The organism is Paracoccus sp. (in: a-proteobacteria), from assembly GCF_047605025.1.
In the GTDB taxonomy this organism is placed as follows: domain Bacteria; phylum Pseudomonadota; class Alphaproteobacteria; order Rhodobacterales; family Rhodobacteraceae; genus Paracoccus.
On the sequence record NZ_JASGGO010000001.1, the window covers coordinates 227,931 to 340,941 of the forward strand.

Sequence of the window (113,011 nt, forward strand, 5' to 3'; positions counted from 1 at the left end):
CCCCTGCGCTATGGTGAGAACCCGCACCAATCCGCCGCCTTCTACAGGGACGGCAGCGACCGGCCGGGCGTCGCCACCGCCAGGCAATGGCAGGGCAAGGAGCTTTCCTACAACAATATCAACGATACCGATGCCGCTTTCGAACTGGTGGCCGAGTTCGACCCGGCCGAAGGTCCCGCTGTCGCGATCATCAAGCACGCCAATCCCTGCGGCGTGGCGCGGGGCGACAGCGCCGCCGATGCCTATCGCCGCGCCTTCGATTGTGATCGCACCTCGGCCTTTGGCGGCATCATCGCGCTGAACACGCGGCTTGACGCCGAGACCGCGCAAGCGATCACCGAGATCTTCACCGAGGTCGTCATCGCCCCTGACGCGACCGACGAGGCGCGCGAGATCTTTGCCGCGAAGAAGAACCTGCGGCTGCTGACCACCGGCGGGCTGCCCGATCCCAAGGCGCGGGGCCTGACCTTCCGCCAGGTCGCGGGCGGCTTCCTGGTCCAGGACCGCGACAATGGGGTGATCCTGCCTTCGGACCTGAAGGTGGTGACGCGGCGCCAGCCGGATGCGCAGGAACTTCAGGACCTGCTTTTCGCCTGGACCGTCGCCAAGCATGTGAAATCGAACGCCATCGTCTATGCCAAGGATCTGGCGACCGTGGGCATCGGCGCGGGGCAGATGAGCCGCGTGGACAGCACCCGGATCGGCAAGCGCAAATCCGAGGACATGGCCGAGGTGCTGGGCCTGGCGCAGGCACCGAGCCTCGGCGCCTCGGTCGCCTCGGATGCCTTCTTCCCCTTCGCGGACGGGATCGAGGCGCTGGCCGAGGCGGGTGCCCGCGCGGTGATCCAGCCCGGCGGCTCGATGCGCGACGCCGAGGTGATCGCGGCGGCGGACCGTCTGGGACTGGCCATGGTCCTGACCGGGCAGCGGCATTTCCGGCACTGAATGGCCTCCGAACTGAATGGCCCCCGAAACGATGGCTAGAATCGATGACCCGAAGCCGGTGACGCAATCGACCGCAAAGCCGCGCAAATCCGTCGCGGCCCCGAAGCAGGTCCCGAAGCGCGCCTCGCGCAAGGCGCCGCCGCCGCGCGTCTGGCGCCCGGTGCTGGCGATGGCCGGCGTGATCCTGCTTCTGGACCAGGCGTTGAAATTTCTGGTCGTGCATCTGCTGAAACTGGACCTCGTGCGCGAGATCTATGTGCTGGATCCCTGGCTGAACCTGCGCATGGCCTGGAACCAGGGCATGAATTTCGGTCTTTTCGCCAGCGATGTCGAGGTGATGCGCTGGGTTCTGGTCGGCATCGCGGTGGCGGTCTGCCTGTGGGTCGCGATCTGGATCTGGCGGGCCAAGCCCTCGCGCTTCGCGCAGATCTCGGCGGGGATGCTGATCGGCGGCGCCCTGGGCAATGTGATCGACCGGATGATCTATGGCGCGGTCGCGGATTTTCTGAACATGTCGCTGCCGGGCTGGCAGAATCCCTACAGCTTCAACGTCGCCGACATCGCGATCTTCCTGGGTGCGATGGGGCTGGTGCTGCAACCCCCGGAAAAGCAGCCCGAGATCAAGAAGCGCGCGCCCTCCAGGCCCCGTGCGCCGAAGCCCAAGCCCGAGCCGGCACCGGAGCAACTGGCGCTGGACATGCCCGCCGCCGAGGATAGCCGCGACAAGACCCGTGACGGGGACGCCAATACGCGCTAAGAACGGCGGCGCAAGAACGTGAAGGACGGAAGAATGCGGGCGATCGCGCTAAGTTTGACCATGCTGGGCCTGGCGGCTTGCAGCAGTGATCCGCATCTGATGACTCTTGGCCATACCGGCAACGGGCCTGACGAATTCGCCATCGTGCCGACGAAACCGCTGACGATGCCGACGGACCTGGCCAGCCTGCCCACGCCCACGCCGGGCGGCGGCAACCTGACCGATCCGACGCCGCAGGCGGATGCGGTGGGGGCGCTTGGCGGCAATCCGGCGCAGCTTTCCGCGCAGGGCGTCGGCGCGGCGGACGGGGCGCTGGTCGCCTATGCCTCGCGCCTGGGTCGCGATCAGGCGATCCGCCAGGTCACCGCGCGCGAGGATGTGGAGCTGCGCTCGCGCCGGGGTCGCCGCGCGCTGGAAATCCTGGCCCGGAGCAATGTCTATTACCGCGCCTATGAGCCGATGACCCTGGACAGCTGGGCCGAGCTTGAGCGGTGGCGCCCGACCGGCGTGGCCCTGCCCACGGCGCCCCCCCAGAACATCCGCGCGGATGGCAAGGTCGTCCGCCCGGTGGACAATGCGCCGACGCTGATCGGCGACTAGGACCGGCTCGCGTTTCGATCACGCTTAGATGACGGGCTGGCGGCTTGCGCGCCGCTGTCGCCGCGTGCAGGTTTCGCGCGCGACCCGGAACCGGAGCCTGTTCATGTTCAGATCGACCCGCCTGGCCCTTTGCCTTCTGGCGCTGGCCGCGACCCCCCCGCTTGCTGGCCCCGCGCTGGCGGCCGAGATGCCGCAGGGCGTCAGCCATTTCACCCTGCCGAACGGACTTGAGGCCGTGGTGATTCAGGATCACCGCGCCCCGGTCGTGGTCCAGATGGTGTGGTATAAGATCGGCTCCGCCGATGAGCAGCCGGGCAAGTCGGGCATCGCGCATTACCTGGAACACCTGATGTTCAAGGGCACCGACAAGCTGGGACCGGGCGAACTGTCCAAGACGGTCACGGCGAACGGCGGCGCGGACAACGCCTTCACCAGCTACGACTACACCGCCTATTTCCAGCGCATCGCGGCCGACCGCCTGCCCTTGGTCATGGAGATGGAATCCGACCGGATGCAGAACCTTAGGATCGGCGAGGACGACTGGCTGGCCGAGCGTCAGGTCGTGCTGGAGGAACGCTCGCAGCGCATCGACAGCGATCCCGGCGCGCAATTCGCCGAGGAGCGCAGCGCCGTGCAATATTACAACCATCCTTATGGCCGCCCCGTGATCGGCTGGCGGCAAGAGATGGAGGGGCTGACCCGCGACGACGCCATCGCCTGGTATGATGCCCATTACGCGCCGAACGACGCGGTGCTGGTCATCGCGGGCGACGTGACGGCCGAAAAGGCCCGCGAACTGGCCGAGAAATACTATGGCCCGATCCCGGCCAAGCCCGACAGCACCCGCAGGCCGCGCCCGCAGGAGCCGATCCAGCGGTCCCCGCGCCGGATCGAGCGCACCGATCCCCGCGTGGCCCAGCCGGTGATGATCCGCACCGTCCTGGCCCCCGAGCGCAACCCCGGCGACCAGAAGGGCGCCGCCGCGCTGAGCGTGCTGGCGGAACTGTTGGGTGGCTCGGCCCAGACCTCGGTTCTGGCGCGGGATCTGGTGCTGCCGGGCAAGGCGCTTTACGTCAATGCGGGCTATGACGGGCTGTCCGTCGATCCGACCACCTTCGCGCTTTCCATGGTGCCGGGACCGGGGGTCCCGAATGCCGAGGCCGAGGCGGCGCTTGACGGAGCCTTGCACAAGTTTTTGGCCGATGGCCCGGACCCCGCGCAGCTTGAGCGGGTCAAGACCCAGATCCGCGCGGATCGCATCTATGCCCAGGATTCGGCCCATGGCCGCGCCTATGATTACGGCCAGGGCCTTGCGGTGGGCCTGTCGGTCCAGGACGTGAACGACTGGCCCGACATCCTGGCCCAGGTCGGTGTCGAGGACATCCGCGCCGCCGCGAAGCTGGTGCTGGAAAACCCCGCCACGGTGACGGGCTGGCTTCTGCCCTCGGACCCGCGGGCGGCAAGCCAGGCTGCCGTCCCCCTTGAAGCCCCCCGGAACGGAGTCGTCGAATGATCCGCCTCTTTGCCGCCTGCCTTTTCGCCCTGACCGCGCTGGCGAGCCTTCCCGCGCGCGCCATCGAGATCCAGCAGATCACCTCTCCCGGCGGGATCCATGCCTGGCTGGTCGAGGATCATTCGATCCCTTTCACCGCGCTTTCGCTGATGTTCAAGGGTGGCGCCAGCCTGGATGCGCCCGGCAAGCGCGGCGCGACCAGCCTGATGACCGCCCTGCTGGAAGAGGGGGCGGGCGATATGAACTCGGTCCAGTTCGCCGAAGCGGTCGAGGGACTGGGCGCGCAGGCCAGCTTCAATGTCGGCGATGATGCGCTGGTGGTCGGCGCCCGCGCCCTGACCGAGAATCGCGACCAGGCGGTGGACCTGCTGCGGCTGGCGCTGACCAAGCCGCGTTTCGACGCGGATGCGGTCGAGCGGGTGCGGGCGCAGTTGCAATCCGTGATCCGCTCCGAGGCGACCGATCCGCAGGCCATCGCGACCAAGGAACTGGCGCGGCTGGCCTGGGGCGATCACCCCTATGCCAGTTCGATCAACGGCACTGCGGATTCGGTCGCGGCGCTGACCCGCGACGACCTGATCGCGGCCAAGGACCGCGTGCTGGCCCGCGACCGGGTGGTGGTCGCCGCCGCGGGCGACATCACGCCCGAGGATCTTGGCAAGGTGATCGACAGGATCCTGGGCGACCTGCCCGCGACCGGCAGCGCGCCCCTGCCGGCGCCCGCGACGCTGGACCTGAAGGGCGGCGTCACCGTGATCGACTGGGACAGCCCGCAAACCGTGGTGACATTCGCCCAGGCCGGCCTGCCCATGTCGGACCCGGATTATTTCGCCGCCTATGTCGCCGATCATATCCTGGGCGGCGGGGGCTTCTCGTCGCGCCTGATGGAGCAGATCCGCGAAAAGCGCGGGCTGACCTATGGCGTGGGCACAGGGCTTGCGAACGGGCTTTACGGCCAGACCTGGCAGGGCGGGATGGCCAGCGCGAACGACAAGGTGGCCGAGGCGGTGGGCCTGATCCGCAGCGAATGGGACCGCTTTGCCCAGGGCGGCGTGACCGAGAAGGAGCTGACCGACGCCAAGACCTATCTGACCGGGGAATATCCCCTGCGCTTCGACGGTAATGGCAAGATCGCCTCGATCCTGGCCGGGATGCAGTTGATCGGCCTGCCCGCCGATTACGTCAACAATCGCAATGCCAGGGTCGAGGCGGTGACGGCGGCGGATGTGGCCCGCGTGGCCAGGCGCCTGCTGCATGGCGACCAGATCCGCTTCGTCCTGGTGGGGCGGCCCCAGGGGATCGGCGCCAGCGACTAGGGCGCGCGGCCGGCTTTGGCTGCGTGGGAAACGGAAGAAGGGCAAAGGCGCGGTTGCGCCTAGCGAATCCCTGACCGCGATGCTAGATCTGGGGGTATGAACACTCATGCCCCCAATATGCGTCCCATCATCCGGCAATTGGATGAAAGCGCCGCCAACCGCATCGCGGCGGGCGAGGTGGTCGAGCGTCCGGCCTCGGCCGTCAAGGAACTGGTCGAGAACGCGCTGGACGCGGGCGCGCGCCGGATCGAGGTGGCCATCGCCAAGGGGGGCAAGGCGCTGATCCGGGTCGGCGATGACGGCTGCGGCATGACCGCCGAGGATCTGCCCCTGGCCCTGTCGCGCCACGCGACCAGCAAGATCGACGGCAGCGACCTTCTGGACATCCGCAGCTTCGGCTTTCGCGGCGAGGCGTTGCCCAGCCTGGGCGCCGTGGGCCGGCTGTCGATCACCAGCCGGGCCGAGGGGTTCGAGGCGGCGCAGATCGCGGTCTCGGGCGGGCGCATGGCCGGGGTCAGGCCCGCCGCCGGCAATCGCGGCACGGTGGTCGAATTGCGGGATCTGTTCTTCGCCACGCCCGCGCGGCTGAAATTCCTGCGCAGCGACCGCGCCGAGACCCAGGCCGTGGCCGAAGTGATCCGGCGCCTGGCCATGGCCGAGCCATATGTCGCCTTTACCCTGACCGACGAGGACGAGGGGCGCGTGCTGTTTCGCGCCGATGCCGAACAGGGCGAACTGTTCGGCGCCTTGCAGACCCGTCTTGCCCGCGTGATGGGCCGCGATTTCATCGAGAATGCGCTGGCGATCGACGCCGAGCGGGACGGGCTGGCGCTGGCGGGCTTCGCCGCGCTGCCGACCTATTCGCGCGGCGCGGCAGTGGCGCAGCATCTGTTCGTGAACGGCCGTCCGGTGCGCGACAAGCTGCTGACCGGGGCCTTGCGCGCGGGCTATATGGATGTGCTGACATCGGGACGGCATCCGGCGGCGGTGCTTTTCCTGACCTGCGAGCCGCATGCGGTGGATGTGAACGTCCATCCCGCCAAGGCCGAGGTGCGGTTCCGCGAACCCGACACCGCGCGCGGGCTGGTGGTTTCCACCCTGCGCCATGCGCTGGCGGGGGCGGGGCATCGCGCCTCATCCACGGTCGGGACGGCGGCTCTGGCGGCGGCGCGGCCGGAACCCGCGGCGCGAAGCTATCAGGCGGGCCACCATGCCCCCGCGCGGCCCTCGGCGCAGGCGGTGGCGGCCAGCCTGGCCTTCCAGGCACCGGGCTTTGCCGAAAGCCCGGCCGCGCGGGTGGAACCCGAACCCGAGACCGCCGCCGAGACCGCCCCTCTGGGCGCGGCGCGCGCGCAACTGCATGAGAACTGGATTGTCGCCCAGACCGCGCGGGGCATCGTCATCGTGGACCAGCACGCCGCGCATGAGCGTCTGGTCTATGAGCGGCTGAAAGCCCAGGCCGAGGCCAATGGCATCGCGCGCCAGGCCCTGCTGATCCCCGAGATCGTCGAACTGTCGGATGCCGAGGCGCGGCGCATCCTGTCCGTGGCCGGGGATCTGGCCGCGCTGGGTCTGGTGATCGAGCCTTTCGGCGGCGGCGCCGTGGCCGTGCGCGAGGTGCCGGCGCTGGTCAAGCGGCTGGATGCGGCCCGGCTGATCCGTGACATCCTGGACGATCTGGCCGATCAGGGCACCTCGGACCGGCTGCGGGCGCGGGTGGATGCGGTCCTGTCCTCGATGGCCTGCCATGGCTCGGTGCGCTCGGGCCGGCGCATGTCGGGCGATGAGATGAACGCCCTTCTGCGCGAGATGGAGCGCACCCCAAGGTCGGGCCAGTGCAACCATGGACGCCCGACCTGGATCGAATTGAAGCTGTCGGATATCGAGCGGCTCTTCGGGCGTTGACCTTGGCCGGCGGCGGCGTCACACTTGGTCCAGAGGTGCCGCCATGCTGGAAATCACGCCCGACAAGATCGCCCATATCATCATCCGCGCCCGCGAATACGATTCCGGCGTCAATCCTTGGGCGCATAGCGGCCAGCGCACCGGCCACGGCACCCGGACCGAGCTTCACGACTTTATCGACACCCTGAACGAGGATGAGCAGGCCAGCCTGGTCGCCGTGATGTGGATCGGTCGCGACACCTTCGACGCCGAGGATCTGCCCGAGGCCATCCGCACCGCCAAGGCCGAGCGGCGCGCGCCGACCGCCGATTACCTCATGGGCGATCCGCAACTGGCCGATTACCTTGAGGCGGGGATGGAATCGCTGGGCCTTTCGCCCGAGGCCGAGGAAGATGCGCTGCAAAAGCCGGTCTGAACCCGTTTCGGGCGCCTAGCGGGCCAGGCGCACCAGCTTGCCTTCGTCTGTCAGAAGCATGATGGCGCCGTCCGGGGCGATGGCCACGTCGCGGACGCGGCCGATGCCTTGGGCCAGATGCTGCTCTTCCGTGACCCGTTCGCCCTGGATCCTGAGCCGCACCAGCGCGCGGGCCTTCAGGCCCCCGATCAGGAAATCGCCGCGCATCTGGGGGAACATGGCGCCTTCGTAAAGCGCCATGCCGCTGGGGGCGATCACGGGGTCCCAGTAATAGACCGGCTGTTCGGTTCCCTGATGGCGGGTCTGGCCCTGGCCGATCTTGCCGCCGCCATATTCGATGCCATAGGCCGCGACGGGCCAGCCGTAATTGCGGCCCGGCCGGATCAGGTTCAACTCGTCCCCGCCCCTGGCGCCATGTTCGACGGTCCAAAGCCGGCCCCGGCCGTCCAGGGCGGCCGACTGGATATTGCGGTGGCCCCAGGAAAAGACCTCGGGCTTGCCGCCGCCTTCGGCGAAGGGATTGCCGGCCAGGGGCGCGCCGGTCGCGGCATCGACATGCAGCACCTTGCCCAGATGCGTGTTCACGTCCTGGGCCAGCGGGCGCGCGCCGCGGTCCGAACGCTCGCCCGTGGTGATGAAAAGCCCGCCCTTGCCGTCCAGCACCAACCGCGAGCCGAAATGCTTGTCCGAGGCCCAGGCCGGGTCCTGCCGGAAGATCACCTTCACGTCCCGCATTTCGGCGCCGTCCGGGGACAGGATGCCGGTGGCGACGGCGGTGGCGTTCCTGCCTTCGCCGCGCGGCTCGGCATAGCTCCACCAGACGCGGCGGGTCTGGCCGAAATCGGGGCCGGTCAGCACGTCCAGAAGCCCGCCCTGGCCCCGCGCATCGACAGGCGGCAGGCCCGAGATCGGCTGGGAAAGCTTGCCGTCCCGGAACAGGCGCATCCGCCCCGGCCTTTCGGTGATCAGCCAGCCGCCATCCGGCAGAAGGTCAAGGCCCCAGGGACCGTCGAGGCCGGTGACGACCTCTTGCGCCCGGACCCGCACCCCGTCCGCAAGCTCCGGCGCGCGGGTCTGGCCCTGGAAGGCGGGCTGCTGGCCGGGGGCGTTGGGCGGCGCCTGGTTCAACTGGGCCAGCGCGGGAGTGGCGGTTAGCGTGGCGGCAAGAAGGGCAATCGTCGGAAATGGCTTCATCGTCGCGCTCCGCGTTCGGCAGGGTTCGCTGGCCGAACGGCGCGCGGCGGTCGGCCGTTCCCAGGCGATTTCGTCAAAGCCGCGCCAGATGCTCGCGGTAAAGGGCGCCGGCGCGGCCCCAGGCGTCCTGGTCGATCCGGTCCAGCCCTTCCAGCACGGGCAGCAATTGCCCGGCGAAATCCTGCGAGCTTTCCAGCGGCAGAAGCGAGGGCAGGTTGTCGATCGCCATCACGTCCAAAGGCGGCGCCTCGGCAACGCGGATCACGGGCTGCGCCCAGTCGGTGGCGCGGTCATAGACCGGAACGGGGTTGAATTCGCTGGTGGGATCGCAGGCCACGTCCCCGATCACCGTCAGGGCGCGGTCCGGTCCCTTGGCGTCGGCGGGGATGAACACCGGGCAACCCGGCTGGGCCAGGATGCAGTTGATGAAGACCTCATGCGCCCGGACCTGCGGGAAGGGGCCGCCCCGCGCGGTCTCGGCCATGTCCCATTTCGTCACCCGCACGCCCATCCGCGCCATAAGGTCCGAGGCGCCCGCGCCCACCCGCCCCAGCGCGCCGATGACGATGGCATGGGGGCGGGGCGCGCCGGTCGCGTCCAGTTCGGCCCGCAGCGCCTGGGTCATCGCCTCTTGGCTGGGAAAGCTGGTGACGGCTTCGCAGATGCCGCCGCGCTTTTGCGCCGCCCATGCCTTCAACGAGACCGCCGCGCCGGCGAAGCCCGCCCAATAGCCGAAGGCCGCGAGGCGGCGCCCCGAAGGCTCGGTCAGATATTCCAGGTCGTAAAGCGCGCCGCCGCCCGTGCGGAAACGCTTCAGCAGCGCCGGCCCGCCCGACTGGCCCTTATAGGCATGGCCGAACATGATATGACGATGGGGCAGGGGGCTACCGTCCTCGGGCAATTCCTTCAGCCCCAGGATGATGGCGTCATGCGGGGCCTTGGGCCAGGAGCCTTCCGGCGCCGCCTCGGCCCCGGCGTCCAGATAGGGCTGAAGCGGCAGGACGCGGTGCGGGCTTTCCTCGATGGTGATGTGGAAGCCCTGGGATTTCAGCCTGGCGACACCCTCGGGGGTGATGCCCACGCGGCGCTCGTTCGGGCGGCTTTCTGCCCGGACCCAAAGATGGACCATGTCGGTTCCTTTCATGGAAAGCTTGCGGTTGCGGCCTCGGGCGGGCGGCGGGCGCCCCGAAACGGCCCCTGGCCCGCCGCGTCGATCCGGGCGATGGCCTGGGCGATAGGCTCGATCACCACATTCATCGTCCAGGCGGTGGCGTGGATCATCCGTTGGCCGTCCAGCGCCAGCGCGACATGGCCGGGCCAGAACAAAAGATCGTTACGCCGGATCGTCTCGGCCTCGGGGAAGGCCGCCTGCTGCATGTCGCTGTCGCCGGGGCAGGGGATGGCGCAGGCCGCCAGCGCCGCCTGCGCCATCCCCGAGCAATCGATGCCGAAGCGGCTGTTCCCGCCCCAAAGATAGGGCGTGCCGATCAGGCTTTCCGCGACCTGGGCCGGGTCGGCGGCAGGGCGGTCCGCGATATGCTGCGCCGGCACCCAGCCGCCCTGGCTTAGCCGCGCGAAGCCGTTCCGAAGCGCCGTGACCGACAGCCGCGCGCCCAGCGACAGGGACATCAGCTCGGGGGTTTTCAGGTCCGGTTCGGGATAGACATGGGTTGCGGGGACGCAAACGCGGTGGGTGATCGCGGCATCGGCGGGGCCAAGCGCATCGACTTGCAGCCAGCCGCAATAGCCGTCCGCCTGGGCCTGGACGAAGGCCCAGCCGTCCTCTTCGTCGATCACCAGCAGGTCGGCGCCGAAATTCACCTGCCGGTCGCGCCCGCCGAAGGGCGCGCGGCGCAGGTCGGCAAGCGGCACGGCCAGCCGGGAGGGCCGGCCCTGGCTATAGGCTGGCCGCTCAAGCAGGCCGCGCAGGCTTTCCAGCGCGACGCGCGCCGTGGCAGGGGTCAGGCGGCGGTCGGGGCCGGCCGTCATGCCAGCACCTGGGGCAGGGCGTGCAGGATGGCGCGCATGGCCTGGCCCGCGCCGCCCTTGGGCCGGCCCGGCGCGGCCGAGGGCTGCCAGCCGTAAATGTCGAAATGCGCGTAGTGCCGCGCCTTGCCGGTGAAGCGCCGCAGGAACAGCGCCGCCGTGATCGCGCCCGCGAAGCCGCCGCCGGGGGCATTGTCCAGATCCGCGATGGCCGGCTCGATCATCGTCTCGTAGGGCGCCCAGAAGGGCAGGCGCCAGACCGGGTCCGCATGGGCCAGCCCCGCGCCTTGCAGCGCCGCCGCGACGGCATCGTCGTCGCAGAAAAAGGGCGGCACATCCGGTCCCAGCGCCACCCGTGCCGCCCCGGTCAGCGTCGCCATCGAGATCAGCAGCGCCGGCGCCTCTTCATCGGCCAGCGCCAGCGCATCGGCCAGGACCAGCCGGCCCTCGGCATCGGTATTGTTGATCTCGACCGTCAGGCCCTTGCGGCTGGTCAGGATGTCGCCGGGGCGGAAGGCATTGCCGGAAATGGCGTTTTCCACCGCCGGGATCAGGACGCGCAGGCGCATCGCGCGGGTCAGGCCCAGCTGCGCCAGCGTCTCGGCCAGGCCCAGGACGTTCGCCGCCCCGCCCATGTCCTTCTTCATCAGCCCCATCGATGAGGGGGGCTTGATGTCCAGACCGCCCGTGTCGAAGCAGACGCCCTTGCCCACCAGCGTCAGCAGCGGGCCTTCGCCGGGAAAGCGCAGGTCGATCAGGCGTGGTGCCTGCGCGCCAGCGCGGCCAACAGCATGGATCATCGGAAGGTTCCGGTCCAGCAGGTCGTCGCCCGCGATGACGGCGATCTGCGCGCCGTGGCGCGCGGCCAGATCGCGTGCCGCCTGTTCCAGTTCCTGCGGCCCCATGTCGCTTGCGGGGGTGTTGATCAGGTCGCGGGCCAGGAACTCGCCCGCCGCGAGCGCCGAGAGGCGGGGGGCATCGACGCCCTCGGGCGCGACCAGCCGTGCGCCAGGCAGTTCGGCCTTTTTGTAGCGGTCGAAGCGGTATTGCGCGAAGAGCCAGCCCAAAGCGCCCAGCGTGGCGTCGAAGCCCTCGGGCAGGTTCGCCAGCCGCCAGTTGCCGGAGGGCAGGGTCTCGGCGGCCCTGGCAAGGCTCCAGCGGTCGCGGGGCGCGGGGGGCTGGGAGTCAGGCCGGGGGTCAGGCAGGGGACCAAGCCCGCAAAGCGCGCCCAGGATGCCGCCCTGCGCATCGGGCAGCAGGCAAAGCTGGCCCGGCTTGGCCGCGAAACCCTGAGCCTTGGCCCAAAGCCGCGCCGGCTGGGGCAGATCGCGCGGCCAGTCGGGACCGTCCTCGCCGGGGCGCAGCAGCCAGAGCGGCAGGGCGCCGGATTGCGCATCGGCTTGTTGGGCGGCTTGCGGGGCGGCGAATTCGGGGGTGCTGGACATCGCGGACTTCCTTGCTTTCTGCGGGCAAGGTAGCGCGCCCGCCGCGCGCCGCAAGGGCAAGCGGAGTGGGCCGGAGGAATAAGCCGCCCGTGCCGCCCAAGGCACGCCCCCAGGGGCGAGGGATCGGGCCGGTTCCCGCGCGCCGCCTATTCCGGTTCGGGGTCGTCCCAGATCCGGGTCAGGGACTGGTTGCCGATACGCCGCAGCCGGGCCGTGGTCGCGGCCAGCGCCGCCATGTCGCGCCGCTCGGCGCAATGGCCCACGTCGATGGCGACCCCCGCCAGCGTCACAAGCCCCACCTGCCAGGCCAGCCGGGCCAATTGTTCGGCCAGGGTGGTGGTGGCCAGCTCGGCCCGCTCGGCGGCCTCGGCGGTGCGCGTCAGGGCCAAGGCAAGCTGCTCTAGTGCCGCGCCGATGACCTGGGCGGCGGCACTTTCGCCCAGTTCGCTGACGATCTCTTCCAGCCGATGCATGTCGATGCTGGCATTTTCATCGACAGCCAGAAGGGCCACTTTCGTCATCTGTCCACCTTGCGCGATTTGCGTTTCCTGGATGCGCAAACTGGCAGCAATGCCTCAAGAAATGGTTGAGACGCGCCTACTAAACCTCTCGAAATTTATCGGTCGGGACTGTATCAAACGCGATATAGGAAGATGAGGAAGTCATGAAACAGGCTCGATTGCTGCCCCACTACCTCGTGCAGCGCTATCAGGGCTGGCATGCGACGGGCTATGCGGAAAACGCCGCCTGGTATCGCCGCCTGGCCGAGGACGGCCAGCGCCCGCGCGCCATGATCGTCTCGTGCTGCGATTCGCGGGTGCATGTGACCTCGATCTTCGGGGCCGATACGGGTGAATTCTTCGTCCATCGCAACATCGCCAATCTGGTGCCGCCCTATCAGCCTGACGGCTTGCAGCACGGCACCTCGGCGGCGGTGGAATACGCGGTGAACGAGCTGAAGGTGGCGCATGTGGTGGTCATGGGGCACACCAAATGCGGCGGCGTCGCGGGCTGTCATGCCATGTGCTCGGGCCATGCCCCCGAGCTTGAGGAAAAGACCAGCTTCGTCGGCCGCTGGATGGACATCCTGCGCCCCGGTTATGAGCGTGTCCTGGACCTGCCCGAAACCCAGCAGGTTGCGGCGCTGGAGCGTCAGGCGGTGCTGGTCTCGCTTGAGAACCTGCTGACTTTTCCCTTCGTGCGCGCCAAGGTCGAGGCGGGGGATCTGTCGCTGCACGGGCTGGTCCACGACATCGGGAACGGCAAGCTGCTGCAATACGATCCGGCGTCCGAGGGTTTCGTGCAGATCGACTAGCCGACCATGCCGGGAGGGAAGGACATGACCGCCATCGACGACGCCGCCATCGCGGCCATGGACGCCGCCGATCCCCTGGCGCCCCTGCGCGCCGGGTTCCTGATCCCCCAGGGCGAGATCTATCTGGATGGCAACTCGCTTGGCCCGGCCAGCCTGCGCGCGCTTGAGGCGTTGCAGCTTGCCGCAAGCCACGAGTGGCAGCACGGCCTGATCCGAAGCTGGAACAGCGCGGGATGGTTCGACCTGCCGATCGAACTGGGCGACCGGATCGGCGCGCTGATCGGGGCGGCGCCGGGACAGACGGTGGTGGGGGACACGACCTCGGTCAACATTTACAAGGCGCTTCACGCGGCCATGGGGTTGCGTCCCGGCCGCGCCACCATCCTGGCCGAGGCCGGAAGCTTTCCCACCGATCTTTATATCGCCGAGGGCGTGGCCTCGACCCTGCCAGGCGCCGTGCTGCGCCTTGAGGGGCGCGACGGCGCGCGGATCGAAGAGATGCTGGACGACAGCGTGGCCGTGCTGCTGGTCAACCAGGTGAACTACAAGACCGGCGCGCTGCGCGACATGGCCGCGCTGACCCGGCTGGCCCATCGCGCCGGGGCGCTGGTCGTCTGGGACCTGTGCCATTCGGCGGGCGCGCTGCCGGTGGAACTGGATGCCTGCCAGGCTGATATGGCCGTGGGATGCAGCTATAAATACCTGAATGGCGGGCCGGGCGCCCCAGCCTATATCTATGTGGCGCGGCGCCATCACGCGCAGGCGCGCCAACCGCTAAGCGGCTGGTGGGGCCATGCCCGACCCTTTGCCTTCGAGACCGGATATCAAGGCGATCCCGGCATCCGCCGCTTTCAATGCGGGACCCAGCCGATTCTGTCGATGCAGGCGCTGCGCGGTGCCTTGCAGCTTTGGGACGGCGTGGACATGGCCCTTTTGCGCGCGAAAAGCATGGCGATGACCGATCTTTTCATCGCTCTGGTCGAGCAGGGATGCGCGGGGCTGGGCCTGTCCCTGCAAAGCCCGCGCGAGGCGGCGGCACGGGGCAGCCAGGTCTCGTTCACGCATGAGAACGCCTATGCGGTGATGCAGGCGCTGATCGCGCGGGGGGTGATCGGGGATTTCCGGGCGCCCTCGACCCTGCGCTTCGGCTTCGCGCCGCTTTATCTCAGCTTCGCCGAGGTGGCGCGGGCGGCCGGGATGCTGCACGAGGTGCTGGCCAGCGGCGAATGGCGCGAACCGCGCTTCGCGGTCAGGGCGGCGGTGACCTGAGATCGGGCGCGGCATCGGTAGGGGCCGGGACGGGGCCGCCCATCCCGTCCTCTTCGCCCATTCCGCCGCGCGCGCGGATCGCCTCGGCCACGCGGTCGGCGTCGTCCAGCGCCAGCAGCGCCATCGGCAGTGCGATGCGCCAGTTCGCCCGCCGGGCCGAACGCGCGCGCCACGCCTGGCCCAGCATCCCCGCCCGCGCGATCAGGACGGGGGTGAAGCGGATTGCCAGCGGCAGGGCATTCTGAATCAGCGCGGTCGGCAGGCCCAGCCGGCGAAGCGGCCCCAGCATCCGGTGCAGCAGTTCCGTCAGCGCCGAAAGGCTGGTCGTCATCGTGACCAGATTGGCCAGCGCCACCGCCGAGACCAGGCGCAGCGCCAGCCGCAGCCCCTCGGGGCCGTCCCCGGTCGCCAGATGCCATAGCGCCAGGATCAGGACAAAGGGCCACAGGATGCGCAGTTGCCTTAGGCCGTGGTGCAGGAAGGCGCGGCCGGGCAGGGCGTAAAGGCCCAGGGTCAGCGCCAGCGCCACGACCTGCGCGGTCAGTCCCGGCAGCAGGAACAGCCCCGTCGTCGCCGCGGCCAGCCCGGCCAGCTTGGCCCCCGCGGGCCAGCCGTGCGCCCGCGTCCTAACCGGCGAGGTCAGCGAGATCATCGCGCGTGCCCTCCTCGGTCATGCGGGCCTCGAACTCGGCCAGAAGCTCGGGGCCTCCTTCGGCGCGGATGCGGCCCTGGTCCAGCCACAGGATGCGGCCATAGCCCGCCAGATCGCGCGCCTCATGCGAGATATGGACCAGATGCGCGCCGCTTTGATCCAGATGGCGGACCAGTTGCATCCGGGTCGGGATGTCCAGGCCCGCGAAGGGCTCGTCCAGGATCAGCCAGCGCGGGGCCATGGCGATCACGGCCATCAGGCAAAGCAGATGCTTCTGGCCCTGGGACAGCGCATCCGTCGTGGCATCGTGCCAATGCGCCCTGCCGAAGCGCGCCAGGGTGGCGCGCGCGGTTTCCCGCGCCTGGGCCTTGCTCCGGCCCGACTGGCGCAGGCCGAAGCTCATTTCCTCGATCACGGTGGGGAAGATGATCTGATGCTCGGGGTTCTGGAACAGGACGCCCAGGCTTGCGATGGCGGCGCGGCGGTCGGTCCAGGCATCGGCGCCTTCGACCAGAACACGGCCCTGGTCGGGGCGGATCAGCCCCGCAAGCACCCGCGCCAGCGTGCTTTTCCCCGAGCCGTTGCGCCCGATCACGCCGATCCGGGGGCCGGTCAGGTGCAGATCTATGCCCTCCAGCACCGGGCGCGCGCCGATGGCATGGGCGACGCCCTGGACCCAGATGCCCGCCGATCCCTGTTGCAAGGCGCGTCCTTTCCCTTTGCGAAAATCCGCGATTCCTCTAGCATGGTTGAAAGCCAGGAGCCACGGATGAGCTGGAACCCCAACCTTGAACCCGGATGCCCGGACGTGGCATCCTTGGACAGCATCGAGACGCTGATCGTCCCCCGCGCCCGCGACCTGGGCGAATTCGAGGTGATGCGCGCCCTGCCCGCGCCGCGCCGGCAGATGGTCGGTCCGTTCATCTTCTTCGACCAGGCCGGACCCGCCGAGTTCCTGACCGGCAAGGGGGTGGACATCCGCCCGCATCCGCATATCGGCCTGGGGACGGTGACCTATCTTTATCAGGGGGATTTCCATCACCGCGATAGCATCGGCACGGATCAGGTGATTCTGCCCGGCGCGGTGAACTGGATGGTCGCGGGCAGGGGCGTCACCCATTCCGAACGCACCAGCGCCGCCGCCCGGCGGGGGCCGCATGCACTGTTCGGCATCCAGACCTGGATCGCCCTGCCCGAAAGCCATGAGGACATGGCCCCGATCTTTGAGCATCACGGCAAGGAAACGCTGCCCGAGTTTCAGGATGGCGGCGTCCAGGCGCGGCTGATCCTGGGTGATGCCTATGGCGCGAAGGCTCCGGCCACGCTGTTTTCGCAGACCTTCTATCTGGACGTGACGCTGGCCCCCGGCGCGCGCTTTCCGCTGCCCGACGATCACGAGGATCGCGGGATCTATGTCACGCGGGGCTCGGTCCTGGTCGCGGGGCAGGAATTCCCGGCGGGCCGGATGATGGTCTTTCGCCCCGGCGACCGCATCACCGTGGCGGCGGGCGGGCAGGGCGCGCGGATCATGGCGCTGGGCGGGGCCACGCTGAACGGACCGCGCCATATCTGGTGGAATTTCGTCGCCTCGTCGCGCGAACGGATCGAGCAGGCCAAGGCCGATTGGCGGGCGGCCGAATGGGGGCGCGGGCGCTTCAGCCTGCCGCCCTCGGACGATGGCGAATTCATCCCGCTGCCCTGAGCGGCGCGGCGGCGGCGGCGAAATTTCGGCATCCGGCGAAACCCGATTGCAAAGCCGCACGTTGGTCCGGCACATGAACATCCATCCCATGGAGAAGGAAACTCCAATGAATTCGATCATTTATCTGGTCGGCCTTGTCGTGGTCGTTTTATTCATCCTGTCCGTCCTGGGCCTGCGCTGATGGCCGCCCCCGAGATTCCCGCGACCGTCGGGCGTGGCTATGTGGACTGGGCCGCCGTCTTCGCGGGCACGCCGATGGGCAAGGCCCGGCGACCACGCTGGGCCAGGACGCGCAGGGGCGGATGACCGACAGACGGCGCCAGATCGCCGGGATCTTCGCCAATACGATCCGCACCGGCGAAGTCTCGGATGCCGACCGCGCCTATCTGCGCGATCAGGATGTCGTGAACGCGGTCAAGGGCATGTATGTGAAGTCCGGCTTTACCCCTGACACCGCCCGCGATGTCTATGTCTGCCCGGCAGGCGAGAACCTGATCTATCGTTACACCGCCGAGGAGTGCGGCGTTCAGGTCTTGCGATACTGTGGATCAATGAATGCCGGGCCTGCCCTCACTGGAGCCAATGCACCACCGGCACGGAGCGACGGATCAACCCGTGGGACCGTGAGGACCTGATCGAAGACATGCGCAAACGGCTGGGCCGTGACCCCGATGCCATGACGCCGCGCCGCTCAACGGTCGGGCACGCTTTCGGCATGATCGAGGCATGGATGGGCTCCACCCGCTTCCTGACGCGGCGGCTCAAGAACATGCGCGCCGAGATGGCGCTGAACGTGCTGGCCTGTAGCATAAAGCGGATGATCGCGCTGATCGGCACCCGGCGGCTGATCCAAGCAATACCGGGCTGATGGTGGCCCGAAGGCGCGCATCAGGCTGATCCATCACAAACCCCAGACCTGCCAGCGCGCCAAGGGACCCAGAAATCCAACGCGTCGGCGAAAGGGCCAAGGCTGATCAAAGACACGGCCCGAACCCGCTTTGCCGACGACTTTCCACACGGCCTAGGCCACTTGCTCCTTGGGTCTGGCGGCGCGCTTTTCCGACATTACGGCATTCGCAAAGGCGCGAAAGCCGGTCATATTACGCATGCGAATGGAGCGTTCCAAGGCCCAGGACGATCCGGCCTGAGGCTGAACGAGGAAAAGGACCCGCAGGAATGGCTGGACGTGCCCGCCGCCAGGATCGAGAACGAGACGCCGCAGGGCGAGACGGTCTTGTATGACGAACTGATCAAGTCTTGGCAGTCATGCCCAAGTGGGGCACGGGGCGGCGCGTCTCGCCCGCTTGCCCCGTGCTTGCGAATGGCGGGACCGGCTGCGGCAAGGGTTGCGCGGCCGGTCCCCTTCCTGTCAGCTTGGTGAAAAATACGGACGGACCATGAACTGCATCCTTGCCATAGATCAGGGGACGACCTCGTCCCGCGCCATCGTCTTCGACGCCGGGCTGCGCGTCGTCGCCCAGGCGCAGGAAGAGTTCCCGCAGCATTTCCCGCGTTCCGGCTGGGTCGAGCATGATCCCTTGGACCTGTGGTCCACCGTGGTCGCCACCGCGCGGGCTGCGGTCCAGAAGGCGGGGATCGGGGCGCGGCTGATCTCGGCCATCGGTATCACCAACCAGCGTGAGACGGTGGTGCTTTGGGATCGTGCGACTGGCAGGCCGGTCCATAATGCCATCGTCTGGCAGGACCGCCGCACCGTCGATCTTTGCGAGGCGCTGAAGGCCCGGGGGCATGAGGCGATGATCCGCGCCCGCACGGGCCTGCTTCTTGATCCCTATTTCAGCGGCACCAAGCTGAAATGGCTGCTGGAAAACGTCGAAGGCGCCCGCGCGCGCGCCAAGGCGGGCGAACTGGCCTTTGGCACCGTCGATAGCTGGCTGATCTGGAACCTGACCGGCGGGCGCACCCATGCCACCGACGCCACCAATGCCGCGCGGACCCTGCTTTACAATATCGACCGGAACGAATGGGATGCCGAGATCTGCGCATTGCTGGACATTCCCATGTCGCTTCTGCCCGAGGTCAAGGATTGCGCCGATGATTTCGGCCTGACCCGCGCCGACATCTTCGGGCGCGAGATCCCGATTCTGGGCGTCGCGGGCGATCAGCAGGCCGCGACCATGGGACAGGGCTGCTGGTCGCCCGGCATGATGAAATCTACCTATGGCACCGGCTGCTTCGCGCTTTTGAACACCGGCGAAAAGCTGGTTCCCTCGCAAAACAGGCTGCTTTCGACCATCGCCTATCGGCTGGACGGCAAGACCACCTATGCGCTGGAAGGCTCGATCTTTGTCGCTGGCGCCGTGGTGCAATGGCTGCGCGACGGGCTGGGGATCATCCGCGCCGCCTCTCAGACCCAGGCCCTGGCCCGGCGGGCGGATGCTGAACAGGACGTGGTGCTGGTGCCCGCCTTTACCGGGCTTGGCGCGCCCTATTGGCGGCCGGACTGCCGGGGCGCGATCTTTGGCCTGACGCGCAATTCCGGCCCGGCGGAACTGGCCCGCGCGGCGCTGGAAAGCGTGGGCTTTCAGACCCGCGACCTTCTGGAGGCGATGTGCGCCGACTGGCCCGACGCAGCCAAGGCGGTGCTGCGCGTCGATGGCGGCATGGCGGCCAGCGACTGGACCATGCAGTTCCTCTCGGACATCCTGGGCGCGCCGGTGGACCGTCCCGAGGTGATCGAGACGACCGCCCTGGGCGCGGCCTATCTGGCCGGGTTGCGGGCCGGGCTGTGCCCCCCGCCCGAGGAATTCGCCCGGCTGTGGAAGCTTGACCGCAAATTCCAGCCCGCCATGGCCAATGAGGAGCGGGCGCGGAAATATGCCCGCTGGAAAAAGGCCGTCGCGGCCACGATGGAGGCGGCATGACCCCCTTTGGCTTCGCCCTGCCGGGCCGGGTGATCTTTGGCCGGGGCGAGGCGCGCCAGGCCCCCGCCCTGATCCGCGAATTCGGCGGGCGCGGCATCCTGGTCCATGGCGCCGATTCCGCCCGCGCCGCCTGGCTGCTGGACGCTCTTGGCCCCGAGGTGCTGGCGCTTTCCTGTCCCGCCGAGCCGACCTTGCCCATGCTTGAGGCCGCGCTGGACCGCGCCAAGCCCTTCGGCGCCGATTGGGTCGCGGCCCTGGGCGGCGGCGCGGCGCTGGATCTGGGCAAGGCGCTGGCCGGGCTGATCCCGGCGCCGGGCGGGGTCATGGACCATCTTGAGGTCGTCGGCCGCGGCCTGCCGCTGGCCGTGCCGCCGCTGCCCTATGTCGCGATCCCGACCACGGCGGGCACCGGGGCCGAGGCGACGCGCAATGCCGTGATCGGCCTGCCGGATCATGGCCGCAAGGTCTCGATCCGCGATGCGCGGATGCTGCCGCGCCTGGCCATCGTCGATCCCGCGCTGACGGATGCCTGCCCGCGCGGGGTGACGCTGGCCTCGGGGCTGGACGCGCTGGCGCAGGTGATCGAGCCGTATCTGTCTTGTCGCGCCACGCCCTTCACCGATGCGCTGGCACGCCCGGAGATCGGGCCGGGCTTGCAGGCGCTGGCGGCGCTGATGCGCGGCGAGGACCGGGCCGCGCGCGATGTCATGGCCTGGGTCAGCCTGTGCGGCGGCATGGCGCTGGCGAATGCGGGCCTGGGCGCGGTGCATGGGCTGGCCGGGGTGATCGGCGGCATCGCTCCGGCGGCGCATGGCGCGATCTGCGGCGTGCTGCTGGGGCCGGTGCTGGCGATGAACCGGAAGCTGATGCCCGACCCCTCGCGGCTGGATGAGGTCTGTGGGCATATCGCCGATGCCCTGGGCGGCCATCCCGATCAGGCGCCGCAGCGGCTGGCCGACTGGGCGCGGGATTGCGGCCTGCCGGGCCTAAGGGCGCAGGGCCTGGCATCCAGGGATCACGCGCGGGTGGCCGAGGCGGCGCTGGCCAGTTCCTCGATGCAGGGAAACCCGGTTCGCCCCCCGGTCGCGGCGCTGATGGCCGTATTGGCGGCGGCATGACGATCCTTGCGCGCGGCGGCTATGACGACGATCTTCAGGCGCTGCTGGACGCGCCGGGCGGCGATCTTGAGGTCTGGACATTCGACGATGCCCCGACCCGCCGTGCCGCCGAGGCCGAATTCGCCCGGCGCGGCATCCGGGCGCGTTGCCGTTCGGCGCTGAAGCCCCTGGTCTGCGCCATGGCCGAAGAGGTGCCGCTTCGGGATCTGCGCCGGCTGCACGTCACCTGGCCCAGGCCCGAAGGCGCGGCGCCGGGCCGCTTCCTGCTGGAAGCCTGGCCCCTGGCCGCGATGCTGCCGGGCGTCGAACTGCGTTTCCGCGCCGGGCGTCCGGCGGCGGCGGGGATGCCCGCCTATCGCCTGGTGCTGGATTTCCGCGACGGCACGCGGCGGCGGATGCGGGTCGCGGCGCCGAACCGGATGGTCGTGGATGCGCATGGCCGGGCGCGGCTTTCCTCTTGCGGCTGGCTGATCCGGGGCGGGGTCTCGGCGCCGCTGGCCACCTGGCCCGAGAGGATGCTGCAAAAGATCCACGCGCGGCTTCCCTCTTTTCCAGTCCAGCGCCTGCGCATCCGGGTCGAGACGCCCTTTCGCGATCAGCCCCTGCCGGGCGGCGCGCATCTGTCGCTGACCGAGATCCTGCATGAGGAAATCTATTTCTCGGTCCTGGAACATGCCCAGGCGCGGGCGGGGCAGGCGCCGGGCGACCGCCGCCTGCGGCCGGGCCAGATCGTGCCCGAGATGGTGCCGGCCGCGCATCCGGCCCTTCTGATGGCGGCCGAGCCCTGGCAGCCGGACCCGCCGCCGCCCGAACAGCCGCCGCCCGAACAGCCGCTGGCACGGGCGCTGGCGGCGCTTTCCGCCTCGCAGATCGCGTGCGAATTGCAGGCGCTGGGGGGTGAGGGGCGGGCCGCGCGCTCGGCCGCCGGGCGGGAGGTCGGCTGGCGCTACCTGCCTGGCGCGGGCCGAGCGATGCTTTTGACGGCGGGCCAGCATGCGAACGAGATTTCCGGTCCGATCGGCGCCCTGCGCGCGGCGCGGGTCCTGGCGCGGCGCGGGGCGCATCTGGCGGTCTGCCCGTTGGAGAACCCGGACGGCTATGCCCTGCGCGCGGAACTGGCGGCGGCTGATCCCGGCCATATGCTGCACGCGGCGCGCTATACCGCCTTGGGCGACGATCTGGAATATCGCACGCCGCCTCTTCACGAAAGCGCCGTGCGGGCGCAGGCGCGGCTGCGGTCGGGCGCGCTATTGCATGTCAGCCTGCACGGCTATCCGGCGCATGAGTTCGCCCGGCCTTTCTCGGGCTATCTGCCTGCCGGGTTCGAAAGCTGGACCCTGCCGCGCGGCATGTTCCTGATCCTGCGCCATTGGCCGGGATGGGAGGGGGCGGGCCTGGCCCTTCTGCGTGCCGTCGCCGCCCGCCTGGGCGCGCATCCGGGGCTGGCTGGCCTGAACCTGTGCCAGCGCGTCGCGCGCTCGCGGTATCTGAAGGGGGGTGCGCCCGCGCGGATGCTGCACGGGCTGGAGGTCATCCTGCGCCCCGAGCCGAGCCAGCCGCTGCCCCTGATGCTGATCACCGAATATCCCGACGAGACCCTGCAAGGCCCGGCCCTGCGCCTGGCCCATCACGCGCAATGCCTGGCCGTGCTGGCGGCCTACGCGGCGCTGCAAGGGCTGGATCTGCCCCGTCGGGGGCGCGACGCCGCAGCGGTATGATTGCGACCCCCGCCGAAAACGGCATGTCGAGGTCGGAAAGTGCCCGCGACCCAAGGGGTTTTTCGCGACAAGGGATCTGCCGAAGCCAAGGCGCGGCGCATTTGCCCCGAAAGCAGTGCTTTGCTCTTGTCGGCGGCTGCGCTATCCGCAGGCGGGAATCCGGGCACGGGCACGGTGGCCGGGACGACGAAGCGAAGGAGTTGGAAGATGGTGGCGGATCTCATCGACGGACGTTTATATTCGGCCCGCGTTCGCGGTCATGTGGCCGAGGCGGTTTCCGGGCTGGCGTCTCGGGGCCTTGTTCCCGGCTTGGCGGTTGTTCTGGTGGGTGAGGATCCGGCTTCGGGTGTCTATGTGCGCAACAAGGGCATCCAGACGCGCGAGGCGGGGATGGCGAGTTTCGAGCACAAGCTTCCGGCCGAGACCTCGCAGGAGGTGCTGCTGTCGCTGATCGGGGGGCTGAACGCGGATCCGGCGGTGCATGGGATCCTGGTGCAACTGCCGCTGCCGGCGCATCTGGACGCCGAGGCGGTGATCAACGCCATCGCGCCGGAAAAGGATGTTGACGGCTTCACCATCGGCAATGTGGGCCGGCTCGGGACGGGGCAGAAGGCGATGGTGCCCTGCACGCCGCTGGGGTGCGTGATGATGCTCAGGGACCGGCTGGGCGACCTGTCTGGGCAGAACGCGGTGGTCGTGGGGCGCTCCAACATCGTGGGCAAGCCGATGGCGCAATTGCTCTTGGCCGAGAATTGCACGGTGACCGTCGCCCATTCGCGCTCGCGCGATCTTGCGGCGATCTGCCGCGGCGCCGATATCCTGGTCGCGGCCGTGGGCAGGCCAGGGATGATCCGGGGGGATTGGATCAAGCCCGGCGCCACGGTGATCGACGTGGGCATCAACCGCATCGTGGAGGGAGGCAGAAGCCGGCTCGTGGGGGATGTGGACTTCGAGGCGGCCGTCCAGGTCGCCGGCGCCATCACCCCGGTGCCGGGGGGCGTCGGGCCGATGACCATCGCCTGCCTTCTGGCCAATACGCTGACCGCTTGCTGCCGGATCAGCGGCCTGCCCGATCCTGCATGGCCTGGCTGAACCGGGGCCGGGGGGCTTTGCCCCCCAGGTTTTTCCGACCCCTCAATGGGGTCGGGAAAACCTTCCCCCCAGGATATTTGCACAAGAAAGAAGCATGGGCCCTGGCCCGCAGTGGAGCGCCTGATGACCAAATACTGCCTGACCGTCACCTGCCCCTCGACCCGCGGGATCGTGGCGGCGATCTCGACCTATCTGGCCCGGCAGGGCTGCAACATCACCGATTCCAGCCAGTTCGACGATACCGAGACAGGCCGCTTTTTCATGCGCGTCAGCTTCCTGGCCGAAACGGGGGTCGGGGTCGAGGCGCTGCGCGCGGGCCTGGCCGAGGCGGCGTCCGAGTTCAGCATGGATTATGCCATCCATGACGAGGCCGAGAAGATGAAGGTGGTGATCATGGTCAGCCGCTTCGGTCATTGCCTGAACGACCTGCTGTATCGCTGGCGGATCGGGGCGCTGCCGATCGACATCGTGGCGGTGATCAGCAATCACATGGACTATCAGAAGGTGGTGGTGAATCACGACATTCCCTTCCATTGCATCAAGGTCACCAGGGACAACAAGCCCGAGGCCGAGGCCCGCATCATGGCATTGGTCGAGGAGACCGGGGCCGAGCTGATCGTCCTGGCGCGCTATATGCAGGTGCTCTCGGACCAGATGTGTCGCCGGATGTCGGGGCGGATCATCAACATCCACCACTCGTTCCTGCCGAGCTTCAAGGGCGCCAACCCCTATAAGCAGGCCTATGAGCGCGGCGTGAAGCTGATCGGCGCGACCAGCCATTATGTCACCGCCGATCTGGACGAAGGCCCGATCATCGAGCAGGACACCATCCGCGTGACCCATGCGCAATCGCCCGAGGATTACGTCAGCCTGGGCCGCGACGTGGAAAGCCAGGTGCTGGCCCGTGCCATCCACGCCCATATCCACCGCCGGGCTTTCCTCAACGGAAACAAGACCGTCATCTTCCCCGCATCGCCAGGAAGCCATGCCAGCGAAAGAATGGGCTGAGCGAAGAAGAAGCCGGGGCTGGAACAGAACCCTTCCGCCGGGCTATCCTGCCCCCCGCCCGATCCCCGCCCTTCCTGCCCAGGCTGTCGCGCCCTTTGTCCCGGCAGGTCTTTCTTGTTCAAATATCCCCGCCGGAGGCAACCCAGCCCGACGAAGCTCCATCCGCGGGGTCTGGCGCGGCGGGGGCAAAAGGGGCTAGACCTGTGTTCTCATTTGCTCCGGAACCTTGCATGAGCATCCATCTTTATCAGAATGACCTGCCCGAGGGGCTGGACTTCGGCCCCGTCGTGGCCATCGACACCGAGACCATGGGCCTCGACATGCGGCGCGACCGGCTTTGCCTGGTGCAGCTTTCCTCGGGCGATGGGGATGCGCATCTGGTCCAGATCGCGCGCGGCCAGCGCGGCGCGCCTAACCTTTGCCGCATGCTGGCCGATCCCAAGGTGCTGAAGCTGTTCCATTACGGGCGTTTCGACATCGCCGCGCTGGAGGCTGCGTTCGGCGTGGTCGCGGCGCCGGTCTGGTGCACCAAGATCGCCAGCAAGATGATCCGCACCTTCACCGAACGGCATGGGCTGAAATACCTTCTGGCCGAGTTGGTCGGGGTCGATATTTCGAAGCAGCAGCAGACCAGCGACTGGGGCTCGGCCGACCTGAGTGACGCGCAACTGGAATATGCTGCCTCGGACGTGCTTTACCTGCACCGGCTCAAGGACGCGCTGGAACAGCGGCTGGAGCGCGAGGGGCGGCTGGGCCTGGCGCAGGCATGTTTCGACTTTCTTCCCGCCCGTGCCCATCTGGACCTGTTGGGCTGGGGGGATGAAAACGACATCTTCCGCCATTAGATGACGGACATGAGCGCATATCTGACCACAGCCCAGCGGGTGATCCGCACCGAGATCGAGGGCCTGAGCGCATTGGCGCTGGGGCTGAACGGCGATTTCGACCGCGCCATCGAGACGATCCTGGCCGCGACCGGGCGGGTCGTCGTCTCGGGCATGGGCAAGTCGGGCCATGTGGGCAGGAAGATCGCGGCAACGCTGGCCTCGACCGGGACGCCCGCGCAATTCGTCCATCCGGGCGAGGCGAGCCATGGCGATCTGGGCATGGTCACGCAAAGCGACGTGGCCCTGGTGCTGTCGAATTCCGGCGAGACGCCGGAGCTGGCCGACCTGATCGCCCATACCCGCCGGTTTCGGATTCCGTTGATCGGTGTGGCCTCGCGGCCCGATTCGACGTTGCTGCGGCAATCGGACGTGGCCCTGGTCCTGCCCGCCGCGCCCGAGGCTTGTGGCTCGGGGATCGTGCCGACGACCTCGACCACGATGACCATGGCCTTGGGGGATGCGCTGGCCATCGCGCTGATGGAGCATCGCAAGTTCACGCCCGAGCATTTCCGCACCTTTCATCCCGGCGGCAAGCTGGGGGCGAAGCTGTCGCGGGTGGGCGACCTGATGCATCGCGATATCCCTCTGGTGGCCGAGGACGCGCCCATGTCCGAGGCGCTGCTGGTGATCAGCCAGAAGGGTTTCGGCGTCACCGGCGTCACCGACCGCGCGGGCAATCTGTCCGGCATCATCACCGATGGCGACCTGCGGCGGCATATGGACGGGCTTTTGAACCTTCGCGCCGCCGAGGTGATGACGCGCGGCCCGCGCATGATCTCGTCCGACCGGCTGGCCGAGCAGGCTTTGGCCGAGATGCAGGCCCGCCGCATCACCAGCCTTTTCGTGGTCGAGGAGGGCCGCCCCGTCGGGCTGCTGCATATCCACGACTTTTTGCGCACCGGCATGGTCTGATGTTGCGCTCGCGGATCGTTGCCTGGCTGCGCGTGATCCTGCCCCTGACGGCGCTGGCGCTTCTGTCGGTGCTGTTCCTTCTGGGCCGCAAGCCCGAACCGGACGCGACGATTCCCTATGCCACGGTCGATCCCCAGGATCTGGCCGAGCGGCAGGCGATGACCAATCCGACCTATACCGGCGTCACCGACAACGGCACGCAACTGACCGTGATGGGGGCCGAGGCGGTGCCAGGGGAAAGTGGCGACGGCGAGGTTTCCTCGGTCCGCATGACGCTGCGCGGCAAGGATGGGCGCGCAGCCGATGTCAGCGCCGGCAACGGGCGTATCCAGGGCGACCAGATCACCCTGGGGCAGGGGGTGCGGATGACCACCGCCGATGGCTGGGTGGTGACGGCGCCCGAGTTTCTGGCCTCGACCAGCCAGGGCACGCTGCGTTCGGATCAGGAGGTGAACGTCCGCGCGCCATTTGGCGATCTGACCGCCGGGCGGATGGAATTGCGCCCCGCAGCGCCCCGATCACCCGATCAGCTTCTTGATTTGAAGGGCGGAGTTCGGTTGATATACCGCCCATGACCCAAAGTGCCGGCGTCCCTGGGATGGCGCTTTGGCGGAAAGGAACCACGATGACCCGGCCCGGCCTTCTGCCCCTTCTTCTGGCGCTTGCGCTTGCGCTGGCCACGCCGGCCCTGGCGCAGACCGGCTTCGGCCGGGCGCAGGATGTGGGCCAGCCGGTCGAGGTTACCGCCGACAGCCTTCAGGTGAACCAGGCCACCGGCCTTGCGACCTTCATCGGCAATGTGCTGATCGGCCAGGGCGAGATGCGCCTGGCCGCCGACCGCGTGACCGTGACCTATGCCGCGAACAATCCGCAAAAGATCAGCAAGCTTCACGCCGAGGGCAATGTCACGCTGGCCAGCGGCCAGGACGCGGCCGAGGCGAAGGCCGCCGATTACGACGTGGCCTCGGGGAATGTGGTGCTGACGGGGGACGTGCTGCTGACCCAGGGCGCCAGCGTGCTGTCGGGGCAAAGCGTCACCGTGAACCTTGCCAGCGGCACGGCCCAGGCCCAGGGTCGCGTGCGCAGCGTCTTGCAGCCGGGAAGCGCGAATGCCGGGAACTGATTCGTCCATGCAGGGGCTGCGTGTCCGGGGCTTGCGCAAATCCTATCGCAACCGGCCCGTGATCCGCGAGGTCGCGCTGACCCTGGACCGGGGCGAGGTGGTGGCGCTGCTGGGGCCGAACGGCTCGGGCAAGACGACCTGCTTTTACTGCGTCGCAGGGCTGGTCGCGCCGGATGCGGGCCAGGTGCTGATCGACGGCCGGGACGCGACCGCGCTGCCCATGTATCGCCGCGCCCAGATGGGCATCGGCTATCTGCCGCAGGAAATGTCGATCTTTCGCGGTCTCTCGGTCGAGCAGAACATCACCGCTGTCCTGGAGCTGGTCTGCCGCGATGCCCATCACCGCCGCGAGCGGCTTGAGACGCTTCTGGGCGAATTCTCGATCGAGCATCTGCGCAACGCCTCGGCCATGGCGCTGTCCGGGGGCGAGCGGCGCCGGGTCGAGATCGCCCGCTGCCTGGCCGCGAACCCGGCCTATCTGCTTTTGGACGAGCCTTTCGCCGGCGTCGATCCCATCGCCGTGGGCGAGATCAGGGGCCTGGTCCACGACCTGAAAAGCCGGGGCATCGGTGTGCTGATCACCGACCACAATGTGCGCGAAACCCTGGAAATCGTGGATCGTGCCTATATCCTGCATGACGGACATGTGCTGAAATCCGGCACCACCGCCGAGATCGTGGACGACCCGCAGGTGCGCCGCGTCTATCTGGGCGAAGGTTTCCGAATGAACTGAGGCCGCCCGCCCCGCCGGTTGAAAATCTTCTTTTCGCGCCCGTTGACAGGAACCGAAGGCTGTTACCAAATGCTTATATGGCGGGCCAGGACGCGGCCCGTCGATACCCCCGGCGGCACGCCCCGAGGGCGGCGTGACGTAACGGCCGGGCAACCGAAAGGACGGACCAACATGCGCTATCAGATCAGCGGAAAACAAATCGATGTCGGCGATGCGCTTACCACGCATGTCAAAACCGATTTGGGCGAAGTCATTGAGAAATATTCCCAACGTCCGACGGATGCGACCGTCATCTTTTCCCGTAATGCGCATGAATTCATCTGTGATGCGGTGGTGCATCTGTCCACCGGACTGAATGTGCAGGCCAAGGGGGCCTCGACCGAGATCTATGCCGCCTTCGATCAGGCCAAGGATCGGATGGACAAGCAGCTTCGCCGCTACAAGCGTCGGCTCAAGGATCATCACAAGGACCGGATCGAGCCGGTTGCTTTTGAAAGCGCGGACATGTATGTGCTTGCCGCCGACGAGGACGAATGGGAAACGCAGGACGATGGCCTGCAACCCATGATCATCGCCGAGATGGAAACCAGGCTTCCGACCCTGTCCGTCGGCGAGGCGGTGATGCAGATGGAATTGGCCGGAACCCCGCTTCTGGTCTTTCGCAATGAGAAGCATGGGGGCGTCAACGTGGTCCATCGCCGGGATGATGGCAACGTGGGCTGGATCGACCCCCGCAATCTAAGTTAGACTGCACGGCGTGCAGCCGAACGGGATGGATGTCCCGGCCGCGCGAACCGTGGCCGGGACTTGAACAAATTATTGGGCGATATGCAGATCAGCGACATACTGTCTCCCGCCGCCGTGCGGACCATGACGCAAAGCACCAGCAAGAAACGTTTGTTTCAGGAAATCGCCGAGCAGGCGCGCAGCATCTACGGCGTCGATGCCGCCCAGACGCTGGACGCCTTGCAGGAACGCGAATCGCTGGGCCCGACCGGCGTGGGCCATGGCGTGGCGCTGCCTCATGCGCGGCTGCACGGGCTGGATCGGGTGGTCGGCCTGTTCCTGCGGCTAGAGAAGCCGCTGGATTTCGACGCGGTGGACCGCCAGCCCGTGGACCTGATCTTTGCCCTGCTGGCACCGAAGAACTCGGGTGTGGATCACCTCAAGGCGCTGGCGCTGGTCTCGCGCACGCTGCGCGACCAGGATCTGCGCAGCAAGCTTCGCGCCAATGACGATCCCGTGGCGCTTCACGCGATGCTGGCCGCCGCCCCCGGCATCAAGGCCGCCTGAGAAGGGGGTGAAATTCCGCCCGGATTGGGTTATGCTGTGCCTCTCTCATGGGAGGTGAGACATGAAGCATATCGCAGACAAACCGCATCGGACCAGCGCGGGCCGCATCCTGAACTTTATCCGGCAGGACCGGGAAAGCGGGCTGCATCCGGCCGTGGCCGCCCTGCATGCCCGTCCGCGCCGGGATGAGGCCAAGGCGGATCACCGCATGCAGGAATTCACCCGGATCGAGCGTGGCCGCACCGCCTGAGCTTGACGATACCGGCCGCACCCCCTTCGGGATGCGGCCGGTTTTCCCTGCTGCGGGCAGTCAGTTGCGGACCAGTTTCTCGTAATCTTCCGCGATGGCGCGTGTCACCGGGCCGACCTGGAAGTGCCAATCCGCGCCGATCTGGGCGACGGGGGTGACCTCGGCGGCAGTGCCGGTCAGGAAGCATTCCTGAAAGCCAGAGACCTCGTCGGGCATGATATGGCGTTCATGCACGGTGACGCCCTTGTCCTTCAGAAGCTGGATGACGGTCTGGCGGGTGATCCCGTTCAGGAAGGCATCGGCCAGGGGCGTATGCACCTCGTCATCCTTGACGAAGAAGACATTCGCGCCGGTCGCCTCGGCCACATAGCCGCGATAATCCATGAACAACGCGTCCGAGCAGCCCTTGGCCTCGGCGGCATGCTTGGACATGGTGCAGATCATGTAAAGCCCGGCGGCCTTGGCGGCCGTGGGAATGGTCTCGGGGCTGGGCCGCTTCCATTTGGCGATGTCTAGTTTGGCGCCCTGCCATTTCGCGTCCCCGTAATAGCTGCCCCATTCCCAGCAGGCGACCGCCATGCGCACCGGGTTGCGCGCCGCCGAGACACCCATGTCCAGCCCCGAGCCGCGCCACATCACCGCCCGCACATAGGCGTCGGTGAAACCGTTGGCCTTCAGCACCTCTTCCTTGGCGGCGTCGATCTCTTCGGCGGTATAGGGCGATTCCATGTCCAGCAGGCGGGCCGATTCGATCAGCCGCAGCGAATGTTCATGCCCCTTGAAGATCTTGCCGCTATAGCAGCGCTCGCCCTCGAACACCGAGCTTGCGTAATGCAGGGCGTGGGTCAGGATATGGACATTGGCATCGCGCCAATCCACCAACCGGCCATCCATCCAGATTTTGCCATCACGATCATCGTAAGCGCCTGCCATCTTTCCCTCCGGCCAGTCCGTTTCAGATTGTTGCGCGAGACAATCATATTCCGCGAATAAAGTTGCGCAACTCAAGCCGCGAGCTATCTATTCGTCATTGGAAAGTCAACAAGCCTGACGTAATAAGAGCCATGCGGCAGGGGGAAATCATGCGGAACAAAGTCGGTCTTGCTCCTGCCAGCGGCGAGAACCTGCTGTTTCTGACCGATGATCAGTTGCGGCGCGGGATCGAGGCGATGTTCTTTGCCTATCGTGCCTTCACCGCCGATCCCGATCTGATCCTGTCGGACATGGATTACGGCCGCGCTCATCACCGCACGCTGCACTTCATCCATCGCGATCCTGGCCTGACGGTGACGGCGCTGCTGGATGTGCTGGGCGTGACCAAGCAGTCGCTGAACCGCGTGCTGCGCACCCTGGTCGAGGACGGGCTGGTCGAAAGCCGCGTCGGTCGCCGCGACCGCCGGGAAAGGCAACTTTTCCTGACCGAGCAAGGCAGCGCGCTTGAACGCCGCCTCTCCGAATCGCAGCGCGCCCGCATGCGCGCCGCCTATCGCGCGGCGGGCCCGCAGGCGGTCGCGGGCTTTCGCGAGGTGCTTGAGGCGATGATGGATCGTGATACGCTGCGTCAGTTCAAGGCGCTGAAGGATCTGCCCGACCCAAGATGAGCCACTCAGACCAACCCTTTGCTCATATTCTGGTCGTCGATGACGACGAGCGTATCCGCAGCCTCCTGCGCCGCTTCCTGATGCGCAACGACTTCCTGGTCACGGCCGCCCGCGACGCCGCCCATGCGCGCAGGCTGCTCTCGGGCCTGGATTTCGACCTGATCGTGCTCGATGTGATGATGCCCGGCGAGGACGGTTTTTCGCTGACCCGCGACCTGCGCAAGCGCCTGCCGACGCCGATCCTGCTTCTGACCGCCAGGGGCGAGACGCAGGACCGCATCGCGGGCCTGGAAAGCGGGGCCGACGATTACCTCCCCAAACCCTTCGAGCCGCGCGAACTGCTTCTCAGGATCTCGGCGATTCTGCGCCGCGTCCCTGCGGCCGAGCAGAGGGGGCCGAAGTTCCTCTCCATGGGTCATCTGCGCTATGATGCCGACAAGGGGGAACTCTGGCAGGGAGAAACCCCGTTGCGCCTGACCGGGACCGAGCAGGCGCTGCTGAAACGCCTGGCCGATACGCCGCGCCAGCCGGTCAGCCGCGGCGAACTGATCGAGGATCTTGGCCGCAGCCCCGTCGAGGATGCGGGAGAAAATTCGGAACGCGCGATAGACGTGCAGATCACCCGCCTGCGTCGCAAGATAGAACCGGATCCGCGCGAGCCCCGCTATCTGCAAACCGTGCGCGGCACCGGCTATATGCTGGTGCCCGACTGATCCGAGCCGCGCGGGCGTCAGCGTCGGTTCTGGGTATTTGTAAAGCAAAGAAGGGCGGGGGCCGTCCCCCTTGAGCCTTCTTTGCTTTACAAATACCCATTTCGACCGCTCCACGGGGGCGGCGCATGGAAAAGGGGCCCGAAGGCCCCCGAATCATGACAGCGCGCCGTGGCAGTGCTTGAATTTCTTGCCCGAGCCGCAGGGGCAAGGGTCGTTGCGAGAGGGCGTGCCCCAGGTGGTGGGGTCGTTTTCATCGAAGCCGGCGACGCGGGTAGAGACTTCGCCTCCCTCGGCTTCCTCATGTTGGGGTTGCAGATGCGCCTCGATATCGGCCTGCTGCTGTTGGTATTGGCGCAGCATCTCCTGGCGCTCGGCATCGGTCAGCGGGCGGATGCGGGATAGCTGCTGGGTCACGTCGAAGCGCAGCCCGTCCAGCATGGTCTCGAAAAGCTGGAACGCCTCGGTCTTGTATTCCGAGAGTGGATCGCGCTGCGCATAGCCGCGGAAGCCCACGACCGAGCGCAGATGTTCGAGCGTTACCAGATGCTCGCGCCATTTGGCGTCGATCTGTTGCAAGAGCACCTGCTTTTCGATCTGATGCATGTTTTCCGGGCCGAACTGTTCGGCTTTCTGCGCCATATAAGTGTCGGTAGCCTGCTGCACCCGCTCGCGCATCGTCTCTTGGTCCACGCCTTCCTCGGCGGCCCATTCGGCGATGGGCAGGTCCAGATTCAACTGCTCGATTACGGCCTGGCGCAGACCTTGGCCGTCCCATTGTTCGGCATAGGAGCGGGGCGGCAGGTATTGCTCGATCAGGTCGTCGATCACCTGCCCGCGCATGTCGGCCGCGACCTCGGCCACCTCGTCTGTATGCATGATCTCCAGGCGCTGGCTGAAGATCGCCTTGCGCTGGTCGTTCATCACGTCGTCGAATTTCAGGAGTTGCTTGCGGATGTCGAAGTTGCGGCCCTCGACCTTGGCCTGGGCGCGTTCCAGCGATTTGTTGACCCAGGGGTGGACGATGGCCTCGCCCTCTTTCATGCCCAGGGTGGACAGCACCTTGTCCAGCCGCTCCGAGCCGAAGATCCGCATCAGGTCGTCTTCCAGCGACAGGAAGAACAGCGAGCGGCCGGGGTCGCCCTGACGGCCCGAGCGGCCGCGCAACTGGTTGTCGATGCGGCGGCTTTCGTGCCGTTCGGTCGCCAGCACGAAAAGACCGCCGGCGTCCAGCACGGCCTGTTTCTCGGCGGTATGCTCGGCCTCGATCCGGGCGCGGATCTCGTCGGGATGGGCCTCGGGATCGGCGGCCAGCGCGTCCATCACCTTCATCTCGACATTGCCGCCAAGCTGGATGTCGGTGCCGCGGCCGGCCATGTTGGTGGCGATGGTGACGGCGCCGAGCTTGCCGGCCTCGGCCACGATATACGCCTCTTGCTCGTGCTGGCGGGCATTGAGGACGTTATGGGGGATGCCGGCTTGCGTCAGCATCTGGGACAGCATCTCGGATTTCTCGATGCTGGTCGTGCCGACCAGCATCGGCTGGCCCTTGGCATGGGCTTCCTTGATCGCCTCCAGGACGGCGGCGTATTTCTCGGTCGCGGTGCGATAGACACGGTCATGCTCGTCCACGCGCTGGACGGGGCGGTTCGTCGGCACCTCGACCACGCCCAGCTTGTAGATCTCGGAGAATTCCTCGGCTTCGGTCGCGGCGGTGCCGGTCATGCCCGACAGCTTGTCGTAGAGGCGGAAATAGTTCTGGAACGTCACCGAGGCCAGGGTCACGTTCTCGGGCTGGATGTCCACCCGCTCTTTCGCCTCGATGGCCTGGTGCAGACCGTCGGACAGGCGGCGGCCCTTCATCATCCGGCCGGTGAATTCGTCTATCAGCACGATCTCGCCGTCGCGCACGATGTAATGCTGGTCGCGCATGAACAGCTTGTGCGCCCGCATCGCCTGGTTGGCGTGATGGACGATGGTGGTGGATTCCGGGTCGTAAAGCGTCTGGCCCTGGGGCAGCACGCCCGCCGCTTGCAGGCGCTTTTCCAGGAATTCGTTGCCTTCCTCGGTGAAGGTGGCGTTGCGGGCCTTTTCGTCCAGCTTGTAATGTTCGGGCGTCAGCTCCGGCATGAAGGCGTCCAGCGTGCGGTAAAGCTCGCTGCGGTCCTGGCTTGGCCCCGAGATGATCAGCGGCGTGCGCGCCTCGTCGATCAGGATGCTGTCCACCTCGTCGACGATGGCGAAGAAATGGCCGCGCTGGGTCATCTGCTCGATCGAGCCCTTCATATTGTCGCGCAGATAGTCGAAGCCCAGTTCGTTGTTCGTGGCATAGGTCACGTCGGCCAGATAGGCCGCGCGCTTTTCGGCATCGTCCTGGAAGGGATAGACGACGCCCGTGGTCAGCCCCAGCTGGGCGAAGACCTTGCCCATCCAATGCGCGTCCCGCTTGGCCAGGTAGTCGTTGACGGTCACGACATGCACGCCCTTGCCCGCCAGCGCGTTCAGATAGGCGGGGAAGGTTGCCACCAGCGTCTTGCCCTCGCCCGTCTTCATCTCGGCGATATTGCCCTGATGCAGGAAGATGCCGCCCATGATCTGCGTGTCGAAGGCGCGCAGGCCAAGCGCGCGGCGCGCGCCCTCGCGGCAATTGGCGAAGGCTTCGGGCAGCAATGCGTCCAGGCTTTCGCCGCCCTGCGCCTTGGCCTGCAATTCGCGGGTCTTGCCGATCAGGTCGGCGTCGGACATGGCGCGGAAGCGTTCCTCCAACGCATTGACCTGGGCCACCAGCGGGCGGGCCGATTTCACCTTGCGGTCATTGGGCGTTCCAAAGACCAGTTTCGCCAAGTTTCCGATGCCGAGCATATGAGCCTTCAAATTCGCGTATCTGTGGGTGCGCGGGACGTTCCGCCCACTTGCCGCCACCATTCGCCTTGCCCTATCACATGGGCGGGTAAAATGGCGACGGGCGCGCATTTTCGGTTGGACCGGACTTATGCCCCGCATGCCAAACTGTCAATGTTCGCGCCCGCGCGCCTTGTGGGACGCGTCCGAGTGAAACCAGTCCCGAGAAGGGGAAAACCATGCTGAAATCGCTTCTTGCCGCAACGGCGCTTGTCGCCGCTCCGCTGACCGCGCTGCCCGCTCTTGCCCAGGATGCCGACACTGTCGTCGCGACCGTCAATGGCGAGACGATCACCCTGGGTCAGTTGATCGCGATGCGCCAGGGGCTGGACGCGCAGACGACCCAGGGGCTGCCCGACAGCGCGCTATGGGATCTGATGCTGGATCAGATGATCCGCCAGACCGCCGTTGCGCAAGAGGCCCTGCCGCTGAGCAAGCATGACATCGCCGCCCTGGAGATCGAGAAGCGCGCCTATCTGGCCGGCGCCGTGCTTGAGAAGGTGGCTTCGGCCGAGCCGACCGAGGATGAGTTGAAGGCCGCCTATGACCAGGCTTTCGGTGGCCAGGTCGCGCCCCAGGTCGAATACAATGCCGCCCATATCCTGGTGAAGACCAAGGAAGAGGCAGACGCCATCGAGACCCAGTTGAAGGACGGTGCCGATTTCGGCCAGCTTGCGACCGAGAAGTCGACCGATCCCGGCTCGGGGCCGAACAAGGGAGATCTGGGCTGGTTCCAGCCCGAGCAGATGGTCGAACCTTTCGCCAATGCCGTGAAGTCGCTGAAAAAGGGCGATGTTTCGGCCCCTGTCGAGACGCAGTTCGGCTGGCATGTGATCAAGCTGATCGATCAGCGCGAGGTCCAGCCGCCGAAGCTTGACGAGGTGAAGGACCAGCTTGCCGTTCAGGTCCGCCGCGACAAGGTTCAGGCCGCCATCGAACAGCGCGTGGCCGAATCCAAGGTCGAGAAGACCCCCGGCCTGGACCCGACCCTGCTGGGCAAGACCGATATTCTGGGAGAGTGATCCATGGCCAAGCCATCGAAGAAGGCGACGCCCCAGGCTGAGAAGCTGAAGGTTCTGAAGAAGAAGATGAAGAAGCTGAAGCTGGCCCTGAAAGAGGCGGCGGAGGGCATCGTCTCGCCGGCTTCTGTAACAGCTTCGGCGGTCGCGCCGGCGCAGGGGGGCAAGAAGGTCTCGCCCCTGGCACCTGCGGGCTTTCCCGACCTGCCGGTGATCGAGGGCGTCGAGTTCTCGGCGGGCGCGGCGGGGGTCAAATATAAGGGCCGCACGGACGTGACCCTGATCCGCTTGGCGCCGGGCACGACGATCGCGGGGGCCTTCACCAAATCCTCGACCCGCGCGGCCAGCGTGCTGGATTGCCAGGCGAAGCTGGCGCTGAAGCAGGACACTGGTTCCGGCGCGGCGATCATCGTGAACTCGGGCAATGCCAACGCCTTTACCGGCAAAAGCGGACAGGACGCGGTGGACCGGGTGACGGGGGGCGTCGCCTCGGCGCTGACCGTGCCTCGGGACCGGGTGTTCTCATCCTCGACCGGGGTGATCGGCGAGCCGCTTCCGGCCGAGCGCATCACGGCGGTGATCGGCGATCTGGCGGGTCGGCTGGACAAGGCCGGCGCGGCGGATGCGGCGCATGCCATCATGACCACCGACACCTTCCCCAAGGGTGCCGCCGCCAGTTTCGAGGCTGAGGGCGGCGCGATCAACATCGTCGGCATCGCCAAGGGCTCGGGCATGATCGCGCCAGACATGGCGACCATGCTGGTCTATATCTTCACCGATGCGAAGGTTGCGCCCGATCTGCTGCAAAGGCTTCTGAACGGACAGTTGGCGAACAGCTTCAACGCGATCACGGTGGACAGCGACACCTCGACCTCGGACGCGCTGCTGCTGGCGGCGACGGGGAAATCGCCCGCCGCGCCGATCACCGACCTGCGCTCGGTCGCGGCGAAGGCGTTCGGGCGGGCGCTTGGCAAGGTCATGCTGGACCTGGCCCAGCAGGTCGTGCGCGACGGCGAGGGAGCGACGAAATTCGTCGAGATCCAGGTGACCGGCGCCGCCGACCCCGCGGATGCTCATCGCGTCGCCATGGCCATCGCCAATTCGCCCCTGGTCAAGACCGCCATCGCGGGCGAGGACGCCAATTGGGGCCGCGTGGTCATGGCTGTCGGCAAGTCCGGCGCCCAGGCCGACCGCGACCTGCTGACCATCCGCTTCGGCGACATGGTCCTGGCGGAAAAGGGCTGGCGCGCGCCAGATTACGACGAGGCCAGGACCAGCGCCTATATGAAGCGCGACAGCCTGATCATCGGCGTCGATCTGGGCCTTGGCGAGGCCAGCCGCACCGTCTGGACCTGCGACCTGACGCATGGCTATATCGACATCAACGCCGATTACCGCTCATGAAGATCGTCCTTGTCGCCGCCGTCGCCCTGGTCGATCCCGATGGCCGCGTGCTGCTGGCACGGCGTCCCGAAGGCAAGTCCCTTGCGGGGCTGTGGGAGTTTCCCGGCGGCAAAGTCGAGCCGGGCGAGAGCCCCGAGACCGCGTTGATCCGCGAACTGCACGAGGAACTGGGCATCCAGACCTGGTCCTCGTGCCTGGCGCCGCTGACTTTCGCCAGCCACGCCTATGACAGCTTCCACTTGCTTATGCCGCTATATGTTTGCCGTCGTTGGGAAGGCGTTCCGATTCCCCAGGAAGGACAGACGCTTTCATGGGCATATGCAAAAGATTTATGCAATTATCCTATGCCGCCGGCGGATTTGCCTCTGATTCCCATTCTGCGGGACTGGCTGTGAGCCGAAATTGTCGACCTCGACAGAAAATTTTAACAAAATGCCCTCTCGGCGCACATTCTTAGTTAACTTTTAATATTTTTGTGGCAATCGTGGAATTCTGTAGGGGAGGAGATCGGACATGATTCGCACGATTACCATCGGTAGCTGTATTTCTGTCCAAGGCGTCTTCGAACGTCAGGTTTCGAACGGCAATATCATTGTTCGTGTCGGAGCGCAGACTTACGAAGGCAAGCCGGTGGTCATGGCCTGACCAGGGCTCTAAGCACAGTGCCAAATGCATCAACGGGGCGCCTTCGGGGGCCCCGTTTACATTTGGCGCAAGGTCCGCGCCGCTTCGCGAGACCTTGTAAAACAGGCTTTGATGCACCGCACCGGCGAAATCCGCTGGGTTCACGCCCCTGGTCCGAATATCTCGGCTGGCGCCGTCGGCGGGGAGTGAGCGGCACTGGTGGAGGCGCCTTTTCTTTACCGGCTCTGGGCGGGGCCATCGCCTTCATCCTTAAATGACGCGGCTCCTATCGCAAGCGTCGGATGGCCGCCGAGCAGCCGCTTCACCCGGCTTCCTTCCATGCGGATTCAATCAATATGAACACAACTTTTGATTGTGCGTCGATTCCGATCAAGCGGCGCCGGACTGGGCGGGCCGGAATAATTCCCTTGTGTTTTCTGGGAAACGCGCCTATAGGCACGGCTTCATCATGAAACTCCACCGGAATCAGGGTGGCCCTGCCTGGCAGGGGCCCTCCGGTGATGTTGAAAGGAAGAGGCGCATGAAAGCGCAAGAACTTAAAGACAAGACGCCGGATCAGCTGAAGGAACAGCTGCTTTCGCTGAAGAAAGAAGCCTTCAACCTGCGTTTTCAGCAGGCGACCGGCCAGCTCGAATCGACCGCTCGCATGCGTGCCGTCCGTCGCGACGTGGCTCGCGTGAAAACGATTCTGAACCAGAAAGCGGCCGACGCCGCTGCGTCGAACTAAGGAGCCAGGTTCATGCCCAAACGCATCCTGCAAGGCAAGGTCGTCAGCGACAAGAACGAACAGACCGTCACGGTCCTGGTCGAACGCCGTTTCAAGCACCCGCTGCTGCACAAGACCGTGCGCTCGTCCAAGAAATACCGCGCCCATGACGCGGAGAACCAGTTCAAGGTCGGTGACACCGTTCGCATCGTCGAATGCGCGCCGATCTCGAAAACCAAGCGTTGGACCGTTCTGGTCGACGCCGCAGTCTAATCGAAACCCTGGGGCCGTTCTGCGCGGTCCCCAAAGGTCGGGAGTAACCCTATGATCCAGATGCAGACCAATCTGGATGTCGCTGACAACTCCGGCGCTCGCCGGGTGCAGTGCATCAAGGTCCTGGGTGGTTCGCACCGTCGCTATGCGTCGGTGGGCGACATCATTGTCGTCTCCGTCAAGGAGGCCATCCCGCGCGGCCGCGTGAAGAAAGGCGATGTCCGCAAGGCCGTCGTCGTGCGCACCGCCAAAGAAGTGAAGCGCGAGGACGGCACCTCGATCCGCTTCGACCGCAACGCCGCCGTCATCCTGAACAACCAGGGCGAACCGGTCGGCACCCGTATCTTCGGGCCGGTCGTCCGCGAGCTGCGCGCCAAGAACTTCATGAAGATCATCTCGCTCGCGCCGGAGGTGCTGTAATGGCTGCCAAGCTGAAAAAGGGCGACAAGGTCGTCGTGCTGGCCGGCAAGGACAAAGGCAAGCAGGGCGAGATTTCGACCGTGTTCCCGAAAGAGAACAAGGCGATCGTTGACGGCGTCAATATCGCGATCCGCCACACCCGCCAAAGCCAGACCTCGCAAGGTGGCCGCGTGGCGAAAGCCATGCCGATCAACCTGTCGAACCTCGCGCTGCTGGACAAGAACGGCAAAGCGACCCGCGTCGGCTTCCGCGTGGAAGACGGCAACAAGGTCCGTTTCGCCAAGACCACGGGAGACGTGATCTGATGCTGGACCAAGCCACCTACGCCCCGCGTCTGAAGGCGCTCTTCAAGGACAGCATCCGCGCTGCCCTGAAAGAAGAGTTCGGCTATAAGAACGACATGCAGATCCCGCGTCTGGACAAGATCGTCCTGAACATGGGCATCGGCGAGGCCGTGAAGGACACCAAGAAGGTCAAGCAGGGCGCCGAGGAGCTTTCGCTGATCGCCGGCCAGAAGGCCGTGGTGACCCATGCCAAGAAATCCATCGCCGGCTTCCGCGTTCGCGAGGAAATGCCGCTGGGCGCGAAAGTGACCCTGCGCGGCGACCGGATGTATGAATTCCTGGACCGCCTGATCACCATCGCACTGCCCCGCGTCCGCGACTTCCGCGGCGTCAAGGGCTCGTCCTTCGACGGCCGCGGCAACTATGCCATGGGCCTGAAGGAGCACATCGTTTTCCCGGAAATCAACTTCGACAAGGTCGACGAAGTTCTGGGGATGGACATCATCATCTGCACCACCGCGACGACCGACGCGGAAGCGAAATCGCTGTTGAAGCATTTCAACATGCCGTTCAACAGCTGATCGCAAAGGGAAGAAGATATGGCTAAGAAATCCATGGTCGAGCGCGAGAAGAAGCGCGAGCGTCTGGTTCAGAAATACGCCGCCAAGCGCGCCGCCCTGAACGATGTCGTCCACGACCAGTCCCGCCCGATGGAAGAGCGCTTCAAGGCCAGCCTGAAACTGGCTGAACTGCCGCGCAACTCCTCGGCCACGCGTCTGCACAACCGCTGCCAACTGACCGGCCGTCCGCACGCGTATTACCGTAAACTGAAACTGTCGCGGATCATGCTGCGCGAGCTTGGCTCGTTCGGTCAGATCCCCGGCATGGTCAAATCGAGCTGGTAAGGGGGCAATATGTCGATGAACGATCCGCTCGGCGATATGCTGACCCGCATCCGCAACGCACAGATGCGCGGCAAATCGACCGTTCGCACTCCGGCCTCGAAGCTGCGCGCTTGGGTCCTGGACGTGCTGAAAGCCGAAGGTTACATCCGCGGCTATGAAGAAACCACGACCGAAGCCGGTCACAAGGAACTGGAAATCAGCCTGAAGTATTTCGAAGGCACTCCGGTCATCCGCGAACTGGCCCGTGTCTCGAAACCCGGCCGCCGCGTCTATGCCGGCGCCAAGGAAATCCCCTCGGTCCGCAATGGCCTGGGCGTTTCCATCGTCTCGACGCCGAAAGGTGTCATGTCTGATGCAGCAGCGCGCAACGCCAACGTCGGCGGCGAAGTGCTCTGCACCGTGTTCTAAGGAGGGCAGAGATGTCTCGGATTGGTAAAAAACCGGTCGCCCTCCCGCAGGGCGTGACCGCTGAGATCAAGGGTCAGACGATCGAGGTGAAGGGTCCGAAAGGCGCCCGCAGCTTCACGGCGACCGATGACGTGACCCTGGCCCTGGAAGACGGCGCGGTGAAAGTCACTCCGCGCGGCCTGTCCAAGCGCGCGCGCCAGCAATGGGGCATGACCCGCTCGATGGTCGAGAACCTGACCGTCGGCGTCAGCACCGGCTTCAAGAAAGAGCTTGAGATCCAGGGCGTGGGTTACCGCGCCACCATGCAGGGCAAGACCCTGAAACTGGCTCTGGGCTATTCGCACGATGTGAACTTCGAAACGCCGGAAGGCGTGACCATCACCTCGCCGAAGCAGACCGAAATCGTGGTGGAAGGCATCGACCAGCAACTGGTCGGCCAGGTCGCCGCGAACATCCGCGAGTGGCGCCAGCCCGAGCCCTACAAGGGCAAGGGCATCCGCTACAAGGGTGAGGTCGTCTTCCGCAAGGAAGGCAAGAAGAAGTAAGGGGCGCAAAAATGGCACTGAACAAGAAAGAGCTGTTCCAGAAGCGCCGCCTGCGCGTGCGGAACAAACTGCGGACCATCGCCAATGGTCGTCCGCGTCTGTCCGTCCACCGTTCGTCCAAGAATATCAGCGTTCAGCTGATCGACGACGTGAAAGGGGTCACGCTGGCCTCGGCCTCGTCGCTGGAGAAGGACCTGGGCGTGGTGGGCAAGAACAACGTCGAGGCTGCCGCCAAGATCGGCGCGGCCATCGCGGAACGCGCGAAACTGGCCGGCGTCGAAGAGGTGATCTTCGACCGTGGCGGTTTCCTGTTCCACGGCAAGGTCAAGGCTTTGGCCGACGCAGCCCGCGAAGGCGGTCTGAAGTTCTGATCCTGCGGGCGGCCGGGCCTTTTCGGTCCGCCGCCCCGATGATCCGGGGGCTTTGGCCCACCAGGATTGGATTTAACGGCGCGAGGACGCGCCAGATATAAGGAATGCCGCATGGCAGAACGTGAAAACCGTCGGGGCCGCCGCGAAGAGCGCGAGGAAACCCCGGAATTCGCCGATCGTCTGGTCGCGATCAACCGCGTCTCGAAAACCGTCAAGGGTGGCAAGCGCTTCGGCTTCGCCGCTCTGGTCGTCGTCGGTGACCAGCGTGGCCGCGTGGGCTTCGGCAAGGGCAAGGCGAAAGAAGTGCCCGAGGCGATCCGCAAGGCCACCGAGCAGGCGAAACGCAGCCTGGTCCGCGTGCCGCTGCGCGACGGCCGCACCCTGCACCACGACATCGAGGGCCGTCATGGCGCCGGCAAGGTGATCATGCGCACCGCCGTTCCCGGGACCGGGATCATCGCCGGTGGTCCGATGCGCGCCGTCTTCGAGATGCTGGGCGTGCAGGATGTCGTCGCCAAGTCGCAAGGCTCGCAGAACCCCTATAACATGATCCGCGCCACCATCGACGGCCTGAAAAAGGAAGCGTCGCCCCGCAGCGTCGCCCAGCGTCGCGGCAAGAAAGTGGCCGAGATCCTGTCCCCGAACGACAAGCCGGCTGAAGCCGCGGTCGAAGCGTAAGGAGAGGCAACATGGCTAAAACCATCGTCGTCAAGCAGATCGGTTCGCCGATCCGCCGCCCCGCCATCCAGCGCGAGACGCTGAAGGGCCTGGGCCTGAACAAGATGAACCGCACCCGCGAGCTGGAAGATACCCCGGCCGTGCGCGGCATGGTCGCCAAGATCCCGCATCTGGCCGTGATCATCGAAGAGCGCGGCTGATCGGCCTCGTGAAAGCTTGTGGAACGCCTCGGAATTTCCGGGGCGTTTTGCGTTTCGGGCGGCTCTTTTGGATCGCGGCACGGGCAGTCCGCTGGCGTTAATCCTTTGCTAAGGACTTGGCTCTAACCTGGCGGCAAGTTTCCTTCCGTAAGCGAGCCGCGCCCGTGCCCCTGTTTCCACCCCTTCTTTCGCTTCGTCTTGCACTGGCATTGGTGCTGGCCCTTCTGGCCGGTCCGGTGCTGGCCGGTCCCTGGCCTCGGGCCGAGGATGCGACCTTCCTGTCGCTCTCGGCCGAGCGCGACCGCGAAGATAATAGTTATATCAGCCTTTACGGCGAATATGGCATGACCCCTCGCAGCACGTTGGGTTTTGAACTGGGCCATGCCAGCGCGGGCGAAAACAGCGTGATCCTGTGGCTGCAACGGGCACTTGACGATGGCGAGGGGCAGAGCCGGCTGACCGTTTCCCTGGGCGCCGGCATGCTAGAGCGGGACGGGGTCTATCTGCCGGTGGGCCAGATCGGCGGTGCCTGGGGCAGGGGCTGGGACAGCATTCCCGGCCTGCGCGCCCTGCCGGGCGGCGGCTGGGTGGGGCTTGAGGCGCGCGTCAAGGTGGCGGGCGCGATGAAGGACCAGAAGGCGATCGAGCGGCTTTCCGGCAGCGGCGCCGGCATTCTCAGCTATATCACCCCCGAGACGACGACCAAGGCCGAGTTGACGCTGGGCTGGCACGCCCTCGCCAGCACCATGCTGATCCAGCAACTCCAGTTCGAGGATCGCGACGATACCGGCTTTTCCAGCAAGCTCTCGGTTTCGGCGGTGCGCGATCTGGCCGGCCCGGCCAAGATCGAACTGGGCGTCATCGCGCCGCTTTCGGGGAAGTCAGAGCCGGCGGTGAAGCTGGGAACGTGGTTCCAGTTCTGAAGATCCTGCTGGTGGCTGGCCCGCGCGGGGCGAAGAACCCGCCGTCCGTGGCAAGGGCATGCGAAATCCCGTGAATACAGACAAATTATACATTAAGCTCGCTACGACATGACGCCTGCGGGCGCGGCGCCAAGGAGAGTGATGAATTGCTTGGAAATATCCAGATCCTCCGATTTGTCGCGGCCGGCATGGTGGTCCTGTTCCATGTCGCTCTGACTGCCCGCAATGAGGGAATGTCCGCCGGCATCATCGACAATTTCGGGATCTGGGGCGAAAGCGGAGTTGACATCTTCTTCGTGATCTCGGGCCTGGTCATGGTGCTGTCGCAGGCGCGCAAGCACCGCTCGGCGCCGGATTTCCTGGCCGAGCGCGCCATCCGTATCCTGCCGATGTATTGGATCCTGACCCTGCTGCTGGCGCTGTTGCTGCTGGTCCTGCCGCAGCTTTTCAACAGCGACAGCTTTTCGCCGGGCAAGACCCTGGCATCGCTTTTCATGGTGAACTGGCTGCTGGGCGATGGGATGCCGGTGCTTTATCTGGGCTGGACGCTGGAATATGAGTGGATCTTTTACTTGGCATTTTCGCTAAGCTTTGCCTTTCTGCCGCTGGGCCTGACCTGGATTCCGGTGCTGGCCATGCTGTTGGCGCTGAACATCGCCGGCTTTATCGGACTTTTCGCGATCGAGTTCGTCTATGGCATGCTGATCGGCTCGTGGCGTCTGCGCGGCGCGCGGCCGCTTCCGGTTCCCTGGCTGTTCCTTGTTCTGGGTGGTTTTGCCATGATGGCCAAGGCCATGATGGCCTGGCCGGAACTGCCCCGTCATATCGGTTACGGCATTCCGGCGGCGATGATCGTCGCGGCGCTGGTGTGGCTGCCGCAGGCACGGGGCAGGGTGGGCATGCTGCTTGGCGCGGCCTCTTATTCGATCTATCTGGTGCAGGTCTTTGCCATCCCGCTTGGCTTTCGGGTCGTGAAAAAGCTGCCTGGCTTGCCCGAATCGGCTGCGTCGCCGCTGGTGGCGGCGGGCAGTCTGATCGCGGGGGTGCTGGTCTATCTGCTGATCGAAAGGCCCATGGGCACGCTGGCGCATCGGCTGCATCGCGCTTGGGGCCACGGCTCGAAACCGGCCATGCCCGAGGGAAGGACACCGCCCTAGGGCGGGTCGGGCTTGACCTGCGCTGCCCATGCGTCTAGATAGCCGCCGGTGCCGTTCCGGGCACCGAATTCAACAAGCAAGAAATGCCGTGTCCGCCCCCTTCGCTTCATGGGGCGCTTCCGGCTTCAGGAGAAGCGATATGAAACTGCATGAAATCCGCGACAACGAAGGCGCGAATCGCAAGAAAAAACGCGTCGCGCGCGGCCCCGGCTCGGGCAAGGGCAAGACCGCCGGCCGTGGTATCAAGGGCCAGACCTCGCGTTCGGGCGTCGCGCTGAACGGCTATGAGGGTGGCCAGATGCCGCTGTATCGCCGCCTGCCGAAGCGTGGCTTCAGCAAGCCGAATCGCCTGGACTTCGCGGTGGTCAACCTGGGCCAACTGCAAGCCTTCGTCGATGCGGGCAAGCTGGACGCGTCGGCCGCCGTGACCGAGGATGCGCTGGTCGCCTCGGGCGTCATTCGCCGCAAGCTGGACGGCGTGCGCGTCCTGGCCAAGGGTGAACTGACCGCCGCGCTGAACCTGACCGTCGCCGGCGCCTCGAAGGCGGCCGTCGAAGCGGTCGAGAAAGTGGGTGGCAAGATCACCGTCACCCGCGCCGCGAAAGAAGATGCCGCAGCCGAATAAGCTGTTGAAGGGCGCGCCCGCGCCCAATAGATAGCATTCCAAGTTTTCCAGGCGCCGCGGGATCGGGAAACGATCCGGCGGCGCTGCCATGAAGGGGCATGTTATGGCGTCAGCCGCAGAACAGATGGCCGCGAACCTTTCCTGGAGCGCGTTCGGCAAGGCGTCCGAACTGCGCCAAAGGATCTGGTTCACCCTCGGACTTCTCATCATCTACCGCCTGGGCACCTATATCCCGGTGCCGGGCATCGACGGCGCGGCGCTGCGCAACTTCATGGACCAGGCGCAGGCGGGCATCGGCGGGATCCTTTCGATGTTCACCGGCGGCGCGCTGGGGCGGATGGGCGTCTTCGCGCTGGGGATCATGCCCTATATCTCGGCCTCGATCATCGTGCAGCTTCTGGCCTCGATGCTGCCCTCGCTGGAGCAGCTCAAGAAAGAGGGCGAGGCGGGCCGCAAGAAGATCAACCAATATACCCGCTACGCCACCGTGGCGCTGGCGCTGTTCCAGGCATGGGGCCTGGCCGTCAGCCTTGAACACGGCAATCTGGCGCATGATCCGGGCATGTTCTTCCGCGTCTCGGTCGTGATCACGCTGGTCGGCGGCACCATGTTCCTGATGTGGCTGGGCGAGCAGATCACCGCGCGCGGCATCGGCAACGGCATCTCGCTGATCATCTTCGTCGGCATCGTGGCCGAGATTCCGGGCCACCTGGCGCAGTTCCTGGCGCAGGGCCGTTCGGGCGCGGTCTCGACCCCGGTGATCCTGGGCGTGGTGGTGATGGTCGTCGCCGTGATCGCCTTCGTGGTCTTCATGGAGCGCGCGCTGCGCAAGATCCACATCCAATACCCGCGCCGTCAGGTCGGCATGAAGATCTATGACGGCCAGTCGTCGCACCTGCCGATCAAGGTGAACCCGGCGGGCGTGATCCCGGCGATCTTCTCGTCCTCGCTGCTGCTTCTGCCGGTCACGATCTCGACCTTCTCGGGCAATCAGACCGGCCCGGTGATGTCCACGATCCTGGCCTATTTCGGCCCCGGCCAGCCGCTTTACCTGCTGTTCTTCACGGCGATGATCGTGTTCTTCGCCTATTTCTACACGTTCAACGTCAGCTTCAAGACCGAAGACGTGGCCGAGAACCTGAAGAACCAGGGCGGCTTCATCCCCGGAATCCGGCCGGGCAAGCGCACCGAGGATTATCTGACCTATGTGGTCAGCCGCATCCTGGTCATCGGCTCGGCCTATCTGGCGGCCGTCTGCCTGCTGCCCGAGATCATCCGCCACCAACTGGCGATTCCCTTCTATTTTGGTGGCACCTCGGTTCTGATCGTGGTCAGCGTGGTGATGGACACCATCAATCAAGTGCAAAGCCACTTGCTTGCGCATCAGTATGAAGGTCTGATCGAAAAGTCGCAGTTGCGCGGAAAACGCGGCAAGACGGGGGCCGCGCGTCCCCGCAAGGCGCCCGCGCGTCGATAAGAGGGGACAGCCCGCAAGGGCGAACAAGGGGCAAACATGACGACGAACATCATCCTGCTGGGACCTCCGGGCGCCGGCAAAGGCACCCAGGCGCGCCGCCTGATCGAAGAGCGGGGCTTGGTCCAGCTCTCCACCGGCGACATGCTGCGCGAGGCGCGCAACTCGGGCACCGAAATGGGTCAGCTTGTCGCCAAGGTCATGGACCGGGGCGAGTTGGTCACGGATGAGATCGTCATCGGCCTGATCCGTGAAAGGATCGAGGCCGGCGGGCGGGGCTTCATCTTCGACGGATTCCCGCGCACCCTGGCCCAGGCCGACGCGCTGGAGGATCTGATGGCCGAGGAGGGCCAGAAGATCGATGCCGTGATCGAGATGCGCGTCGATGACGCCGCCCTGGTCAGCCGTATCTCGGGGCGCTTCACCTGCGGCAATTGCGGCGAGGTCTATCACGACGTGACCAAGCCCACCAAGATCACCGGGGTCTGCGATGTCTGTGGCTCGACCGACCTGCGCCGCCGCGCGGATGACAACGAAGACAGCCTCAAGACCCGGCTGATGGAGTATTACAAGAAAACCTCGCCGCTGATCGGCTATTACTGGTGCAAGGGCAATCTGCATCTGGTCGATGGCCTGGCCGAGATCGAAGAGGTGGCCTCGTCCGTGGCCAAGGTGCTGGACGCGGTGCCCGCCCCCTCGGATGCGTGAAGGAGGGGGCGTGAAGGCTTGACGCCGGGGTCTGGCCCACAAGGCTTGACCTTCTGCCGCGAATCCCTTAGTTCGCGGCATCTCGCATGAGAATCGCCCGGATCATCGGGTGGCCGCTCAAAGGCCCGAAGGCGACGCTTTCGGGTCTTTGGTTGTGAAAAAAGGTTCCGGTGCTACGGAACCGCAACAATGAAAAGGAAGAACGCGTGGCTCGTATTGCTGGCGTCAACATTCCGACCGGGAAACGCGTCCCGATCGCACTGACCTATATCCACGGGATCGGCCCGAAATTCGCCGATGAGATCATCTCGGCCGTCGGCATCGACCCGACCCGCCGCGTGAACGACCTGTCGGACGCTGAAGTCCTGCAAATCCGCGAATACATCGACGCCAACCTGACCGTTGAAGGCGATCTGCGCCGCGAAACCCAGATGAACATCAAGCGCATGATGGACCTGGGCTCTTATCGTGGCCTGCGCCACCGTCGCGGCCTGCCGGTTCGCGGACAGCGCACGCATACCAATGCCCGCACCCGCAAGGGCCCGGCGAAACCCATCGCCGGCAAGAAGAAATAAGGGGAACGGACATGGCACGCGATAAAACCCGTATCAAGCGCAAAGAGCGTAAGAACATCGCCACCGGCGTGGCGCATGTGAACTCGTCGTTCAACAACACCAAGATCCTGATCTCGGACGTGCAGGGCAATGCGATCTCGTGGTCGTCGGCCGGCACCATGGGCTTCAAGGGCTCGCGCAAGTCGACCCCCTATGCCGCGCAGATGGCCGCCGAAGACGCGGGCAAGAAGGCGCAAGAGCATGGCGTCCGCACCCTGGAAGTCGAGGTTCAGGGTCCCGGTTCGGGCCGCGAATCCGCGCTGCGCGCCCTGGCCGCCGTCGGTTTCAACATCACGGCGATCCGTGACGTGACCCCGATCGCGCATAACGGCTGCCGCCCGCCGAAACGCCGCCGGGTCTGACCCTTAGCTACTTAGTCGCGTTCCGCGTGGGGTTGTCCCGTGCGGGCGCGCTTTTCGCATTTCACCTCGGGCGTTTCCGGTCATCGGTCATGGATCGGAAACAAGTATGGAGGCAAACGCATGATCCACAAGAATTGGGCCGAACTGATCAAGCCCACCCAGCTTGAAGTCAAGCCGGGCGCGGATTCGTCCCGCGTGGCCACGGTCGTCGCCGAGCCGCTTGAGCGTGGCTTCGGCCTGACGCTGGGCAATGCGCTGCGCCGCGTGCTGCTGTCCTCGCTGCAAGGCGCCGCGATCACTTCGGTGCAGATCGACAATGTGCTGCACGAATTTTCCTCGGTGCCGGGCGTGCGCGAGGACGTGACAGACATCGTTCTGAACCTCAAGGGCGTGACGCTGAAGATGGATGTGGACGCGCCGAAGCGTCTGACCCTCTCGGCCAAGGGTCCGGGCGAGGTCAAGGCGGGCGACATTCAGGAAACGGCCGGGATCTCGATCCTGAACCGTGACCATGTGATCTGCCACCTGGACGACGGCGCCGAGCTGCACATGGAAGTGACCGTTGCCAACGGCAAGGGCTATGTCGCCGCCGACAAGAACCGTCCCGAGGATGCGCCTATTGGCCTGATCCCGATCGACGCGATCTTCTCGCCGGTGAAACGTGTCAGCTATGAGGTCCAGCCCACCCGCGAAGGTCAGGTTCTGGATTACGACAAGCTGACCATGAAGGTGGAAACCGACGGTTCGCTGACCCCGGAAGACGCCGTGGCTTATGCCGCGCGCATCATCCAGGACCAGCTTTCGGTCTTCGTCAACTTCGACGAGCCGGAAACCGCGACCCGCTCGGATGCCGAGGATGGGCTGGAATTCGATCCGCGCCTGCTGAAAAAGGTCGATGAGCTGGAACTGTCGGTGCGTTCGGCGAATTGCCTCAAGAACGACAACATCGTCTATATCGGCGACCTGATCCAGAAGACCGAGGCCGAGATGCTGCGCACGCCGAACTTCGGCCGCAAGTCCTTGAACGAGATCAAGGAAGTGCTGTCGGGCATGGGCCTGCACCTGGGCATGGATGTCGTGGACTGGCCGCCGGAAAACATCGAGGATCTGGCCAAGCGTTTCGACGACCAGTTCTGAGTTTTCGGGGGCGGTTCGCCGCCCCCGCACGACCCGGGCGATCCCGCCCCAAGGAGAGCGGCCCGCCACGCATGGGCCGCCGGACAAAGCAAAAGACGTAAAGGAGAATCATCATGCGTCACGCCCGTGGCTACCGCCGCCTGAACCGCACCCACGAACATCGCAAGGCGCTGTTCGCAAACATGGCCGGCTCGTTGATCGAGCATGAGCAGATCAAGACCACGCTGCCCAAAGCCAAGGAACTGCGCCCCATCGTCGAGAAGCTGATCACGCTGGCCAAGCGCGGCGATCTGCATGCCCGCCGCCAGGCCGATGCGCAGCTGAAGCAGGACCAGCATGTCGCCAAGCTGTTCGACGTTCTGGGCGCCCGCTACAAAGATCGTCAGGGCGGCTATGTCCGTATCCTGAAAGCCGGCTTCCGCTATGGTGACATGGCGCCGATGGCGATCATTGAACTTGTTGATCGTGACACCTCTGCCAAGGGCGCTGCCGACCGCAGCCGTCTGGAAGCCGAATCGAACGCCGAAGAAGCCTAAGAACTTAATAATTTCTTAGGGTTATTGGACTAAATAAGCCCGCAGCCATGAACTGGCTGCGGGCTTTTTGCAACACAAGGCCGAATTCATTGGATTTAAGCAACCACCGGATGCGGTCTGCGCGGATGTAGGGTCCGCATGGTAGGCCCTGATTTACAGGGAAATTCATCTCTAGGGGGTAGCGGAAAGCGTAAAAGTGACCGTTTCGGTAACAAATCGTTAACAAAACTCTGAATTGGCGCGCAAAACACCGCTCGCAAAACCTGTCGCGCTTCAATACACTCAACCTATCGCCGTTTTTGATCTTCACCCGTAGAAAACTCAAGCTGTCCAAAACGTCATGTCGTCACGCGCGGAAATCAACGCTGCACTTGCAAAGCTCCGGAAGCTCTCGCCGGCGGGCTATTTTATCGGGTTGCACATCCGGTTCGCCGCGCCGCTGATGCAGTTCCAGACGTATAACAAGGAATGGTCCCTGCGCTATGCAGAGCGGGCCTATGCGCTGCGTGATCCGACGATCGCTTGGGGCTTTTCGACCACGGGGGCCTGCCGCTGGAGCGTTCTGCCCATTCCCGACCCCTTTGCCATCCTTCAGGATGCGGCCGATCACGGGCTGCATTACGGGCTTGCTGTGGCCTATGGCCCGATCAAGTCGCGCACGATCTGCGCCTTTGCGCATGACAAGCGGGAATTCATGGATGACGAGATCGAAGTGATCTCGGACACGATTCGGCGGCTTCATGACATGACTGAGCCGCCGGAGAGCCTGACGAAGGCTCAACAAGAGGCCCTTCGGTGCATCGCAGAGGGGGATCGACATGCAGCGGCGGCTGCCAAACTTGGTATTACGGAGAGCGCATTCAAGGCACGTCTCATATCGGCGCGCGAACGTCTCATGGCGCGTACGACTGCCGAGGCGCTGCAACGGGCTAAGGACTACCGCTTGCTGTAACTGAAAAACGGTCCGCCTGCGTGCGGTTCCAACCTGGGGGCCACCACCCACCACAACCCCAGGAGACTACCATGCAGACCACCACCCTGTCGTTCGCCAATCTCCACAACCATGGCGAACTGTTTGCAAATATCTTCCGCGCTCGGAAGCAGAGTTTCATCGTTCAAAAACGTTGGGATCTGCCCCAGACGGACGACATGGAGTTTGATCAATACGATACCCCGATGAGCCGCTGGGTCGCGATTCATGAACGGGGACATGTGCTTGCCGGGGTCCGTCTTACCCCTTCGACCGCGAAATGCGGTATGTATTCCTATATGATCCGCGATGCCCAGTTGGATCTGCTGGGCGGCTCGATCCCGCCGAATCTGCTGGACGCTCCCGCCCCGGTCGAGGCCGGCACATGGGAGGCCAGCCGGCTGTTCGTGGACCACACCATCCCGCAGCGCGCGCGGCGCCGCGTCCACCTGAACCTGGTTCAGGAGATGTCGAACTCGGCCAGGGCGCTGGGTGCGTCGAAGCTGGTCTGCCTGGTCGCCTCGACCTGGCCGCGCTGGCTGGTGCCCTGCGGTCTGGAAGCCCGCGCCTTGGGTCCGGTGATCTGGATCGACGACGGCTATTTCCAATGCGTCGAGATCAACCTGCTAAGCAAGATGCACTGATCCGTACCCGCATGTCAGGACCAGCCTTTGCGGGGCCTTTCGCCCATCCGCGCGGCGGCGTAGACTGCCGCCCGCATGGCTGATCTGTTCGATACCGCGCCCGCCGAGGGCGCCCCTTCGCGTGACGCGAGCCGTCCGCTGGCCGACCGCATTCGGCCGGCGCGGCTTTCCGATGTCGTGGGCCAGGGCAAGGTGCTGGGCGCCGATGGTCCCCTGGGCGCGATGCTGGCTTCGGGCAGTCTGTCCTCGGTGATCCTCTGGGGGCCGCCCGGCGTCGGCAAGACCACCATCGCCCGACTTCTGGCCGCGCAGACGAACCTGGCCTTCGTCCAGATCTCGGCGATCTTTTCCGGCGTGCCGGAGCTGCGCAAGGTCTTCGAGGCCGCCCGCCTGCGCCGCCAGCAGGGGCACGGCACATTGCTGTTCGTCGATGAGATCCACCGCTTCAACAAGGCACAGCAGGATAGCTTCCTGCCGCATATGGAGGACGGGACCATCACCCTGGTCGGGGCGACGACCGAAAACCCCAGCTTTGAATTGAACGCCGCGCTGCTGTCGCGCGCCCAGGTCATCGTGCTGGAGCGGCTGACGCTGGCCGACCTGGAACTTCTGGCCCAGCGGGCCGAGCAGGAAACCGGCCGCGCCCTGCCGCTGACCGCCCAGGCGCGCGAGCGGCTTTTGGAAATGGCCGATGGCGACGGCCGCGCCGGGTTGAACCTGATCGAGCAGGTCCTGGCCTGGAAGGTCTCGGGCAAGCTCGACACCGACCAGCTTTCCCGGCGGCTGATGCGGCGGGCGGCGAAATACGACAAGTCGGGGGATGAACATTACAACCTGATTTCGGCCCTGCACAAATCCGTGCGCGGCAGCGATCCCGACGCCGCGCTTTACTGGTTCGCGCGGATGCTGGAGGGCGGCGAGGATCCGCGTTACCTCGCGCGCCGCATCACCCGCATGGCGGTCGAGGATATCGGCCTGGCCGACCCGGCGGCGCAGCGCCATTGCCTGGACGCCTGGGCGCTTTACGAGCGCCTGGGCAGTCCCGAGGGCGAACTGGCGCTGGCGCAGGCGGTGATCTATCTGGCGCTGGCGCCCAAGTCGAATGCGGGCTATGCGGGCTACAAGGCGGCGCGCGACCTGGCGCGGCGCTCGGGCAGTCAGATGCCTCCGGCCCATATCCTGAACGCGCCCACCGATCTGATGAAGGATCAGGGCTATGGGGCGGGCTATCACTATGACCACGACGCCGAGGACGCTTTCTCGGGGCAGAACTATTTCCCCGAGGGCATGAAGCGCCCGGTGCTTTACGCCCCGGTCGAGCGGGGCTTTGAGCGCGAGTTGAAAAAGCGCGTTGAATGGTTCGCCGGCCTGCGTCAGAAGCGCCGTTCAGAGGGCAAGACATGAATAATTTCCTGATGGTCGCGCTGGGTGGCGCGATCGGTTCGACGGCGCGATATGGCGTCAATATCCTGGCCGGGCGGGTCGCCGCCGGTTATCCGCTGGGCACGCTGGCGGTGAATATCCTGGGCTGCTTCGCAATGGGGCTGCTGGCCTCGGTCCTGGCGCTCAAGGGCGTCCAGCATCTGGCGCCCTTTCTGCTGACGGGCGTGCTGGGCGGTTTCACCACCTTCTCGGCATTCGCGCTGGACACGATGACCTTGTGGGGACGGGGCGAGCAGGCCGTCGCGCTGGTCTATGTCGCGGCCTCGGTCGGGGTCTCGGTCCTGGCGGTGATGGCCGGGCTTTCCATCGGACGGGGGGTCTTCGCATGAGCGGCGTCCAGACCATCCACATCGGCGCGGACGAGGGCGAGCAGCGCCTGGACCGCTGGCTGAAGAAGCGTTTCCCGCAACTGACCCAGGGCGCGGTGGAAAAGATGTGCCGCACGGGTCAGTTGCGCGTCGATGGCGGGCGGGTCAAGGCCAATACCCGGCTTGAGGCGGGGCAGGAGGTGCGCGTGCCGCCTCTGCCCGACGGCGCGGCCCCGCCAGCACCGGCCAAGCCCCGCCTCAAGGCGTCGGATGCCGAGATGATCCAGTCCTGCGTGCTGTGGCGCGACGAGCATATCATCGCGCTGAACAAGCCGCCGGGCCTGCCTTCGCAAGGGGGCAGCGGCCAGGGCGACCGGCATGTGGACGGGCTGACCGAGGCGCTGATGTTCGGCTACAAGGACCGGCCGAAGCTGGTGCATCGCCTGGACAAGGACACGTCCGGGGTGCTGCTGCTGGCGCGGACCGACCGCATCGCGCGTTCCCTGTCCGAGGCGTTCCGGCACCGGCTGACGCGCAAGATCTATTGGGCCGCCGTGGCGGGCGTGCCGCATCCGCGCATGGGCTCGATCAAATACGGTCTGGTGAAGGCGCCGGGGCGCGGCCGGATGGGCGAGGGCGAGAAGATGGTCGCCGTCCTGCCGGCCGATGTGGCGACGACCGAGGGTGCCAAGCGCGCGCATACCGATTACGCGGTGCTGTCGGGCCTGGGCGGGCGGGTCGCCTGGGTCGCCATGGTCCCGGTCACGGGCCGCACGCATCAGCTTCGCGCCCATATGGCCGAGATCGGTCATCCGATCGTGGGCGACGGCAAATATGGCGGCTCGGGTCAGGAAAACCTGGGCGACGGCTGGGGCGCGCAACTGGGCGGAGAGATCAGCCGCAAGCTGCACCTTCATGCCCGCCTGATCCGCTTTGAACATCCGATCACCAAGAAGCTGATCACCATCACGGCGCCGATGCCCGAGCATATGGCGCGGACCTGGCACACGCTCGGCTGGTCGGCCCAGGACGTGCCCGAAGACCCGTTCGAGGAGGCATGATGCGCCTGGTCGTCTTTGATGTCGATGGCACGCTGATCAACAGCCAGCACGAGATCGTGCAGGCGATGAACCAGGGCATGCTGGATGCCGGCCTGCCCGAGATGGAGCCGCGGCGGATCCTCTCTATCGTCGGCCTGTCGCTGCCCGTCGCGGTCGCGCATCTGCTGCCGGGCGGGGGGCCCGATCTGGTGGCGCGCGTGGTCCAGGGCTATCGCGATGCCTTCGTCGCCGCCCGCGCGGCGGGGGCGGTGCCGCCGCTTTATCCCGGCGCGCGTGACTGTCTTGAGCTTCTGGCCTCGCAGGAGCGGGTCTTTCTGGGCATCGCCACCGGCAAGCCGATGCGCGGGCTGATCGCCATCCTTGACGCGCATGGGCTGTCGGGGCATTTCGTCACCCGGCAGACGGCGGATGGCCATCCCTCGAAGCCCCATCCCGCGATGCTGGAAAGCGCGCTGGCCGAGGCCGGCGTCGCGCCTGCCCGCGCGGTGATGATCGGCGATACCAGTTTCGACATGGAGATGGCACGCGGGGCCGGGGTCGCGGGCTTCGGCGTCGATTGGGGCTATCACCCGGCGGCGGATCTGCACGCGGCGGGGGCGGCGCTGGTCGCGCCGGATTTCCCGGCGCTGACCCAGGCGGTGATGGACTGGACCCGGACGGAGCACCCGGCATGAGTGAATGGAAGGCGCGGCGGTTCTGGAAGGCCGCCGAAACGCTCCAGGCCGAGGGCGGCTGGGAGGTGATGCTGGACGCCCGTCCCCTGCGCACGCCGGGCAAGCGCCCGCTGCTGCTGCCGACGGCGGATCTGGCCCTTGCCATCGCGCGGGAATGGGACGCGCAGCCCGACGTGATCGACCCGAACACCATGCCGCTGACCCGCGCGGCCAATTCCGCGGTCGAGCGGGTCGGCCCGCAACTCGACGCGGTGGCCGACATGCTGGCCGAATATGGCGCGACCGATCTGCTCAGCTATCGCGCCGAGGCGCCCGAGGCCCTGGTCAGCGCCCAGGCCGAAGGCTGGGACCCGCTGATCGACTGGGCTGCGACCGAATTGCGCGCGCCCTTGCGCATCACCCATGGCGTCCTGCCCGTGCCCCAGGATGGCGCGGTTCTGCTTAAGTTGCGGGCAGAGTTGTCGAACCTGGACAAATTCGGTCTGACAGCTTTGCACGATTTGGTCACGCTGCCCGGTTCCTTGATCCTGGGGCTTGCGGTGATCCGGGGCCGGATCACCGCCGAGCAATCCCATGCGCTGTCCAGGATAGATGAGAATTTCCAGTCGGATAGATGGGGCTGTGACGAAGAGGCCGAGGCCGCCGCCGCCGCGCGGCTTGAGGCGATGCGGCAGTCCTGGCGGTTCTGGAGCCTTAGCCGCCCGCGCTGAAGCGCTCGGCATATTTCTTGACGCATTGATCAACATAGGCACAATGCCGCTTATGGGGGCAGTCGAACCCTGCGCCCAGATCCCATCGGGTTGGATGAACAGCCCCAAATTCTGCCGGTTCCCGCAAAGGGAACAAAGGACAACAGAGAGGACTCCCATGAAGAAATCTGCACTCTTCGGCTCGGTTACCGCGCTTGCCCTGGTGGCGACGGGGGCCATGGCCGCTGAAGGCGATACGCTGAAAGAGGTCAAGGCCCGCGGCGTGTTGAATTGCGGCGTGAACACCGGCTTGATCGGCTTTGCGGCGCCGGATGCGAGTGGTAACTGGTCTGGTTTCGACGTGGCCTATTGCAAGGCCGTCGCGGCCGCCGTGCTGGGCGATGCGGCCAAGGTGAAATATGTTCCCACCACGGGGCAGACGCGCTTCACCGCGCTGTCCTCGGGCGAGGCGGACATCCTGGCCCGGAACTCGACCTGGACCTATCAGCGCGACACCGACCTGAAGCTGGATTTCGTCGGCGTGAACTATTACGACGGTCAGGGCTTCATGGTGCGCAAGGACCTGGGCGTCAGCTCGGCCAAGGAACTGGACGGCGCCACCGTCTGCATCCAGACCGGCACGACGACCGAGTTGAACCTGGCCGATTACTTCAAGGCCAACGGCATGACCTATCAGCCGGTCAACATCGATTCGAATGCCGAGGGCGAGCAGCAATACATGGCCGGCGCCTGCGACGCCTATACGACCGACGCTTCGGGCCTGGCCGCGACCCGCGCCAGCTTCGCGGACCCGGAAAACCACATCATCCTGCCCGAGATCATCTCGAAGGAACCGCTTGGCCCGGCCGTGCGCCATGGCGACAGCAATTGGGGCGATATCGGCCGCTGGACGCTGTTCGCCCTGATCGCCGCCGAGGAATACGGGATCACCTCGGCCAATATCGATGAGCTTTCCAAGTCCTCGCAGAACCCGGAAGTGCAGCGCCTTCTGGGCAGCACCGACGATCTGGGCAAGATGATGGGCCTGGACGCCGAATGGGCCAAGCGTGCCATCAAGGCCGGCGGCAATTACGGCGAGATCTTCGCGGCCACCATCGGCGAGCAGACGCCCATCGGTCTGGCCCGTGGCCTGAACGCGCAATGGACCCAAGGCGGTCTAATGTATGCGATGCCGTTCCGCTGATCACATCGCCATCCGGGCGGGGTCCTAAAGGCCCCGCCCTTTTCGTCATTGTGACGACCGGCCAAAGAGAGGGCGAAAAAGCCCCACGGACGCCGGAATTCAGGGGGTTCATCCATGGTAAACTATCCGGGGGCGGTCAATCCGCCGTTCCGCCTATCGATGCTGATCTATGATCGGCGCTATCGGTCGCTGACCATCCAGGTTGTCGTCTTTCTTCTGGTCATGGCCGTCGCGGCCTGGCTGATCGACAATACGCTGCGCAACCTTGCCATCATGGGCAAGACTTTCAGCTTTGATTTTCTGTTCCGGCGCGCGGGCTATGACATCCCGCAGCAATTGATCCCCTATCGCTCGGACGACACGCATCTGCGCGCGACCACCGTGGGGCTTTTGAACACGCTCCAGGTCTCGATCCTGGGCTGCATCTCGGCCACGCTGCTGGGCGTGGTCGTGGGGGTGCTGCGGCTTTCCTCGAACTGGCTGATCGCGCGGCTGATGACGGTCTATGTCGAGGTTTTCCGCAATATCCCGCTGCTTTTGTGGATCCTGGTGGTGCTGGCGATCTTTACCGAGGTCCTGCCCCCGCCGAACGCCTATCGCGGCGACAATCCGGCCGCCGGCATGATCCTGTTCGACATGGTGGCACCGACGAACCGCTATACCGCCATCCCGTCGATCGGGATGACGAATCCGCCCGGCACGATCGCGCTTGGGCGCGAGGGGATCAGTTGGGCGCTGGTCGTCTATGCGGCTGTCATCGCGGCGGCCATCGCGATCCATCGCATGATCCGCGCGCGGGCGCAGCGCATCCAGGACCAGACCGGCAAGCGACCCTCGACCTGGGCGACATCGCTGGCGCTGTATGTCGTGCCGCTGCTGGTGCTGACCTGGTATTTCGGCCTGCACCTGATCCCGCCGGCCATGCGCGGCTTCAACTTCACCGACGGCATCAACCTCTCGAACAGCTTCGTCGTGCTGTGGCTGGCGCTGACGCTTTACACCGGGGCCTTCATCGCCGAAATCGTGCGCGCCGGGATCATGTCGGTCAGCCGAGGCCAGTCCGAGGCCGCCGCCGCCCTGGGCCTGCGGCCCGCCCGCACCATGTCCAAGGTGATCCTGCCGCAGGCGCTGCGCGTCATCATCCCGCCGCTGATCTCGCAATATCTGAACCTGACCAAGAACAGTTCGCTGGCCATCGCCGTGGGCTTCATGGACCTGCGCGGCACATTGGGCGGCACCACGCTGAACCAGACCGGACGCGAGATGGAATGCATGGTCCTGCTGATGGGGGTTTATCTGCTGCTCAGCCTGCTGATCTCGGGCGGGATGAACATCTTCAACAGCCGCGTCAAGCTGAAGGAGCGTTGAGATGAGCCAGACCCACGCCCAGACCGTCGCCTTCGTGCGCGACACCATGTTGCCGCCCGAGCCGCCACCAGTCAGCCAGTCCGGTGTGATCAGATGGCTGCGCGAGAACCTGTTCGCAGGGCCGATGAACATTTTCCTGACAATCCTGGGGCTGGCTCTGTTGTGGCTGGTGGCCAGCGCGGTCGGTCCCTGGCTGTCGCATTCCGTCTGGAACGCGAACAGCATGGGCGAATGCCGCAAGATCATCGCCGAGACCTGGGGCGAGGGCGCGCATGGCGCCTGCTTCGCCCTGGTCAAGCATCGCTGGAACCAGTTCGTCTTCGGCTTCTACCCGCCCGCGCTTTACTGGCGCCCGGTGCTGGCCTTCGGCCTGCTGTTTCTGGCGCTGGCGCCGGTGCTGTTTTCGGAAAGCCGCAAGGCACGCTGGGCCGTTCTGGGCCTGGCCATCGTGCTGACCTTCCTGGTCTCGCTGATCCTGGGCGCGCCGCTGGTGGCGTTGCTGGGCATGGCGGTCCTGATGCTGGCTTGGGCGTTTCTGATCGAGACGCGGCCCGGCCTGGCCTTGCTGGCAAGCTGCCTTTATCCCTTCCTGGCGGTCTGGCTGCTTTGGGGCGGCTCGCTTTGGGGGCCGGTGATGGCACTGGCCGGCTTCGTGATCGGCTTTTTCGTCTGGCGGACGCTTGTCCTGCGCTTCGGCATGCTGGCCTTTGCCATCGCGGTGGCGGTGGCGGTGCTTTGGTGGCTGGTGATATCGGCCCATGTCGGCGGCGTGCTTCAGGCGGTGCTGCCGCTGCGGCTGCAAGCGGTGTCGTCGAACAGTTTCGGCGGGTTCGTCCTGTCGATCACCATCGGCGTCGCGGGGATCGCGCTGTCCCTGCCGCTGGGGGTGATCCTGGCGCTGGCGCGGCGCTCGGACCTGCCGGTGGTCAAGATGTTCGCGGTGATGTTCATCGAGTTCATCCGGGGTGTGCCGCTGATCACGCTGCTGTTCGTGGCCTCGCTGCTGTTGAATTACTTCCTGCCGCCGGGCACGAATTTCGACATCATCCTGCGCGTGATCATCATGGTGACGCTGTTCGCCGCCGCCTATATGGCCGAGGTGATCCGGGGCGGCTTGGCTGCGCTGCCCAAGGGGCAATATGAGGCTGCCGACGCGCTGGGGCTGGACTATTGGAAGGCGCAGCGGCTGATCGTGCTGCCGCAGGCGTTGAAGATTTCCATTCCGGGGATCGTCTCGACCTTCATCGGCATGTTCAAGGATACCACGCTGGTCGTCTTCGTGGGGCTTTTCGATCCCCTGAAGGCCATGGCCGACACCATCCGCGCGAGCTTCGAATGGAAAGGCGCCTATTGGGAGCCCTATATCTTCGTCGGCTCGATTTTCTTCATCCTCTGCTTCGGCATGTCGCGTTACTCCATGTATCTGGAACGCCGGCTGAAGCGCGACCATCGCTGAGGAGCATTTCCATGCAGACACAGACGCAATCGCAACTGGGCGGCACCGCCATCGAGATCAGCAAGCTGAACAAGTGGTATGGCACCTTTCACGTTCTGCGCGACATCGACCTGAATGTCAGCCGGGGTGAGCGGATCGTGATCGCCGGCCCCTCGGGTTCCGGCAAATCCACGCTGATCCGCTGTATCAACCGGCTGGAAGAGCATCAGTCGGGCAAGATCGTCGTCGACGGGACAGAACTGACCAACGACCTGAAGAACATCGACAAGGTGCGATCCGAGGTCGGGATGGTGTTCCAGCACTTCAATCTGTTCCCGCATCTGACCATCCTGGAGAACTGCACCCTGGCGCCGATCTGGGTCCGTAAGATCCCCAAGAAGCAGGCCGAGGAAACGGCCATGCATTTCCTGACCAAGGTGAAGATCCCCGACCAGGCGAACAAATATCCGGGCCAGCTTTCGGGCGGGCAGCAGCAGCGGGTGGCGATCGCGCGCTCGCTTTGCATGCGGCCCCGGATCATGCTGTTCGACGAGCCGACCAGCGCGCTGGACCCCGAGATGATCAAGGAGGTCCTGGATACGATGATCGAACTGGCCGAGGATGGGATGACCATGCTGTGCGTGACCCATGAGATGGGTTTCGCCCAGGCCGTGGCGCACCGGGTGATCTTCATGGACCAGGGCCAGATCGTCGAGCAGAACACCCCGAAGGAGTTCTTCAACAACCCGCAGAGCGAGCGGACCAAGCTGTTCCTGTCGCAGATCCTGGGGCATTGAGGCAAAAGGGGGGACTTCGCGTCCCCCCATCCTTCGCGGGCGCGAAGGATTCCCCCTGCGGGATATTTGGACAAGAAAGACTTTGTTGCCCATCCTGCACGCAGCAGGCTATCCTGTCCCAAGGGTATTGCGGGGGGATTGGATGAACCAGACCATCTTTCTTTTGCTGGGGGCGTTGGGGCTGGCCGGGATTGGCTCGTTGGTGGCAAGCAATGACGATGACGAGGCCCCGGAAGAGCCCAGCGATCCCTTCGGCGGACGCGAACGGGTCGAGGGCACTGATGAGGACGACACCATCGCCGGCACGGATGCCGACGAAGCGATCCAGGGCCATGCGGGGGAGGATTCCATCGACGCGGGCGCGGGCGACGATGCGGTCTGGGGTGGCTATGGCGACGATACCGTCAGCGCCGATGCGGGCGATGACGAGATCTATCTGGGTTCGGGCGACGATCTGTATGGCGCGCTGGACCTGGGGGCCGAGGAGGGGGCCGACACCATCGACGGCGGCTCGGGCAGCGACACCATCATCACCAATCTGGGCGAGCATTCTGTCCTGGGCGGGACGGGCGATGACGAGATCGGCGATTACGGCGGCACTGTCCATATCGATGGTGAGGATGGCGACGATCTGATCCTGTCGGCCGATGCTTCGGACCCGGATGCGCCCGATACGCTTCTGGGTGGCGATGGCGACGACACCATTCATGCTGGCGCGCATGACATCGTTGATGGCGGGGATGGGAGCGACCAGATCGTTCTGCGCAGCGATGCCGGCGGGGCGGCCCAGATCGCCTATTCGGGTTCGGACCAACTGACCGTGACGCTGGCGGCCGATTACGACGGCGAGGAAGCCTATACGCTGGTCCAGGACGGCGATGATGTTCAGGTCGTGGTGGATGGCCAGGTTCTGGCCCTGCTGCTGGATGCGCAGGCCGATCAGGTCGGCACCATCACCCTGCTGCGCGAGGCGGTCAGCTGAGAGGAAGGGGGCGCCGGCGGGGCGCCCCTGTCCCATGTCGCGTCAGATCGCCGATTTCAGCGATTCCTCAAGGTAAAGCTCGCGCAGGCGGGTGGCGACGGGGCCGGGGGCGCCGTTTCCGAGCGTTGCGCCGTCGATCTCGACCACCGGCAGCACGAAGGCCGAGGCCGAGGTGAAGAACGCCTCATCCGCTGCCTGGGCCTCTTCGATGGTGAAGGGGCGTTCCTCGATCTGCATCTGCGCCTCGGCGGCATAACGCAGCAGCGAGGCGCGGGTGATGCCGTGCAGGATCTCATGCGAGAGAGGGCGGGTGATGATGCGGCCGCCCTTGACGATATAGACGTTGTTCGAGGTGCCCTCGGTCACGAAGCCGTCCTCGACCAGCCAGGCGTCGTCTGCGCCCCTGGCTTTCGCCTCCATCTTGGCGAGCGAGGGAAAGAGCAGTTGCACCGTCTTGATGTCGCGCCGCGCCCAACGCTGATCCTGGACCGAGACCACGCGCAGTCCGGTCCGGGCCTGGGGGTTGTCGGCGAGGCCGGGCTTAGACTGGGTGAACAGCACGACCGTCTGGGGCGTGTCCTGGGGCGGGAAGGCGAAGTCGCGGTCGCCCGGATTGCCGCGCGTCACTTGCAGATAGATGATGCCCTCGTCGATCCCGTTCAGCTCGACCAGTTTGCGATGCACGTCCAGCCATTCCTGATCCGAGAGCGGGTTGCCCATCTGGAGTTCCGCCAGCGAGCGGTTCAGCCGCGCGAGGTGACCCGGAAAGTCCAGGAGCTTGCCTTGCAGCACGCTCGTCACCTCATAGACGCCATCGGCCATGACGAAGCCGCGGTCGAAGATCGAGACCTTGGCCTCGGCCTCGGGCAGGTATTCGCCGTTCAGATAGACGGTGCGGGTCATGCTGTGCTCCTGTGCTGGTGTTGCGGGCGTCCTGCGCCGAAACGCGGGATGCGTCAAGTCGCCCGGTATGGATGCAGGTGCAGAAATACGCTTGAGACGGGTGTCGCAACTATCTATCACCTTGTCCAGTGAAAGCGAAACATCCTTACCGAAAGGCTTGCCATGTCGTTCCGCACGCAACCCGCCGCCCCCGCCCGGCTGAACCGCTGCCAGCTTTTCGGCCCCGGCTCGCGCCCGGCCTTGTTCCAGAAGATGGCCGGCTCGGCCGCAGATGTGGTCAACCTGGACCTGGAGGATTCCGTCGCCCCCGACGACAAGGCGCAGGCGCGCAGGAACGTCATCGAGGCCATCGGGGATGTGGACTGGGGGGACAAGACGCTGTCGGTGCGAATCAACGCGCTGGACACGCCCTATTGGTATCGCGACGTGGTGGATCTGCTGGAGCAGGCGGGCGACCGGCTGGACCAGATCATGATCCCGAAGGTCGGCAATGCCGCCGATGTCTATGCGGTGGATGCGCTTGTTTCCGCGATCGAGGCGGCCAGGGGGCGCGCCAAGCGCATCGGCCTTGAGGTGATCATCGAGAGCGCGGCGGGCATCGCCCATGTCGAGGAGATCGCGGCCAGCAGCCCGCGCTTGCAGGCGATGAGCCTGGGCGCCGCCGATTTCGCGGCCAGCATGGGCATGGCCACGACCGGCATCGGCGGCACGCAGGAAAACTATTACATGGCGCATGAGGGCGCGAAATACTGGTCCGATCCCTGGCATTGGGCGCAGGCGGCCATCGTCGCGGCCTGCCGCACCCATGGCGTGCTGCCGGTCGATGGGCCTTTCGGCGATTTCAGCGACGATGACGGTTTCCGCGCGCAGGCGCTGCGCTCGGCCACGCTGGGCATGGTCGGCAAATGGGCGATCCATCCCAAGCAGGTGGCGCTGGCCAACGAGGTCTTCTCGCCCAGCGAAAAGGCCGTGCGCGAGGCGCGCGAGATCCTGGCCGCGATGGACGAGGCGAAGAAATCTGGTGCCGGAGCGACGGTCTATAAAGGGAGACTGGTTGACATAGCGTCCATACGTCAGGCACAAGTGATCGTGCGGCAGGCAGAGTTGATCAGCGCCTAGGCCGTGACGGAATTCCTGGGCGGCCATTCGGGGAGGCTTGGCCGTCATATCGGGGGAGGGGCAACAGGTCTTGCGAAAGCAGGGCCTGTTGTTTTTTGGGCGGTCCCTTTTGCTATCTGTAGATAAGTATTTGAAAGCCCTTCAAGATTTTTTGCGCTCTGCCTGCCCTGTTCGGGGCAGGTGACCTGGCGGCGGGTTCAGGAGACGGCCTTCTGCCGCATCTCGTCATGGCGTTTCAGCGGGTCCGGGGTGCGGTTGCGCGCGTCCAGCAGCGGAATTGGTGATTCGGCGACGGGGGGAATCGCCTCGCCATGCGCCGCGCCCATAAGCCGCGTCGGGGCCGAGAGCGAATCCTCGATCAGCCGCCGCGCGCCTGTCGCCTGCGCGGTCTTGATGCCGTGGTTGCGGTCTTGAATGCCGATCTGTTTCATTGCCTTTGAGCCTTTGCTCTTCGTGAAGCCGGCAGCAGATAAAGATTAACCCCGCCTTTCACAAGGCCGATGACTTAGATGTGAGCAGACGGGGCGAGGCTATGCCTGAAAGTTCAGCGCAAGACGAATCGGCTTGCAAGGAAGGGCTCCGGGTCGGAGATCCTGCCCTGGCGCAGGACCAGCACGCGGTCGCAGATCTGATGCAGCGGCGCCGGATCATGGCTGGTGAAAAGACATGCCAAGCCGTGCCTGCGGCGCAGGCGCGCCAGCAGATCCAGCATCTGTGCCCGTGCCTGCGGGTCCAGTCCGGCCAGCGCCTCGTCCAGAAGGATCAGACTGGGGCGCAGGACCAGCGCCCTGGCCAGGGCGATGCGCCGGCGCTGCCCGTCCGGGAATTCCCGCACCCGCCGCCGCATCGCGTCGCCCGAGATGCCGACATCGTAAAGCGTTTCCGCCACGCGCTCGCGCCAGTCGGGCGGCCGGCCGGTCAGGTGGAACGGCTCGGCGACCAGCCGCTCGACCGTCCAGCGGGGGTTCAGGCTGGTGGAGGGGGTCTGGAACACCGCCTGCATTTGGGCACGGAGCGGCTTTGGCACGCGGCCCGCGATTACTGGTTGGCCGTCCAGCAGGATCCGGCCACCCTGGATCGGCTCCAGTCCCAGAAGCGCGCGGATCAGCGTGGACTTGCCGCTGGCCGGAGCCCCCGCCAGTCCCAGTGATTCGCCTTCGCGCAGGATCAGGCTGGCTTGGTCCAGCATCCGCAGCGTGCCGGGCTTTCCATCCGGCGTGGCACGGGGCAGGGGATGGTCGCGCGTCACGCCGCGCGCCTCCAGTAGCGCCCGTCGCGGCGTCGGAGCGCGCAGCAGAAGGCGTGGCGGCGGGGGAACGGCCAGGAATTCGCGCGTGGACGGATGGGCGCGGCCCGAGAACAGGTCCGAAGGGCAGGCCGCCTCGATTATGCGGCCGCGCTGCATCACCGCCACCTGGTCCGCCAGTTCCCGCACCGCCGACAGGTCATGGGTGATCAGCAGCACCGCCATGCCTTGCTGTTGCGCCGCCTGCCTCAGCAAGGCCAGGATCGCGCCTTGGGCCAGTGAGTCAAGATCGTCCGCGATCAGCAGGCGGGGGCGCCGCGCCAGCGCCAGCGTAAGCGCCAGCCGCTGGCATTGGCTGTCCGAGATCTGATGCGGATAAAGCGCCGAAGGAAGATCCCATGCGTCTGGCCCGGCCGGGTCCAGCCGGGCGCGTGCCATCGCCTGGCCGATGGGCCGCATCGGGTCCAGCCCGGCCCGCGGATCGGGCGGGATCATCGCGATGTCGCGACCCAACAGCCGATGCCGTGCGCGCGGATCCAGGGCCAGCAGGTTGCAGTCCTGCATCACGGCCTCGCCCTCGGTGGTCATTCCGGGGGGCAGGCGCCCCAGCAGCGCCCGCGCCGCCAGCGACTTGCCCGCGCCGTTTTCGCCGATCAGCGCGGTGATCCCGCCCGGATGAAGATCAAGGCTGACATCCTGCAAGAGCCTTGCGCCCTTGAACTGGACCCCCAGCCGGCGCAGTTGCAGAAGGGGCGTCTTGGGCGCGGGGGTCATGGCCCTGCCTCTGGGCGGTCACGCAGTCCCAGTCCCAGCAGGGCGGCGCCCAGCCCGGTCAGCAGGATGGCCAGGCCCGGCACGAAAGCCCCGCCCTGGGCCCCGTCCTGGGCCAGCATCAGGCCCCAGCTTTGGGAGGGCGGCTGCACGCCCAGCCCCGCGCGGGACAGGGCGGCCTCGGCCAGGATGCCGAAGCCGAAAAGCAGCGGGGCCAGGACGGCCAGCCGGCGGGCGATATGGGGCAATACATGTTCCAGTGCGATGCGGCCGCGGCTTTTTCCCGCCAGTTCGGCGGCGCGGATATGGTCCCGCCGCCAGATCGGCCTTGCCGCCCGCCGCGTGACCCAGGCGGCGACCGAAGCGTCAAGGAAAGCGATGGCCAGCGCGGCGTGCAGCCCCGAACGCCCCAGCGTCCCGATGCCCAGGATCAGTGCCAGGACCGGAAGAAGCAGGGCCAGCAGCCGCACCGGGCGGCGCGCCAGCCCCAGCGGCACGCCCAGGCCCAGGCCAAGCGCCGCCGCCGCCAACGCCACCGCGACCGAGAGGCGGGCGCCCAGCATCGCCAGCGCCGCCATGTCCCTGCCCGGCATGTCGGTGCCCAGCCAATGCGCGGCCAAGGGTGGCTCGGGCGGCGGGGTCGGCGTCAGGGCAGTCGGGTCATCAGGCATCCAGACCAGGCTTGTCGCGGCGGCCAGCAGCGCCGGTGCGACAAGCATCGCGCCGATGATCGCCGCGCCCCTCATCCTTGGCCCGGTCCGGTGCGGGCCGGGGCAGGATCGGAACGGCTTGGGGATGGGGGCGGTTCTTGGTGCATGACGCGACGCTAATCGCCGCGTGACCCAAGGTAAACCTGCCCAAAACGCCGGATCGGCGGCGTCAGGGCAGCTCCAGCTTGCCGATCAGGGGCAGGTCGTCGCTGGCATCGACGGTATGACGCTCGATCAGGCGATGGACCTGGGGCGGCGCGCTGCCCCGGTGCATGCGGTGCAGAGCCTCGTAATTCTCGAAATCAGCCTTGGTGCGGCGCAGGTTGTGGCGGACATATTCGTCCCATGTGGCGATGTGATAGCTCTCGGACCAGGATTCGGGGTGTTCGACATCGCGCAGCAAAGCCCAGTTGCGTGCGCCGTCGCGCCGCCGCACGTCGCGCCGCCGCGCCATCAGGCGCAGGAATTCAGGCACGTCCTGCTGGTCGATCCTGTAGTCGATGATCACCATGATCGGTCCCGAGCGCCCGCGCAGGTCCAGCTTCAACTGCGGCTCGCGGAAGCTGTTGATGGGGTCCAGGTCCAGCGTGCCGAATTCGGGGATACGGAACCAATGGCCCAGCACCGCTCCCAGGACCAACGGCAGGGCGGCGCAGGCCAGCGCCGTGTCGATGCCGTAATCCGAGGCGATCGAGCCCCAGATCCAGCTTCCGATCGCCATGCCCCCGAAGGTCGCGGTCTGATACAGCGCCAAGGCCCGCGCCACCACCCAGCGCGGCGTCGAAAGCTGGACCGAGACGTTGAACAGCGACAGCGCCAGCACCCAGCTTGCCCCGGCGGGCAGCATGGCCAGCGCATGCAGCCAGACCCGATCCGTGAAGGCCAGGATCAGCGCGGCCAGCGCGAAGCCCAGGAAGGCCAGGCGCACGATGCGTTCGTTGCTGAACCGCTCGCGGATGCGGGGATTGACCACCGCCCCCGAGATCGCGCCCAGCCCGTAGCAGCCCAGAAGCAGCCCGAAAAGCAGCGACCCGCCCTCGGGGTGGCTTTTCGCGACCAGGGGCAGCAGGGCCAGGATAGAGATGGCGGCGAAGCCGAACAGCGCGCCGCGCGCCAACACCCGCATCAGGTTCGGCGACAGCGCGACATAGCGCAGGCCTGCGCCCACGGCCGAGACGAAAGGCTCGCGCGTGGTCAGCCGGGCCGGGGTCCTTGGGTGCCAGCGCAGCAGGGCGCCCAGCAGCGGCGCATAACTTAACGCATTGACCGCGAAGGCCGCGGCGGCGCCGAAGACAGCGGTGACGATCCCGCCCGCCGCAGGCCCCACGCTGCGCATCAGGTTGAAGCCGACCGAGTTCAGAGTGACGGCGGCGGGCAGATCCTCGCGCGGGACAAGATCCCCCATGCTGGCCTGCCAGGGCGGGTTGTAGACCGCCTGACCCACCCCGATCAGGAAGGTCAGGACCAGAAGGATCGCCGGCGTCATCCAGCCCTGCCAGGTCAGCACCGCCAAAAGGACCGAAACCGCCGCCATGAAAACCTGCGCCCCCAAGAGCAGCGTGCGGCGGTCGAAGTTATCCGCAAGCGCCCCCGAGATCAGCGCGAAAAGCATGATCGGCAGCGTGTTCGATGCCTGGACCAGCGCGATCAGCGTGGCCGAATCGGTCAGCTGCGTCATCATCCAGGCTGCGCCCACCGATTGGACCAGGCCGCCGAAATTCGAGATCAGCGTGGCCGACCAGAGCAGGCGGAAATCGCCATGGCGAAAGGGGGCAAAGGCGCTTTTGCGTGGCGTCGTGGCAGGCATGGATCTTTTTCGAACGATCTTTGACCGGGGCTGCGTGCCAACCTTATCAGGCGCGTCGGCGGGGGCAACCATCCGTTGCCCGATTCCCGCGCGTGGCGGTATATATTTCGTGCATTCAATAAATGATCGAAGATTGTCCCACATAGCCGCCCAGGATTCGGAGGATCTTGAGATATGCTGGTGGAAATCGCCGAAGATCGGGATTTCATTTCCGCCGTTCCGGCTATTCTTCGAACAATCTTTTCTGAAAGGGGCGCGGAGATGAAGATCGTTGTTCTGGGGGCGGGTGTCGTCGGCGTGACTTCGGCCTGGTATCTGGCCAAGGCGGGCCATGAGGTCACCGTGGTCGACCGCCAGCCCGGCCCCGCGCTTGAGACGAGCTTTGCCAATGCGGGCGAGATTTCGCCGGGCTATTCCTCGCCCTGGGCGGCGCCGGGCATTCCGCTCAAGGCGCTGAAATGGATGTTCCAGCGCCACGCCCCGCTGGTGATCCAGCCGCGCCTGGACATGCACCGCCTGGGCTGGATGGCGCAGATGCTGCGCAACTGCACCCATGCCGCCTATGCGGTGAACAAAAGCCGCATGGTCCGCATCGCCGAATACAGCCGCGACTGCCTGGCCCTTCTGCGCGACGAGACCGGCATCGAATACGACCAGCGCACCCAGGGCACCTTGCAGGTCTTTCGCAAGCAAGAGCAGTTGGACGGCGCGGGCAAGGATATCGAGGTGCTGCGTGCCGATGGCGTCCCCTTCGAGGTGCTGGATCGCGCGGGCTGCATCGCCGCCGAGCCGGGTCTGGCGGGTGCGGCGGGTCGCATCGTCGGCGGCCTGCGCCTGCCCGGCGACGAGACCGGCGATTGCTTCAAGTTCACCAACCGCCTGACCGAGATGGCCGAGGCGCTGGGCGTCCAATTCCGTTGGGGCGTCAACATAAAGGGGATCGAGGCCGAGGGCGGCCGCGTCTCGGGCGTCGAAACCGATCAGGGACGCCTTGTCGCCGACCGCTATGTGCTGGCGCTGGGGCCGCATTCGCCGCAATTGGCCCGTCCCTTGGGGCTGAGGCTGCCGATCTATCCGCTTAAGGGCTATTCGCTGACCATCGAGATCGAGGATGAAAGCCGTGCCCCGGTCTCGACCGTGATGGATGAAACCTACAAGATCGCGATCACGCGTCTGGGCAACCGCATCCGCGTCGGCGGGCTGGCCGAGATCGCTGGCTATGACCTGAGCCTGAACCCGCGCCGCCACGCCACCCTGGCGAAATCGGTCGGCGAGATGTTCGTCGGCGGGGGCAACCCGGACAAGGCGCGGTTCTGGGCCGGGCTGCGCCCGATGACGCCGGATGGCACGCCCATCATCGGCGCGACGCCGATTCCGAACCTGTTCCTGAACACCGGCCACGGCACGCTGGGCTGGACCATGTCCGCGGGTTCGGGCCGGGTGCTGGCGGATCTGATCTCGGGGCGCGCGCCCGATATCGAGACCGTGGATCTGGGCTATGCGCGCTATATGAAAGGCGCGGCCAAGGCGGCGCAAAGCGCGATGCGGCCCGTTCGTGCCTGACCCCGAGGCCGATCCGGCGCCCGATTCGGCGCTCGGCTTGGCGGGGTGGGAAAATCTGCCGGGACCGAAAAATCGGTGACTCCCTTTGAAGGCAGCGAAGGGGGCGGGCGCTTTTAGGCGCGTTGGGTCGGCGGCAGGATCGCCGCGCCGATGGTGGTGCGAAAGGCCGAGCCGAGAGGCGGGCGGGCGCCAGACCAACCTTAGGGAGCAGGACGCCTGTGACCACGGCCATGGCGGGCGGGATTTGCGGCCGGTTCGACAGCCGGACTTGGCGAAGGGTCCCGGATTTCCGCGCCTCACTGGGTTTTCATCGCGGCGGCGGGGGCGGGGCCGGTTCAGGATCATTCCGCAACAGTCCCGTGGCGAATTCCGCGCGGCGGGCGGGTTGTCCTTGACGCTGCCTGTTCTCGGGGGCCTTTGGATCCATCGACATCGCGGCGGCCTCTGCTCGGCCTTGCCGCGACAGGACGAACCGAACTGCTGCCACGGCCGCGCGAATGCCGCGCGGGACCGTCTATCGAAGGGATGAACAGATGCGAATTGCTTCGCTGATGCTGGTGATGGGCCTGGGGCTTGCCGCCTGCGCGCCGACGCCGCCCGAAACTCCGTCCGCGCCCTCGGTCGGAACAGGGATCTATGGCGCGCGCACCGATTCCGGCCCCAATGGCGAGCCGATCGAGATCCACGCCGTCCGCCAAGCCTATCTGAATGAGCGTAATACCCGCCAGCATGTGGCCTATAACGGCCCGGAAGCGCCGGGCACCATCGTCGTCGATCCCTATGCGCGGTTTCTTTATTACATCACCGCGCCGGGCGAGGCGACGCGCTATGGCGTGGCCGTGGGCCAGGCGGGCAAGAACTTCCAGGGGACGGCCACGATCAACCGCAAGCAGGCTTGGCCAAGCTGGACGCCCACCGCGAACATGGTCCGCACCCAGCCCGAGCTTTACGGCCCGCTGAAGAACGGCCTGGGCGGCGGGGTGGACAATCCGCTGGGGTCGCGCGCGCTGTATCTCTACAAGGGTGGCCGGGATACGATGTATCGCATCCACGGCACGATGGATCCGTCCTCGATCGGCAAGGCCACCTCGGCCGGCTGTATCCGCATGTTCAATCAGGACATCATGGACCTGTTCGAACAGGTGCCGACCGGCACCAGCGTCAAGGTGCGCACCCAGGCCGAGAGCATCCAGATGGAAGGCCCGCTGACCCAGATGCCGGACGGCTATCTGGTGCCCTCGGGTCCGACGCTGGCCAGCAACCCCTGACGGGTTTTCTCGCCCTGGTCCTTGGGTTCGGGGCGAATTCCATCTGGTGGGTGGCGATCCGGCATGGCAGGATTCGCTTTGCGGAGGAAAGCCCAAAGGATTGACATGGCCCCGACTGATCCGAACACCGCCACGCCCGAGATCCCGGCGGCGGGGATGATCCAGGACAATACCCGGCCCGAGGCCCTGCAAGGTTTGGACCATTCGGGGCTGAACGCGCTGCTGCGCGACCTGCGCGAGCGCAAGGCCGCGACCGAGGACCCGGCTCAGCAAAAGTTTCTGGCGCAGGCGATCCGGCGCGCCGGGGCCGAAAAGCGCCGCCGTGCCGCTCAGAACCCAAAGCCGCCGGCGGGCGAGGCCAAGGGGCCGAAATCGCTGGCCAAGGCCCATCGCAAGGCCAAGGCTGACGAGAAGGCCCGCAAGCAGGCCGAAAAGGCCGAGAAAAAGCGCGTGAAAGAGGCCGAGAAGGCCGAGCGCAAGGCGGCCAAGGACGCCGCCCGCCAGGCCGCCAAGGCCCAGAAGGCCCGCGCCAAGGCCGGGAAGCCGGAAAAGGCGCCGAAGCCCGCCCGGCGCGCGGACGGCGTCAAGGCCGAGAAGGCCGCGCGGGAAAAGCCCGCGAAGGAAAAGGGTCGGGGCGCGGGCGTCAAGGGCGAAAAGGGCTGACCCGGCACGGGTCATGGCGCCGCCCATGCCGCTGCGGGGAACTGGTCCCCAAGGGCCTGCCTGCCTTCGAATCGGAATGTCGGGGACCGGCCTTCTGGCAAGGTAGTTTTCATCGCGATCCGATCTTGCTATGCGGGAGCGGGCCGCGACATGGCCCGATCTGACCGAGACCGCGATGCGCCGCCTGATTCCCGCTTTTCTTGCCCTGCTGGTCGCCCTGCCCGCGCCCGCCTATGAGGCGATGGACGCGATCCATGGGCTGGCCGCCCCCCGGCTCTCGACCAAATCGCGCTGCACCGATGACGGCGGGGTCTGCATCTCGCTGGCGAATTACGTCCCCGATGTCTGCCACGCGATCGAGCGGGCGGCGACGTGGAACGGCTTGGACCCGCATTTCTTCGCCCGCCTCCTGTGGAAGGAAAGCCTGTTCGAGCCGAACGCCATCAGCCCGGTCGGCGCCATGGGGATCGCGCAATTCATGCCCGGCACGGCCGATCTGGTGGGGCTGGACGATCCTTTCAATCCGGCCAAGGCCATTGTCGTTTCGGCGCGATACCTGAAGACCCTGGCCGACGGCTTCGGTAATGTGGGCCTGGCCGCCGTCGCCTATAACGGCGGCGAGGGGCGGGCCGCGCGCTTCGTCTCGCAGGGGGGCTCTTTGCCTTGGGAGACGCAGGATTACGTCCAGGCGATCACCGGCCTGACCGCCTGGAACTGGCGCGAGAAGCCGGGCAGCAGTCCCGACCTGCGGCTGGACAAGGAGCGGCCGTTTCTGCCGGCATGCATCGATCTGGCCGGGCGGCGCAAGCTGCGCGAATTCCAGACCCCTGAACATGCCTGGCCCTGGGGCGTGATCGTGGCCACGCATCAGACGCAATCGGGTGTCACGGACCAGGTTTCGCGGTTGAACAAGGCGCTGCGCCCGATTCTGGGCGGCAAGCGGGTCAGCTATCTGCGGCGCAAGGTCTCGGGCGGGCCGCGCAAGGTCTATACCGCGCAGATCGGCTACTCCTCGCGCAATGAGGCTTTCGCCTTCTGCACCCGCCTGCGCAGCTTCGGCGGGCGCTGCATCGTTCTGAAGAACTAGCGGCGCCGGGGCGGGAAAAGCTCTTGCGCGAAGCCCGCGCAGATCAGCCAGAGCGAGGTGATCAGAAGTCCCCAGCGCGGAAAGCTTTCGGGGTGGAAGTCGATCATCACCGCCCAGACCGCAAAGATCACCCAGGCCATGCAGGCCGGCAGCGAAATCCAGCGCCAACGCTCGGTCCGCACGGGGTGGATGAATTTGACATTGGCGAACATGGTGAAGGTCAGCGCCACCACGACGAAGAGGATCAGCCAGAAATTCGGCTTCAACGCGAAAAGGACCAGCACCAGCATGTTCCAGCAGGCCGGAAAGCCCGCGAAGGAATTGTCCTTGGTCTTCATCCGCGTGTCCGAGAAATAGATCACGCTGCCATAGGTGATCGCGATGATCGCGATCCAGCCGGTCCAGCCGGGCAGCAGGCCCGACTTGAACAGCGCATAGGCCGGTATGAACACATAGGTCAGATAGTCGATGATCAGGTCCATCAGCACGCCGTCATAGGTCGGCCAGTTCTTCTTGACCTGGTAGCGGCGCGCCAGCGGCCCGTCGATGCCGTCGACGATCAGGGCGACGACCAGCCAGAAGAACATCCGCGACCATTCGGCATTCGCCGCCGCCAGCAGCGCCAGCATGGACAGCACCGCGCCGGTCGCGGTCAGAAGATGGACGGAAAGGGCTTTGAGGCGAGGAGTCATGTTCTTGCTTCTGTCACCTAAATGTGATGATCGCAAGTTCGCCCGCGCCGAATGCCCGCGATTGGTCCCGAAGTGACACGGGACGCCTTGCGGGGCGCGCGTGGGGGTCTAATCGACGAATTCTTCGGCGCCGTAGCCTTGCAGGTAAAGCAGCGCGGTCAGGTCGCCATGGTTGATGCGCAGATCGACCTGCGCCGCCACCACGGGCTTGGCATGCAGCGCGACGCCGGTGCCGGCCCGTTGCAGCATCCCCAGATCATTCGCGCCGTCGCCCACGGCGATGGCCTGGGCGGGGGTCAGGCCGCGCGCGGCGGCGATCTGCTCAAGCGCCTCGATCTTGGCCTCGCGGCCCAGGATGGGAAGGGCCACATGCCCGGTCAGGACGCCCTGGTCGGCCATCAGCTCGTTCGCGCGATGTTCGTCGAAGCCCAGGGCGGCGGCGACCGGGCCGGTAAAGACCGTGAACCCGCCCGAGACCAGCGCCGTATAGGCGCCCTGTGCGCGCATGGTCGCGACAAGCTGGCGGCCGCCGGGGGCCAGGGTGATGCGGCTGTCCAGCACCTGTTCGACCACGGATTCGGCCAGCCCGGCCAAAAGACCGACGCGGGCGATCAATGCCTCGTGAAAGTTCAACTCTCCATTCATCGCGGCGGCGGTGATGGCCGCGACACGTTCGCCCACGCCGGCGAAATCGGCAAGCTCGTCGATGCATTCCTGCTGGATCATGGTCGAATCCATATCCGCCAGCAGTATCGCCTTGCGCCGCTGGGGGGTGGGCTGGATCGCGAGGTCGAAGCCCTGCGCCTGAAGATCCTCCCAGACCTGCCAGAAGTCGCCGGGAATGCCGGCCACCGGGAATTCGGCGGCGATGCGCTGGTTCAGCCAGAGCGCATGGCCCCCGTTCCAGACGCCGCGCAGCTTTTCCACCAGCGCGGGGGAGAGATCGGCGCGGCTGGGCGCGGCAAGGATGGTCACGGTATGCATGGGCGGTCCCCGGCGTTTCCTGGTTGCGCGCAGCACTAGCCAATCCGGCGGTCGGGGGCAATCGCGTTGCAGATTCCGCTTGCCTGAACCCGCGCGCGGGCTTAGATGCCTCCTCGGGACACGCCGCCCCAACGCGGCGCTATCTAGCTGGAAGGCTACACATCATGAGCATGACTGCTCCGGCCGCGCGCCCGGTCAATCCGCGCTTTTCCTCGGGCCCCTGCGCCAAGATCCCCGATTTTTCGCTGGACATGCTTGCCGACGCGCCGCTGGGCCGCTCGCATCGTGCCGCCGTGGGCAAGGCGAAGCTTGCCGAAGCCATCGACCTGACCCGCGAGATCCTGGGCGTTCCCGCCGATTACCGCATCGGCATCGTTCCCGGTTCGGATACCGGCGCGGTCGAGATGGCGCTGTGGTCGCTGCTGGGCGCCCGCCCGGTCGAGATGCTGGCCTGGGAAAGCTTCGGCGAGGGCTGGGTCACCGATGTCGTCAAGCAGTTGAAGCTGGACGCGGTGGTGCGCAAGGCGCCCTATGGCCGGATCGTGGATTTCGCCGAGGTCGATTTCGACAAGGACGTGGTCTTTACCTGGAACGGCACCACTTCGGGCGTGCGCGTCCCGAATGGCGACAGGATCCCGGCCGATCGCGCCGGCCTGACCATCTGCGACGCCACCTCGGCCGCCTTCGCGATGGACCTGCCCTGGGCCAAGCTGGATGTGGTGACCTTCAGTTGGCAGAAGGTGCTGGGCGGCGAGGGCGCGCATGGCATCCTGATCCTGTCGCCCCGCGCGGTCGAGCGGCTGGAAACCCATACCCCCGCCTGGCCGCTGCCGAAGATCTTCCGCATGACCAAGGGCGGCAAGCTGATCGAGGGCATCTTCAAGGGCGAGACGATCAACACGCCCTCGATGCTGTGCGTCGAGGATTATCTGGTCGCGTTGAAATGGGCGAAATCCCTGGGCGGCCGCGAGGCGCTGATCGCGCGGGCCGAGGCCAATGCCGGGGCGGTGGCCGATTTCATCGCGGACAAGGACTGGATCGCCAATCTGGCCGAGGATCCGGCCACGGCCTCGACCACCTCGGTCTGCCTGAAATTCACCGATCCGCGCATCAGGGACGGCGCGGCTTTCGCCAAGGCCGTCGCCAAGCGGCTGGAGAAAGAGGGCGTGGCGCTGGACGCCGGCGCCTATCGCGACGCGCCTGCGGGTCTGCGGATCTGGTGCGGCTCGACCGTCGAGACATCGGATGTGGCGGCTCTGATGCCCTGGATCGAATATGCCTTCAACGCCGAGATCGCGGCGCAGGCGGTCGAAGCCTGAGCCCTTGGAGCCGGGGGCGCTGCCCCCGGACCCCCGGGATATTTATGCAAGAAAGAAGCATCGAGCGCGTGGCGTGTCGGCCAGCGGATGCTTCATGTCCAAGAGGATAGAGAAGATGCCCAAGGTTCTTGTTTCGGACAAGCTTTCGGAAACCGCCGTCCAGATCTTTCGCGATCGCGGCGTCGATGTGGATTACCTGCCGAATCTTGGCAAGGACAAGGAAAAGCTGGCCGAGGTGATCGGTCAGTATGACGGCTTGGCGATCCGCTCGGCCACCAAGGTGACGGCGAAGCTGCTGGAGGCGGCGACCAATCTGAAGGTGATCGGCCGCGCCGGCATCGGCGTCGACAATGTCGAGATCCCGGCGGCGTCGAAGAAAGGTGTGATCGTGATGAACACGCCCTTTGGCAACTCGGTGACCACGGCCGAACATGCCATCGCGCTGATGTTCGCGGTGGCGCGGCAACTGCCGGAGGCCAGCGTCTCGACCCATGAGGGCAAGTGGGAGAAGAACCGCTTTATGGGCGTCGAGGTCTTCAACAAGACGCTGGGCATCATCGGGGCGGGGAATATCGGGTCCATCGTCATCGACCGGGCGCTGGGGCTGAAGATGAAGGTCCTGGCCTATGACCCCTTCCTGTCGGAAGAGCGGGCGAAAGACCTGGGCGTGAAGAAGGTCGAGCTGGACGAGTTGCTGGCCAAGGCGGATTTCATCACCCTGCATGTGCCGCTGACCGAAAAGACGAAGAACATCCTTTCGGCCGAGAACCTTGCCAAGACCAAGAAGGGCGTGCGCATCGTCAATGCCGCGCGGGGCGGCCTGATCGACGAGCAGGCTTTGGCCGAACTGCTGAAATCCGGCCATGTCGCGGGCGCCGCCCTGGACGTGTTCGCGACCGAGCCCGCGACCGAGAGCCCGCTGTTCGGCCTGCCCAATGTCGTGGTGACGCCGCATCTGGGCGCTTCGACCACCGAGGCGCAAGAGAATGTCGCGCTTCAGGTTGCCGAGCAGATGTCGGACTATCTGCTGACCGGCGCGGTGCAGAACGCGCTGAACATGCCCTCGGTCACCGCCGAGGAGGCCGCCACCATGGGGCCGTGGCTGAAGCTGGCGGGCCATCTGGGCACCTTCATCGGCCAGATGACCGACGAGCCGATCAAGGCGATCAACGTGCTTTACGACGGCTCGGTCGCCTCGATGAACCTGAAGGCGCTGAACGCCGCCGTCATCGCCGGGGTGATGAAGGCCGGCAATCCCGATGTGAACATGGTCTCGGCCCCGGTCATGGCGGCCGAGCGCGGGATGCAGATCGCCACCACCACCCAGGCCAAGACCGGCGTTTTCGACGGCTATATCAAGGTCACCATGGTCTCGGATGAGCGCGAGCGTTCGATCGCGGGCACGGTCTTCAGCGACGGCAAGCCGCGCTTCATCCAGATCCGGGGCATCAATGTCGATGCCGAGATCGGCGAGCACATGCTGTATACCCGCAACAAGGACGTGCCGGGCGTGATCGGCGCGCTGGGGACGACCCTGGGCGATCTGGGCGTGAACATCGCCAATTTCACCCTGGGACGCACCAAATCGGGCGATGATGCCATCGCGATTCTTTATCTGGACGAGGAACTGCCGGCAGAGGTCGTCGAGGCCCTGCGCGCCACGGGCAAGTTCCTTCAGGTCCGGCCGATCAATTTCGAAGTCTGACCCTTGCGCCTTCGGGCCCCCGGCGCAATGCTCCGGGGGTCTTTTCATGAGGTTTCGATGCGCAGCTATGTGATCGGGGATATCCATGGCCAGCTGGAGCTGCTGAAGGCGGCTCATGACCGGATCGCGCGCGACGATGCGGCGCATGGCGGCGGCGGCCGGGTGGTTCATGTCGGCGACCTGATCGACCGAGGCCCGGATTCGCGCGGAGTGGTGGACTATCTGATGCGGGGCCAGTCCGAGGGACGCCCGTGGACGGTGCTCAAGGGCAATCATGATCGGTTCCTTGTCCGTTTCGCGCTTGTGCCGGGCTGGTGCGATCCCGCCCTGGCCTCGGGCAAGCATTGGCTGGACCATGCGGGTCTGGGGGCGGCGCAGACGCTTGCATCCTATGGCGTCGATGTCGCGGGCCGGCCGCATGCGGATGTGCTGGCCGATATGCGGCGGGCGGTGCCGCAGGCGCATCTGGATTGGCTGGACGGGCTGCCGCTATTGCACCGGATTCCCCAGGCGCTGATCGTGCATGCGGGCATCCGCCCCGGCATCGACGTGGCGGTGCAGGCCGAGGACGACTTGCTATGGATCCGGCAGGGCTTTCTGGATGACACGACCCAGCACGGCGTGCTGGTCGTGCATGGGCATACCGTGGTCGAGCGGGTGACCCATTTCGGCAATCGTCTGGCATTGGATACCGGCGCCGCCTACGGTGGGCCGTTGAGCGTGGTGGTCTTTGACGGCGATGAGCTGGCCGAGTTGACCGAGGCGGGGCGGGCCGCGATCCATCATGAGATGGCGGCGGGCTAGCCGTCCGATCCTTTCGGGCGGCGGTGCGGGATGTTTGTGGATGGAAAGCACCAAGAGGCTTTCCGGACGCGCCATGAAGGGCGTAGATGAATTTTCAAATGCGGATCGCCGAGGGTGTCTCTGGGGGGATCTCGCACATGCCTTGTGCTTGGAAGCGCAGGTTCGCGAATGTGGCGTTTGGCGATGGCGAAACGGATGCAGGGATCTGGTCTGTATGCCAGCGTGACATGATGAAAAAGCCGCCGCGTATTTCGCCAGGAACGCAAAGTGAGATACGCATCCTCGGGTCATCCGGCCAACGCCGCCGAGGCGTTTTCCGGCTTCCGCTGAAAGTGTTCAGCTTGTTTCTTGGGGGCTTTCCTTCATAGGCAATGGGCTTTGGGGGCGGTGCGGTAGTTGCCTTCCGGCGGAGACGGCCGAGGTCTTTGGTGTATTCAGCCTGCTGGCGTGATCCCAAGACAGGAGCGGCGAAGGTGCGATACGGTGAAACGATGTGGCTTTGGATCGCATCCCGCGCGGTCCGGGCGCCGTGACCGGCCCCAGGCGGTCGTCCTTTACGCGCGTTTCCCCGCCATGCCTGGACATCCGTGTCGGACGGGCACGAGTGCAAGCATATCTTTCGCTCGACCATTGCGCCGATGGCGGGGCCACGCTTCGCGCCCGTGGATTGTCAGGCGGCTGGCAGATGGCCTCGTGGCTGATCCGCATGTTCTGGCTTCCCCCGATGCGGTTGCCGCCGTGTCCGTGTCGCTGCGTCCGTGTTTCCATCCGTGTCGCCGGCCGGCCTTCGGTGGCTTGGCCGCGCGCTCCTTTAGACACAGGCGGCGCCGGGATGGGGGCAGATGTGAATGAGGCATACCGCCAGCCTCTTGAACCCGTCGTGTTTCGAGAGGCCGCGAAGCCCGGTCTCGACGGTGACATTCTCATTGAGCAGTCTCGATGCAATTCGAGACCGTAAGCGGCATCGCTTCTGCTGTCGCGCCACTTCCACCCGATCCGGTGGGCGGATTTACGCCTTGTTGGTCGTTTGGATTTGCATTCGCCTGTCGCCATCGCAGCCGCCAACAGCAAGGTTTTGCGACGACAGGCTGCTGGCACCGCATCTTGCCGCTTGGAACGGCCCTGTAGCGGCGGCTTGCTTAGGAGGCGCACGGCGCGGGACGGATGGCCAACATGAGGGCGCCCCGCCTGTCGGCTAGCCGGGTGGGGAAGGCGCGATGTCCGCGCGCCATCATAGGAGGTGCCCGCCCGCATCAAGGGAAGGTCTGGCTGCCAGGCCGCGCCAGATCCTGAAGGATGCCCTTTTGAAGCCGGAGGGCGCGCCGATCATGCCTTTGCAGCGCGCCACGGAGCCTGTTCGGGCTGCCCCTTGAACCGCTGGTGGCCAGCCCGCTATCCTGCGCTTGACGCTGGTGCCGCTTGACGCTGGTGCCGCTTGACGCGGACATTGCCGCAAGCACCTTGCGGCCACGGGATCGTGCGAGGGTTTGCAAGAGGGCCCGAAGCCGCCGCACCGCCTGGCGCGGCCGTCCTGCCCCAAGGCGTGGTTTCTGAATGGCCGGCGGCGTGACATTTTAGCGTGGCGACGACATGGACATTGAAGGCATTGCAACCTCTGGTGACGGTTCGTCAGCCGCGCGGGATGGTATGCCCGGAACTTCGCGGCGAGGATCGCTTCGATTCACCAGTTGCCGGGTTTGACGGCCGCGGTCTCTGGAGAGATAGGGGCGGGATTGGGCTTGATACCTTCGCGCCCATGGCGCCAGGGGCCATGTTGCGCTTGGGTCCGGGGCGCGGCATGCTGCGCGAATATAAAGGGGTTCCATCATGCGGGCGATATTCCTGGGGCTTTTCCTGCTGGCCAGCCCGGCCATGGCCGAGACTGTCGGCAAGGTCGGCGTGGACTGGGTTGGCAACGACATCATCGTCGAGGCGCTGGCGGATCCCAAGGTGCAGGGGGTGACCTGTCATCTGGCCTATTTCGAGCGTTCGGTGATGGACCGACTGCGGCAGGGCAACTGGTTCGAGGACCCCTCGAACTCGGCTATCGAGTGCAATCGCACGGGGCCGATCCGGCTGGGGGACATCGCGCGGGGGCCGAAGGGCGAGGATGTGTTCAGCGCCTCGCGATCGCTGGTGTTCAAGAGCTTGCGGGTGAAGCGGATCTATGACGCGCGAAACCAGGTGCTGATCTATCTGGCGCATGCCAATCAGGTCACCGAAGGCTCGGCCAAGATGGCGATCTCGACCGTGGCGCTGGAGCCGGGCGAGGCGCCGGACTGAGGCTTTGCTTCGCGCGGGCGGGCGCTCATTGGGCCATTCTGCGCCCGGTATTCCGGTCGGCGTGGTGGACAGCGGAGCCGCTTCGGGATATGAGCGCGGCGAAACAGGATGATCGATATGCGGATCGCACCGAAAACCGCGAAATATAGTCTGGGCCAGGTCGTGCGTCACCGCGAGCATCCGTTCCGTGGGGTGGTCTTTGATGTCGATCCCGAGTTTTCCAATACCGAGGAGTGGTACGAATCCATTCCCGAGGATTCGCGCCCCTCGCGCAATCAGCCATTCTACCATCTCTATGCTGAAACCGAGGCGACCTATTATGTCGCCTATGTGTCGGAACAGAACCTGGTTCCCGATATCTCGGGCGAGCCATTGGAGCATCCCGAGGTGGACGAGATGTTCGGCGAGTTCCAGGATGGCCGCTATCCCCTGCAATTCGGCCTGAATTAAGGCGGTTGGTCCTGGGCTGGGTTATTGGGTCGCGCGCCGGCCTGTGCCATCGGGCGGGTCAAGCGCGCCGCCGCCGCGCTTGCTTCCGGCGAATCGATCGGGACGATGAAGGCCAGGAAGTTGCGCCGCCCCTCGCGGAAATAGCTGAGCGAGGCCGTAAGATCCTGGATCAGATACCAGCCGAACCCTCCCTCGGGCAGAGAAAGCACCGCGTCATCGTCGCCTTCGGCGGAAATATAGGGCAGGCTGCGGCGATCCAGGCATTCGGTCGGCAACGGCTTGCCATCGTCGGTGATGGCGCAGGCGATGCCGCCGACGTGGCGGATCACGCAAAGATGGATCAGCGGGGATTGCAGGTGATCCGTCGGACGCGCGACGGAGGGCCGACTGCCATGTTCGCAGATATTGTTGAGCACCTCGGCCAGCGCAAGTTCCACCCGCGCGATCACCTCTTCCCCGGCGGTGCCGGCGAAACGCTGGCGCAGGAAGGTCAGGGCATCGCGCACGGTCAGGGGATCGGCGCGAAAGATCCGATGAAACATCGGCTGGCGACTGGGCGGGCAGCGCAGCTTGCCGCGGGGCGCTTCGGCTTGCAGTATCATCCCGCCGATCCTTCCTGCTGCAAGGCCGGAGCGGCGGCAGGCAGGATGGTCAATACCGTGTCCATGCGGGTCAGGTGGAACACCCGCTCGACATTGGGGGTCAGACCGACCAGTTCGAAGCAGCGTCCCGGAGAGATGGATTTGTAGATGGCGATGATCGCGCCCAGCCCGGAACTGTCCATGAACTCCACGCTGCTGAGGTCGAGCCTTACCTGCGCGCCGGCATGCGCCGCCAGGCTGCGCACCCGGTCCTTGAAGGCGGTCGCGATGGCTGCGTCCAGTCGCCGTTCCTCGACCCGGATGCAGATGCCATTGTCGGCGGGCAGCAATGTCAGTTGCATCGATCATTCCCTGAAACTGGATCTGTGGAGGGCAGGTCTAGCATCCATAAGGTTGCGTCTTTCCTAAGATTGCCTCGGATCGGCCCGCGAGGGTGAGCGGAAAATAGGTAAGCTTTTCCACAAATTCCCGCCCCCGCCCCCGCGAAACATCCGGCTTCGCTCGGGTCGCGATTGATCGCTTCCGGCAAGAGGCGTAGCCTGTCCGGGTAGGGTGTCGCGGTTCTGGTATGCGCAGGGTTCCTTTCGTCGTCATGATCTGCGCCGGGCTTTGGCTTGGATTGGCCGGTGGAGCGGTGAGGGCGGGTGGGATCGGCCTGGAATGCCGCGGCATGCAGGGCGATTCCCAGGAAATGTGCGGGTTGCTGCGCGATGCGCTTGAGGCGCGGGGTTTCCAGGTCGTGGACGGTGATTCGGTGCCTCTGAGGCTGAGTGTGGTTCAGTCCCGGCCGAATCTGCTCAAAGCTCGGCTCGCCGCGCGCGAAAAGGGCGGCTTTCGTGTATTGGAGGAGGGCCAGATCTCGTTGCAGGATCGTGACCGGCTGCCGCCTGCGGCGGTCGGGAAATTCGTTTCGGTGCTGCTGAGGCGTGCCGGAATTCGGACGGACTGATTTTTATAAGGACAGATTTCCATGTTGGCTCAATCTTTTGACGACGTATCGCGCGGCAAGCCGCAATCTGCTGTTCGCACCGAAACGACGGACGCGCCGGCCAATATCTCGACGCCATACTTCATGCGCTCGGGTGATATTTATCAGGGTTCGGTCAACGGGTCCGGGGACGCGGATTGGGTCAAGCTGCGCCTGACGCCTGGGGTTTATGTCATTTCCCTGGACAGTCGGGGTTCCAGCGGCGTGTCAGACCCTTTTCTTGGGGTTTACGATGCAAGCGGAAATCTGATCGCAAGCGACGATGACAGTGGTGAGGGGCTTAATTCCCAGGTTACCCTGAATGTTTCCCAGGGGCAGACCTATTATCTGGGCGCATCGGCTTATGCAGGCGGATCGGGCGCCTATGCTTTGAAGGTCACGGCCATGCCGGTTTTTACCAACCAGCAGATCGCCTGGCAATTGACGGATGGCTTCTGGCATGCCTGGGGTCAGTCCCGGCGCGCCTTCGATGTGGCGTCGGGCGAGGTGTTGAACGTCGATATCTCGGCGCTGACGGCGGCGGGCAAGCGCCTGGCGCTGGCCGCGCTGGAGGCGTGGACGGACATTACCGGCATCCGCTTCAACACCCGGCCGCAGGCGGGGCAACCGATCCATATCCACATGGACGATTCTGATTACGGCGCCTATTCCTATTCAAATATATTCGGCAATGATATAGTTGAATCCTATGTGAACATCGGGCTGGACTGGTTGTCTCAATACGGTGTCACGTTCGATTCCTATTCGTTCCAGACCTATATTCACGAGCTGGGCCATGCCCTGGGACTGGGCCATGCCGGGAACTACAACGGGACAGGAATCTATGGAAAGGACAATCAATATGCGAATGACAGTTGGCAAGCCTCGGTCATGTCCTATTTCAACCAAGATGAAAACACCTTCATAGATGCGAGCTTTGCCTATATCGTCTCTCCGATGATGGCGGATATCGCGGCGATGCGGGTGCTGTACGGCCCGGCGCAGTTGCGCCTTGGAAGCAGTATCTACGGCGAACACAGCAATCTTGGCGGTAATTACGGCCGCATCTCGGACCTGCTGGAAAGCGGGGCGCGCGATCGGATTGCCTTTACCATCGTGGATGGCGGCGGCTATGACCGGCTGGACCTGTCGGGCGATACCCTGGATCAACGCGTCACGCTGACCCAGGGCGGGATTTCGGACGCCTATGGGCTGAAGGGCAATATCGGCATCATGCCCGGCACGGTGATCGAGGCGCTGGTCGCCGGCTCGGGCAACGACATGCTGGGGGGCAACCGCTTCGATAACCGGATCTGGGGCATGCTGGGCGATGACCGCATCCTGGGCATGGTGGGCAATGACGTTCTGGCGGGCGGCGCGGGCAGGGATACGCTGAACGGCGGCGCGGGCGCGGACACGCTGGTGGGCGGCTGGGGCGACGATCTTTATATCAGCGACGACAGCGATACCATCATCGAGATCGCGGCGGGCGGCCGGGATGCCGTCTGGGCGCGCGAGGGCAATGCCACGCTGGCCGCCAATGTCGAGGACCTGCGCTTGACCTCGACCGGGAAGCAGGATGGCACCGGCAATGGCCTGGCCAATGTCATCACCGGGAATGACCGCGAAAACACGCTGCGCGGGCTTGCGGGCGACGACCGGCTGAATGGCGGTGCCGGCCGCGACATGCTGATCGGGGGCGCGGGAAGCGACACCCTGACTGGCGGCGCGGGCGCGGATACGTTCCTCTTCCAGCGCGGCCGCGATGTGATCACGGATTTCACCAATGAAATCGACACGATCATGCTGGACGACGCGCTTTGGGGCGGCGGCGCGCGGACGGTGGCGCAGGTGTTGCAGGTCGCGCGCGTGGTCGATGGCGATGTGGTCATCGCTTTCGGCCATGGTCATGTCCTGGTGATCGAGGGCGTGACGAATATCCGCGCCTTGCAGGACGATCTGGTCATCATCTAGTTGCGTGTCTCTTTTCCCAAGGCTCCGGCTTCGTGCTGGGCAAGGCCGGGTGCCCGTTCGCATCGCTGCGGGCCTTGCCCGAAATCCGGCGCCTTTGGGTCATTCAGCGCGTGTCGCGATCACAGGCTCCGGGGGCAGGCTGGATGATGGCTGCCTCAGTGCCAGGTCCATCGGGCATCGGAGACAATATCGCGTTCGACCTGCTGAACGGCTTTCGACCGACCAAGCCTGGCAAATTCTTGGCTGCTGGCGGGTGCCCGACCATTGGCCGGGGCGGATGCGGCGGGGGTCGCGTCCGTCGGGCGTGTCCGGCCGCTATGCCTGTTAATTGCGCAAAAAATGCTCAAGTCGCTGACAGTTGGGATCTTCTGCTGTTGCTCTTCTGTTGGCACTGTGGACACTTGCTCTTGGATTGCGAAGACATGGGCAGCGGCGAGGGGAATCCGGGGTTACGATGTATTACAATGAAATGATGGAAAGCGGGCAGGTCAGAGCGCCCTATGCGATGCTTTCCGATTGGGTCGAGACGATGCCCGCCGAGATCCGGCAGATGAAGCAGGCCGAGGCCGAGGCCCTGTTCCGGCGCATCGGCATCACCTTCGCGGTCTATGGCGAGGGTGGCGATCCTGATCGGCTGATCCCCTTCGACATGATGCCGCGGGTGTTCCAGCAAAGCGAATGGCGCAAGATGGAGCGTGGCATCAAGCAGCGCGCCCGCGCCTTGAACGCCTTCCTGCGCGATGTCTATTCGCGGGGCGAGATTATCCGCGCCGGACGCATCCCGGCCCGCCTTGTCTATCAGAACGAGGCTTTCGAGAAATCCGTGGTGGGCTTCGTGCCGCCGCGCGGGGTGTTCTCGCATATCGTCGGCATCGATATCGTGCGCACCGGCCGGGACGAGTTCTTTGTTCTTGAGGATAACTGCCGCACGCCCTCGGGGGTCAGCTACATGCTGGAGAACCGCGAGATCATGATGCGCATGTTTCCCGGCCTGTTCCGCAACAACCGGATCGAGCCGGTGGACCAGTATCCCGAGCTGCTGCGCCGCACCCTGGCCTCGGTCGCGCCGGCGAAATGCGAGGGCACGCCCACCGTGGTGGTCCTGACGCCGGGGCATTTCAACAGCGCCTACTACGAGCACAGCTTCCTGGCGAACCTGATGGGCGTCGAACTGGTCGAGGGCAGCGATCTTTTCGTCGATGGCGGTTTTGTCTATATGCGCACGACCGAGGGACCGAAAAAGGTTGATGTGATCTATCGCCGGCTTGACGATCCCTTCCTTGACCCTCTGTGTTTCCGCAAGGATTCCATGCTGGGCGTGCCGGGGCTGATGGATGTCTATCGCTCGGGCGGGGTTTCGATCGCCTCGGCGCCGGGCGCGGGCGTGGCCGACGACAAGGCCGTCTATACCTTCGTCCCCGAGATGATCCGCTTCTATCTGGGCGAGGAGCCGCTTTTGCAGAACGTGCAGACCTGGACGCTCTGGAAGGACGAGGATTACAGATATGTCATGGCGAACCTCAAGGATCTGGTGGTGAAGGAGGTTCACGGCTCGGGCGGCTACGGCATGCTGATCGGCCCTAAATCCACCAAGGAGGAAATCGCCACCTTCGCCGAGTTGATCAAGGCAAACCCAGGCAACTATATCGCCCAGCCGACGCTGGCGCTTTCGACCAGCCCCACCTTCGTCGAAGAGGGGATCGCGCCGCGCCATGTGGATCTGCGGCCTTTCTGCCTGTGCGGCGACCGGGTAGAACTGGTGCCGGGTGGCCTGACCCGCGTGGCACTGCGCGAGGGCTCGCTGGTGGTGAACTCGTCGCAGGGCGGCGGGGTCAAGGACACCTGGGTGCTTGCGGAATAAGATCAGCGGAAAAAGGATAGTCAGCCATGCTCAGCCGCACCGCCGCTAATCTGTTCTGGATGGGTCGCCATCTGGAGCGCGCCGAAACCGCCGCCCGGCTTCTGGACGTGGGCCAGCGCATCACGCTTTTGCCCAATACCGAAGAGGGCTATCGTAACGAATGGGAATCGCTTCTGCGTGCTTCGGGGGCGCAGGCGGCTTTCGCCGAACGCTATGGCGATCAGATCAATCAGGAAAATATCGAATCCTGGCTGTTTTTCGACCATGACAACCCCTCCTCGGTCGCCTCTTGCATCGAGCGCGCCCGCGAAGGTGCCCGGATCGTGCGCACCGCCCTGACCAGCCAGGTCTGGGACGCGCTGAACCTAGCCTATCAGGAATTCCGCGAGATGGAGCGGATGCCGCGCGCCAATCTGGATACGGGGCTGCTGACCGATTTCACCACCCGCCACAGCTCGACCGTCCGGGGCGCGATCAATGCCACGCAATTGCGCAATGACGGCTGGCATTTCATCAATCTGGGCTATTCCCTAGAGCGCGCGGATGCGACATCGCGGCTTTTGGACGTGAAATATTACGTCCTGCTGCCGCGGGTGGAGTTCGTCGGCTCGGGGCTGGACAACTACCAATGGCAGGTGATCCTGCGGGCGCTGTCGGCGCATCGCGCCTTTCACTGGGCCTATGGCGGCGACCTGACAGCGACCAAGGTGGCCGATTTCCTGATCCTGAACGGGGAAAGCCCACGCTCGCTTCTGACTTCGCTTTACGAGGCGGTGTGGAACCTGGACGGGTTGGCGCGCCGCTATGGCGACCAGGCGCCCTCGACTGCCTCGGTCAAGGCGCGCGAGGTGCTGGAGCGCTTGATGGCCAAGGATATCGAGAGCATTTTCGACGAGGGGCTGCACGAGTTCCTGAGCTGGTTCATCGGCCAGATCGCCAGCATCTCGTCCGCGGTCAACGATGACTACTTCAGCGGCCGCATGTAGGGAGGGGACAGCATGAAGTTGAAGATCACGCATGAAACGACCTATCGCTATGATACCCCGGTGCAGGCGCTGGTGCAAAGCCTGCGGCTGACGCCCTCGGTCTATGAGGGGCAGCGGGTCGGCGAGTGGAGGATTTCGGTCACGGACGGCCAGCGCGGCGCGGCTTTCCGCGACGGTGCCGGCGACTGGATCGAGGGCTGGACCGTGCGCGGCCCGGTCGAATCCGTCACCGTCTGCATCGAGGGCGTCATCGAAACCCGCGACACGGCGGGCGTCCTGCGCGGCCATCGCGAGAACGTGCATCCGTTGGTCTATTTGCGCGATACGCCCGCGACCAAGCTTGACGAGGGGTTGATCGAGCTGGCCGAGTCGATTCAGAGCGACGAGGCGCTTGACCTGGCGCACAAGCTCTCGGCCGCAGTCAGCGAGGTGATCGCATATAGCCCCGGCGTGACCGAGGCGTCGACCTCGGCCGCCGAGGCATTGGCGCTGGGTCAGGGGGTCTGCCAGGATCACGCCCATGCGCTGATCGCCTGCGCGCGGCATCGCGGCCTGCCGGCGCGCTATGTCTCGGGCTATCTGCATTCCAGCCAGAACGGCACTCCGCATGACGCGGCCCATGCCTGGGCCGAGATCCATGTGGGCTCCCTGGGCTGGGTCGGCTTCGATGCCGCCAATGCCTGCTGCCCGGATGACCGCTATGTGCGGCTGGGCTCGGGGCTGGACGCGCAGGACGCCGCGCCGGTGCGCGGCATGGCCTTTGGCCAGGGTGTCGAGGCGCTGGACGTGTGCGTCCATGTCGAAGAGGTGCAGCCGGGCCAGTCCCAATCCCAAAAGAGCGGCGGGCAGTTCCAGGATCAGGCGCAGAGCCAGCGCCAGCAATAAGTGAAGACACCAGATTGCCAAGGCGCGCGGCTGGACCTATCAGTCGCGCGCGATTCTTATGCGGACCGGGTGCGGGCGATGACCTATTGCGTCGGATTGAAACTGAACGAGGGGCTGGTGCTTTTGTCCGATACCCGCACCAATGCCGGGCTGGACAATATCTCGACCTATCGCAAGATGTTCTTCTTCGAGGAACCGGGCGAGCGGGTGATCGCGATCATGACCGCTGGCAGCCTTTCGGTCACGCAGACCACGCTGGGCCGCTTGCAAGAGGCGATCGACGACCCGGATTCGGACGGGACCACCTCGATCATGAAGGCCGGCTCGATGCTTCAGGTCGCGACCATCATCGGCGAGACGCTGAACCGCACCCGGCGCGAGATTTCCGAGCAGTTGCGCGAGCTGAGCCAGCAGGCCAGTGCCAGCTTCATCGTCGCGGGCCAGCGCCGTGACGGCGACATGCGGTTGTTCCTGATCTATCCGCAGGGCAATTTCATCATGGCGACCGATGACACGCCCTTCCTGCAAATCGGCGAGCATAAATACGGCAAGCCGATCCTGGACCGCGTGGTCAAGCCGGGCACCAGCCTGGGCGACGCGCAAAAGGCGGTGCTTCTGTCGATGGATTCGACGCTGCGCTCGAACCTGTCGGTGGGGATGCCGCTGGATCTGGCAGTGATCCGCAAGGACGATCTGCGCGTCAGCTTCAAGCGCCGCATCCAAGAGGGCGACCCCGCCTTCATGCAGATGTCGCAAGCCTGGTCGGCGGCGCTGCGCGACAGTTTCGTGAACATCACCATCTAGCCGGGCCGGGCCAGCAGCCCGCGCAGTTCGTAAAGCATGTCCAGCGCCTGCCGCGCGGTCATGTCGTCGGGGTTCAATTCGCGCAGCCGCGCCTCGACGGCCGAGGGCTGGGGCTTGGCGGCCGGCGGCGGCGGTGGGGCGGCCGCGCGGAACAGTGGCAGATCGTCCAGCAGGGCGGCCGGTCTGGTCCCTCCTTCGCGCGCGCCGCTTTCAAGTTGATGCAGGATTTCCCGCGCCCGCTCGACGACCAGGGGTGGCAGGCCCGCAAGCCGCGCGACCTGCACGCCATAGCTGCGATCCGCCGCGCCCTTGCGCACCTCGTGCAGAAAGATCACCTCGCCCTCCCATTCGCGCACGGCGACGGTGGCGTTCTCCACGCCCGGCAGGCGGGCGGAAAGGCTGGTCATCTCATGGTAATGGGTGGCGAAAAGCGCGCGGCAGCGGTTGCGGCCGTGCAGATGCTCCATCACGGCCCAGGCGATGGAAAGCCCGTCCCAGGTCGCCGTGCCGCGCCCGATCTCGTCCAGGATCACCAGCGCGTGGTCGTCGGCCTGATTCAGGATCGCGGCGGTCTCGACCATCTCGACCATGAAGGTCGAACGTCCCCGCGCCAGATCGTCCGCCGCGCCGACGCGGCTGAAAAGCTGGCTGACAAGGCCGATATGGGCGCGGCTGGCGGGCACGAAGCCACCCGCCTGCGCCAGGATCGCGATCAGGGCGTTCTGGCGCAGGAAGGTCGATTTGCCGGCCATGTTCGGCCCGGTCAGCAGCCAGATCGCCGGGGTTTCGTCCGCCGTCAGGGCGCAGTCATTGGCGACGAACGCCTCGCCCTTGCGCTTCAGCGCGCGCTCCACGACCGGATGGCGGCCACCTTCGATCAGGAAGGCGCGGCTGGCATCGACCTGGGGCTGCACCCAGCCCTCGCCCGAGGCGAGGTCGGCGAAAGCGGCGGTCAGGTCGATTTCCGCCAGTGCGCGCGCCGCCTGGCCGATGGGACCGGCGTGGTCCAGGACGGCGCGGGTCAGGCGGGCGAAGATCTCGCGCTCGATCTCCAGCGCGCGGTCGCGGGCGTTCAGGATGCGGGTTTCCAGTTCCGAAAGCGCGACCGTGGTGAAGCGGATCTGGTTCGCGGTGGTCTGGCGGTGGATGAAACGCTCGTTCAAGGGCGCGGCCAGCATCCGCTCGGCATGGGTCGAGGTGGTTTCGATGAAATAGCCCAGCACGTTGTTGTGCTTGATCTTCAGGCTGGGGACGCCGGTTTCCGCGATGTAATCGGCCTGCATCCGGGCGATGACGCCGCGCCCTTCGTCGCGCAGGGCGCGGGTCTGGTCCAGATCCTCGTCATGGCCCGGCGCGGTGAAGCCGCCGTCGCGGGTCAGAAGCGGCGGCTCGGCCACCAGCGCATCGTCCAGAAGATCTATCAGCGCGTCATGCCCGGTCAGGTCGCGGGCGGCCTCGGCCAGAACGGCGATTTCGTCGCAAGCCAGCATCGCGGCGATGGCGGCGCCCTGGGTCAGCCCGGCACGGATCGCGGCCAGATCGCGCGGCCCGCCCCGGTCCAGCGCCAGCCGCGACAGGGCGCGGTCCATGTCGGGGGCGCGGGAAAGCGCCTCGCGCAGGTCGGCGGTCAGGCGCGGGTCGGCCAGCAGATGCGCGACGGCGGCCTGGCGGGCATGGATCAGCGCCAGATCGCGCGAGGGTGCGCTGATGCGCCGTTCCAGCAGCCGCGCGCCGCCCGCCGTCACCGTGCGGTCGATCGAGGCCAGAAGCGACCCCTCGCGCCCGCCGGAAAGCGCCTGGGTCAGTTCCAGATTGCGCCGGGTCGCGGCGTCGATCTGCATCGCGCCCCCCGCCGCTTCGCGCAGGGGCGGGCGGATCAGCGGCATTCTGCCCTTCTGGGTCAGCTCCAGGTAATCCGCGATGGCGCCCATGGCCGAGAGCTCCGCCCGGCTGAAGCTGCCGAACCCCTCCAGCGTCTCGACTTGGAACAGCGCGCAAAGCCTGCGCATCCCCGCGGCGCTGTCGAAGCTGCCGGAAGGCAACTCGCTAAGCGCGGCCCCGGCCTCGCGCGCGATTTCGTCCAGGCGGGTGCCCTCGCATGCCAGAAGCTCGCGCGGGGCGTGGCGGGCCAGTTCGGGGGCAAGGCGCGCAAGCGGGCAGGCCATGACGCGGAACTCGCCCGTGGAGATATCGATCCAGGCCAGCGCGCTTTCCTCGCGCAGCGTGGCGAAGCTTGCCAGGAAATTGTGCCGCCGCGCTTCCAGCAGCGATTCCTCGGTCAGTGTGCCGGGCGTGACCAGCCGCACCACGTCGCGGGCGACGACCGATTTCGGCCCGCGTTTGCGCGCCTCGGCCGGGTCCTCCATCTGCTCGGCGATGGCGACGCGAAAGCCTTTGCGGATCAGGGTCAGCAGATAGCTTTCGGCGGCATGGACCGGGACGCCGCACATCGGGATCGGCTCGCCCTGATGGGTGCCGCGTTTCGTCAGCGCGATGTCCAGTGCCGCCGAGGCCGCCACCGCGTCCTGAAAGAACATCTCGTAGAAGTCGCCCATGCGATAGAACAGAAGCGCCCCCGGATTGGCCGCGCGGATCGCCAGATACTGCGCCATCATCGGGGTGGGTTGATCGCTCATCTTTCGTCCTGTGCTTGCCGTCACGCCGTTCTAGGGGATGGCGCGCGCGATGCAAACCTGTCACGGCGGCGGTAGAGAAATCCGATGACACTCCCGCGTTCATGCGGCATCGTGCGCCCAGATTCGAGGCGAGGAAAAATGATCAAGGCGTTGTTCTTGGCGGCGCAAATCTTTCTGTTCGCGGCTGCGGCGCAGGCGGCTTGCCCTGATGTATCTTTGATGCAGAACGCGGCGCGGGGCTGGATCGCAGGGCAAAGGCTTCCCGATCCGCTGGTCTGGAACTATCAGGACGCGCGCTGCGCCTATGACAGCTTCCGGGGCGTGCTGGAATCGCAGCTTGGCCCGCCGGTGGGCGTCAAGGTCGGGCCGACCTCGCTTCAGGCACAGCGCCGCTTCGGGGTAAGCCAGCCCAATACCGGCCTGTTGTTCGCGCCGATGCTGGTGCCGAACGGCAGCAAGCTGAGCCTCAAGGGCAGCCGCCAGCCCTATTATGAGGCCGATCTGGTGGTGACGGTGGGCGATGCCGCGATCATGCAGGCCCGCACCCGCGCCGAGGCCGCCGCCGCCCTGTCCGAGATCCGGCCCTTCATCGAGCTGCCCGATATGGCGCTGGGGCAGGGGGTGACGCCGACCGGGCCGCTGCATGCCGCCTATGGCGGCATGCCCTGGCGGGGCGTGCTGGGCAAGGGCATCCCGGTGCGCGAACTTGCCGATCCCGTGGCTGCGCTGGCCGAGATGAGCGTGGCGCTGAAGGTCGATGGCAAGCCCGTCATCATGTCGCGCGGGGATGTGCTGATGGGCCACCCGTTGGACGTAGTGCTGTGGCTGGTGGCGCAGCGCAGCTATGAACTGAAGCCCGGTTCGATCATTTCTCTGGGCAGCTTTGGCCGTTTCGGCCCCGCCACCCCCGGACGCCGGCTGGAGGCCGAATATGAACTGGCGGGGCGTCCGATGCGGGTCTGGGTGACGCTGGTGCCCTGACTTCAGAAATAAATTGTTAACAAAAATGTGTCGTGCCGCCCAGGACATAGGGCATGGGGCGGTGGCGGGCGGTTCTTCATATTTTTTTCAATAAAATACAATGTGCTGCATAAGGTGGGGCGTGCCTTTGCGTCTTTGACCGGGCATTTGGTTTTGACCTGTCCGGCAAGAACTGCCCAAAAGGATAGCTCTCTATATCGTGGGGTTGTGCGGTAGATCTGCGGCTTGTCGTAGACGCGACTCGATGGCTGGATTGACAAGGGATTTGCGGCCGTCTGTAACGAGAAAGTATTGGGGGATTTTATGAGTACTGTTCCGGGCGGGTCAGGTGCCGAGTATTACGAAGGCACCTCCGATGCGGATTCGATCTTCGGCGGCGGGGGCGATGACACGCTGCTGGGGCTGGCCGGGAACGACACGATCGACGGCGGCGAGGGCAGCGACTCGATCGACGGCGGCGAGGGCGCGGATTACCTGATCTGGGAAGGCTCGTCTGATGGTGGCGATTCTGATGTCGTGATCGGCGGCGACGGTCATGTGCCGGTCTATGATGGCCAGAATGTGACCGAAGTGACCGGCTCGGAAAATTACACTTTCGATCCCTATAATCATAATGGCGGCGATACTCTGGCCCTGAACCTGGATTCGGACAGTGCGGTGACGCTGACCTACAGTTCGACCGAGGCCGGGACGGCGACCGACGCGAATGGCAATACGGTCGAATTCAGCGGTATCGAGCGTATTATCCTGGGCGACGGCGACAATACGGTCGATGCCTCGGGGGCAGAGATCATCTATCAGGACGGCGCCGATCACTACGTTGGGATACGGCTGTATTCCGGCGCGGGCGACGACACCATCACCGGCAGCGACGGCACCGATTACATCGACAGCGGCGACGGTGACGACATCGTTTATGGCGGCGACGGCAATGACGTGATCGAAACCGGCGGCGGCGACGATTACGCCTATGGCGAGGACGGGGATGACGGCTTCCGCTGGGGCGATGGCAGCAACGACACGGACATCGGCAATGACTATTACGATGGCGGCTCGGGCTCCAACACGTTGAATGCCTGGCAATACTCGACCGACGGATCGGGCGTCCATGTCGTATTGGACAGCGACAGTTCGGGCGACATCGACGCGCTGGGTAACGCAGAAGGCCATCTGCGTTTCGAGAATTTCTCAAACCTGCGCACCGGCGTCGGCAATGACATTATCGACGGCCGCGATTCCAATGTGGACGGGTATCGCGTCTATGCCGACTCGGGCAACGATCTGATCTATGGCAGCGGCGGTGACGATACGATTGAAGGCGGCGAGGGCGCGGATACCATTATCGGCGGCCAGGGCAACGACTTCATCTCGATGAATGGCGACATTTTTGCCAGCACCAGCCTTCCTGATTCCAGTGTCGATACGCTGGTTCTGGAGGATGATTTCGGCTCCGATACCGTGCGCGGCTTCTCGTTCGGCGAAGAGTTGGACTCATCGGGCAATACCACGCCCGCTGATGTGCTGGATGTCAGCGGCCTGACCAATAGCGATGGCGATCCGGTCCAGGTCGGCGATGTCGTGGTGCGTGCCGATGTCGATCAATATGGCAACAGCTTCGCTGTCATCGTCTTCCCGAACGGGGAAGAATTGTGGATGCAGGGCGTCGATCCCGACAGCCTGACCCCATCGCGCCTGCATTCGATGGGCATTCCATGCTTTTGCCGGGGCACGCTGATCCATACCGAGCATGGCGATATCGCGGTCGAGGAACTGCGCGTCGGCGATCTGGTCGAGACCCGCGATCACGGACTGCAAGCCGTGCGCTGGATCGGAAGCCGTGCGCTGGACCGTATCGATCTGGCCTTTATGCCTCGGCTGCGCCCGATCCGCATCAGTGCCGGCGCTTTGGGCAACGCCCTTCCGCGGCGCGATCTGCTGGTTTCGCCGCAGCATCGGGTGCTGGTGCGCTCGGCCATCGCGCAACGCATGTTCGGCGCGGATGAGGTTCTGGTCGCTGCCCGGCAATTGCTGGATCTGGACGGGATCGATGAGCTTGCCGTCGAGGCGGTGGAATATTTCCACATCCTGTTCGAGCAGCACGAGATCGTCTTCTCGGAAGGGGCCGAGACCGAGTCGCTCTATACCGGCGACGAGGCGATCAAGGCGTTGGGCGAGGCCGCGCGGGACGAGATCTTTACCCTTTTCCCGCAGCTTCGCCAGGCGCCCGCCCAGCCGGCACGCCCCTTTGTTCCCGGCGCCAAGGCGCGGCAAATGGTCCAGCGTCACCGGCGCAACCACAAAAGTCTGGTGCAGGGCTAAGCCCCGTATCGGGGGCGCCGCCGCGCGCCCCCGGCCATTTTTTCAAGCATTTGAGGTATTCCCTGCCGGGCTGTGTCCCGCCGGGCGCTGGTTTCCGGCGATTTCGGGTTGTGCACGCATATCGCTTGCCAAGCTCCGCGCATGGGGGTTGTGATCCAGGCCGCAGGCTTCGCCTTCCGCAAAGGACAAGATCATGGCCGACATGCCCGAACTGACGCTTTTCGCTGCGGTTCCCGCTGCCCGCGTGGCCGATGGGCGGCTGTTGCTGGATGACAAGTTCGTCTCGGGGATGAGGCTTCACGCCGCGCAATGGGATGGGCCGGTGCGCGCGGTCATGCGCGATCTGGGCTCTGGCTCCTTGCCCTTCGCCTCGCCGGTCGATCCTGGCGCGCTGGGGTTTCAGGTCACGCTGGTCGCGCCAGATGCGCCGCTGACGCAGGCGCTGGGGCAGGCGCCGGGGGTGATCCTGATCTCGGCCGATATGGTGGATCAGCTCGATCTGGTCGCTGCGGCGCATGCGCGTGGACTGAAGGTCGTCTGCGGCATCGAATACACGCTTGAGACGCGGCTGCGCATCGCGGGGCTGGAACGGGGCCGCAGCCTGCCGAAAAAGCTGTGGTCGATGCTGTGGAACCTGCGGGCCGAGCATGGCCGCCGCGCCGCGCTGCGCCAGGCCGACGGTATCCAGATGAACGGCTTTCCCGCCGAGGCCGCCTATGCAAAGCTGAACCGCAAGCCCTTGCGTTATCTTGATAATCGCATGTCCGCCGAGATGTTCGCCTTGGCCCCCGAGATGGAGGCGCGGCGCCTTCGCCATGCCGAGGGCCAGCCCCTGCGGCTGATCAATTCCGGGCGGCTTGAGCCGATGAAGGGTGCGCATCTGCTGGTGCCGCTGGCGCTTGCGCTGCGCGAAAGGCAGGTGCCCTTCACGCTAGACATTTATGGCGCGGGCAGCCTTGAGGATGAGATCCGGCGCGGCATCGCCGAGGCCGGGCTGGCCCAGGTCAGCCTGCACGCCCCCGTGCCGTTCGAGACCGAACTGGTCCCGATCTCGCGCAGCCGGGCCGATATCTTCGTCAGTTGCCATGTGCAGTCCGATCCCTCTTGCACCTATATCGAGGCGATGGGCTGCGGCCTGCCGGTGGCGGGGTTCGCCAATCACATGCTGCGGGCGCTGGTCCAGGACAGCGGCGCCGGCTGGTGCGCGCCCATGGGGGATGTGGCGGCCTTGGCCGGGCAGATCGCCGCGCTGGCGGGGGACCGCGCCGGGCTGATCGCGAAGGCCGAGGCGGGGTTGGACTATGCCCGCCGCCATGATTTCCACGCCGAATTCGCCGCCCGGATGCGCCATCTGGCGCAGGTGGTCAGTCCTTAGGACCCTGCGAGCGCAGCCGCCAGGCGGCCGCGGCATGGGCGGGCAGGATCGTGAAGCCCTTGGCATAGCGTTTCGCCAGCCGGCGCGGGTTCGACATCATGCGCCAGAACCATTCCATCTTGATCCGCCGCATCAGCTTCGGCGCGCGCGTCTGGTGCCCGGACAGGAAATCCAGCCCCGCCCCGATCGAGGCGAAGCCCACATTCCCCAGCGTGTCGCGGGCGCGGATCGAAAAGATCTCTTGCTTGGGCGCGCCGAGTGCAAGGAAGCAGAGACGGGCACCGGATTGGCGGATTTTCTCGATGATTTCGGCGCCCTCGGCGCCTTCCGGGTCGAAAGGAAAGCCCGGCGCATGGGTCAGCGCCAGCTTCAGGCCCGGCACGCGGGCCTGCATCTCGGCCCCCGCCAGTTGCAAGGATGCGTCGTTCGAGCCGATCAGCGCGACCGGCAGGCCCTGGCGCGCGGCCTCGTTCGCCAAGGGCAGCACCAGGTCCGAGCCTGGGGCCAGTCCCACGGGCCTTCCCGCCAGCCGCGACAGCCAGACGATGGGATTGCCGTCCGCGCAAACCAGATCCTGCGCGGAATAGGCGATTCGGAATGGCTCCTCTTCGCCCAGGCGTTGCAGGTGGTCCACGTTGATGGTGGCCAGGGCAAAGCCCCGGCCTTGCTGAAGGTGAAGGCGCGCCTGCTGTAGAACCGCCTCGGAACTCGGACAGTTGATCCGAACGGCATTGCCGTCAGGGAAGCTGAATTGCATGATGGGAATTGTTTTTCCGGCCTAGATCATGGGCAGGATGTGCCGTAGGTCGCGAAAATGCAACCTTTCCCTTCGGCGCATCGCGAACCGGGTCAATCGATGGAGTTGAATTTTGCCCGCATTCGGCTTGATGATGCTTTTGACCTGGCCGGTCGTGACCGCGATGATCTTTGCGCGGATGGATAAGCAGCGGGCCGTGGTCTTCACCATCATCTGCGGCTATCTGGTGCTGCCCCCGGTGATCGACATCGACCTGCCGCTGTTTCCCAGTATCAACAAGGCGGTGATCCCGGCGCTTTCGGCGGCGTTGATGCTGCATCTGCGGCGGGAGTTGCCGCGCGACGCACCGATGCCGCCCAAGATGGGGCTGTTCGTGACGCTGCTGCTGGCGATGAATTTCACCGCTCCGCTCCTGACCACGATCACCAATCCCGATACCCTGTTCGACGGCATCAACGTGCGGCCGGGCATGTCGCTGCTCCAAGGCATTGGCGACACGATGATGCAGGCCGCGCAGCTTTTGCCGTTTTTCCTGGGCTACCGCATGCTTTCGGACCTGCGTGGGGCCGAACTTCTGCTGCGCACCCTGGTCGCCGGGATCCTGTGTTATAGCGTGCTGATGCTGTTCGAACTGCGGTTCAGCCCCCAGATGAACATTCTGGTCTATGGCTTTTTCCAGCACGATTTCGTCCAGACGATTCGTTATGGCGGCTATCGCCCCATCGTCTTCCTTGAGCATCCGCTTTGGGTCGCCCTGATCACCATGCTGGCCTGCCTGTCGGCGATCACGATGGCGCGGGTAAACCCCGCCCGCAAGAACGTGATGATTGCGCTTTACCTGTGCTGCCTGGTGGTGCTGTGCAAATCCGCCGGCGCCCTGATGGCGGCGCTTATGGCGGCGCCTCTGATCACCTTGGCCCGGCCTCGCGGGATGGTGCTGGTCGCGGCGCTGGTGGCGCTGGTGGCCTTCGCCTATCCGACGCTGCGCGCGACGCCTCTTCTGCCGGTGCAAGGCATCGTCGACACCGCCATGGCGATCTCGCCCGAGCGGGGCCGCTCGCTCGCCTTCCGCCTGATCAACGAGGATCGGCTGATCGTGCGCGCACTGGAGAGGCCGCTTTTCGGCTGGGGCGCCTGGGGGCGTTCGCTGTTTTATGACGAGCATGACGGCAAGCTCAGTTCGGTGCCGGATGGACAATGGGTGATCTGGCTGGGCTCGCGTGGGGTTTATGGCTATCTGGCGCAGTTCCTGCTGCTTTTGGCTCCGATTTTCACGTTGTTGCGTGCCATTCCCGGCGGGCGTGCCACGCGCCGGAACCCCGAACTGATCATGATGGGCTGCCTGTCGCTGATGCTGGCGATGAACTGTCTGGACCTGATTCCGAACGCCACCCTGACGCCGGTGACCTGGCTGATGGCCGGCGTGCTCTGCGGGAATGCCCGCAGGCTGCTCGTTTTAACGCCACAACCTCAGGTAGATCTCTCAGTGACGGGGGTTCTGCCTAAAAAGGCAGGCATTCAGACGGTTTTATAAGTTGGTTGGCGGGCCAGGATTCGCTATGCCGGATACGCGCGCCAGTTGTTAAAGTATTTCCGCTATCAGCGGCGTTGATGAGTCTTAAGGAGATTGCCATGGCCCATGACGAAAGTCAGGTCTCGGAAAGCGATATTGCGATCGTCGGGATGGCCGCCCAGCTTCCAGGCGCGGCCCATGTCGGCCAGTTCTGGGACAATCTCTGCGCCGGTGTCGAATCGATCCAGCGCGTGCCCGCGGCGGATCTGATCGCGCGCGGCGAAAGCCGGGCGCGGATGTCGGACCCGAATTACGTCCCCTCGGCGGCGATCCTTGACCAGTTCGACGGGTTCGACGCGGAATTCTTCGGCCTGTCGCCGAAAGAGGCGGCGATCATGGATCCCCAGCATCGCAAGTTCCTGGAAACCTGCTGGCACGCGCTCGAAGATGCCGCCCACGCGCCAGAGCGGTTCGACGGCAATATCGGCGTCTGGGCCGGTTGCGGCATGGGCAGCTATTTCTATTGGAACGTCTGCTCGAACCGCGATCTGGTCGATGGGGTCGGGCATTTCCTGTTGCGTCATACCGGGAACGACAAGGATTTCCTGTCCACCCGCGTCAGCCATGTCTTCGACCTGACCGGGCCTTCGATCAACATCCAGACGGCGTGCTCGACCTCGCTGGTGGCGATCCATATGGCGTGCCAGTCGCTGCAATCGGGCGAAAGCGACATGGCGCTGGCGGGCGGCGTCACCATCGAGATGCCGCATGGCGTCGGTTATCTCTATAAAGAGAATGAGATTTTGTCCCCCGACGGGCATTGTCACGCCTTCGATTACCGCGCGCAAGGCACGGTCTTCGGCAGCGGCGCGGCGGTGGTCGTGCTGCGGCGCCTCAAGGATGCCATCGCGGACGGGGATCATATCTGGGCGGTGATCAAGGGCACGGCGATCAACAATGACGGCGCGGCCAAGGCGGGTTACCTTGCGCCCAGCGTCGAAGGCCAGGCCCAGGCCATCGCCGAAGCGCTGGTGATGTCGGGCGTGAATTCGGACAGCATCGGCTATGTCGAATGCCACGGCACGGGCACCGCCCTGGGCGACCCGATCGAGGTGGCGGCGTTGAACCAGGCTTACGCGCGCGTCACGGACGGCTCGCGGCCGGGGCCTTGCCGTATCGGCTCGGTCAAGACCAATATCGGCCATCTGGACACGGCGGCGGGCAGCGCGGGGCTGATCAAATCGGCCATGGCGGTGCATTACGGCCGGATCCCTCCCAGTCTGAACTTCGACCGCCCGAACCCCGCCATCGACTTCGAGGGGGGGCCGTTCGAGGTCAATGCCGCGCTGTCGGATTGGCCGCTGGCCGGGCCGCGCCGGGCCGGGGTGAATTCGCTGGGCGTGGGCGGGACCAATGCCCATGTGGTGCTGGAGCAGCCTCCCCTGCTGCCCGCCTCGCAGGAATCGGACTGGCCCTTCCAGATCATCGCGGTCTCGGGGCGCGGCAAGGCGGCGCTGGACGCGAATTCCCAGGCCATGGCGGCCTGGCTGCGGGCCAATCCCCAGGCCGATCTGGCCGATCTGGCCTTTACGCTGTCGCAGGGAAGGCGGTTGTTCGACCGCCGCCGCGTGCTGGTCGCCCATGACACGGCCGAGGCGGCGGAACTGCTGGCCAATCCCGATCCCCGGCTGGTCTTCGACCACCAGCTTGTGGCCGAGGGGGCCGAGCCGGTCTTCATGCTTCCGGGCGGCGGCGCGCAATATGCCGGCATGGCGCGCGGCCTTTACGAGACCGAGCCGGTCTTCCGCGACTGGATGGACCAGGGCCTCGATCACATGGCGCGGGTGCATGGCGAGGATCTGCGCGCGCTCTGGCTGCCCGAACCGGGGGTGCAGGCCGAGGCGGACCGCCGGCTGCTGCAACCCTCGCTGCAATTGCCGCTGCTGATGATCACGGAATATGCGCTGGCCCAGCTTTGGATAAGCTGGGGCGTGCGCCCGACCGCGCTGATCGGCCATTCCATGGGCGAGAATACCGCCGCCTGCATCGCCGGCGTCATGTCCTTCAAGGATTGCATCGGCCTGGTGCGCCTGCGCGGCCAGCTTTTCGACCGGGTGCCGGCGGGGGGGATGCTTTCGGTGCCGCTGGAACCGGCCGAATTCCAGGCCGAGCTTCAGGATCTGGGCCTGGACCTTGCCGCCGTGAACGGGCCGGGCCTTTCGGTCGTCTCGGGGCCGGATGCGGTGCTGGACCAGTTCGCGGCCCGCATGAACGCGCGCGAGGTCGAATGCCAGCGCATCGCCATTTCCATCGCCGCGCATTCGCGCATGCTCGACGGGATTCTGGCGGAATTCCGGGCCTATCTGGCCTCGATCCCGCTGAACGCGCCGCAGATCCCGATCATCTCGAACCGCACCGGCCAGCCCCTGGCCGTGGCCGAGGCGCAAAGCCCCGATTACTGGGTCCAGCATCTGCGCGGCACGGTGCGCTTCGCCGATGGCATCGCCCATCTGGCGCAGAACCCGGACCGCATCTTCCTTGAGGTCGGGCCGGGCCGCGCCATGCAGGCCATGGCCAAGGCCCATTCGGCGGTGAATGCGGGCCAGGTCATCTCGACCCTGCGTCACCGCGACCATGAAACCCCGGATGATGCCTATTTCATGGCGGCGCTTGGGCGGGTCTGGGCCTGCGGGGGCGAAATCGACTGGGACCAGATCTGGGGCGGCGCGCGGCGCCAGCGCCTGTCGCTGCCGGGCTATCAGTTCCAGCGCAAACGCTATTTCATAGAACGCTCGACCCATGCCGTGCCCGAGGCCGAGGCGGAACTGGCCCGGATCGATGACCAGGCCGCCTGGGGCTGGCGCCCGGCCTGGAAACTGGCCTCGCCCGCGCTGGAAATCGGTCCCGCCGGCCCGGTGGTCACGGGCCGCAAGACCTGGCTGATCTTTGCCGACGATCTGGGTCTGGGAGAGCGGCTGGCCACGCGCCTGCGCGAGTTGGGCCAGACGGTCGCCACGGTGCAGATCGCCGACAGCTTCGCCGATAAGGGGCAGGGCCGCTTTACCCTGCCGGTCGAAACCGACCGCGAGGGCTATGAGATGCTTCTGGCCGCCCTTGCCGCGCAGGAGATGGCGCCGCAGCGCATCCTGCATCTGTGGTCGGTGACGCAGGGCAACCAGTTCCGCGCCGGCTCAAGCCTGCTCAACAGCCAGTTGGAGCGCGGCTATTTCAGCCTTCTGCACCTGGCCCAGGCCATCGGGACCGAGATGCCCGATGCGAAGCTTGACCTGATCGCGCTTTGCAACGATGCCCTGCGGGTCGCGGACGAGCCCGCCCCGGCGCCCGAAAAGGTGACGGCGGCGGGACCGATCCGCACCATGCCCCATGAGATGCCGCAGCTTTCGGCGCGGCTGGTCGATATCCGCCTGGGCGACAAGCGCAGCCTGGACGCGATCCTGCCCCAGCTTCTGGAAGAGGCGCTGGCTCCGATGGGTGCCGCCGCCGTTGTCGCTTGGCGCGACGGGCGCCGCTTTGAACAGTCGCTTGAGCGGGCGGAGCTTGCCGATGACGGCATGGCGGGCATTCCGCAGGGCGCGGTCTGCCTGATCACCGGCGGTTTCGGCGGCATCGGCCAGGCCATCGCCCGCGAACTGGCCCCGCGCGGCGCCAAGCTGGCGCTGACGACGCGTGGCCCGGCGGATGCCGCCCCGGTCCTGGCCGCGATCAAGCGCCTTGAGGCGCTGGGGGCCGAGGTCGTGGCGATCCGCGCCGATGTGACCAGCCCCGAGGATATGGCCCGCGCCGCCGCCCAGGTGCGCGCGCGCTTCGGCGGTCTCGACGTGGTGCTGCATGCGGCGGGTGTGATCCGCGACAGCCTGATCGCGGCCAAGACCGACGACGACAGTTGGGACGTGCTGGCGCCGAAGCTGCTGGGCACCCGCGCGCTGATCGAGGCTTTGGCCGACAATCCGGCCAAGCTGACCGTGCTTTTCGCCTCGACCTCCTCGGTGATCGCGCCGGCGGGGCAGGCGGATTATGTGGCGGCGAACGAATATCTGAACGCGGTGGCGCGCTCGGGCCCCGCCGCCTTGGGCCGCACGGTCGCGGTGAACTGGGGGGTCTGGGCCGATACCGGCATGGCCGCCCGCGCCATGGGCGTCGATCAGGCGCCCGCGGCGGGCGCGCATGTGGACCAGCCGCTGCTGGATGAGGCGATGCCGGTGCCCACCGGACGCGAATTCCGCACCGCCCTGAAGATGGAGCATTGGATCATCGGCGGCCATAAGACCGCCTCGGGTCAGGCGCTTATGCCCGGCACCGGCTGGATCGAGATGATCTCGGAGGCGGCGCTGGAATCCGGCCTGTCGCTGCCGATCATCATCCGCGAGCTGGAGTTCCAGCGGCCCGTGCTGGTCGAGGATACCTCGCTTGTGATCACAAGGGTCGAGCCGGCCGGGGATGCGCTGCGCGTCACGATCCTGGACGATCCGCAGGGCACGCCCAACGTCACCGCGCTGATCGCCCCGCTTGAGGAACTGTCCCCCGCGCCGCTGAGCGCGGCGGGCGGCTGGGACCATGACGCGCAGGGCGATGCCATCGCCTCGGCGCAGGAACGGCAGATGGATTTCGGGCCGCGCTGGAAGGTGCTGCGCCGCTATCGCATCCGCGCGGGCGAGGGCATGGCCGAGCTATCCCTTGCCCCCGAATTCGCCGCCGAGCCGGATCAGGGCTGGCTGACCCATCCGGCGCTTCTGGATATCGCGACCGGCTGGGCGATGGAACTGATCAAGGGCTGGACGCCGGATGCGCTTTGGGTGCCGATGGGCTACCGCTCGATCCGGCTTTACCGCCCGCTGCCGGCGCAGGTCGTCAGCCATGTGCGCAATGCGGGCGAGAATACCGATGCGCTTGGCATGGCGCAGTTCGATATCACCCTGGCCGCCCCCGACGGCACCGTCTGCGCCGAGATCCGGGGCTTTGCCCTGCGCAAGCTGATGGCGGCCATCTCGGCCCAGTCCAAGGCGCGGGTGCAGTCCCGCAGCATGTCCCCGGCCGAGCGGCGGCTGCACCACAATATCAGCCAGGGGATTCCCGCGGCGGTGGGACCGGCCATGCTGAGCCGGGCGATCTCGACCGGGTTGGCGCAGGTCTATGTCTCGTCGCTGGACCTGCCCGCGCTGATCGCCGAGGCGGCGGTGGTCCAGGATGCCGGCCCGTCCGAGGGCGGGTTCGAGCGGCCCGATCTGGACAGCGATTTCGTCGAGCCCGCGCCCGGCATCCAGGCCGAACTGGCGCAGATCTGGTCCGAGCTTCTGGGCATCGCTCAGGTCGGCGCGGCGGACAGCTTCTTCGATCTGGGCGGGCATTCGCTGATCGCGGTGCGCATGTTCGGCCAGTTGCGCAAGAAATTCGACGTGGATTTCCCGATCTCGACCCTGTTCGAGGCGCCGACGATCGCCGAGCTTGCCGCGCTGATCGAGGAAAAGACCGGCCCGCGCGAGTTGGTGCGCCCCGAGAACGTGCAGGATCTGCCCGTCTCGCAGCGCGCCAAGCGGCGTTTCCTGGTCGATATGGGCGGGCGCGGCAATGGCACGCCCTTCTTCATCGTCGCGGGGATGTTCGGCAACATCATGAACCTGCGGCAATTGGCGCAGCGCGTGGGGGCGGATCGCAAGTTCTTCGGCCTGCAAGCGCGGGGCCTTCTGGGCGACGACAAGCCGCATGAAAGCTTCGAGGAGGCGGCACGCGACTATATCGCCGAGATCCGCGAGGTGCAGCCCTGCGGCCCCTATCTGCTGGGCGGCTTCTCGGGCGGCGGGCTGACCGCCTATGAGATGGCTCGGCAATTGCGCGCGGCGGGCGAAGAGGTGGCGATGCTGGTCATGCTTGACACGCCGCTGCCCCTGCGCGAGCCGTTGAGCCGCAAGGACCGGCTGCTGATCCGCCTGGGCGAGATGCGCGAGGGGGGGCTGGACTTTTTCAAGGACTGGGCCTCGGCTCGGATCCGCTATGAGATCAGCCGCCGCCGCAAGGCGCAGGCACTGGAAGCCGGCGCCGAGGCGGCCGATGGCGCCTTCCACGACCTGGCGATCGAGGCGGCCTTCCTGAGCTGGCTTCCGGGGATGAAGATCACGCCCTGGGACGGCCCGGTCGCGATGTTCCGCCCGCCGCTGGATCGGCGCTGGAAGGTCTCGGGCGGGCGCCATGTGACCACCGGGCGCGAATATCTGCTTGAGGATAACGGCTGGAGCGCATGGATGCCCGGATTGCAAGTCATCGAAGTGCCGGGCGACCATGATTCCATGGTGCTGGAGCCCAATGTGCGGCGCATGGCGAGCGTGCTGCGCGAGCTTCTGCGCGAGGCGGACGTGGACGCCACCGCCCGCGCCGCCGTTCGTGCCCAGGCAGCCGAATAGATCATGGAGAATGATGTGAGACCCTTGGTCCAGGTTGTCGTGCTGAACTGGCGCACGCCCGAGCTTTCCATTGGCGCCGCCGAGGCCGGGCTGCGCGAGCTTGAGGGGCTGGATGGCGGCGTGACCATCGTGGACAACGATTCGGGCGATGGCTCTTTCGAGAAGATGCAGGCCCAGATCCAGGCGCGCGGTTGGCCTTTGGACCGGGTGCAACTGGTGCAATCGGGCTGGAACGGCGGTTTCGGGGCCGGGAACAATTGCGGCATCCGCCAGGGCCTGCCGGATGGGCGGCGGCCGGATCTGGTCTATCTGCTGAATTCGGACGCGATCCCGCAGCCCGGCGCGATCCGGGCGCTGGTCGATTACCTGGATCGCCATCCCAAGGCCGGGATCGCCTGCTCGCGCCTGCGCGGCACCGATGGCGAGCCGCATCTGACCGCCTTTCGCTTCCCCTCGGCCGGGGGCGAGTTCGAGGCGGCCAGCCGCACCGGCCCGGTGACGAGGCTTCTGCGCAACAAGGTCGTCGCCATGCCCCAGCCTGCGGCATCGGGACGCGTGGACTGGTCCGCCGGGGCGTCGATGATGATCCGCATGGATGTTCTGGACAGGATCGGTTTGTTTGATGAGGGGTTCTTTCTTTACTTCGAGGAAACGGACCTCTGTCGCCGCGCGGCGGATGCGGGCTGGCAGACCCATTATGTGGTCGAAAGTCTGGTCGAGCATATCGGTTCGGCCAGCACGGGCATGAAGACATGGAAGCGGGTGCCGGATTACTGGTATGACTCCCGCCGCCGCTATTTCGAGAAGCATCACGGTCGGTCGGGCGCGCTTCTGGCCACTGCGGCGGTGCTGGGTGGCTCGGCGTTGTGGCGTCTGCGCTGCCTGATCCAGCGCCGTGCGCCGGAATTTCCACCGGACCATCTGGGACGGCTGACGCGCCATGCCTTGCGGCGCCAGCCCATGCCGGCACATATTGAAAAGGGTAAGTCATGACGCAATTTTCCGCGATCCTGGTCGGCAATGAGTTGCTTTTGCGCCATGCCGCCGAAACGCTTCTGTCGCGTGGCCATCGGGTCGTCGCGGTGGTGACGCGCAATCCCGAATTGCAGTCCTGGGCACGCGGCGCGGGCCTGGCGGTCGAGGATCAGGACGCCCCCATGCCTGCCGATGCGCCGGTCGCGGATTGGCTTTTCAGCGTGGCGAACCTTTCGATCCTGCGGCCCGAGATGCTGGAGCGCGGCCATCGCGGCGCGATCAATTTCCATGACGGGCCGCTGCCCAAGCTGGCGGGGCTGAACGCGCCGGTCTGGGCGATCATCGGCGGCGAGGCGCGGCACGGCGTCACCTGGCACATGATCGAGGGCGGCGTGGACGAAGGGGACATCCTGTCGCAGACCCTGTTCGACCTGCGCCCCGACGATACGGCGCTGACCGTGAACGCGCGCTGCTTCGCCCGCGCGGCCGAAAGTTTCGGCGACGTGGTGGCCCAGCTTGAAGGCGACGGGCCGCGGCGGGTGAAGCAGGATCTTTCCCAGCGCAGCTATGTCGGCCGCGACAAGCGCCCCGAGGCGGGCGGCGTGATCGACCTTGCCCAGCCGGCGGGGCGGATCTGCGCGCTGGTCCGGGGGCTGGATCATGGCGGTTATTGGAACCCGCTGGCCGAGGCGAAGCTGCGCCTTGCGGATGGGCATCTGCTGGCCGTGACCGGCTCGGCGGGAACCGAGCCGAGCGGCGCCGCCCCCGGCACCGTTCTGGCGCGGCATGGCGATATCCTGACCGTCGCGGCGGGCGGCGCGGCGATCCGGCTGATCTGCCGGGGCGAATTGCCGGCCGTCGGCGCGATGATCCCGCTGCTATCCGCGCAGGATCGCGCGGATCTGACGGTGCTGGCCGATGCGGTGGCGCGGCATGACGGCTGGTGGCGCAAGCGGCTGGGCGGGATGAGCCCGGCGGTGATCCAGGGCGAGGCATCCGGCCGGACCCAGCGGATCGAACTGATGCCCGGCGTTTCGGGCGAACGGGTGGCGTTGGCGGCCGCGCTTCTTGCGCGTCTGGCGGCGCAGCCCGGCTTCGATCTGGCGCTGGTCCCGGCGGATCTGCCGAAGGCGGCGCTGGTCAATGGCTGGCAGCCTCTGGCGGTGCGGACCCAGCCGGAGATGACGCTGGCGGCGCTTGCCGCCCAGATCGCCGAGGCACGGACCGAGGCGGCGAAGCGCGGCTATTTCCTGGCCGATCTGATCCAGCGTGCGCCCGAACTGCGCGATGCGGCGCTGCCTGATCTGGCGATCAACCTGCGCGACCTGGACCCGGTGCCCGGCGCGGCGCTGACCGTGGCGCTGACCGATCAGGGCGCGGCGCTGCTGCACGATCCCGCCCGGATCACGCCGGTTCAGGCGCAGCGCATCGCGCGGGCGCTGGATGCCGGCCTTGTGCTGCCCGGCGCGACGCCGATCCGCGACATCTCGCTGCTGGATGCGTCGGAATTGCAGGATCTGCTGGTCACGCGCAACGACACGGCGGTGGAGGTTCGGCTTGCCTGCATCCATGAACTGATCGCCGAGACCGCCGCCGCGAACCCCGATGCGGTCGCTTTGGCCTTTGAGGATCGCAGTCTGACGCGCGGGCAGTTGGACCGTGCCGCCAATGCGCTGGCTGCAAGACTGGTCGCGATGGGGGTGGGGCCGGATCAGCCGGTCGGCCTGTTCGCCAAACGCTCGCCCGAACTGGTGATCGGGGCGCTGGCGATCTGGAAGGCGGGCGGCGCCTATGTGCCGCTGGATCCCGACTATCCCTCGGACCGGATCGAACTTTACATCGAGGATTCTGGCGCCCGCGTAGTGCTGGTCCAGGATGGCACGGTGGACCGGCTGCCGGCGCATCAGGCGCAGGTGGTGACGATCCCGACCGACCTGCCGCATGGCGTGGCGGCCGCCCCCGTCTCGGGCGCGGGACCGCAGAATCTGGCTTACCTGATCTATACCTCTGGCTCGACCGGCCGGCCCAAGGGGGTCATGGTCGAGCATCGCAATGTCGCGAATTTCTTTGCGGGCATGGATGCGGTGATTCCGCATGATCAGGGCGATGCATGGCTGGCGGTGACCAGCCTTTCCTTCGACATCTCGGTGCTGGAGATCTTCTGGTCGCTGGCGCGTGGCCTGACACTGGTGATCGCGGGCGAGGAATCGCGACTGGCGGTCTCCTCGACCCCGGCGCGGCCCCGCCGCGACGTGCAGGGCGGGATGGAGTTCAGCCTGTTCTACTGGGGCAATGACGACGGGCCGGGGCCAAGGAAATACCAGCTTTTGCTGGATGGCGCGCGCTTTGCCGACCAGAACGGCTTTGTCGCCCTTTGGACGCCCGAGCGGCATTTCCACGCTTTTGGCGGACCCTATCCGAATCCTTCGGTTTCGGGGGCGGCTGTGGCCGCTGTGACCCGCAACATCGCCGTGCGCGCCGGCAGTTGCGTGCTGCCGCTGCATCATCCGGCCCGCGTGGCCGAGGAATGGGCGGTGATCGACAACCTGACCGGGGGGCGGGCCGGGCTGGCCATCGCCTCGGGCTGGCAGCCGGACGATTTCGTGCTGCGCCCGGAAAGCGCGCCGCCGAACAACAAGGCGGCGATGATCCAGGGGATCGAGCAGCTGCGCCGGCTATGGCGCGGCGAGGCGGTCGATTTCCCGCGCAAGGACGGCACGCCTTTCGGCGTCGTGACCCAGCCGCGCCCGGTGCAGAAGGAGCTGCCGCTGTGGATGACCGTCGCCGGCAACCCCGAGACCTGGGCCGAGGCCGGGCGTCTGGGCATGAACGTGCTGACCCACCTTCTGGGCCAGAGCATCGACGTGGTCGAGCAGCGGATCAAGGAATACCATGCGGCGCTGCGTTCGGTCGGGCATGACCCGGCGCATTTCACCGTCACGCTGATGCTGCACACCTGCCTGGCCGAGGACCGGGAAACGGCGCGCGAGATCGCGCGCGAGCCGATGAAGAACTATCTGCGCAGCGCGGCTGCCCTGGTCAAGCAATATGCCTGGGATTTCCCGGCCTTCCGCAAGCCCGAGGGCATGACCAATCCGATGGCCATCGACTTGGGTTCGTTGTCCGAGGAGGAACTGGACGGCATCCTGGAATTCGCCTTCCTGCGCTATTTCGAGGATTCGGGCCTGTTCGGATCGCTGGACGATGCCGTCGCGCGGATCGAGCATCTGAAGAAGATCGGCGTGGGCGAGGTGGCCTGCCTGATCGACTATGGCATCGCGCCCGAGCAGGTCGTGGCCGGTTTCCCGCTGCTGGCGCAGTTGAAGTCGGCGGTCAACCCGCAGAGCGAAGCGCCAGAGGATGGCGATTTCTCGATCGCGGCGCAGATCCGGCGCTGGAAGGTGACGCATCTGCAATGCACGCCCAGCATGGGCCGCATCCTGGTCTCGGACCCGGTGGTGGCCGAGGCGCTGGCGGGGCTGAAATGCGTGATGCTGGGCGGCGAGGCGCTGCCGCCCGCGCTTCTGGCCGAGATCCGAAAGCTGAGCCGAGCGCGGGTGCTGAACATGTATGGCCCGACCGAAACGACGATCTGGTCCACCACCGCCGATGTGACCGAGGCGGCCGAGGTGACGCTGGGCCGGCCCATCGCCAATACCCAGCTTTACGTCCTGGACCCCGAGGGCGCGCCGGTCGCACCGGGCGCGCAGGGCGAATTGTGGATCGGCGGCCATGGCGTCACACGCGGTTATTGGCAGCGCGAGGATCTGACCGGCAATGCCTTCAGGCCCGACCCTTTCGTGCCGGCGGACCGCTCGGCGCCTTGGGGCGCGCGCATGTATCGCACGGGCGATCTGGTGCGCTGGCGCGATGACGGGGGCCTGGACTATATCGGCCGGGCCGACCATCAGATCAAGCTGCGCGGCTTCCGCATCGAACTGGGCGAGATCGAGGCGGCGCTGGGGCATCTGCCCGGCGTGCGCGAGGCGGTGGCCCTGGTGCGCGAGGACACGCCTGGCGACAAGCGGCTGGTGGCCTATGTGACCGGCGATGCGGGCCTGTCGGAAAAGGCGCTGCGCGAGGCGCTGGTCACGCATCTGCCGGCGCATATGGTGCCGGGGCGGATCATCCGGCTGGACAAGATGCCCCTGACGCCGAATCGCAAGATCGACCGCAAACAACTGCCGGTGCCTGGGGGGGCGGTCGCCGCTTCGGGGGTGGCAGGGACGCCGGCCATCGAGGCCGCCGCCCCTGCCTCGGCTGGCGCCTCGATCCCGGCGGCGACCGAGGATCTGGCGGCCGCCGTGCATGGTCTTTGGGCCGAGGTTCTGGGCGTGGCCCAGATCGGGCCTCGGGACAATTTCTTCGCTCTGGGCGGGCATTCGCTGCTGGCGATCCAGTTGCACCGGACCATGCGCGACCGGCTGGCGCTGCCACGTCTGGGGGTGACGGACATCTTCCGCTTCCCGGTCATGGGCGATTTCGTCAAACATGTGGCAAGCCTTGCCCCGGCGAACATCCCGGCGGCGGCTCCGGTTTCCGTTTCGGTCTCGGCGCCGGCAGAGGCAAGCCCGCCGGTGGCCCCCGCAGCCGCCCCTGCCGCGCCGGTCAATGCGGCGGTGGACGACGCGATGGCCAAGCGCCGGGCATTGCGGGCGCAGTTGCGCGGCGGACGATGAGTCAGGCGCCGGCGCTGCGCGATCTTGCGCGGCGCCTGCTGCCCGAGGGCTTCGGCATCGCCGTTCTGGACCTGGCGGATGAGCCTGCCCCCTTGCTGCCGGCCGAGGCGGCGGGGCTGGCGCGCGCGGTGCCCAAGCGGCAGCGGGAATTCGCGGCAGGGCGTCAGGCCCTGCGCCTTGCTCTGGCCCGTGCGGGGCATCTGATCCCGCCCGACCGCCCGATCGCCGCGCTGCCGGATCGCAGGCCCGATCTGCCCCGGCACGTCCTGGCCAGTCTGAGCCATGCTGGCGGGTTCTGCATTGCCATCGCGTCGCCGCCTGGCGGGCCTTCCATCGGGGTCGATCTGGAGCCGGCCCATCGCCCTCTGCCCGAGGGGCTGGCCGAGGCGGTCGCGCCCTATCGGGCCTGCCCCGACCGCCCGCTGCTGGCGTTTTGCGCCAAGGAAGCGATGTTCAAGGCGCAATATCCCCTGACCGGGCGGATGCTGGATTTCCGCGAGGTGCCGGCGGTGATTCGGGGGGACCGCGTCCGAGCCTGCATGGGGCGGCGGATGATCGGCGCCCGCTGGGCCGAGGCGGCGGGCTATCTTCTGGCGATCAGCCTGTGGAACGGCTGAAAAGCTGCGCCAGTTGCCGCGCCGATTCGCGGATATCATGGCGTTCGCTGACGCGGGCACGGGCGGCAAGCCCCATCTGCGCCAAGACCTCGGGCGGCGTCGCGGCAGCATCGAGCATGGCCTGAGCCAGGGCCGAGGCATCGCCCGCAGGAACCAGCCAGCCCTCTTGTCCCGGTCGCACCAACTCGGGAATCCCGGCGATATAGGTGGCGATGATGGGGCGTGCGCGGGCCATGGCCTCCATGATCACCACGGGCAGGCCCTCGGCGAAACTGGGCGTGACCAGCGCATGGGCGGCGTCCAGCGCCTTGCGCACGCCCGCCTCGTCCTGCCAGCCCAGAAGCTGCACGGATTGCGCCATCCCCTCGGCGGCGATGATCGATTGGATCATCGGGCGCAATTCGCCATCGCCCACCAGCGACAGGCGCAGGCGCGGGTCCAGCCGCCAAGCCTGGGCGAAGCCCCGGATCAGCAGGCCGAAGCCCTTCTGTTCGGCGAAGCGACCCACCGCGACCAGATGCAGCGGCCCGGCGGGCAGCGGCGCGGGGGCGTCCCAGCGCGTCAGGTCCAGGCCGCAATGCACGACCTGGATCTTGTCCAGATCCTCGGGCGCGGCCCAGCGATGGATTTGCGAGCGGCCGAAACTGCTGACCGCGACGCAGAATTCCGACAAAGCCAGCTTGCCCGCCAGGTCCAGCGCCTGGGGCTTGTCGAACTCTTCCGGGCCATGGACGGTGAAGCTGAAGGGTGGGCCGCCGAAAAGCCGCGCATAGGCGGCGACGCGGGCCGAGTTCGTGCCGAAATGCGCGTGGATATGGGCAAGGCCCAATTCGCGCGCCCGCCGGGCGATGCGCGCCCCCTCGGCCATATAGATGATCTGAAGGGCGAGGCTGCTTTCCCCGGCCCGGGCCCGGCCGCGGGCAAGGCGCATGGCGGGGCCGAAGGCGCGGGGAAGGTGGCTGGCCAGATCGGCCAGCAGGCGGCGCCCCCCGGCCTCAAGGATCCGCTCGGTCCGCGCATGTTCCGCGATATCGCCAGAATCGGTCAGTGCGCCCTGGTCGCCGCGCATGGCGAAA

106 protein-coding genes and 1 pseudogene (2 of these 107 only partly in view) are annotated in these 113,011 nt (G+C 66.0%); 86 read left to right on the forward strand and 21 right to left on the reverse strand.

The window, feature by feature from the left end:
• The 7 genes from purH to QM682_RS01065 all read left to right on the forward strand — a co-directional run.
• Positions 1–945 carry the 3' portion of a bifunctional phosphoribosylaminoimidazolecarboxamide formyltransferase/IMP cyclohydrolase gene (purH, locus tag QM682_RS01035; protein WP_415126196.1) on the forward strand. The gene continues 645 nt to the left of window position 1, outside the view, so 945 of the gene's 1,590 nt are visible here — the last part of the coding sequence; the start codon falls outside the window, past its left edge; the stop codon is at positions 943–945.
• A 31-nt stretch (positions 946–976) separates the two neighbouring features.
• Positions 977–1,702 (forward strand): signal peptidase II, encoded by a 726-nt coding sequence (lspA, locus tag QM682_RS01040; RefSeq protein ID WP_415126198.1) that lies wholly within the window; start codon positions 977–979, stop codon positions 1,700–1,702.
• A gap of 33 nt (positions 1,703–1,735) precedes the next feature.
• A complete protein-coding gene (locus QM682_RS01045; RefSeq protein ID WP_415126200.1) occupies positions 1,736–2,302 on the forward strand; it encodes a DUF3035 domain-containing protein in 567 nt (188 codons plus the stop codon).
• A gap of 103 nt (positions 2,303–2,405) precedes the next feature.
• Positions 2,406–3,815, forward strand: a complete 1,410-nt coding sequence (locus tag QM682_RS01050) for a M16 family metallopeptidase (RefSeq protein WP_415126202.1) — start codon at positions 2,406–2,408, stop codon at positions 3,813–3,815.
• Positions 3,812–5,131, forward strand: a complete 1,320-nt coding sequence (locus QM682_RS01055) for a M16 family metallopeptidase (RefSeq protein WP_415126204.1) — start codon at positions 3,812–3,814, stop codon at positions 5,129–5,131. The genes QM682_RS01050 and QM682_RS01055 overlap by 4 nt, the downstream gene beginning before the upstream one ends.
• Positions 5,132–5,227: 96 nt before the next feature.
• Complete coding sequence (mutL, locus tag QM682_RS01060) at positions 5,228–7,036, forward strand: DNA mismatch repair endonuclease MutL (RefSeq protein WP_415126206.1); 1,809 nt, start codon at positions 5,228–5,230, stop codon at positions 7,034–7,036.
• A 43-nt stretch (positions 7,037–7,079) separates the two neighbouring features.
• Positions 7,080–7,451 carry a DUF3775 domain-containing protein gene (locus QM682_RS01065; protein ID WP_415126208.1) on the forward strand — a complete coding sequence of 124 codons (372 nt, stop codon included), beginning with the start codon at positions 7,080–7,082 and terminating at the stop codon, positions 7,449–7,451.
• Between the two features lie 15 nt (positions 7,452–7,466).
• On the opposite strand, the gene QM682_RS01070 is transcribed toward QM682_RS01065, so the two are convergent.
• The 5 genes from QM682_RS01070 to QM682_RS01090 form a co-directional block, all read right to left on the reverse strand.
• Positions 7,467–8,645, reverse strand: coding sequence for a PQQ-dependent sugar dehydrogenase (locus QM682_RS01070; protein WP_415126210.1), 1,179 nt, complete (start codon positions 8,643–8,645; stop codon positions 7,467–7,469).
• Positions 8,646–8,718: 73 nt separating this feature from the next.
• Positions 8,719–9,774, reverse strand: coding sequence for a saccharopine dehydrogenase (locus QM682_RS01075; protein WP_415126212.1), 1,056 nt, complete (start codon positions 9,772–9,774; stop codon positions 8,719–8,721).
• 11 nt (positions 9,775–9,785) lie between these two features.
• The gene (locus QM682_RS01080; RefSeq protein ID WP_415126214.1) at positions 9,786–10,634 is read right to left on the reverse strand and encodes a C40 family peptidase; all 849 of its coding nucleotides are present in this window, start codon (positions 10,632–10,634) and stop codon (positions 9,786–9,788) included.
• Positions 10,631–12,076 carry a leucyl aminopeptidase family protein gene (locus tag QM682_RS01085; protein WP_415126216.1) on the reverse strand — a complete coding sequence of 482 codons (1,446 nt, stop codon included), beginning with the start codon at positions 12,074–12,076 and terminating at the stop codon, positions 10,631–10,633. Before QM682_RS01085 ends, QM682_RS01080 begins: the two co-directional genes overlap by 4 nt.
• Before the next feature lie 146 nt (positions 12,077–12,222).
• On the reverse strand, positions 12,223–12,597 hold the full coding sequence (locus QM682_RS01090; protein ID WP_415126218.1) for a hypothetical protein: 375 nt from the start codon (positions 12,595–12,597) through the stop codon (positions 12,223–12,225).
• A gap of 143 nt (positions 12,598–12,740) precedes the next feature.
• Here QM682_RS01090 and QM682_RS01095 point away from each other — a divergent pair, with 143 nt between their 5' ends.
• Both QM682_RS01095 and kynU read left to right on the forward strand, forming a co-directional pair.
• Positions 12,741–13,391 carry a carbonic anhydrase gene (locus QM682_RS01095; protein ID WP_415126219.1) on the forward strand — a complete coding sequence of 217 codons (651 nt, stop codon included), beginning with the start codon at positions 12,741–12,743 and terminating at the stop codon, positions 13,389–13,391.
• Between the two features lie 24 nt (positions 13,392–13,415).
• Positions 13,416–14,660 carry a kynureninase gene (gene kynU / locus QM682_RS01100; RefSeq protein WP_415126221.1) on the forward strand — a complete coding sequence of 415 codons (1,245 nt, stop codon included), beginning with the start codon at positions 13,416–13,418 and terminating at the stop codon, positions 14,658–14,660.
• On the opposite strand, the gene QM682_RS01105 is transcribed toward kynU, so the two are convergent.
• Both QM682_RS01105 and QM682_RS01110 read right to left on the reverse strand, forming a co-directional pair.
• Entirely contained in the window at positions 14,641–15,312 is a 672-nt protein-coding gene (locus tag QM682_RS01105) for a CbiQ family ECF transporter T component (RefSeq protein ID WP_415126223.1), read from the reverse strand. The two genes, kynU and QM682_RS01105, sit on opposite strands and share 20 nt — an antisense overlap.
• The gene (locus tag QM682_RS01110) at positions 15,287–16,015 is read right to left on the reverse strand and encodes an energy-coupling factor ABC transporter ATP-binding protein (RefSeq protein WP_415126225.1); all 729 of its coding nucleotides are present in this window, start codon (positions 16,013–16,015) and stop codon (positions 15,287–15,289) included. Before QM682_RS01110 ends, QM682_RS01105 begins: the two co-directional genes overlap by 26 nt.
• 66 nt (positions 16,016–16,081) lie before the next feature.
• On the opposite strand from QM682_RS01110, the gene QM682_RS01115 reads away from it, so the two are divergent.
• The 15 genes and pseudogenes from QM682_RS01115 to QM682_RS01185 all read left to right on the forward strand — a co-directional run bounded on the left by QM682_RS01115 (position 16,082) and on the right by QM682_RS01185 (position 30,033).
• Entirely contained in the window at positions 16,082–17,014 is a 933-nt protein-coding gene (locus tag QM682_RS01115; RefSeq protein ID WP_415126227.1) for a pirin family protein, read from the forward strand.
• A gap of 407 nt (positions 17,015–17,421) precedes the next feature.
• A pseudogene (locus tag QM682_RS01120) lies at positions 17,422–17,882 on the forward strand (transposase); the annotation flags it as partial.
• A 529-nt stretch (positions 17,883–18,411) separates the two neighbouring features.
• The gene (gene glpK, locus QM682_RS01125) at positions 18,412–19,899 is read left to right on the forward strand and encodes a glycerol kinase GlpK (protein ID WP_415126229.1); all 1,488 of its coding nucleotides are present in this window, start codon (positions 18,412–18,414) and stop codon (positions 19,897–19,899) included.
• Positions 19,896–21,017: an iron-containing alcohol dehydrogenase gene (locus QM682_RS01130; RefSeq protein WP_415126231.1), complete on the forward strand. Its 1,122-nt coding sequence runs from the start codon at positions 19,896–19,898 to the stop codon at positions 21,015–21,017. The genes glpK and QM682_RS01130 overlap by 4 nt, the downstream gene beginning before the upstream one ends.
• Positions 21,014–22,735 carry a peptidase M14 gene (locus QM682_RS01135; protein ID WP_415126233.1) on the forward strand — a complete coding sequence of 574 codons (1,722 nt, stop codon included), beginning with the start codon at positions 21,014–21,016 and terminating at the stop codon, positions 22,733–22,735. The genes QM682_RS01130 and QM682_RS01135 overlap by 4 nt, the downstream gene beginning before the upstream one ends.
• Positions 22,736–22,942: 207 nt before the next feature.
• Entirely contained in the window at positions 22,943–23,827 is an 885-nt protein-coding gene (gene folD, locus QM682_RS01140; protein ID WP_415126235.1) for a bifunctional methylenetetrahydrofolate dehydrogenase/methenyltetrahydrofolate cyclohydrolase FolD, read from the forward strand.
• 123 nt (positions 23,828–23,950) lie between these two features.
• On the forward strand, positions 23,951–24,835 hold the full coding sequence (gene purU, locus QM682_RS01145; RefSeq protein ID WP_415126237.1) for a formyltetrahydrofolate deformylase: 885 nt from the start codon (positions 23,951–23,953) through the stop codon (positions 24,833–24,835).
• Positions 24,836–25,065: 230 nt separating this feature from the next.
• Positions 25,066–25,680 carry a ribonuclease D gene (locus QM682_RS01150; RefSeq protein ID WP_415126239.1) on the forward strand — a complete coding sequence of 205 codons (615 nt, stop codon included), beginning with the start codon at positions 25,066–25,068 and terminating at the stop codon, positions 25,678–25,680.
• A 9-nt stretch (positions 25,681–25,689) separates the two neighbouring features.
• Positions 25,690–26,634, forward strand: coding sequence for a KpsF/GutQ family sugar-phosphate isomerase (locus tag QM682_RS01155; protein ID WP_415126241.1), 945 nt, complete (start codon positions 25,690–25,692; stop codon positions 26,632–26,634).
• Positions 26,634–27,209 (forward strand): LPS export ABC transporter periplasmic protein LptC, encoded by a 576-nt coding sequence (gene lptC, locus QM682_RS01160; protein WP_415126242.1) that lies wholly within the window; start codon positions 26,634–26,636, stop codon positions 27,207–27,209. The genes QM682_RS01155 and lptC overlap by 1 nt, the downstream gene beginning before the upstream one ends.
• Positions 27,210–27,259: 50 nt before the next feature.
• Positions 27,260–27,757 (forward strand): lipopolysaccharide transport periplasmic protein LptA, encoded by a 498-nt coding sequence (lptA, locus tag QM682_RS01165; RefSeq protein WP_415126244.1) that lies wholly within the window; start codon positions 27,260–27,262, stop codon positions 27,755–27,757.
• Complete coding sequence (lptB, locus tag QM682_RS01170) at positions 27,744–28,490, forward strand: LPS export ABC transporter ATP-binding protein (protein ID WP_415126246.1); 747 nt, start codon at positions 27,744–27,746, stop codon at positions 28,488–28,490. Before lptA ends, lptB begins: the two co-directional genes overlap by 14 nt.
• 171 nt (positions 28,491–28,661) lie before the next feature.
• A complete protein-coding gene (hpf, locus tag QM682_RS01175; protein ID WP_415126248.1) occupies positions 28,662–29,237 on the forward strand; it encodes a ribosome hibernation-promoting factor, HPF/YfiA family in 576 nt (191 codons plus the stop codon).
• Positions 29,238–29,318: 81 nt separating this feature from the next.
• Complete coding sequence (locus QM682_RS01180; protein ID WP_415126250.1) at positions 29,319–29,783, forward strand: PTS sugar transporter subunit IIA; 465 nt, start codon at positions 29,319–29,321, stop codon at positions 29,781–29,783.
• 61 nt (positions 29,784–29,844) lie between these two features.
• The gene (locus QM682_RS01185; RefSeq protein ID WP_415126252.1) at positions 29,845–30,033 is read left to right on the forward strand and encodes a hypothetical protein; all 189 of its coding nucleotides are present in this window, start codon (positions 29,845–29,847) and stop codon (positions 30,031–30,033) included.
• Positions 30,034–30,093: 60 nt separating this feature from the next.
• On the opposite strand, the gene QM682_RS01190 is transcribed toward QM682_RS01185, so the two are convergent.
• A complete protein-coding gene (locus QM682_RS01190) occupies positions 30,094–30,966 on the reverse strand; it encodes a branched-chain amino acid aminotransferase (protein WP_415126254.1) in 873 nt (290 codons plus the stop codon).
• A 149-nt stretch (positions 30,967–31,115) separates the two neighbouring features.
• Between QM682_RS01190 and QM682_RS01195 the strand changes: the two genes are divergently transcribed.
• Positions 31,116–31,634 carry a MarR family winged helix-turn-helix transcriptional regulator gene (locus tag QM682_RS01195; protein WP_415126256.1) on the forward strand — a complete coding sequence of 173 codons (519 nt, stop codon included), beginning with the start codon at positions 31,116–31,118 and terminating at the stop codon, positions 31,632–31,634.
• Positions 31,631–32,347: a response regulator gene (locus tag QM682_RS01200; RefSeq protein WP_415126258.1), complete on the forward strand. Its 717-nt coding sequence runs from the start codon at positions 31,631–31,633 to the stop codon at positions 32,345–32,347. The genes QM682_RS01195 and QM682_RS01200 overlap by 4 nt, the downstream gene beginning before the upstream one ends.
• 153 nt (positions 32,348–32,500) lie before the next feature.
• Here the strand turns inward: QM682_RS01200 and secA are convergent, their stop codons facing one another.
• Positions 32,501–35,206 carry a preprotein translocase subunit SecA gene (secA, locus tag QM682_RS01205; protein ID WP_415126260.1) on the reverse strand — a complete coding sequence of 902 codons (2,706 nt, stop codon included), beginning with the start codon at positions 35,204–35,206 and terminating at the stop codon, positions 32,501–32,503.
• Positions 35,207–35,424: 218 nt separating this feature from the next.
• On the opposite strand from secA, the gene QM682_RS01210 reads away from it, so the two are divergent.
• The 36 genes from QM682_RS01210 to QM682_RS01385 all read left to right on the forward strand — a co-directional run bounded on the left by QM682_RS01210 (position 35,425) and on the right by QM682_RS01385 (position 62,214).
• Complete coding sequence (locus QM682_RS01210) at positions 35,425–36,267, forward strand: peptidylprolyl isomerase (protein WP_415126262.1); 843 nt, start codon at positions 35,425–35,427, stop codon at positions 36,265–36,267.
• A 3-nt stretch (positions 36,268–36,270) separates the two neighbouring features.
• Positions 36,271–37,668 (forward strand): bifunctional glutamate N-acetyltransferase/amino-acid acetyltransferase ArgJ, encoded by a 1,398-nt coding sequence (gene argJ / locus QM682_RS01215; RefSeq protein ID WP_415126264.1) that lies wholly within the window; start codon positions 36,271–36,273, stop codon positions 37,666–37,668.
• Positions 37,665–38,063 (forward strand): (deoxy)nucleoside triphosphate pyrophosphohydrolase, encoded by a 399-nt coding sequence (locus tag QM682_RS01220; protein WP_415126266.1) that lies wholly within the window; start codon positions 37,665–37,667, stop codon positions 38,061–38,063. Before argJ ends, QM682_RS01220 begins: the two co-directional genes overlap by 4 nt.
• A 118-nt stretch (positions 38,064–38,181) precedes the next feature.
• Complete coding sequence (locus QM682_RS01225) at positions 38,182–38,313, forward strand: hypothetical protein (protein WP_415126268.1); 132 nt, start codon at positions 38,182–38,184, stop codon at positions 38,311–38,313.
• Between the two features lie 520 nt (positions 38,314–38,833).
• Positions 38,834–39,040 (forward strand): 50S ribosomal protein L29, encoded by a 207-nt coding sequence (gene rpmC / locus QM682_RS01230; RefSeq protein WP_028718445.1) that lies wholly within the window; start codon positions 38,834–38,836, stop codon positions 39,038–39,040.
• A 12-nt stretch (positions 39,041–39,052) separates the two neighbouring features.
• The gene (gene rpsQ, locus QM682_RS01235) at positions 39,053–39,292 is read left to right on the forward strand and encodes a 30S ribosomal protein S17 (protein ID WP_155043101.1); all 240 of its coding nucleotides are present in this window, start codon (positions 39,053–39,055) and stop codon (positions 39,290–39,292) included.
• A 51-nt stretch (positions 39,293–39,343) separates the two neighbouring features.
• Positions 39,344–39,712: a 50S ribosomal protein L14 gene (gene rplN / locus QM682_RS01240; protein ID WP_010400243.1), complete on the forward strand. Its 369-nt coding sequence runs from the start codon at positions 39,344–39,346 to the stop codon at positions 39,710–39,712.
• Positions 39,712–40,017, forward strand: coding sequence for a 50S ribosomal protein L24 (rplX, locus tag QM682_RS01245; protein ID WP_415126273.1), 306 nt, complete (start codon positions 39,712–39,714; stop codon positions 40,015–40,017). The genes rplN and rplX overlap by 1 nt, the downstream gene beginning before the upstream one ends.
• Positions 40,017–40,577 (forward strand): 50S ribosomal protein L5, encoded by a 561-nt coding sequence (rplE, locus tag QM682_RS01250; protein WP_415126275.1) that lies wholly within the window; start codon positions 40,017–40,019, stop codon positions 40,575–40,577. The genes rplX and rplE overlap by 1 nt, the downstream gene beginning before the upstream one ends.
• 18 nt (positions 40,578–40,595) lie before the next feature.
• Positions 40,596–40,901: a 30S ribosomal protein S14 gene (gene rpsN, locus QM682_RS01255; protein WP_415126277.1), complete on the forward strand. Its 306-nt coding sequence runs from the start codon at positions 40,596–40,598 to the stop codon at positions 40,899–40,901.
• 9 nt (positions 40,902–40,910) lie between these two features.
• Complete coding sequence (gene rpsH / locus QM682_RS01260) at positions 40,911–41,309, forward strand: 30S ribosomal protein S8 (RefSeq protein ID WP_415126279.1); 399 nt, start codon at positions 40,911–40,913, stop codon at positions 41,307–41,309.
• 11 nt (positions 41,310–41,320) lie between these two features.
• Positions 41,321–41,854, forward strand: coding sequence for a 50S ribosomal protein L6 (rplF, locus tag QM682_RS01265; protein WP_415126281.1), 534 nt, complete (start codon positions 41,321–41,323; stop codon positions 41,852–41,854).
• 11 nt (positions 41,855–41,865) lie between these two features.
• A complete protein-coding gene (rplR, locus tag QM682_RS01270) occupies positions 41,866–42,225 on the forward strand; it encodes a 50S ribosomal protein L18 (protein WP_415126283.1) in 360 nt (119 codons plus the stop codon).
• Positions 42,226–42,336: 111 nt separating this feature from the next.
• A complete protein-coding gene (rpsE, locus tag QM682_RS01275; RefSeq protein ID WP_415126285.1) occupies positions 42,337–42,903 on the forward strand; it encodes a 30S ribosomal protein S5 in 567 nt (188 codons plus the stop codon).
• Positions 42,904–42,914: 11 nt separating this feature from the next.
• Positions 42,915–43,103, forward strand: coding sequence for a 50S ribosomal protein L30 (rpmD, locus tag QM682_RS01280; protein WP_011747117.1), 189 nt, complete (start codon positions 42,915–42,917; stop codon positions 43,101–43,103).
• 164 nt (positions 43,104–43,267) lie between these two features.
• Entirely contained in the window at positions 43,268–44,026 is a 759-nt protein-coding gene (locus QM682_RS01285; protein WP_415126288.1) for a hypothetical protein, read from the forward strand.
• Between the two features lie 146 nt (positions 44,027–44,172).
• Positions 44,173–45,183 carry an acyltransferase family protein gene (locus QM682_RS01290; RefSeq protein ID WP_415126290.1) on the forward strand — a complete coding sequence of 337 codons (1,011 nt, stop codon included), beginning with the start codon at positions 44,173–44,175 and terminating at the stop codon, positions 45,181–45,183.
• 139 nt (positions 45,184–45,322) lie between these two features.
• Positions 45,323–45,808, forward strand: a complete 486-nt coding sequence (gene rplO, locus QM682_RS01295) for a 50S ribosomal protein L15 (protein WP_415126292.1) — start codon at positions 45,323–45,325, stop codon at positions 45,806–45,808.
• 103 nt (positions 45,809–45,911) lie between these two features.
• Positions 45,912–47,285, forward strand: a complete 1,374-nt coding sequence (secY, locus tag QM682_RS01300) for a preprotein translocase subunit SecY (RefSeq protein ID WP_415126294.1) — start codon at positions 45,912–45,914, stop codon at positions 47,283–47,285.
• Positions 47,286–47,321: 36 nt separating this feature from the next.
• Entirely contained in the window at positions 47,322–47,990 is a 669-nt protein-coding gene (locus QM682_RS01305; protein ID WP_415126296.1) for an adenylate kinase, read from the forward strand.
• Positions 47,991–48,196: 206 nt separating this feature from the next.
• On the forward strand, positions 48,197–48,565 hold the full coding sequence (rpsM, locus tag QM682_RS01310) for a 30S ribosomal protein S13 (RefSeq protein WP_415126298.1): 369 nt from the start codon (positions 48,197–48,199) through the stop codon (positions 48,563–48,565).
• Between the two features lie 11 nt (positions 48,566–48,576).
• Positions 48,577–48,966: a 30S ribosomal protein S11 gene (gene rpsK, locus QM682_RS01315; protein WP_011747123.1), complete on the forward strand. Its 390-nt coding sequence runs from the start codon at positions 48,577–48,579 to the stop codon at positions 48,964–48,966.
• Between the two features lie 120 nt (positions 48,967–49,086).
• Positions 49,087–50,103, forward strand: coding sequence for a DNA-directed RNA polymerase subunit alpha (locus QM682_RS01320; protein ID WP_415126300.1), 1,017 nt, complete (start codon positions 49,087–49,089; stop codon positions 50,101–50,103).
• Between the two features lie 113 nt (positions 50,104–50,216).
• A complete protein-coding gene (gene rplQ / locus QM682_RS01325) occupies positions 50,217–50,639 on the forward strand; it encodes a 50S ribosomal protein L17 (protein WP_415126302.1) in 423 nt (140 codons plus the stop codon).
• Positions 50,640–50,979: 340 nt separating this feature from the next.
• The gene (locus QM682_RS01330) at positions 50,980–51,591 is read left to right on the forward strand and encodes an autoinducer binding domain-containing protein (protein ID WP_415126304.1); all 612 of its coding nucleotides are present in this window, start codon (positions 50,980–50,982) and stop codon (positions 51,589–51,591) included.
• Between the two features lie 71 nt (positions 51,592–51,662).
• Positions 51,663–52,253 carry an acyl-homoserine-lactone synthase gene (locus QM682_RS01335; RefSeq protein ID WP_415126306.1) on the forward strand — a complete coding sequence of 197 codons (591 nt, stop codon included), beginning with the start codon at positions 51,663–51,665 and terminating at the stop codon, positions 52,251–52,253.
• 75 nt (positions 52,254–52,328) lie between these two features.
• Positions 52,329–53,657, forward strand: a complete 1,329-nt coding sequence (locus QM682_RS01340; protein WP_415126308.1) for a replication-associated recombination protein A — start codon at positions 52,329–52,331, stop codon at positions 53,655–53,657.
• Complete coding sequence (gene crcB, locus QM682_RS01345; RefSeq protein ID WP_415126310.1) at positions 53,654–54,025, forward strand: fluoride efflux transporter CrcB; 372 nt, start codon at positions 53,654–53,656, stop codon at positions 54,023–54,025. Before QM682_RS01340 ends, crcB begins: the two co-directional genes overlap by 4 nt.
• Entirely contained in the window at positions 54,022–55,065 is a 1,044-nt protein-coding gene (locus tag QM682_RS01350; RefSeq protein ID WP_415126312.1) for an RluA family pseudouridine synthase, read from the forward strand. The genes crcB and QM682_RS01350 overlap by 4 nt, the downstream gene beginning before the upstream one ends.
• Entirely contained in the window at positions 55,065–55,739 is a 675-nt protein-coding gene (locus tag QM682_RS01355; RefSeq protein WP_415126314.1) for an HAD-IA family hydrolase, read from the forward strand. The genes QM682_RS01350 and QM682_RS01355 overlap by 1 nt, the downstream gene beginning before the upstream one ends.
• Positions 55,736–56,449 (forward strand): ATP12 family chaperone protein, encoded by a 714-nt coding sequence (locus QM682_RS01360; RefSeq protein WP_415126316.1) that lies wholly within the window; start codon positions 55,736–55,738, stop codon positions 56,447–56,449. Before QM682_RS01355 ends, QM682_RS01360 begins: the two co-directional genes overlap by 4 nt.
• Positions 56,450–56,606: 157 nt before the next feature.
• The gene (locus QM682_RS01365) at positions 56,607–57,632 is read left to right on the forward strand and encodes an amino acid ABC transporter substrate-binding protein (RefSeq protein WP_415126318.1); all 1,026 of its coding nucleotides are present in this window, start codon (positions 56,607–56,609) and stop codon (positions 57,630–57,632) included.
• 114 nt (positions 57,633–57,746) lie between these two features.
• Entirely contained in the window at positions 57,747–59,000 is a 1,254-nt protein-coding gene (locus tag QM682_RS01370) for an amino acid ABC transporter permease (protein WP_415126320.1), read from the forward strand.
• A gap of 1 nt (position 59,001) precedes the next feature.
• Positions 59,002–60,456 carry an ABC transporter permease subunit gene (locus QM682_RS01375; RefSeq protein ID WP_415126322.1) on the forward strand — a complete coding sequence of 485 codons (1,455 nt, stop codon included), beginning with the start codon at positions 59,002–59,004 and terminating at the stop codon, positions 60,454–60,456.
• Positions 60,457–60,467: 11 nt separating this feature from the next.
• A complete protein-coding gene (locus QM682_RS01380; protein ID WP_415126324.1) occupies positions 60,468–61,232 on the forward strand; it encodes an amino acid ABC transporter ATP-binding protein in 765 nt (254 codons plus the stop codon).
• Positions 61,233–61,374: 142 nt separating this feature from the next.
• Entirely contained in the window at positions 61,375–62,214 is an 840-nt protein-coding gene (locus QM682_RS01385; RefSeq protein ID WP_415126326.1) for a calcium-binding protein, read from the forward strand.
• A 42-nt stretch (positions 62,215–62,256) separates the two neighbouring features.
• Here the strand turns inward: QM682_RS01385 and QM682_RS01390 are convergent, their stop codons facing one another.
• Positions 62,257–63,117 (reverse strand): D-amino-acid transaminase, encoded by an 861-nt coding sequence (locus tag QM682_RS01390; RefSeq protein ID WP_415126328.1) that lies wholly within the window; start codon positions 63,115–63,117, stop codon positions 62,257–62,259.
• Between the two features lie 162 nt (positions 63,118–63,279).
• On the opposite strand from QM682_RS01390, the gene QM682_RS01395 reads away from it, so the two are divergent.
• On the forward strand, positions 63,280–64,236 hold the full coding sequence (locus QM682_RS01395) for an L-malyl-CoA/beta-methylmalyl-CoA lyase (RefSeq protein WP_415126330.1): 957 nt from the start codon (positions 63,280–63,282) through the stop codon (positions 64,234–64,236).
• A gap of 197 nt (positions 64,237–64,433) precedes the next feature.
• On the opposite strand, the gene QM682_RS01400 is transcribed toward QM682_RS01395, so the two are convergent.
• The 4 genes from QM682_RS01400 to QM682_RS01415 all read right to left on the reverse strand — a co-directional run bounded on the left by QM682_RS01400 (position 64,434) and on the right by QM682_RS01415 (position 68,770).
• A complete protein-coding gene (locus tag QM682_RS01400; RefSeq protein ID WP_415126332.1) occupies positions 64,434–64,667 on the reverse strand; it encodes a hypothetical protein in 234 nt (77 codons plus the stop codon).
• Positions 64,668–64,780: 113 nt separating this feature from the next.
• The gene (locus QM682_RS01405; protein WP_415126334.1) at positions 64,781–66,256 is read right to left on the reverse strand and encodes an ATP-binding cassette domain-containing protein; all 1,476 of its coding nucleotides are present in this window, start codon (positions 66,254–66,256) and stop codon (positions 64,781–64,783) included.
• On the reverse strand, positions 66,253–66,999 hold the full coding sequence (locus tag QM682_RS01410; protein ID WP_415126336.1) for an ABC transporter permease subunit: 747 nt from the start codon (positions 66,997–66,999) through the stop codon (positions 66,253–66,255). The genes QM682_RS01405 and QM682_RS01410 overlap by 4 nt, the downstream gene beginning before the upstream one ends.
• A gap of 133 nt (positions 67,000–67,132) precedes the next feature.
• On the reverse strand, positions 67,133–68,770 hold the full coding sequence (locus QM682_RS01415; protein WP_415126338.1) for an MFS transporter: 1,638 nt from the start codon (positions 68,768–68,770) through the stop codon (positions 67,133–67,135).
• A gap of 261 nt (positions 68,771–69,031) precedes the next feature.
• On the opposite strand from QM682_RS01415, the gene QM682_RS01420 reads away from it, so the two are divergent.
• The 4 genes from QM682_RS01420 to QM682_RS01435 all read left to right on the forward strand — a co-directional run bounded on the left by QM682_RS01420 (position 69,032) and on the right by QM682_RS01435 (position 73,351).
• Positions 69,032–70,333, forward strand: a complete 1,302-nt coding sequence (locus QM682_RS01420; protein ID WP_415126340.1) for a D-amino acid dehydrogenase — start codon at positions 69,032–69,034, stop codon at positions 70,331–70,333.
• Between the two features lie 533 nt (positions 70,334–70,866).
• Positions 70,867–71,601: a L,D-transpeptidase gene (locus QM682_RS01425; RefSeq protein ID WP_415126342.1), complete on the forward strand. Its 735-nt coding sequence runs from the start codon at positions 70,867–70,869 to the stop codon at positions 71,599–71,601.
• A 105-nt stretch (positions 71,602–71,706) separates the two neighbouring features.
• Positions 71,707–72,264 (forward strand): hypothetical protein, encoded by a 558-nt coding sequence (locus tag QM682_RS01430; RefSeq protein ID WP_415126344.1) that lies wholly within the window; start codon positions 71,707–71,709, stop codon positions 72,262–72,264.
• A 130-nt stretch (positions 72,265–72,394) separates the two neighbouring features.
• A complete protein-coding gene (locus QM682_RS01435; RefSeq protein WP_415126346.1) occupies positions 72,395–73,351 on the forward strand; it encodes a lytic transglycosylase domain-containing protein in 957 nt (318 codons plus the stop codon).
• On the opposite strand, the gene QM682_RS01440 is transcribed toward QM682_RS01435, so the two are convergent.
• Both QM682_RS01440 and serB read right to left on the reverse strand, forming a co-directional pair.
• Entirely contained in the window at positions 73,348–74,043 is a 696-nt protein-coding gene (locus QM682_RS01440; protein ID WP_415126348.1) for a CDP-alcohol phosphatidyltransferase family protein, read from the reverse strand. The two genes, QM682_RS01435 and QM682_RS01440, sit on opposite strands and share 4 nt — an antisense overlap.
• 108 nt (positions 74,044–74,151) lie before the next feature.
• On the reverse strand, positions 74,152–75,027 hold the full coding sequence (gene serB, locus QM682_RS01445) for a phosphoserine phosphatase SerB (RefSeq protein WP_415126350.1): 876 nt from the start codon (positions 75,025–75,027) through the stop codon (positions 74,152–74,154).
• 164 nt (positions 75,028–75,191) lie between these two features.
• Here serB and QM682_RS01450 point away from each other — a divergent pair, with 164 nt between their 5' ends.
• From QM682_RS01450 to hspQ, 5 genes are all read left to right on the forward strand, one after another.
• Positions 75,192–76,346, forward strand: coding sequence for a phosphoserine transaminase (locus QM682_RS01450; RefSeq protein ID WP_415126352.1), 1,155 nt, complete (start codon positions 75,192–75,194; stop codon positions 76,344–76,346).
• Positions 76,347–76,461: 115 nt separating this feature from the next.
• Complete coding sequence (serA, locus tag QM682_RS01455) at positions 76,462–78,051, forward strand: phosphoglycerate dehydrogenase (RefSeq protein ID WP_415126354.1); 1,590 nt, start codon at positions 76,462–76,464, stop codon at positions 78,049–78,051.
• Between the two features lie 57 nt (positions 78,052–78,108).
• A complete protein-coding gene (locus QM682_RS01460; protein ID WP_415126356.1) occupies positions 78,109–78,855 on the forward strand; it encodes a metallophosphoesterase in 747 nt (248 codons plus the stop codon).
• A 1,827-nt stretch (positions 78,856–80,682) separates the two neighbouring features.
• Positions 80,683–81,138, forward strand: a complete 456-nt coding sequence (locus QM682_RS01465; RefSeq protein WP_415126358.1) for a CreA family protein — start codon at positions 80,683–80,685, stop codon at positions 81,136–81,138.
• A gap of 117 nt (positions 81,139–81,255) precedes the next feature.
• Positions 81,256–81,588 (forward strand): heat shock protein HspQ, encoded by a 333-nt coding sequence (gene hspQ, locus QM682_RS01470; protein ID WP_415126360.1) that lies wholly within the window; start codon positions 81,256–81,258, stop codon positions 81,586–81,588.
• Here the strand turns inward: hspQ and QM682_RS01475 are convergent.
• Together QM682_RS01475 and QM682_RS01480 are read right to left on the reverse strand one after the other, a co-directional pair.
• Entirely contained in the window at positions 81,585–82,190 is a 606-nt protein-coding gene (locus QM682_RS01475; RefSeq protein ID WP_415126362.1) for an ATP-binding protein, read from the reverse strand. The genes hspQ and QM682_RS01475 overlap by 4 nt on opposite strands.
• The gene (locus QM682_RS01480) at positions 82,187–82,531 is read right to left on the reverse strand and encodes an STAS domain-containing protein (protein WP_415126364.1); all 345 of its coding nucleotides are present in this window, start codon (positions 82,529–82,531) and stop codon (positions 82,187–82,189) included. The genes QM682_RS01475 and QM682_RS01480 overlap by 4 nt, the downstream gene beginning before the upstream one ends.
• A 329-nt stretch (positions 82,532–82,860) precedes the next feature.
• Here QM682_RS01480 and QM682_RS01485 point away from each other — a divergent pair, with 329 nt between their 5' ends.
• The 6 genes from QM682_RS01485 to QM682_RS01510 all read left to right on the forward strand — a co-directional run bounded on the left by QM682_RS01485 (position 82,861) and on the right by QM682_RS01510 (position 89,667).
• Entirely contained in the window at positions 82,861–83,139 is a 279-nt protein-coding gene (locus tag QM682_RS01485; RefSeq protein ID WP_415126366.1) for a hypothetical protein, read from the forward strand.
• 21 nt (positions 83,140–83,160) lie between these two features.
• A complete protein-coding gene (locus QM682_RS01490) occupies positions 83,161–85,131 on the forward strand; it encodes a M10 family metallopeptidase (protein ID WP_415126368.1) in 1,971 nt (656 codons plus the stop codon).
• Between the two features lie 454 nt (positions 85,132–85,585).
• Entirely contained in the window at positions 85,586–86,992 is a 1,407-nt protein-coding gene (locus QM682_RS01495; RefSeq protein ID WP_415126370.1) for a circularly permuted type 2 ATP-grasp protein, read from the forward strand.
• A 26-nt stretch (positions 86,993–87,018) separates the two neighbouring features.
• Positions 87,019–87,978, forward strand: a complete 960-nt coding sequence (locus tag QM682_RS01500) for an alpha-E domain-containing protein (RefSeq protein ID WP_415126372.1) — start codon at positions 87,019–87,021, stop codon at positions 87,976–87,978.
• Positions 87,979–87,990: 12 nt separating this feature from the next.
• Positions 87,991–88,863: a transglutaminase family protein gene (locus tag QM682_RS01505; protein ID WP_415126374.1), complete on the forward strand. Its 873-nt coding sequence runs from the start codon at positions 87,991–87,993 to the stop codon at positions 88,861–88,863.
• Between the two features lie 78 nt (positions 88,864–88,941).
• Positions 88,942–89,667: a proteasome-type protease gene (locus tag QM682_RS01510; protein ID WP_415126376.1), complete on the forward strand. Its 726-nt coding sequence runs from the start codon at positions 88,942–88,944 to the stop codon at positions 89,665–89,667.
• Here QM682_RS01510 and mutS read toward each other — a convergent pair.
• Positions 89,664–92,303 (reverse strand): DNA mismatch repair protein MutS, encoded by a 2,640-nt coding sequence (gene mutS / locus QM682_RS01515; protein ID WP_415126378.1) that lies wholly within the window; start codon positions 92,301–92,303, stop codon positions 89,664–89,666. The genes QM682_RS01510 and mutS overlap by 4 nt on opposite strands.
• Before the next feature lie 219 nt (positions 92,304–92,522).
• Between mutS and QM682_RS01520 the strand changes: the two genes are divergently transcribed.
• From QM682_RS01520 to QM682_RS01530, 3 genes are all read left to right on the forward strand, one after another.
• Positions 92,523–93,284: a fumarylacetoacetate hydrolase family protein gene (locus tag QM682_RS01520; protein ID WP_415126380.1), complete on the forward strand. Its 762-nt coding sequence runs from the start codon at positions 92,523–92,525 to the stop codon at positions 93,282–93,284.
• Positions 93,285–93,587: 303 nt separating this feature from the next.
• The gene (locus tag QM682_RS01525; protein ID WP_415126382.1) at positions 93,588–95,603 is read left to right on the forward strand and encodes a Hint domain-containing protein; all 2,016 of its coding nucleotides are present in this window, start codon (positions 93,588–93,590) and stop codon (positions 95,601–95,603) included.
• 193 nt (positions 95,604–95,796) lie between these two features.
• On the forward strand, positions 95,797–96,978 hold the full coding sequence (locus QM682_RS01530; RefSeq protein WP_415126384.1) for a glycosyltransferase: 1,182 nt from the start codon (positions 95,797–95,799) through the stop codon (positions 96,976–96,978).
• Here QM682_RS01530 and QM682_RS01535 read toward each other — a convergent pair.
• A complete protein-coding gene (locus QM682_RS01535) occupies positions 96,968–97,735 on the reverse strand; it encodes a WecB/TagA/CpsF family glycosyltransferase (protein WP_415126386.1) in 768 nt (255 codons plus the stop codon). The genes QM682_RS01530 and QM682_RS01535 overlap by 11 nt on opposite strands.
• A gap of 130 nt (positions 97,736–97,865) precedes the next feature.
• Here QM682_RS01535 and QM682_RS01540 point away from each other — a divergent pair, with 130 nt between their 5' ends.
• The 5 genes from QM682_RS01540 (at position 97,866) to QM682_RS01560 (ending at position 111,935) form a co-directional block, all read left to right on the forward strand.
• Positions 97,866–99,269 (forward strand): hypothetical protein, encoded by a 1,404-nt coding sequence (locus QM682_RS01540; RefSeq protein WP_415126388.1) that lies wholly within the window; start codon positions 97,866–97,868, stop codon positions 99,267–99,269.
• Positions 99,270–99,367: 98 nt separating this feature from the next.
• Positions 99,368–105,664, forward strand: a complete 6,297-nt coding sequence (locus QM682_RS01545) for a type I polyketide synthase (protein WP_415126390.1) — start codon at positions 99,368–99,370, stop codon at positions 105,662–105,664.
• Positions 105,665–105,679: 15 nt separating this feature from the next.
• Positions 105,680–106,657, forward strand: coding sequence for a glycosyltransferase family 2 protein (locus tag QM682_RS01550; protein ID WP_415126392.1), 978 nt, complete (start codon positions 105,680–105,682; stop codon positions 106,655–106,657).
• Positions 106,654–111,318, forward strand: coding sequence for a MupA/Atu3671 family FMN-dependent luciferase-like monooxygenase (locus QM682_RS01555; protein WP_415126394.1), 4,665 nt, complete (start codon positions 106,654–106,656; stop codon positions 111,316–111,318). The genes QM682_RS01550 and QM682_RS01555 overlap by 4 nt, the downstream gene beginning before the upstream one ends.
• On the forward strand, positions 111,315–111,935 hold the full coding sequence (locus QM682_RS01560; protein ID WP_415126396.1) for a 4'-phosphopantetheinyl transferase family protein: 621 nt from the start codon (positions 111,315–111,317) through the stop codon (positions 111,933–111,935). The genes QM682_RS01555 and QM682_RS01560 overlap by 4 nt, the downstream gene beginning before the upstream one ends.
• Here QM682_RS01560 and QM682_RS01565 read toward each other — a convergent pair.
• A protein-coding gene (locus tag QM682_RS01565; RefSeq protein WP_415126398.1) for a glycosyltransferase family 4 protein crosses the window boundary here: on the reverse strand, positions 111,916–113,011 show its 3' portion. It continues 101 nt past the right edge of the window; only the last 1,096 of its 1,197 coding nucleotides appear in the window; its start codon lies off the right edge, out of view; its stop codon occupies positions 111,916–111,918. The two genes, QM682_RS01560 and QM682_RS01565, sit on opposite strands and share 20 nt — an antisense overlap.

What these genes read in the sequence shown, in the direction of transcription:
- lspA (WP_415126198.1), top strand. Translation starts at nt 977, where the DNA reads ATGGCTAGAATCGATGACCCGAAGCCGGTGACGCAATCGACCGCAAAG.
- QM682_RS01045 (WP_415126200.1), top strand. Translation starts at nt 1,736, where the DNA reads ATGCGGGCGATCGCGCTAAGTTTGACCATGCTGGGCCTGGCGGCTTGC.
- QM682_RS01050 (WP_415126202.1), top strand. Translation starts at nt 2,406, where the DNA reads ATGTTCAGATCGACCCGCCTGGCCCTTTGCCTTCTGGCGCTGGCCGCG.
- QM682_RS01055 (WP_415126204.1), top strand. Translation starts at nt 3,812, where the DNA reads ATGATCCGCCTCTTTGCCGCCTGCCTTTTCGCCCTGACCGCGCTGGCG.
- mutL (WP_415126206.1), top strand. Translation starts at nt 5,228, where the DNA reads ATGAACACTCATGCCCCCAATATGCGTCCCATCATCCGGCAATTGGAT.
- QM682_RS01065 (WP_415126208.1), top strand. Translation starts at nt 7,080, where the DNA reads ATGCTGGAAATCACGCCCGACAAGATCGCCCATATCATCATCCGCGCC.
- QM682_RS01070 (WP_415126210.1), bottom strand. Translation starts at nt 8,645, where the DNA reads ATGAAGCCATTTCCGACGATTGCCCTTCTTGCCGCCACGCTAACCGCC.
- QM682_RS01075 (WP_415126212.1), bottom strand. Translation starts at nt 9,774, where the DNA reads ATGGTCCATCTTTGGGTCCGGGCAGAAAGCCGCCCGAACGAGCGCCGC.
- QM682_RS01080 (WP_415126214.1), bottom strand. Translation starts at nt 10,634, where the DNA reads ATGACGGCCGGCCCCGACCGCCGCCTGACCCCTGCCACGGCGCGCGTC.
- QM682_RS01085 (WP_415126216.1), bottom strand. Translation starts at nt 12,076, where the DNA reads ATGTCCAGCACCCCCGAATTCGCCGCCCCGCAAGCCGCCCAACAAGCC.
- QM682_RS01090 (WP_415126218.1), bottom strand. Translation starts at nt 12,597, where the DNA reads ATGACGAAAGTGGCCCTTCTGGCTGTCGATGAAAATGCCAGCATCGAC.
- QM682_RS01095 (WP_415126219.1), top strand. Translation starts at nt 12,741, where the DNA reads ATGAAACAGGCTCGATTGCTGCCCCACTACCTCGTGCAGCGCTATCAG.
- kynU (WP_415126221.1), top strand. Translation starts at nt 13,416, where the DNA reads ATGACCGCCATCGACGACGCCGCCATCGCGGCCATGGACGCCGCCGAT.
- QM682_RS01105 (WP_415126223.1), bottom strand. Translation starts at nt 15,312, where the DNA reads ATGATCTCGCTGACCTCGCCGGTTAGGACGCGGGCGCACGGCTGGCCC.
- QM682_RS01115 (WP_415126227.1), top strand. Translation starts at nt 16,082, where the DNA reads ATGAGCTGGAACCCCAACCTTGAACCCGGATGCCCGGACGTGGCATCC.
- glpK (WP_415126229.1), top strand. Translation starts at nt 18,412, where the DNA reads ATGAACTGCATCCTTGCCATAGATCAGGGGACGACCTCGTCCCGCGCC.
- QM682_RS01130 (WP_415126231.1), top strand. Translation starts at nt 19,896, where the DNA reads ATGACCCCCTTTGGCTTCGCCCTGCCGGGCCGGGTGATCTTTGGCCGG.
- QM682_RS01135 (WP_415126233.1), top strand. Translation starts at nt 21,014, where the DNA reads ATGACGATCCTTGCGCGCGGCGGCTATGACGACGATCTTCAGGCGCTG.
- folD (WP_415126235.1), top strand. Translation starts at nt 22,943, where the DNA reads ATGGTGGCGGATCTCATCGACGGACGTTTATATTCGGCCCGCGTTCGC.
- purU (WP_415126237.1), top strand. Translation starts at nt 23,951, where the DNA reads ATGACCAAATACTGCCTGACCGTCACCTGCCCCTCGACCCGCGGGATC.
- QM682_RS01150 (WP_415126239.1), top strand. Translation starts at nt 25,066, where the DNA reads ATGAGCATCCATCTTTATCAGAATGACCTGCCCGAGGGGCTGGACTTC.
- QM682_RS01155 (WP_415126241.1), top strand. Translation starts at nt 25,690, where the DNA reads ATGAGCGCATATCTGACCACAGCCCAGCGGGTGATCCGCACCGAGATC.
- lptC (WP_415126242.1), top strand. Translation starts at nt 26,634, where the DNA reads ATGTTGCGCTCGCGGATCGTTGCCTGGCTGCGCGTGATCCTGCCCCTG.
- lptA (WP_415126244.1), top strand. Translation starts at nt 27,260, where the DNA reads ATGACCCGGCCCGGCCTTCTGCCCCTTCTTCTGGCGCTTGCGCTTGCG.
- lptB (WP_415126246.1), top strand. Translation starts at nt 27,744, where the DNA reads ATGCCGGGAACTGATTCGTCCATGCAGGGGCTGCGTGTCCGGGGCTTG.
- hpf (WP_415126248.1), top strand. Translation starts at nt 28,662, where the DNA reads ATGCGCTATCAGATCAGCGGAAAACAAATCGATGTCGGCGATGCGCTT.
- QM682_RS01180 (WP_415126250.1), top strand. Translation starts at nt 29,319, where the DNA reads ATGCAGATCAGCGACATACTGTCTCCCGCCGCCGTGCGGACCATGACG.
- QM682_RS01185 (WP_415126252.1), top strand. Translation starts at nt 29,845, where the DNA reads ATGAAGCATATCGCAGACAAACCGCATCGGACCAGCGCGGGCCGCATC.
- QM682_RS01190 (WP_415126254.1), bottom strand. Translation starts at nt 30,966, where the DNA reads ATGGCAGGCGCTTACGATGATCGTGATGGCAAAATCTGGATGGATGGC.
- QM682_RS01195 (WP_415126256.1), top strand. Translation starts at nt 31,116, where the DNA reads ATGCGGAACAAAGTCGGTCTTGCTCCTGCCAGCGGCGAGAACCTGCTG.
- QM682_RS01200 (WP_415126258.1), top strand. Translation starts at nt 31,631, where the DNA reads ATGAGCCACTCAGACCAACCCTTTGCTCATATTCTGGTCGTCGATGAC.
- secA (WP_415126260.1), bottom strand. Translation starts at nt 35,206, where the DNA reads ATGCTCGGCATCGGAAACTTGGCGAAACTGGTCTTTGGAACGCCCAAT.
- QM682_RS01210 (WP_415126262.1), top strand. Translation starts at nt 35,425, where the DNA reads ATGCTGAAATCGCTTCTTGCCGCAACGGCGCTTGTCGCCGCTCCGCTG.
- argJ (WP_415126264.1), top strand. Translation starts at nt 36,271, where the DNA reads ATGGCCAAGCCATCGAAGAAGGCGACGCCCCAGGCTGAGAAGCTGAAG.
- QM682_RS01220 (WP_415126266.1), top strand. Translation starts at nt 37,665, where the DNA reads ATGAAGATCGTCCTTGTCGCCGCCGTCGCCCTGGTCGATCCCGATGGC.
- QM682_RS01225 (WP_415126268.1), top strand. Translation starts at nt 38,182, where the DNA reads ATGATTCGCACGATTACCATCGGTAGCTGTATTTCTGTCCAAGGCGTC.
- rpmC (WP_028718445.1), top strand. Translation starts at nt 38,834, where the DNA reads ATGAAAGCGCAAGAACTTAAAGACAAGACGCCGGATCAGCTGAAGGAA.
- rpsQ (WP_155043101.1), top strand. Translation starts at nt 39,053, where the DNA reads ATGCCCAAACGCATCCTGCAAGGCAAGGTCGTCAGCGACAAGAACGAA.
- rplN (WP_010400243.1), top strand. Translation starts at nt 39,344, where the DNA reads ATGATCCAGATGCAGACCAATCTGGATGTCGCTGACAACTCCGGCGCT.
- rplX (WP_415126273.1), top strand. Translation starts at nt 39,712, where the DNA reads ATGGCTGCCAAGCTGAAAAAGGGCGACAAGGTCGTCGTGCTGGCCGGC.
- rplE (WP_415126275.1), top strand. Translation starts at nt 40,017, where the DNA reads ATGCTGGACCAAGCCACCTACGCCCCGCGTCTGAAGGCGCTCTTCAAG.
- rpsN (WP_415126277.1), top strand. Translation starts at nt 40,596, where the DNA reads ATGGCTAAGAAATCCATGGTCGAGCGCGAGAAGAAGCGCGAGCGTCTG.
- rpsH (WP_415126279.1), top strand. Translation starts at nt 40,911, where the DNA reads ATGTCGATGAACGATCCGCTCGGCGATATGCTGACCCGCATCCGCAAC.
- rplF (WP_415126281.1), top strand. Translation starts at nt 41,321, where the DNA reads ATGTCTCGGATTGGTAAAAAACCGGTCGCCCTCCCGCAGGGCGTGACC.
- rplR (WP_415126283.1), top strand. Translation starts at nt 41,866, where the DNA reads ATGGCACTGAACAAGAAAGAGCTGTTCCAGAAGCGCCGCCTGCGCGTG.
- rpsE (WP_415126285.1), top strand. Translation starts at nt 42,337, where the DNA reads ATGGCAGAACGTGAAAACCGTCGGGGCCGCCGCGAAGAGCGCGAGGAA.
- rpmD (WP_011747117.1), top strand. Translation starts at nt 42,915, where the DNA reads ATGGCTAAAACCATCGTCGTCAAGCAGATCGGTTCGCCGATCCGCCGC.
- rplO (WP_415126292.1), top strand. Translation starts at nt 45,323, where the DNA reads ATGAAACTGCATGAAATCCGCGACAACGAAGGCGCGAATCGCAAGAAA.
- secY (WP_415126294.1), top strand. Translation starts at nt 45,912, where the DNA reads ATGGCGTCAGCCGCAGAACAGATGGCCGCGAACCTTTCCTGGAGCGCG.
- QM682_RS01305 (WP_415126296.1), top strand. Translation starts at nt 47,322, where the DNA reads ATGACGACGAACATCATCCTGCTGGGACCTCCGGGCGCCGGCAAAGGC.
- rpsK (WP_011747123.1), top strand. Translation starts at nt 48,577, where the DNA reads ATGGCACGCGATAAAACCCGTATCAAGCGCAAAGAGCGTAAGAACATC.
- QM682_RS01320 (WP_415126300.1), top strand. Translation starts at nt 49,087, where the DNA reads ATGATCCACAAGAATTGGGCCGAACTGATCAAGCCCACCCAGCTTGAA.
- rplQ (WP_415126302.1), top strand. Translation starts at nt 50,217, where the DNA reads ATGCGTCACGCCCGTGGCTACCGCCGCCTGAACCGCACCCACGAACAT.
- QM682_RS01330 (WP_415126304.1), top strand. Translation starts at nt 50,980, where the DNA reads ATGTCGTCACGCGCGGAAATCAACGCTGCACTTGCAAAGCTCCGGAAG.
- QM682_RS01335 (WP_415126306.1), top strand. Translation starts at nt 51,663, where the DNA reads ATGCAGACCACCACCCTGTCGTTCGCCAATCTCCACAACCATGGCGAA.
- QM682_RS01340 (WP_415126308.1), top strand. Translation starts at nt 52,329, where the DNA reads ATGGCTGATCTGTTCGATACCGCGCCCGCCGAGGGCGCCCCTTCGCGT.
- crcB (WP_415126310.1), top strand. Translation starts at nt 53,654, where the DNA reads ATGAATAATTTCCTGATGGTCGCGCTGGGTGGCGCGATCGGTTCGACG.
- QM682_RS01350 (WP_415126312.1), top strand. Translation starts at nt 54,022, where the DNA reads ATGAGCGGCGTCCAGACCATCCACATCGGCGCGGACGAGGGCGAGCAG.
- QM682_RS01355 (WP_415126314.1), top strand. Translation starts at nt 55,065, where the DNA reads ATGCGCCTGGTCGTCTTTGATGTCGATGGCACGCTGATCAACAGCCAG.
- QM682_RS01360 (WP_415126316.1), top strand. Translation starts at nt 55,736, where the DNA reads ATGAGTGAATGGAAGGCGCGGCGGTTCTGGAAGGCCGCCGAAACGCTC.
- QM682_RS01365 (WP_415126318.1), top strand. Translation starts at nt 56,607, where the DNA reads ATGAAGAAATCTGCACTCTTCGGCTCGGTTACCGCGCTTGCCCTGGTG.
- QM682_RS01370 (WP_415126320.1), top strand. Translation starts at nt 57,747, where the DNA reads ATGGTAAACTATCCGGGGGCGGTCAATCCGCCGTTCCGCCTATCGATG.
- QM682_RS01375 (WP_415126322.1), top strand. Translation starts at nt 59,002, where the DNA reads ATGAGCCAGACCCACGCCCAGACCGTCGCCTTCGTGCGCGACACCATG.
- QM682_RS01380 (WP_415126324.1), top strand. Translation starts at nt 60,468, where the DNA reads ATGCAGACACAGACGCAATCGCAACTGGGCGGCACCGCCATCGAGATC.
- QM682_RS01385 (WP_415126326.1), top strand. Translation starts at nt 61,375, where the DNA reads ATGAACCAGACCATCTTTCTTTTGCTGGGGGCGTTGGGGCTGGCCGGG.
- QM682_RS01390 (WP_415126328.1), bottom strand. Translation starts at nt 63,117, where the DNA reads ATGACCCGCACCGTCTATCTGAACGGCGAATACCTGCCCGAGGCCGAG.
- QM682_RS01395 (WP_415126330.1), top strand. Translation starts at nt 63,280, where the DNA reads ATGTCGTTCCGCACGCAACCCGCCGCCCCCGCCCGGCTGAACCGCTGC.
- QM682_RS01400 (WP_415126332.1), bottom strand. Translation starts at nt 64,667, where the DNA reads ATGAAACAGATCGGCATTCAAGACCGCAACCACGGCATCAAGACCGCG.
- QM682_RS01405 (WP_415126334.1), bottom strand. Translation starts at nt 66,256, where the DNA reads ATGACCCCCGCGCCCAAGACGCCCCTTCTGCAACTGCGCCGGCTGGGG.
- QM682_RS01410 (WP_415126336.1), bottom strand. Translation starts at nt 66,999, where the DNA reads ATGAGGGGCGCGGCGATCATCGGCGCGATGCTTGTCGCACCGGCGCTG.
- QM682_RS01415 (WP_415126338.1), bottom strand. Translation starts at nt 68,770, where the DNA reads ATGCCTGCCACGACGCCACGCAAAAGCGCCTTTGCCCCCTTTCGCCAT.
- QM682_RS01420 (WP_415126340.1), top strand. Translation starts at nt 69,032, where the DNA reads ATGAAGATCGTTGTTCTGGGGGCGGGTGTCGTCGGCGTGACTTCGGCC.
- QM682_RS01425 (WP_415126342.1), top strand. Translation starts at nt 70,867, where the DNA reads ATGCGAATTGCTTCGCTGATGCTGGTGATGGGCCTGGGGCTTGCCGCC.
- QM682_RS01430 (WP_415126344.1), top strand. Translation starts at nt 71,707, where the DNA reads ATGGCCCCGACTGATCCGAACACCGCCACGCCCGAGATCCCGGCGGCG.
- QM682_RS01435 (WP_415126346.1), top strand. Translation starts at nt 72,395, where the DNA reads ATGCGGGAGCGGGCCGCGACATGGCCCGATCTGACCGAGACCGCGATG.
- QM682_RS01440 (WP_415126348.1), bottom strand. Translation starts at nt 74,043, where the DNA reads ATGACTCCTCGCCTCAAAGCCCTTTCCGTCCATCTTCTGACCGCGACC.
- serB (WP_415126350.1), bottom strand. Translation starts at nt 75,027, where the DNA reads ATGCATACCGTGACCATCCTTGCCGCGCCCAGCCGCGCCGATCTCTCC.
- QM682_RS01450 (WP_415126352.1), top strand. Translation starts at nt 75,192, where the DNA reads ATGAGCATGACTGCTCCGGCCGCGCGCCCGGTCAATCCGCGCTTTTCC.
- serA (WP_415126354.1), top strand. Translation starts at nt 76,462, where the DNA reads ATGCCCAAGGTTCTTGTTTCGGACAAGCTTTCGGAAACCGCCGTCCAG.
- QM682_RS01460 (WP_415126356.1), top strand. Translation starts at nt 78,109, where the DNA reads ATGCGCAGCTATGTGATCGGGGATATCCATGGCCAGCTGGAGCTGCTG.
- QM682_RS01465 (WP_415126358.1), top strand. Translation starts at nt 80,683, where the DNA reads ATGCGGGCGATATTCCTGGGGCTTTTCCTGCTGGCCAGCCCGGCCATG.
- hspQ (WP_415126360.1), top strand. Translation starts at nt 81,256, where the DNA reads ATGCGGATCGCACCGAAAACCGCGAAATATAGTCTGGGCCAGGTCGTG.
- QM682_RS01475 (WP_415126362.1), bottom strand. Translation starts at nt 82,190, where the DNA reads ATGATACTGCAAGCCGAAGCGCCCCGCGGCAAGCTGCGCTGCCCGCCC.
- QM682_RS01480 (WP_415126364.1), bottom strand. Translation starts at nt 82,531, where the DNA reads ATGCAACTGACATTGCTGCCCGCCGACAATGGCATCTGCATCCGGGTC.
- QM682_RS01485 (WP_415126366.1), top strand. Translation starts at nt 82,861, where the DNA reads ATGCAGGGCGATTCCCAGGAAATGTGCGGGTTGCTGCGCGATGCGCTT.
- QM682_RS01490 (WP_415126368.1), top strand. Translation starts at nt 83,161, where the DNA reads ATGTTGGCTCAATCTTTTGACGACGTATCGCGCGGCAAGCCGCAATCT.
- QM682_RS01495 (WP_415126370.1), top strand. Translation starts at nt 85,586, where the DNA reads ATGTATTACAATGAAATGATGGAAAGCGGGCAGGTCAGAGCGCCCTAT.
- QM682_RS01500 (WP_415126372.1), top strand. Translation starts at nt 87,019, where the DNA reads ATGCTCAGCCGCACCGCCGCTAATCTGTTCTGGATGGGTCGCCATCTG.
- QM682_RS01505 (WP_415126374.1), top strand. Translation starts at nt 87,991, where the DNA reads ATGAAGTTGAAGATCACGCATGAAACGACCTATCGCTATGATACCCCG.
- QM682_RS01510 (WP_415126376.1), top strand. Translation starts at nt 88,942, where the DNA reads ATGACCTATTGCGTCGGATTGAAACTGAACGAGGGGCTGGTGCTTTTG.
- mutS (WP_415126378.1), bottom strand. Translation starts at nt 92,303, where the DNA reads ATGAGCGATCAACCCACCCCGATGATGGCGCAGTATCTGGCGATCCGC.
- QM682_RS01520 (WP_415126380.1), top strand. Translation starts at nt 92,523, where the DNA reads ATGCAGAACGCGGCGCGGGGCTGGATCGCAGGGCAAAGGCTTCCCGAT.
- QM682_RS01525 (WP_415126382.1), top strand. Translation starts at nt 93,588, where the DNA reads ATGAGTACTGTTCCGGGCGGGTCAGGTGCCGAGTATTACGAAGGCACC.
- QM682_RS01530 (WP_415126384.1), top strand. Translation starts at nt 95,797, where the DNA reads ATGGCCGACATGCCCGAACTGACGCTTTTCGCTGCGGTTCCCGCTGCC.
- QM682_RS01535 (WP_415126386.1), bottom strand. Translation starts at nt 97,735, where the DNA reads ATGCAATTCAGCTTCCCTGACGGCAATGCCGTTCGGATCAACTGTCCG.
- QM682_RS01540 (WP_415126388.1), top strand. Translation starts at nt 97,866, where the DNA reads ATGATGCTTTTGACCTGGCCGGTCGTGACCGCGATGATCTTTGCGCGG.
- QM682_RS01545 (WP_415126390.1), top strand. Translation starts at nt 99,368, where the DNA reads ATGGCCCATGACGAAAGTCAGGTCTCGGAAAGCGATATTGCGATCGTC.
- QM682_RS01555 (WP_415126394.1), top strand. Translation starts at nt 106,654, where the DNA reads ATGACGCAATTTTCCGCGATCCTGGTCGGCAATGAGTTGCTTTTGCGC.
- QM682_RS01560 (WP_415126396.1), top strand. Translation starts at nt 111,315, where the DNA reads ATGAGTCAGGCGCCGGCGCTGCGCGATCTTGCGCGGCGCCTGCTGCCC.